This is a genomic window from Rhodanobacter hydrolyticus, from assembly GCF_044904645.1.
Genome location: NZ_JADIKK010000008.1, coordinates 3,084,700 through 3,199,416 on the forward strand (window position 1 = coordinate 3,084,700; position 114,717 = coordinate 3,199,416).

Annotated in this window: 103 protein-coding genes, 1 tRNA gene and 1 pseudogene (2 of these 105 cut by a window edge); 54 read left to right on the forward strand and 51 right to left on the reverse strand. The window is 63.8% G+C overall.

Annotated elements, in window-relative coordinates:
* The 3 genes from ISP25_RS16440 to ISP25_RS16450 form a co-directional block, all read left to right on the forward strand.
* Window positions 1–1,210 carry the 3' portion of a P-loop ATPase, Sll1717 family gene (locus tag ISP25_RS16440; RefSeq protein WP_404615405.1) on the forward strand. Its footprint begins 287 nt before the window's first position, so only the last 1,210 of its 1,497 coding nucleotides appear in the window; its start codon lies beyond the left edge, outside the window; it ends in the stop codon at window positions 1,208–1,210.
* A 260-nt stretch (window positions 1,211–1,470) separates the two neighbouring features.
* On the forward strand, window positions 1,471–2,301 hold the full coding sequence (locus ISP25_RS16445) for a LytTR family DNA-binding domain-containing protein (RefSeq protein WP_404615407.1): 831 nt from the start codon (window positions 1,471–1,473) through the stop codon (window positions 2,299–2,301).
* Between the two features lie 149 nt (window positions 2,302–2,450).
* Complete coding sequence (locus ISP25_RS16450) at window positions 2,451–4,688, forward strand: CocE/NonD family hydrolase (RefSeq protein WP_404615409.1); 2,238 nt, start codon at window positions 2,451–2,453, stop codon at window positions 4,686–4,688.
* Window positions 4,689–4,983: 295 nt separating this feature from the next.
* On the opposite strand, the gene ISP25_RS16455 is transcribed toward ISP25_RS16450, so the two are convergent.
* Window positions 4,984–5,631 (reverse strand): PadR family transcriptional regulator, encoded by a 648-nt coding sequence (locus ISP25_RS16455; RefSeq protein ID WP_404615411.1) that lies wholly within the window; start codon window positions 5,629–5,631, stop codon window positions 4,984–4,986.
* Between the two features lie 73 nt (window positions 5,632–5,704).
* On the opposite strand from ISP25_RS16455, the gene ISP25_RS16460 reads away from it, so the two are divergent.
* Window positions 5,705–6,934, forward strand: coding sequence for an FAD-dependent oxidoreductase (locus tag ISP25_RS16460; protein WP_404615412.1), 1,230 nt, complete (start codon window positions 5,705–5,707; stop codon window positions 6,932–6,934).
* Window positions 6,935–6,976: 42 nt separating this feature from the next.
* Here the strand turns inward: ISP25_RS16460 and ISP25_RS16465 are convergent, their stop codons facing one another.
* The 5 genes from ISP25_RS16465 to ISP25_RS16485 form a co-directional block, all read right to left on the reverse strand.
* Window positions 6,977–7,762: a hypothetical protein gene (locus tag ISP25_RS16465; RefSeq protein WP_404615414.1), complete on the reverse strand. Its 786-nt coding sequence runs from the start codon at window positions 7,760–7,762 to the stop codon at window positions 6,977–6,979.
* Window positions 7,763–7,796: 34 nt separating this feature from the next.
* On the reverse strand, window positions 7,797–8,990 hold the full coding sequence (locus tag ISP25_RS16470) for a serine hydrolase domain-containing protein (protein WP_404615416.1): 1,194 nt from the start codon (window positions 8,988–8,990) through the stop codon (window positions 7,797–7,799).
* A 110-nt stretch (window positions 8,991–9,100) separates the two neighbouring features.
* Window positions 9,101–9,508 (reverse strand): hypothetical protein, encoded by a 408-nt coding sequence (locus ISP25_RS16475; RefSeq protein WP_404615418.1) that lies wholly within the window; start codon window positions 9,506–9,508, stop codon window positions 9,101–9,103.
* Between the two features lie 139 nt (window positions 9,509–9,647).
* Window positions 9,648–10,058 (reverse strand): GFA family protein, encoded by a 411-nt coding sequence (locus ISP25_RS16480; RefSeq protein ID WP_404615419.1) that lies wholly within the window; start codon window positions 10,056–10,058, stop codon window positions 9,648–9,650.
* A 139-nt stretch (window positions 10,059–10,197) separates the two neighbouring features.
* Window positions 10,198–10,569 carry a DNA-binding protein gene (locus ISP25_RS16485; protein ID WP_225578495.1) on the reverse strand — a complete coding sequence of 124 codons (372 nt, stop codon included), beginning with the start codon at window positions 10,567–10,569 and terminating at the stop codon, window positions 10,198–10,200.
* A 554-nt stretch (window positions 10,570–11,123) separates the two neighbouring features.
* On the opposite strand from ISP25_RS16485, the gene ISP25_RS16490 reads away from it, so the two are divergent.
* Entirely contained in the window at window positions 11,124–13,532 is a 2,409-nt protein-coding gene (locus ISP25_RS16490) for a TonB-dependent receptor plug domain-containing protein (RefSeq protein ID WP_404615420.1), read from the forward strand.
* A 56-nt stretch (window positions 13,533–13,588) separates the two neighbouring features.
* Window positions 13,589–15,676, forward strand: coding sequence for an Atxe2 family lasso peptide isopeptidase (locus ISP25_RS16495; RefSeq protein ID WP_404615422.1), 2,088 nt, complete (start codon window positions 13,589–13,591; stop codon window positions 15,674–15,676).
* Window positions 15,677–15,693: 17 nt separating this feature from the next.
* Here ISP25_RS16495 and ISP25_RS16500 read toward each other — a convergent pair whose 3' ends face one another.
* The 5 genes from ISP25_RS16500 to ISP25_RS16520 form a co-directional block, all read right to left on the reverse strand.
* Window positions 15,694–17,409 (reverse strand): lasso peptide isopeptide bond-forming cyclase, encoded by a 1,716-nt coding sequence (locus ISP25_RS16500; protein ID WP_404615423.1) that lies wholly within the window; start codon window positions 17,407–17,409, stop codon window positions 15,694–15,696.
* Complete coding sequence (locus ISP25_RS16505) at window positions 17,409–18,086, reverse strand: lasso peptide biosynthesis B2 protein (RefSeq protein ID WP_404615425.1); 678 nt, start codon at window positions 18,084–18,086, stop codon at window positions 17,409–17,411. Before ISP25_RS16505 ends, ISP25_RS16500 begins: the two co-directional genes overlap by 1 nt.
* Before the next feature lie 54 nt (window positions 18,087–18,140).
* A complete protein-coding gene (locus tag ISP25_RS16510) occupies window positions 18,141–18,281 on the reverse strand; it encodes a benenodin family lasso peptide (protein WP_192159743.1) in 141 nt (46 codons plus the stop codon).
* Window positions 18,282–18,581: 300 nt separating this feature from the next.
* Entirely contained in the window at window positions 18,582–19,211 is a 630-nt protein-coding gene (locus tag ISP25_RS16515) for a GntR family transcriptional regulator (protein WP_404615427.1), read from the reverse strand.
* 171 nt (window positions 19,212–19,382) lie between these two features.
* Window positions 19,383–20,732: a glycoside hydrolase family 2 gene (locus ISP25_RS16520; RefSeq protein WP_404615429.1), complete on the reverse strand. Its 1,350-nt coding sequence runs from the start codon at window positions 20,730–20,732 to the stop codon at window positions 19,383–19,385.
* Between the two features lie 66 nt (window positions 20,733–20,798).
* Between ISP25_RS16520 and ISP25_RS16525 the strand changes: the two genes are divergently transcribed.
* The 3 genes from ISP25_RS16525 (at window position 20,799) to ISP25_RS16535 (ending at window position 23,409) form a co-directional block, all read left to right on the forward strand.
* Window positions 20,799–21,407 carry a CGNR zinc finger domain-containing protein gene (locus ISP25_RS16525; protein WP_404615431.1) on the forward strand — a complete coding sequence of 203 codons (609 nt, stop codon included), beginning with the start codon at window positions 20,799–20,801 and terminating at the stop codon, window positions 21,405–21,407.
* Between the two features lie 276 nt (window positions 21,408–21,683).
* Window positions 21,684–22,295 (forward strand): OmpH family outer membrane protein, encoded by a 612-nt coding sequence (locus tag ISP25_RS16530; RefSeq protein ID WP_404615433.1) that lies wholly within the window; start codon window positions 21,684–21,686, stop codon window positions 22,293–22,295.
* Between the two features lie 178 nt (window positions 22,296–22,473).
* Window positions 22,474–23,409, forward strand: coding sequence for a M14 family metallopeptidase (locus ISP25_RS16535; protein WP_404615435.1), 936 nt, complete (start codon window positions 22,474–22,476; stop codon window positions 23,407–23,409).
* A 56-nt stretch (window positions 23,410–23,465) separates the two neighbouring features.
* Here the strand turns inward: ISP25_RS16535 and ISP25_RS16540 are convergent, their stop codons facing one another.
* Entirely contained in the window at window positions 23,466–23,876 is a 411-nt protein-coding gene (locus ISP25_RS16540; protein WP_404615437.1) for a DUF4087 domain-containing protein, read from the reverse strand.
* Between the two features lie 136 nt (window positions 23,877–24,012).
* Between ISP25_RS16540 and ISP25_RS16545 the strand changes: the two genes are divergently transcribed.
* Both ISP25_RS16545 and ISP25_RS16550 read left to right on the forward strand, forming a co-directional pair.
* Complete coding sequence (locus ISP25_RS16545) at window positions 24,013–24,315, forward strand: hypothetical protein (RefSeq protein WP_404615439.1); 303 nt, start codon at window positions 24,013–24,015, stop codon at window positions 24,313–24,315.
* 97 nt (window positions 24,316–24,412) lie between these two features.
* A complete protein-coding gene (locus ISP25_RS16550; RefSeq protein ID WP_192159762.1) occupies window positions 24,413–24,787 on the forward strand; it encodes a YciI family protein in 375 nt (124 codons plus the stop codon).
* 25 nt (window positions 24,788–24,812) lie between these two features.
* On the opposite strand, the gene ISP25_RS16555 is transcribed toward ISP25_RS16550, so the two are convergent.
* A complete protein-coding gene (locus tag ISP25_RS16555) occupies window positions 24,813–25,577 on the reverse strand; it encodes an META domain-containing protein (protein ID WP_404615441.1) in 765 nt (254 codons plus the stop codon).
* A gap of 107 nt (window positions 25,578–25,684) precedes the next feature.
* Here ISP25_RS16555 and ISP25_RS16560 point away from each other — a divergent pair, with 107 nt between their 5' ends.
* Window positions 25,685–26,398 carry an HAD family hydrolase gene (locus ISP25_RS16560; protein WP_404615443.1) on the forward strand — a complete coding sequence of 238 codons (714 nt, stop codon included), beginning with the start codon at window positions 25,685–25,687 and terminating at the stop codon, window positions 26,396–26,398.
* Entirely contained in the window at window positions 26,398–26,847 is a 450-nt protein-coding gene (locus ISP25_RS16565) for a PIN domain-containing protein (protein WP_192159768.1), read from the forward strand. Before ISP25_RS16560 ends, ISP25_RS16565 begins: the two co-directional genes overlap by 1 nt.
* Window positions 26,848–26,855: 8 nt before the next feature.
* On the opposite strand, the gene ISP25_RS16570 is transcribed toward ISP25_RS16565, so the two are convergent.
* From ISP25_RS16570 to pncA, 3 genes are all read right to left on the reverse strand, one after another.
* Entirely contained in the window at window positions 26,856–27,131 is a 276-nt protein-coding gene (locus ISP25_RS16570; RefSeq protein WP_192159770.1) for a hypothetical protein, read from the reverse strand.
* A 64-nt stretch (window positions 27,132–27,195) separates the two neighbouring features.
* Window positions 27,196–28,104 (reverse strand): ion channel, encoded by a 909-nt coding sequence (locus ISP25_RS16575; RefSeq protein ID WP_192159772.1) that lies wholly within the window; start codon window positions 28,102–28,104, stop codon window positions 27,196–27,198.
* Window positions 28,105–28,144: 40 nt separating this feature from the next.
* A complete protein-coding gene (gene pncA / locus ISP25_RS16580) occupies window positions 28,145–28,798 on the reverse strand; it encodes a bifunctional nicotinamidase/pyrazinamidase (protein WP_404615445.1) in 654 nt (217 codons plus the stop codon).
* A gap of 80 nt (window positions 28,799–28,878) precedes the next feature.
* Between pncA and ISP25_RS16585 the strand changes: the two genes are divergently transcribed.
* On the forward strand, window positions 28,879–29,250 hold the full coding sequence (locus ISP25_RS16585) for a hypothetical protein (RefSeq protein WP_192159775.1): 372 nt from the start codon (window positions 28,879–28,881) through the stop codon (window positions 29,248–29,250).
* A gap of 383 nt (window positions 29,251–29,633) precedes the next feature.
* On the opposite strand, the gene cls is transcribed toward ISP25_RS16585, so the two are convergent.
* The 4 genes from cls to ISP25_RS16605 form a co-directional block, all read right to left on the reverse strand.
* Window positions 29,634–31,013, reverse strand: a complete 1,380-nt coding sequence (cls, locus tag ISP25_RS16590; protein ID WP_404615447.1) for a cardiolipin synthase — start codon at window positions 31,011–31,013, stop codon at window positions 29,634–29,636.
* 14 nt (window positions 31,014–31,027) lie between these two features.
* Entirely contained in the window at window positions 31,028–32,404 is a 1,377-nt protein-coding gene (locus ISP25_RS16595; RefSeq protein ID WP_404615449.1) for an FAD/NAD(P)-binding protein, read from the reverse strand.
* 19 nt (window positions 32,405–32,423) lie between these two features.
* The gene (locus tag ISP25_RS16600; RefSeq protein WP_404615451.1) at window positions 32,424–32,990 is read right to left on the reverse strand and encodes a cupin domain-containing protein; all 567 of its coding nucleotides are present in this window, start codon (window positions 32,988–32,990) and stop codon (window positions 32,424–32,426) included.
* Window positions 32,991–33,085: 95 nt separating this feature from the next.
* Window positions 33,086–33,742, reverse strand: coding sequence for an energy transducer TonB (locus ISP25_RS16605; protein WP_404615453.1), 657 nt, complete (start codon window positions 33,740–33,742; stop codon window positions 33,086–33,088).
* 206 nt (window positions 33,743–33,948) lie between these two features.
* On the opposite strand from ISP25_RS16605, the gene trhA reads away from it, so the two are divergent.
* Window positions 33,949–34,602, forward strand: coding sequence for a PAQR family membrane homeostasis protein TrhA (gene trhA / locus ISP25_RS16610; RefSeq protein WP_192159785.1), 654 nt, complete (start codon window positions 33,949–33,951; stop codon window positions 34,600–34,602).
* Window positions 34,603–34,616: 14 nt separating this feature from the next.
* Window positions 34,617–34,925 (forward strand): hypothetical protein, encoded by a 309-nt coding sequence (locus tag ISP25_RS16615; RefSeq protein ID WP_404615455.1) that lies wholly within the window; start codon window positions 34,617–34,619, stop codon window positions 34,923–34,925.
* A gap of 202 nt (window positions 34,926–35,127) precedes the next feature.
* Here ISP25_RS16615 and ISP25_RS16620 read toward each other — a convergent pair whose 3' ends face one another.
* The 7 genes from ISP25_RS16620 to lptF all read right to left on the reverse strand — a co-directional run bounded on the left by ISP25_RS16620 (window position 35,128) and on the right by lptF (window position 40,411).
* Window positions 35,128–35,310: a hypothetical protein gene (locus ISP25_RS16620; protein WP_404615457.1), complete on the reverse strand. Its 183-nt coding sequence runs from the start codon at window positions 35,308–35,310 to the stop codon at window positions 35,128–35,130.
* A complete protein-coding gene (locus tag ISP25_RS16625) occupies window positions 35,307–35,597 on the reverse strand; it encodes a CopG family transcriptional regulator (protein ID WP_404615459.1) in 291 nt (96 codons plus the stop codon). Before ISP25_RS16625 ends, ISP25_RS16620 begins: the two co-directional genes overlap by 4 nt.
* Before the next feature lie 71 nt (window positions 35,598–35,668).
* On the reverse strand, window positions 35,669–36,157 hold the full coding sequence (locus tag ISP25_RS16630; protein WP_404615461.1) for a DUF456 domain-containing protein: 489 nt from the start codon (window positions 36,155–36,157) through the stop codon (window positions 35,669–35,671).
* A gap of 139 nt (window positions 36,158–36,296) precedes the next feature.
* Window positions 36,297–36,758, reverse strand: a complete 462-nt coding sequence (locus ISP25_RS16635; protein WP_192159789.1) for a YehS family protein — start codon at window positions 36,756–36,758, stop codon at window positions 36,297–36,299.
* A gap of 398 nt (window positions 36,759–37,156) precedes the next feature.
* Window positions 37,157–38,176: a low-specificity L-threonine aldolase gene (ltaE, locus tag ISP25_RS16640; protein WP_404615463.1), complete on the reverse strand. Its 1,020-nt coding sequence runs from the start codon at window positions 38,174–38,176 to the stop codon at window positions 37,157–37,159.
* 19 nt (window positions 38,177–38,195) lie between these two features.
* Window positions 38,196–39,287 carry an LPS export ABC transporter permease LptG gene (lptG, locus tag ISP25_RS16645; RefSeq protein WP_192159791.1) on the reverse strand — a complete coding sequence of 364 codons (1,092 nt, stop codon included), beginning with the start codon at window positions 39,285–39,287 and terminating at the stop codon, window positions 38,196–38,198.
* Window positions 39,284–40,411 (reverse strand): LPS export ABC transporter permease LptF, encoded by a 1,128-nt coding sequence (gene lptF, locus ISP25_RS16650; RefSeq protein WP_404615465.1) that lies wholly within the window; start codon window positions 40,409–40,411, stop codon window positions 39,284–39,286. Before lptF ends, lptG begins: the two co-directional genes overlap by 4 nt.
* A 97-nt stretch (window positions 40,412–40,508) precedes the next feature.
* Here lptF and ISP25_RS16655 point away from each other — a divergent pair, with 97 nt between their 5' ends.
* The 3 genes and pseudogenes from ISP25_RS16655 to ISP25_RS16665 form a co-directional block, all read left to right on the forward strand.
* Window positions 40,509–41,996, forward strand: coding sequence for a leucyl aminopeptidase (locus ISP25_RS16655; protein WP_404615467.1), 1,488 nt, complete (start codon window positions 40,509–40,511; stop codon window positions 41,994–41,996).
* Between the two features lie 163 nt (window positions 41,997–42,159).
* A complete protein-coding gene (locus ISP25_RS16660; RefSeq protein ID WP_192159795.1) occupies window positions 42,160–42,582 on the forward strand; it encodes a DNA polymerase III subunit chi in 423 nt (140 codons plus the stop codon).
* Between the two features lie 332 nt (window positions 42,583–42,914).
* A pseudogene (locus tag ISP25_RS16665) lies at window positions 42,915–43,133 on the forward strand (transposase); the annotation flags it as partial.
* Here ISP25_RS16665 and ISP25_RS16670 read toward each other — a convergent pair.
* Window positions 43,130–46,630, reverse strand: coding sequence for a hybrid sensor histidine kinase/response regulator (locus tag ISP25_RS16670; protein ID WP_404616333.1), 3,501 nt, complete (start codon window positions 46,628–46,630; stop codon window positions 43,130–43,132). The pseudogene ISP25_RS16665 and the gene ISP25_RS16670 sit on opposite strands and share 4 nt — an antisense overlap.
* Window positions 46,631–46,903: 273 nt before the next feature.
* Between ISP25_RS16670 and ISP25_RS16675 the strand changes: the two genes are divergently transcribed.
* Together ISP25_RS16675 and ISP25_RS16680 are read left to right on the forward strand one after the other, a co-directional pair.
* Window positions 46,904–47,476 (forward strand): cytochrome b, encoded by a 573-nt coding sequence (locus ISP25_RS16675; RefSeq protein ID WP_192159797.1) that lies wholly within the window; start codon window positions 46,904–46,906, stop codon window positions 47,474–47,476.
* Complete coding sequence (locus ISP25_RS16680) at window positions 47,473–48,030, forward strand: YceI family protein (RefSeq protein ID WP_404615469.1); 558 nt, start codon at window positions 47,473–47,475, stop codon at window positions 48,028–48,030. The genes ISP25_RS16675 and ISP25_RS16680 overlap by 4 nt, the downstream gene beginning before the upstream one ends.
* Window positions 48,031–48,110: 80 nt before the next feature.
* On the opposite strand, the gene ISP25_RS16685 is transcribed toward ISP25_RS16680, so the two are convergent.
* Entirely contained in the window at window positions 48,111–48,344 is a 234-nt protein-coding gene (locus tag ISP25_RS16685; RefSeq protein ID WP_192159801.1) for a glutaredoxin family protein, read from the reverse strand.
* Between the two features lie 74 nt (window positions 48,345–48,418).
* Between ISP25_RS16685 and ISP25_RS16690 the strand changes: the two genes are divergently transcribed.
* The 5 genes from ISP25_RS16690 to ybaL all read left to right on the forward strand — a co-directional run bounded on the left by ISP25_RS16690 (window position 48,419) and on the right by ybaL (window position 56,277).
* Window positions 48,419–49,801, forward strand: a complete 1,383-nt coding sequence (locus ISP25_RS16690; protein WP_192159803.1) for an L-serine ammonia-lyase — start codon at window positions 48,419–48,421, stop codon at window positions 49,799–49,801.
* 59 nt (window positions 49,802–49,860) lie between these two features.
* Window positions 49,861–50,121, forward strand: a complete 261-nt coding sequence (locus ISP25_RS16695; RefSeq protein ID WP_404616334.1) for a DUF6968 family protein — start codon at window positions 49,861–49,863, stop codon at window positions 50,119–50,121.
* 159 nt (window positions 50,122–50,280) lie between these two features.
* A complete protein-coding gene (locus ISP25_RS16700) occupies window positions 50,281–51,894 on the forward strand; it encodes an APC family permease (RefSeq protein WP_192159805.1) in 1,614 nt (537 codons plus the stop codon).
* An 806-nt stretch (window positions 51,895–52,700) separates the two neighbouring features.
* Complete coding sequence (gene recQ / locus ISP25_RS16705) at window positions 52,701–54,515, forward strand: DNA helicase RecQ (protein WP_192159807.1); 1,815 nt, start codon at window positions 52,701–52,703, stop codon at window positions 54,513–54,515.
* 82 nt (window positions 54,516–54,597) lie between these two features.
* Complete coding sequence (ybaL, locus tag ISP25_RS16710) at window positions 54,598–56,277, forward strand: YbaL family putative K(+) efflux transporter (protein ID WP_404615472.1); 1,680 nt, start codon at window positions 54,598–54,600, stop codon at window positions 56,275–56,277.
* Between the two features lie 183 nt (window positions 56,278–56,460).
* Here the strand turns inward: ybaL and ISP25_RS16715 are convergent, their stop codons facing one another.
* From ISP25_RS16715 to ftsY, 7 genes are all read right to left on the reverse strand, one after another.
* The gene (locus ISP25_RS16715) at window positions 56,461–56,718 is read right to left on the reverse strand and encodes a hypothetical protein (RefSeq protein WP_192159811.1); all 258 of its coding nucleotides are present in this window, start codon (window positions 56,716–56,718) and stop codon (window positions 56,461–56,463) included.
* An 86-nt stretch (window positions 56,719–56,804) separates the two neighbouring features.
* On the reverse strand, window positions 56,805–57,896 hold the full coding sequence (locus ISP25_RS16720) for a sensor domain-containing diguanylate cyclase (protein WP_343227591.1): 1,092 nt from the start codon (window positions 57,894–57,896) through the stop codon (window positions 56,805–56,807).
* Window positions 57,897–58,014: 118 nt separating this feature from the next.
* Window positions 58,015–58,090: transfer RNA gene (locus ISP25_RS16725), tRNA-Phe, on the reverse strand.
* 180 nt (window positions 58,091–58,270) lie between these two features.
* Window positions 58,271–58,549: an oxidative damage protection protein gene (locus ISP25_RS16730; protein WP_192159822.1), complete on the reverse strand. Its 279-nt coding sequence runs from the start codon at window positions 58,547–58,549 to the stop codon at window positions 58,271–58,273.
* Entirely contained in the window at window positions 58,546–59,604 is a 1,059-nt protein-coding gene (gene mutY, locus ISP25_RS16735) for an A/G-specific adenine glycosylase (RefSeq protein WP_404615475.1), read from the reverse strand. The genes ISP25_RS16730 and mutY overlap by 4 nt, the downstream gene beginning before the upstream one ends.
* Window positions 59,601–60,677, reverse strand: a complete 1,077-nt coding sequence (locus ISP25_RS16740; RefSeq protein WP_404615477.1) for an AsmA family protein — start codon at window positions 60,675–60,677, stop codon at window positions 59,601–59,603. The genes mutY and ISP25_RS16740 overlap by 4 nt, the downstream gene beginning before the upstream one ends.
* Window positions 60,678–60,689: 12 nt before the next feature.
* The gene (gene ftsY / locus ISP25_RS16745; protein ID WP_404615479.1) at window positions 60,690–61,745 is read right to left on the reverse strand and encodes a signal recognition particle-docking protein FtsY; all 1,056 of its coding nucleotides are present in this window, start codon (window positions 61,743–61,745) and stop codon (window positions 60,690–60,692) included.
* Between the two features lie 343 nt (window positions 61,746–62,088).
* On the opposite strand from ftsY, the gene rsmD reads away from it, so the two are divergent.
* The 8 genes from rsmD to bla all read left to right on the forward strand — a co-directional run bounded on the left by rsmD (window position 62,089) and on the right by bla (window position 68,800).
* Window positions 62,089–62,649 (forward strand): 16S rRNA (guanine(966)-N(2))-methyltransferase RsmD, encoded by a 561-nt coding sequence (gene rsmD, locus ISP25_RS16750; protein WP_404615480.1) that lies wholly within the window; start codon window positions 62,089–62,091, stop codon window positions 62,647–62,649.
* A gap of 27 nt (window positions 62,650–62,676) precedes the next feature.
* Complete coding sequence (gene coaD / locus ISP25_RS16755; RefSeq protein ID WP_192159832.1) at window positions 62,677–63,234, forward strand: pantetheine-phosphate adenylyltransferase; 558 nt, start codon at window positions 62,677–62,679, stop codon at window positions 63,232–63,234.
* Window positions 63,227–63,730 carry a hypothetical protein gene (locus tag ISP25_RS16760; protein WP_192159833.1) on the forward strand — a complete coding sequence of 168 codons (504 nt, stop codon included), beginning with the start codon at window positions 63,227–63,229 and terminating at the stop codon, window positions 63,728–63,730. Before coaD ends, ISP25_RS16760 begins: the two co-directional genes overlap by 8 nt.
* Window positions 63,731–63,791: 61 nt before the next feature.
* Window positions 63,792–64,052: a YfhL family 4Fe-4S dicluster ferredoxin gene (locus tag ISP25_RS16765; RefSeq protein WP_192159835.1), complete on the forward strand. Its 261-nt coding sequence runs from the start codon at window positions 63,792–63,794 to the stop codon at window positions 64,050–64,052.
* Window positions 64,049–65,773 (forward strand): gamma-glutamyltransferase, encoded by a 1,725-nt coding sequence (gene ggt, locus ISP25_RS16770; RefSeq protein ID WP_404615481.1) that lies wholly within the window; start codon window positions 64,049–64,051, stop codon window positions 65,771–65,773. The genes ISP25_RS16765 and ggt overlap by 4 nt, the downstream gene beginning before the upstream one ends.
* Before the next feature lie 157 nt (window positions 65,774–65,930).
* Window positions 65,931–66,797 carry an MBL fold metallo-hydrolase gene (locus ISP25_RS16775; RefSeq protein ID WP_404615483.1) on the forward strand — a complete coding sequence of 289 codons (867 nt, stop codon included), beginning with the start codon at window positions 65,931–65,933 and terminating at the stop codon, window positions 66,795–66,797.
* Complete coding sequence (locus tag ISP25_RS16780; protein ID WP_192159841.1) at window positions 66,797–67,825, forward strand: TMEM43 family protein; 1,029 nt, start codon at window positions 66,797–66,799, stop codon at window positions 67,823–67,825. Before ISP25_RS16775 ends, ISP25_RS16780 begins: the two co-directional genes overlap by 1 nt.
* Window positions 67,826–67,912: 87 nt before the next feature.
* A complete protein-coding gene (gene bla, locus ISP25_RS16785; RefSeq protein ID WP_404615485.1) occupies window positions 67,913–68,800 on the forward strand; it encodes a subclass B3 metallo-beta-lactamase in 888 nt (295 codons plus the stop codon).
* 464 nt (window positions 68,801–69,264) lie between these two features.
* On the opposite strand, the gene ISP25_RS16790 is transcribed toward bla, so the two are convergent.
* Together ISP25_RS16790 and ISP25_RS16795 are read right to left on the reverse strand one after the other, a co-directional pair.
* Window positions 69,265–69,831, reverse strand: a complete 567-nt coding sequence (locus ISP25_RS16790; RefSeq protein ID WP_404615487.1) for an NUDIX hydrolase — start codon at window positions 69,829–69,831, stop codon at window positions 69,265–69,267.
* An 8-nt stretch (window positions 69,832–69,839) separates the two neighbouring features.
* Window positions 69,840–70,841, reverse strand: a complete 1,002-nt coding sequence (locus ISP25_RS16795) for a polyprenyl synthetase family protein (protein ID WP_404615489.1) — start codon at window positions 70,839–70,841, stop codon at window positions 69,840–69,842.
* Window positions 70,842–70,990: 149 nt separating this feature from the next.
* On the opposite strand from ISP25_RS16795, the gene ISP25_RS16800 reads away from it, so the two are divergent.
* The 9 genes from ISP25_RS16800 to ISP25_RS16840 all read left to right on the forward strand — a co-directional run bounded on the left by ISP25_RS16800 (window position 70,991) and on the right by ISP25_RS16840 (window position 83,241).
* The gene (locus ISP25_RS16800; RefSeq protein WP_404616335.1) at window positions 70,991–71,974 is read left to right on the forward strand and encodes a VTT domain-containing protein; all 984 of its coding nucleotides are present in this window, start codon (window positions 70,991–70,993) and stop codon (window positions 71,972–71,974) included.
* Window positions 71,975–72,247: 273 nt separating this feature from the next.
* Window positions 72,248–72,337 (forward strand): K(+)-transporting ATPase subunit F, encoded by a 90-nt coding sequence (kdpF, locus tag ISP25_RS16805; protein ID WP_192103459.1) that lies wholly within the window; start codon window positions 72,248–72,250, stop codon window positions 72,335–72,337.
* Between the two features lie 104 nt (window positions 72,338–72,441).
* Window positions 72,442–74,145 (forward strand): potassium-transporting ATPase subunit KdpA, encoded by a 1,704-nt coding sequence (kdpA, locus tag ISP25_RS16810; protein ID WP_404615491.1) that lies wholly within the window; start codon window positions 72,442–72,444, stop codon window positions 74,143–74,145.
* 10 nt (window positions 74,146–74,155) lie between these two features.
* Window positions 74,156–74,812: a potassium-transporting ATPase subunit KdpC gene (gene kdpC, locus ISP25_RS16815; protein ID WP_404615493.1), complete on the forward strand. Its 657-nt coding sequence runs from the start codon at window positions 74,156–74,158 to the stop codon at window positions 74,810–74,812.
* A complete protein-coding gene (gene kdpB, locus ISP25_RS16820; RefSeq protein ID WP_404615495.1) occupies window positions 74,809–76,875 on the forward strand; it encodes a potassium-transporting ATPase subunit KdpB in 2,067 nt (688 codons plus the stop codon). The genes kdpC and kdpB overlap by 4 nt, the downstream gene beginning before the upstream one ends.
* Before the next feature lie 10 nt (window positions 76,876–76,885).
* Window positions 76,886–77,080, forward strand: a complete 195-nt coding sequence (locus ISP25_RS16825; RefSeq protein ID WP_192159854.1) for a hypothetical protein — start codon at window positions 76,886–76,888, stop codon at window positions 77,078–77,080.
* Window positions 77,081–77,282: 202 nt separating this feature from the next.
* Window positions 77,283–78,770, forward strand: a complete 1,488-nt coding sequence (locus ISP25_RS16830) for an outer membrane beta-barrel protein (RefSeq protein WP_404615497.1) — start codon at window positions 77,283–77,285, stop codon at window positions 78,768–78,770.
* 948 nt (window positions 78,771–79,718) lie between these two features.
* The gene (locus ISP25_RS16835) at window positions 79,719–82,382 is read left to right on the forward strand and encodes an ATP-binding protein (protein ID WP_404615499.1); all 2,664 of its coding nucleotides are present in this window, start codon (window positions 79,719–79,721) and stop codon (window positions 82,380–82,382) included.
* 166 nt (window positions 82,383–82,548) lie between these two features.
* Window positions 82,549–83,241 (forward strand): response regulator, encoded by a 693-nt coding sequence (locus tag ISP25_RS16840; protein ID WP_404615501.1) that lies wholly within the window; start codon window positions 82,549–82,551, stop codon window positions 83,239–83,241.
* 31 nt (window positions 83,242–83,272) lie between these two features.
* Here the strand turns inward: ISP25_RS16840 and pdxR are convergent, their stop codons facing one another.
* Window positions 83,273–84,748: a MocR-like pyridoxine biosynthesis transcription factor PdxR gene (pdxR, locus tag ISP25_RS16845; protein ID WP_192159861.1), complete on the reverse strand. Its 1,476-nt coding sequence runs from the start codon at window positions 84,746–84,748 to the stop codon at window positions 83,273–83,275.
* A gap of 416 nt (window positions 84,749–85,164) precedes the next feature.
* Between pdxR and ISP25_RS16850 the strand changes: the two genes are divergently transcribed.
* The 3 genes from ISP25_RS16850 to ssb all read left to right on the forward strand — a co-directional run bounded on the left by ISP25_RS16850 (window position 85,165) and on the right by ssb (window position 89,758).
* Window positions 85,165–85,422 (forward strand): transposase, encoded by a 258-nt coding sequence (locus ISP25_RS16850; RefSeq protein WP_404615503.1) that lies wholly within the window; start codon window positions 85,165–85,167, stop codon window positions 85,420–85,422.
* Window positions 85,423–85,587: 165 nt separating this feature from the next.
* Window positions 85,588–88,821 (forward strand): TonB-dependent receptor, encoded by a 3,234-nt coding sequence (locus ISP25_RS16855; RefSeq protein ID WP_404615505.1) that lies wholly within the window; start codon window positions 85,588–85,590, stop codon window positions 88,819–88,821.
* A gap of 409 nt (window positions 88,822–89,230) precedes the next feature.
* Complete coding sequence (gene ssb, locus ISP25_RS16860) at window positions 89,231–89,758, forward strand: single-stranded DNA-binding protein (protein WP_404615507.1); 528 nt, start codon at window positions 89,231–89,233, stop codon at window positions 89,756–89,758.
* Window positions 89,759–89,937: 179 nt separating this feature from the next.
* Here the strand turns inward: ssb and ISP25_RS16865 are convergent, their stop codons facing one another.
* The 6 genes from ISP25_RS16865 to ISP25_RS16890 form a co-directional block, all read right to left on the reverse strand.
* Window positions 89,938–90,444 (reverse strand): hypothetical protein, encoded by a 507-nt coding sequence (locus tag ISP25_RS16865; protein ID WP_404615509.1) that lies wholly within the window; start codon window positions 90,442–90,444, stop codon window positions 89,938–89,940.
* A gap of 44 nt (window positions 90,445–90,488) precedes the next feature.
* Window positions 90,489–91,568 carry a DNA-binding transcriptional response regulator gene (locus tag ISP25_RS16870; RefSeq protein WP_404615511.1) on the reverse strand — a complete coding sequence of 360 codons (1,080 nt, stop codon included), beginning with the start codon at window positions 91,566–91,568 and terminating at the stop codon, window positions 90,489–90,491.
* 7 nt (window positions 91,569–91,575) lie between these two features.
* The gene (locus ISP25_RS16875) at window positions 91,576–93,759 is read right to left on the reverse strand and encodes an ATP-binding protein (protein ID WP_404615513.1); all 2,184 of its coding nucleotides are present in this window, start codon (window positions 93,757–93,759) and stop codon (window positions 91,576–91,578) included.
* Window positions 93,760–93,919: 160 nt separating this feature from the next.
* Complete coding sequence (locus ISP25_RS16880; RefSeq protein WP_404615515.1) at window positions 93,920–94,873, reverse strand: DNA cytosine methyltransferase; 954 nt, start codon at window positions 94,871–94,873, stop codon at window positions 93,920–93,922.
* Between the two features lie 76 nt (window positions 94,874–94,949).
* Window positions 94,950–95,381: a very short patch repair endonuclease gene (locus ISP25_RS16885; protein ID WP_404615517.1), complete on the reverse strand. Its 432-nt coding sequence runs from the start codon at window positions 95,379–95,381 to the stop codon at window positions 94,950–94,952.
* Between the two features lie 18 nt (window positions 95,382–95,399).
* Window positions 95,400–95,780, reverse strand: a complete 381-nt coding sequence (locus ISP25_RS16890) for an antitoxin VbhA family protein (protein WP_404616336.1) — start codon at window positions 95,778–95,780, stop codon at window positions 95,400–95,402.
* A gap of 1,066 nt (window positions 95,781–96,846) precedes the next feature.
* Here ISP25_RS16890 and ISP25_RS16895 point away from each other — a divergent pair.
* A complete protein-coding gene (locus ISP25_RS16895; protein ID WP_404615519.1) occupies window positions 96,847–98,028 on the forward strand; it encodes an IS1595 family transposase in 1,182 nt (393 codons plus the stop codon).
* A gap of 603 nt (window positions 98,029–98,631) precedes the next feature.
* On the opposite strand, the gene ISP25_RS16900 is transcribed toward ISP25_RS16895, so the two are convergent.
* Entirely contained in the window at window positions 98,632–100,656 is a 2,025-nt protein-coding gene (locus ISP25_RS16900; protein ID WP_404615521.1) for a tetratricopeptide repeat-containing sulfotransferase family protein, read from the reverse strand.
* Between the two features lie 628 nt (window positions 100,657–101,284).
* Here ISP25_RS16900 and ISP25_RS16905 point away from each other — a divergent pair.
* Together ISP25_RS16905 and ISP25_RS16910 are read left to right on the forward strand one after the other, a co-directional pair.
* A complete protein-coding gene (locus ISP25_RS16905; RefSeq protein WP_404615523.1) occupies window positions 101,285–103,027 on the forward strand; it encodes a S53 family peptidase in 1,743 nt (580 codons plus the stop codon).
* Between the two features lie 243 nt (window positions 103,028–103,270).
* Window positions 103,271–103,828 (forward strand): hypothetical protein, encoded by a 558-nt coding sequence (locus tag ISP25_RS16910; protein WP_404615525.1) that lies wholly within the window; start codon window positions 103,271–103,273, stop codon window positions 103,826–103,828.
* A gap of 239 nt (window positions 103,829–104,067) precedes the next feature.
* Here the strand turns inward: ISP25_RS16910 and ISP25_RS16915 are convergent, their stop codons facing one another.
* The gene (locus ISP25_RS16915; protein WP_404615527.1) at window positions 104,068–105,240 is read right to left on the reverse strand and encodes a serine hydrolase domain-containing protein; all 1,173 of its coding nucleotides are present in this window, start codon (window positions 105,238–105,240) and stop codon (window positions 104,068–104,070) included.
* A gap of 449 nt (window positions 105,241–105,689) precedes the next feature.
* A complete protein-coding gene (locus ISP25_RS16920; protein WP_404615529.1) occupies window positions 105,690–106,559 on the reverse strand; it encodes an aldo/keto reductase family oxidoreductase in 870 nt (289 codons plus the stop codon).
* A gap of 101 nt (window positions 106,560–106,660) precedes the next feature.
* Between ISP25_RS16920 and ISP25_RS16925 the strand changes: the two genes are divergently transcribed.
* Window positions 106,661–107,569, forward strand: coding sequence for a LysR family transcriptional regulator (locus tag ISP25_RS16925; RefSeq protein WP_404615531.1), 909 nt, complete (start codon window positions 106,661–106,663; stop codon window positions 107,567–107,569).
* A 48-nt stretch (window positions 107,570–107,617) separates the two neighbouring features.
* On the opposite strand, the gene ISP25_RS16930 is transcribed toward ISP25_RS16925, so the two are convergent.
* From ISP25_RS16930 to gap, 3 genes are all read right to left on the reverse strand, one after another.
* On the reverse strand, window positions 107,618–108,565 hold the full coding sequence (locus ISP25_RS16930; RefSeq protein ID WP_404615533.1) for a pilin: 948 nt from the start codon (window positions 108,563–108,565) through the stop codon (window positions 107,618–107,620).
* A gap of 256 nt (window positions 108,566–108,821) precedes the next feature.
* Window positions 108,822–109,232: a group III truncated hemoglobin gene (locus tag ISP25_RS16935; RefSeq protein WP_404615535.1), complete on the reverse strand. Its 411-nt coding sequence runs from the start codon at window positions 109,230–109,232 to the stop codon at window positions 108,822–108,824.
* A gap of 237 nt (window positions 109,233–109,469) precedes the next feature.
* The gene (gap, locus tag ISP25_RS16940) at window positions 109,470–110,471 is read right to left on the reverse strand and encodes a type I glyceraldehyde-3-phosphate dehydrogenase (RefSeq protein ID WP_404615537.1); all 1,002 of its coding nucleotides are present in this window, start codon (window positions 110,469–110,471) and stop codon (window positions 109,470–109,472) included.
* Between the two features lie 138 nt (window positions 110,472–110,609).
* Here gap and ISP25_RS16945 point away from each other — a divergent pair, with 138 nt between their 5' ends.
* The 4 genes from ISP25_RS16945 to ISP25_RS16960 form a co-directional block, all read left to right on the forward strand.
* Window positions 110,610–111,476 carry an MBL fold metallo-hydrolase gene (locus ISP25_RS16945; RefSeq protein ID WP_404615538.1) on the forward strand — a complete coding sequence of 289 codons (867 nt, stop codon included), beginning with the start codon at window positions 110,610–110,612 and terminating at the stop codon, window positions 111,474–111,476.
* A gap of 178 nt (window positions 111,477–111,654) precedes the next feature.
* Entirely contained in the window at window positions 111,655–112,473 is an 819-nt protein-coding gene (locus ISP25_RS16950; protein ID WP_404615540.1) for a S1/P1 nuclease, read from the forward strand.
* A gap of 185 nt (window positions 112,474–112,658) precedes the next feature.
* On the forward strand, window positions 112,659–114,131 hold the full coding sequence (gene pyk, locus ISP25_RS16955) for a pyruvate kinase (protein WP_404615542.1): 1,473 nt from the start codon (window positions 112,659–112,661) through the stop codon (window positions 114,129–114,131).
* Window positions 114,132–114,163: 32 nt separating this feature from the next.
* Window positions 114,164–114,717, forward strand: partial view of a hypothetical protein gene (locus ISP25_RS16960; RefSeq protein ID WP_404615544.1) — the 5' portion only. The gene runs 10 nt beyond the window's last position; only the first 554 of its 564 coding nucleotides appear in the window; its start codon is at window positions 114,164–114,166; its stop codon lies off the right edge, out of view.

Here is a 114,717-nt window from a genome sequence, read left to right on the forward strand (position 1 = left end):
GGAAAGAGAGTTCGTGAATCTTTGGAAGCTCTACTTCCTTTCACTTTTAGTCGCAGCTTTCGACGAATATGGTATCGAGGGAGATGAGGCGACAAGATTGCGCGGCATCCTCGCTAAGGATGGATTGGTTAAAGGGAAAAGGACTTTACAGGCATTAGTGCATGTGGTCTTTGATTATGTGAAGGGCTGGGCGCGACCAAAAGAGCTTGAAGGCAACGTAAAATTAGATCCTCATACTCAGCTGCCGATTGGATTCGGTGGAAAAATTGTATTTAGCGAACCGAGTGCAAACGCAAGAGCTCAGGGCGTTGAGCCCATTGATGCGCTTTTGGCTGAGGCTAATGAAGTTCTACGGAAATACTCAAATTATAGCGTGTGGATCCTTCTTGATAGATTGGACGTCGCCTTCACTGAAAATTCCGATTTGGAAAAAAATGCTCTTCGAGCGCTTTTTCGGGTGTGCTTGGATATATTTGGATTCGGCAATATAAAAATAAAGATTTTTCTGCGCACAGACATATGGAATCGTATTACAAATGAAGGCTTTAGAGAGGCGAGTCATATTACTCGTCATGTGACAATTGCGTGGAATCGAGCGTCGCTGCTGAATTTAATTGTTAAGCGAGCGCTCCATAACGCAGCGTTGGTAAAGAATTTTGATGTCAAATATACTGACGTGATTGAGTCGGCGATAGCGCAAGATCATTTCTTTTATCGTCTCTTTCCAACTCAAGTTGATGGTGGTCCAAATAAGCCAACAACTCTTGATTGGATGCTCAGCCGAACGCGAGATGGGTCTCAAAATAATGCGCCACGCGAGCTTATTCATTTCCTCAATTCTCTAAGATCGCAGCAAATGAGGCGGCTCGAGCTTGGCGAGGCTGAGCCAGAAGGAGAGGCTCTGTTTGCCCGGTCCGTATTCAAAGAGGCATTGCCGGAAGTTTCCGAAGTAAGGTTGACTCAGACGCTTTACGCCGAGTATCCAGAGTTGCGCGGAGCCATGGAAAAACTGCGCGGTGGACGTACTTCTCAAAAGACCGATACTTTGGCAAAAGTTTGGAATATGAGCCAAGGGCATGCGTATGAGTTAGCAAATAATCTTGCAGATATTGGATTCTTTGAGAAAAGAGGGGCGAGGGACGATCCGGAATACTGGGTGCCTTTCCTCTACCGCGATGCTTTGGATATGGTCCAAGGAACAGCAGAGTAGGTGCAAGTGAAGATGCGGAGTCAGATTCTAAAGAGCGGACCGATTTCGATTACGGGGCGACGTGCGTTTTTGATGTGACTCGGTGACAAGTTGATTCTAATGGCTAATTTCTCTGCAGCTATTCAATGCGAAACAGGGGCCGGTGTGCACTTTTAGAAGGTCGATCCTGATCCTGGTTTCTATGTAATGGGACTGGGACAAAGGCTGGGAGGCAAATGAGGCAGCGTACTTTCGATGTCCTGGCGGTCGTTGGCGTCTTCGTGGCCTATACCGCCACGATCCGGCTGGCCATGGGCCTCGATCTTGCGGGCTGCCTGTTGGGCGGAGCGGCCAATACGATTCCTGTGGTGATCTTCGGGGTAGCCGTGCGCCGCATCGTGGCGCAGCGCCTGGTCGGGCGCGCTGCCGGAATCCAGCTCGTCGCCCACTTGTTGCTGTGTGCGGCGTTCACGGCGCTCTCGTATCTGTTGCTGATCGTGCTGCTTGGCCTGTTCAACGGTGCCGGTCCCGATGGTTTTGTGGTGCGTCCCTTCTCGCTCAGCGGAGCCGCCTGGCAGTCGCTGGAGAACGTGACGACCTACGCCTTGATCGCAGCGGTGTCCTACCTGCAGGTCCCGGACTGGGCTCAAATCGCGTTGCGCCGTGAGTCGGCTGGAGACGGTGCGCCCGTCGCAATCGCTGCGCCCCCGGCCAGCGCCGCGGAGGCGGGGCGCCCCGCGGTGCCGGATGCTCCCGCAGCAGAGTCCGAAGCGCGTGCCGACGGCGGCCTCTCCCGTTATTTCGTCCGGATAGGCGACGAGCTCAGGCCGCTCGACATGGATACGGTGGTGAGCATCGGCGGTGCGGACGACTACGCCGAAGTGCGTACGCAGAGCGGCAAGCACCTGGTCCGCGTGACGCTGGCGGAATTCGCCAGGTCGCTCGATCCGGCGAAATATGTCCGCGTGCATCGCTCATGGATCGTGAACACCCATCGCATCGCCAGCGCCGAGCCGGCCGGCGGCGGCCGCTTGCTGCTGCACATGGATAACGGCCAGGCCATCTCGACCAGCCGCGACGGGGCGAAGCTGCTGCGCAACCGGGTCATCTGACCATCTCGCCGTTCCCGTTCGCCGCAGCGTAGTGTCCATTCGCCGATTTTCCGGCCTTTCCTTTCCGGATCCCGCGACCATCGCGCCGTCCTGGCCTTCTGGCCCGGGACGAACCGACCTTGGCTCGAATAATCCGGAGAAAGAACGGCATGAAAGTCTTCGTCCTGCCCATCCTGCTTGCCTGGGGCCTCGTCGTCTCCGGTGCTCATGCCAGCGTGGCCCCGGCCACCGAGGCCGCGTTGCCCGGCATCGCGGCGTCACTGATCGCAAGCCATGCCTCGGCCGCGACACCGGCCGAGTTGATCGTGCTTTATCGGCTGCAGCTCGCCGCCGGACGCTATGCCGACGCCGAGGCGACCCTGGATCGCCTCGCCGCCGCCTACCGGTCCAGCGAGCCCAGGCTGGTTCCCTCGGTCGTGCCCTGGCAGACCTATGCGCGTGCGAAAGCCTACGAGGCGAACGGGAGCGAGGCTTCTGCCGCCTTGCGCCGCGCGTTTTCCGAACTCTACGGGTCCCTCCCGGACGACCAGGCCGTGGACGTCGGCCCCTGGTACGAAGTCGACCTGGATGCCGTGCGCGCCAAGGTGGCGGAGCAGGAGAAAGCCTGCGCCGGGATGCGGCTGGCGGATTGTCCTTCGGCCGCGAACCTGATTGCGGCTCGCCAGGGATTGGCCGCATGGACCTACCTGGTGCCCGCTTTGAAGCCGCTGCTTGAGGCCGACACGCAACGCCGCTTCCTGGTCGACGACCAGATCCTGATCCCGACGCCGGATGGCGCGAAGATCGCCGCGATCCTCGTGCGTCCGCGTTCCGCCCAATCGACCAGGCTGACCGCTCTGCTGAATTTCACGATCTACGCCAACGATGACTGGAGCATGGACGACGCCAAGAAAATGGCTGCCCATGGCTATGCCGGCGTGGTCGCCTATACGCGAGGCAAAGGCCGCAGTCCCGGCGCCGTGGTGCCCTACGTCCATGATGGCGACGACGCCGCAACGGTGATCGCATGGCTGGCGCGCCAGGCCTGGAGCGACGGTCGCGTCGGCATGTTCAGCGGCAGCTACAACGGCTTCACCCAATGGGCCGCCGCCAAGCACCATCCGCCGGCGCTGAAGGCGATCGCCACCCACGCCACCAATGCCCCGGGCATCGATACGCCGATGCAGGGCAACGTGTTCCAGAGCTTCATCTACTACTGGCCGTTCTACACCACGGACACCAAGGGCCTCGACGACAAGGCCTTCGACGACCGCGCCCATTGGACCGGACTCGAGCGCCAGTGGTACGTCAGCGGCAAGCCCTATCGCGACCTGGACAAGATCGACGGCAGGCCCAACCCGATCTTCGATACCTGGCTGAAGCATCCGTCCTACGACGCCTACTGGCGGCGCCTGATCCCCTATGGCCGCGAGTTCGCCGACATCGACATTCCAGTCTTCGTCGAAACCGGCTACTACGACGGCGGCATGGTGGGCGCGCTGTACTACTTCCAGCAACATCTCACGTATCGCCCGTCGGCCGACGACCGGATGCTGATCGGCCCTTACCACCACATCGCCATGCAGACCGGCGTGCTGCCCGAGGTCGATGGCTATGTCGTCGACAAGGCGGCGCTGCTCGACCTTCAGGACGTGCGGCTGAAGTGGTTCGAGCACGTGTTCCGCGGCGCACCGCTGCCCGACCTGCTCAGCGATCGGGTCAACTTCGAAGTGATGGGCGCGAACACCTGGCGGCACGTGTCCACGCTCGCCGACATGGCTGCGAGCTACCGACGCTTCTATCTCACCGGTCGTCACGAAGGCGATCGGTTGCTGTTCGATGGCGCTCCGGACAAGCAGTCCCTTCCGCCTGAGCTCGTGGTGAATTTCGCTGATCGCAGTGATGCGGATTTCAGTCCGCCAGCAGGCATGCCCGACACGCGCAACGCCCTCGTGTTCGAAACACAGAAGCTGACCAAAGCGCTGGAGATCGACGGCTTGTTTCAAGGGCGATTCGAGGTCGTCACCAACAAGCGCGACTTCGATCTGGCGGTCAACTTCTACGCGTTGACGCCCGACGGCCGATATCTCGACCTGGCCTCGTACCTCGGCCGGGCGAGCTACATGCAGGACCGCACTCAGCGGCATTTGCTGCAGCCCGGCCAGCCGAACACCCTTGCATTCCAGAGCCAGATGGTGACCGCGCGCCTGCTCCCGGCAGGAAGCCGCATCGTGGCCGTGATTGGCGTGCCCAAGACCCCCCAGACCCAGATCAATTACGGCACGGGCCGCGACGTGAGTACCGAATCGATGGCCGACGCAGGGGATCCCTTGCGGATCCGCTGGCTGGCCGGCAGCTATCTCGAACTCGGCATGCGCGGAAGCCTCGAATTCGTGCGCGGCCGCTGACGTCTTTTGTCCGCTACCGCGGCTTTGCCGGGAGAGCGGATGACAAGAGCTGTAATTGGTTTCCTGTTGCGTCCACGGCAAGCATGCGATGTGCGGGCTTGCCGTGGACTCAGAAGCGCTGCCTGGGCAGAGTTCTTTGGTTCAAGTTGAGCCGCTTCTTCGGCTTTGGGTAGCGTGCCGATCTGGAGTCCAATCGGTCATCTGAAGAAGGTTGGACGCGAAGAGGCGGTTTGCCGAGGGGCAAGTTGCGGGCACCGAATCGAGCGCATCGCGAGACCGGTCGTCGATATGCGCATCAATCTGCCTTACCTGTTTCGAATTGCGCCGCCAAGTGGCGCAGCCACTTTTCTGTCCAGGTCATTTCTCCGGATTCGAGCTCTGCAATCAATCCGTTCAGCCATTTGATCTCGGCCTTTAGCAGCACTTGCTTGTACTCATCATCCAGCAGGACCAGCCGCGGCAAACCTTTCCTGAGGCATTCTTTGGAATCGGACACGGACTCATCCAACTGCTGCTTGAGGGTCAGGCGACGTCGTTGCAATTGCACAGCCACCGCCTCGGGCGATAACGCCATCACCGTGGCCAGCGCGGCGGGGAATTCGTTGTATTCACGCCGCGGTTCGCCAAGCATGCCTTCCAGCCAAGCGTAGAACGTCTTCTTGCCCAACGGCGTAATCTCGTAAACCACGCGTTCGGGGCGACCTTCGTTCTGTTGCGTTTCGCGCACGCGTATGAGTTCTGCAGTCTGCAGTTGGGCAATCGCCTGATAGACGCTGTTGCGTTGCGCCACGTTGACTATCTTGTCCTTGCCGCGCTGCTTGATGAGCTCATGCATGCGATAGGCGTGCGAAGGGGCCTCCAAAACGAAGCCGAGAACCACCATCGCCAAAGGCGAACGTTGTCGTGGGCGAGGCTTCATGCGCGCGTCCTGATGCTTGGTCAAGGGTCATCTTGCATCCTTAGTCATTCTATGTCTATATATAGTCATATCATGACTTATGAAAAAGGATGGGCGCATGGCAGCCGTAAAACATGCACTGGTAATAGGCGGCGGCATTGCCGGCCCGGCCGTAGCACTCGCACTCGGAAAAGCCGGTATTCGTTCGACGATCTATGAGTCGTACCCCGCTGCGGCGGACGGCGTGGGCGCCGGCATGATGCTGGCGCCCAATGGCCTCGAAGCGTTGAAAATCATTGGTATCGATGCCGAGCTGCACGCAGTCAGCCGGCCGATTTCGCACATGGCCATCGCAGACAGTCGCGGAAAAGTGCTTTGCCGCTTCAGCGGCCTGGCAGGCATGCAACCCAGTCGGGTGGTGTGGCGCTCCGATCTCTACAAAGTACTCAGGAACGCAGTCGAGGCTGCCGCCATACCGATCGTCTACGGAAAGCGATTGGTTGGTGCAAGCGAGACGACCGATGGCGTATGCGTGCAATTCGCCGACGGCAGCCACGCCAGCGGCGATATCCTGATTGGAGCGGATGGCATCCGTTCCACCGTGCGCGGATTGATCGATCCGAATGCCCCAGCGCCCCAATACACGGGTCACCTGGGATTTGGCGGTGGTGCGCCGCACGGAACGGTCGAAGCGCCATCCGACACGATGACCTTTGTATTCGGCAAGCGCGCCTTTCTGGGCTACTGGCTGGATCCGAATCTGGGCATTTGCTGGTTCACCGCCCTTCCGCACGATACGCCACTGACTTCGGCAGAGGTTCGCAAGGTACCTGCCTCCCAATGGTTGAATCGTTTGCGCGATCTTTGCCAGGACGACCATCCCGCCCAAGCTCTGCTGCAACATGCCGATGCGGACCAACTTATCGCCACAGGCGCAAGTGAGATGATGCCTCCCGTTCCTCGCTGGCACAGCAAAAGAATGGTGTTGGTCGGCGACGCTGTGCACGCACCGTCATCCAGTTCCGGGCAGGGTGCTTCACTCGCGATAGAAAGCGCTATCCAGCTCGCGCGTTGCCTGCGTGACCTCCCGAGGCCTGCCCAAGCTTTTGAGCGTTACGAACAGCTACGCCGAGAGCGTGTTGAAAGAGTGGCTGCCAATGCCGCCAGGTCCAACAGCAAGAAAGCTTCTGGACCTTTGGCGAAAGCGGTGGCGCACATCCTGATGCCAATTGCACTGAAGACGTTCTTCAAGCCGGACAAGATGTTCGGCGGGCAACACAGTTACAGGATCGATTGGGCGGCGTCGGTGCTTGAGAAGCCGGCGCCGTCCGCCTCCGGCTTTCCTTGATGGGTTTGCCTGCTACAGCTGACGTTCTGCGAGGGAAATTCCCTATGGATGCAGACGCGACAACCAACGCATGCCGCGATACGAGTCCGCCACCACCCAAGCCGCGACCGTCAGCACCCAGGTCGCATACGTCTCGCCCCAGTTGAAGGCACTGATATGGCCAGCGGCAACCATGGGCAGCCAGATCAGCAGCAGGAACAGACCCATCATCAAGGCCGAGAGGGTGGCGGCCAGCCGGGCGAGCACGTTGAGGAGAATCGCCACGCCGGCGGCGAGGTAGGCGGCACCGGTCAGGTAGGCCCAGAACACCGGTACATGTAGCCAGTGGGGAATCAGCGGGGCGGTGAGGTTGAGATAGACGAAGTGCGAGAAGCCGAAGCCGATCAGTGCCAGGCCGTAGAGTACGCGTGCCATGCGCAGGCCTCGGTTGCCGACAGCGAAGCCGAGACGGCGCCGGTCTGCATCGGTGGCGAACCACGCATACAGTACCCATGCACCTGCCACAATCACTGCCATCTCGCTGCAGTATTGATACGAGCCTTCCGTGAGCGGTGCCTGGGCGATCAGCGGTAACTTGAACACCAGCAGCCACAACAGCGCATAGAAAAACAGCACGCGCGCGGCCAGCGCAGTCGAGCGTGGCCAGAATAGGCCGAGGCCGCACGCCAGCGAAACCGCGGCGCAGAGATAGGCAAGAGGTTTTGCGGCCGGCACGTGATCGAACACCGGTTGCCATATGACAGTGAATCCGCCCTCGATCAGGCCCAGGATGCCGAGGGCAATCAGGGTCGCCGCAAACACTGTATGTCCCACGCTCGCAATACGCATCGCTTGATCCTCTCAATGATGTCGTGCTGTCACCCTAATGCGCCAACTCTTCTTCCACGGCACTGAAGGCCGATTTGCCGCCGATGCGTTGGTCTGGCATGCCGGTCGCGAACCACACCACCCCGGTCCCGTTTTTGCGGTCTACCCACAGGCCGGCTTGCAGCCCATAGGCGGAGCCAGAATGCCCCACGCGTGCCACGCTGTCGCCGAACGGATCGTCGCGGCAGCCTTTTGCTGGCGTGGCCAATGTCTGCACAGCGAGGCCGTAGCGGCAGAAGAAGCCTTGGTCGACGTCGCCGCTGTCTTCCTCGTAGGTCAGGCCGTCGCCGGGGCGGTATTGCCACTCCGGGGTGATCATCGCCTGGATGGAGCTGGATTTGAGCAGGCGCTTGCCGTCGATCGTGCCATTGCCCAGCAGCAGTTCGCCGATGCGCGCCAGGCCCTTGGCGGAAATGCGCAAGCCACCCTGCGGCGAGAACAATGCACCGTTGGTGCCGGCGTGCCAGCGCTTGAGGTCGCAGCTGCCGTCGCTGGCCGGTGTCACCGGGCAGGCGGGCTTGCGGCCATGGTTGTCGTCCTTCACCGGCTTGCCACCGGCGTCGTACAGCACCACCGCACGGGCGGCGGTGGCGTCGCTGCACAACGCCCAGTTGAAGCAGGCGTCGATACCCAGCGGCCGCAGCACCAGACGCGCCATCAGTTGGTCGAAGCGCTCGCCGGTGGCGCGCTCCATGATCTGCGCCACCAGCGGAAAGTTGAGGTTGGTGTAGTGGAAGTAGCTGCCCGGCGCATGCCCGGTGTCCCAGGCGCGCGGGTCCTTGACGATGTCGCGCAGCTCGCCGCCCAACGGTGATTGCCAGTAGCCGGCGTTGTCGGTGAGGCTGGAGCGGTGCGACAGCAGCATGCGCAGGGTGATTGGCACCTGCGGAAAGGCCGGGTTGCGCAACCGCCAACCGAGCAGGCCGGATGCATCCTCATCCAGGTTCAGCTTGCCTGCCTCCACCAGGCGCATCACGCCCAGCGTGGTGACCAGCTTGGAGATGGAGGCGATGCGTACCGGGTCGTCCGCGGTGACCTCGCGACCCGCGGCCTTGTCGGCATAGCCGTGCACGCGGATGGCGGTGATGCCGTCGTGGTTGAAGGCGACACGCACCGTGGCAACGGGGTCGCCGGCCCATGCATCGGCGCTAAGCAGGAGCAACAGACAGACGATCCAGCGCGAGGCCATGATCCGCTCCGCTCGCGGCAACAGGGGCGGAACGGATTAAGGCATAGCGGGGCGGTGATGGGAATCCGCCGGCGCGCGTCTATTCCGCGCCAGCTATCGCCACGCTTATCTCACGCGCCTGCAGAACCGCTGGCGGCCGGCGCGCTCGCGGGTGCGCCAGCGGAGGCCGGTGCGCCGGTCGTGGGGTTCTTGTGCGACTTCTTGTTCTTGCGCTTCGCTGCCTTCGTCCCCTTGGTCCTTTGCTTGTCGGCCTTCGCCGCCTGCTTGGCGGCCTTGCTGGCCTGCTTGGCGGCCTGCTTCTTGGCTTTCAGGGTTTGCTTGTTGGCTTTGGCGGTTTGTTTGGCGGCTTTCCTCGCGGCCTTGGCGGCTGCCTTGGAGGCCGCGTTCGATGTCGTCGCTGGTGCAGCGGCAGCCGGGGCGGACTGGGCCTGTTGAGCCTGTTGGGTCTGCGCCAGTGCAGGAACGGAAAGAGCCACGCCCGCGGCGAGCAGGGAGGCTATTGCAAGAGTGCGGATCATGGTTATCGGTCTCGGATTTTTTGGGGATTGCCGCGGAACCGGCGCAACATGCAAGCAAGCGCGGCATGACCCGTCAACATTGCATGGGTGTCGACGTACCGTGACTGAACCGTCAATCGTGAGACCGAAGCCCTTCCCGCTACAGGTGCCGCGTCTCGGCGGGCGTTTCGTCCCAGTTGTCGTTGAGGCCGTCGTAATACGTTACGGGTGCCCGCAGCAACTCATCGACGTCGAGGCCGTCGAGGCACATGACGTTGATGTTGTAGTACTTGCTGCCGCTCATGTTGGGCATGTCGACCCATTCGAACGCCCGGATGCCGCAGTGTTTGCAGAACTGATGGTGCGCGACCGAGTTTCCGCGCCCCCGATAGTCCGTGAGATCGCTTTCGCCTGACAGCAGGCGGAATGCCTGCGGAAGGGCGTTGATCGACCACAGACGCATCTTGGTGCAGATCGTGCAGTTGCACTTGCCGGTGCCGGCGCTGACATCGAGATCCGCTTCGAAGCGGACGGCGCCGCAGTGACAGCTTCCGGTGTACGTCTTGAGCATGGGAACCCGCCGATCTTTTTTCAGAAACGTGCCAGGGATGTTTCTTGCGACAACGCGCGCTCCTTCGACGAGCCGTGTCTTGGCCGCAGAAAGCTATTGCGGGTACGACGGGCTCCGGGAGCTTGTCGTGCCCTGCAGTTCAATGCTCGCAGAGAAAGGCTATCAGGCCAGCGCGGCGCTTCGCGCTGAGCCCGCGCATGGCCGTGATCACGCTGCGCTCCTGCGGCGACAGCGTTTCGTAGCTGGAGGCTTGCTCGCCCACACCGGAGGTCGCCGGCTCGCGTCCCATCGCCAGCCAGTCCAGGCTGCAGCGGTATTCCACGGCCATCTCGATCAGTCGCGACAGTTCCGGCAGGGCGCGTCCGGCGAACCACAGTCTGGCGGTTTCACGGGCTACGCCGAAATGCGCGGCAACCGTGACCACGCGCTGGCGCCCGCCAGGCACGCCGGCTTCGTTGCAGGCGTGCTGCAGGCGGCCGGCGAAATCGACATAGGGTGCGGGACGGGGCATGCGGACCAGGACGTACAACGGGAACCCAAGTCATTCTTGCAAGCCGACCAATCACGTTTGGCAAGTTTTGCTTGTCAATACAAATTTGAATTGCTATTCTATAACCCTAGCGTGACGCCGTTGCAGACAGGGCCCGTACTGCTCTTGATCGGCACACGCGCACGAACAGCTTCGGTGACAACGCCGGTGCGGGTCGGTACGGGGAATGTCCCTGCCTGAGGGCGGGGTGGCAGCCAGCAGCGAGCCGTCCAAGCACGGTTTGCGCGAGGGAAAACAATGGAATGGCAATCGGAGAAGCCGCCTGGGCGCGGCTGGCGCGTCCGCGCGCGCCTCGAAGCAGCCGGCCCGGCACGAGCGGCCGGGTTGGGGCGGCGGCTGCTGTGTGCCGATCCGCGCCTGCAATGGGTACGACGACGAATGCCCATGGCTGGCGACCCCGTGCTGCCCATGCATGCCGAATGCCGTACCGGTCGCACCGAACGACTTTGCCTGGCTCGACTCGGGATCAACCCGGGTGCGGGCAGGGCCAACCTGGGGAAAGCAAAGGACGCAGCATGAAGACAAGCACGCTACGCAATGCCATTTCCATCGCCCTGCTCGTCGCCGCTGGCGGTGCGAGCGATTGGGCCGCAGCCCAAGACACCACGACAGAAGCAAGTGCGCAAGGCGCGGTATCGACAGTCGACACTCCGGCCAACAAGCAACCAAAAAAGGCGGCGAGCAAGACGGCGGTGCCACCGGTGACGAACCTGCAGGCCATGACGGTCACCGGCACGCGTATCCGCGGCGGCAGCACACCATCGCCGGTCATCACGATCGGCAGCGAGCAGATGCAGGACGAGGGTTTCACGGATCTCGGTGAGGTGATCCGCAGCCTGCCGCAGAACTTCTCGGGAGGACAGAACCCAGGCGTGCTCAGCGGCAACCTGGCCGGCGCAGGCAACGCCAACCAGAACCTGACGGGCGGTTCGAGCCTGAACCTGCGTGGCCTCGGCGCCGATGCAACGTTGACGTTGCTCGACGGACGCCGCATGGCCTATGGCGGCTTCACCCAGGCGGTGGATATCAGCGCGATACCGGTGGCGGCGGTGGAGCGTATCGAGATAGTCCCGGATGGTGCGTCGGCGATCTACGGTTCCGATGCGGTGGGTGGCGTGGGCAACGTGATCCTCAAGCGGGACTACGACGGTATAACTGTGGGCGCGCGCTATGGCGAAGCCACCGACGGTGGGCTGATTACGCGGGAGTACGACATCACCGCCGGCACCACCTGGCGCAGCGGCGGCCTGATCGCAACCTACAAGGACGAATCGGTCGATCCCGTCTACAGCAGCCAGCGCAGCTACACCACGCAGCTGGTCAATCCGACGACCCTGTATCCGGGTAGTGACCTGCACAGCGGCCTGCTTAGCGTCCACCAATCGCTTGGAGACTCTGCCGAATTGCGCCTGGATGCGTTGCGTACCGCGCGCGACCAACTGTTTCTGTACAACAACAGCGGTATCAACAGCCGGGCCACGCCGGACACGACGACGACCCTCGTCTCGCCCAGTCTGGAGATCTGGCTGCCGAATGACTGGACGTTGTCGCTCGCTGCGACTTCCGGTTGGGACGAGCACCACGAATATCTGGTGCAGACCGTGGTCGCCAGCGGTGTGGCGGCGATCACCGATGCCTGCTACTGCAACGAAAGCCGCAGCTACGAGCTTGGCGCGGAAGGGCCCTTGTTCGCATTGCCCGGAGGCGACGCACGGTTGGCGGCCGGCATCGGCTACCGGGAGAACACGTTCCGCGATGTCGACCACGTCAATACGGTCGACACCTTCCGCGGCAGCGAAGGCGCCCGCTATGCGTACGCGGAATTCAACCTTCCGCTGATCGGTCCCGACCAGCAGGTCCGCGGTGTCCAGCGCCTGGAGGTGACAGCTGCGGTGCGTGGCGAGGACTACAGCACTTTCGGTGGCGTGACCACGCCGAAGCTGGGCGTGATCTACGGTCCCAGTCCCGACTTCACCTTGAAGGCGTCCTGGGGCAAGTCCTTCAAAGCACCCACGCTCTTCGAGCAGGACTACGCGCAGAACGCATATCTCTTTTCGCCGCGCAGCTTCGGCGGCGTCGGCTATCCGGCCGATGCCACCGTGCTGGTTCTGGACGGCGGCAACCGGCAACTAAAGCCGGAACGAGCCTCCACGCAGTCGGCGTCGCTGGCGTTCCATCCCGAGTCGGTGCGCGAGCTGGAAGCGGAGTTGAGCTGGTTTCGCATCGACTACCACGATCGGGTGATCCAGCCGATCGCCAACTCCAGCCAGGCTTTGAGCAACGCGATCTACGCACCGTACGTCGATCTTGCACCGACGCCGCAGGTGCAGGCGCAGGTGATTGCCAGTGCGCAATCGCTCTACGACTTTGCCGGAGCACCTTATGACCCGAGCAAGGTGGCAGCGATCATCTACACGCAATACGCCAACACCGCTCAGCAGCGTATTCAGGGCATCGACCTGTCGGGATCGTATCGGCTCGAACTGGGGCAGGGTGCGTTGATCCTGCGCGGATCGACAAGCTGGCTGGACAGCACGCAGCAAACCCTTCCCACTGCGCCGGCCTATGCCTTGTCGGGCACGCTTTTCAATCCGCCGAAGGTCAGCGGACGCCTCGGCACGGACTGGAAGCGGGGAGGATTCACCGCGTCGCTCTTTGCCAACTACCGGAGCGGGGTCACCAACCGAATCGACGGCGTGAAATCCGCCTCGTTCACCACGTTCGATGCGGCGCTTCGCTATTCCGTCGGCAAGCGTGACGACGCATGGTCGGGAATGGAGTTCGCCCTGTCGCTGGACAATGCACTGGATCGCCATCCGCCGCTGTACCGCGTGGTCTCGCCTCGCTACGTGGCGCCCTACGACTCGACCAACTATTCGGCGATCGGTCGCTTCCTGAGTCTCTCCGTGTCCAAGCACTGGTGATGAGTGCCGGCTGCCGGATGCAGTCCATGTTTCCTCGTTGTCGAAGAGGGCCGATCATGTCCATGCCGAAGTGCATCGTGTGGCACCTGCTGATTGCAGGTGCCTTGCTGGCAACCTCCGCGTCCGCGTGTCATGCGTCCGCGATCTCACCCCGCCGGCTGCTGGAGGTGGCCGATATCGCTGGTCCGACGATATCGCCGGATGGCCACAGTGTGGCGTTCCGGATCGAACGCGCGTCCGTGGGGCGGAATACCTACGACACTGTCTGGTACGTACAGGGTCTGGACGATGCGTTGCCTAGACGTGTCGCGGATGGCGGCATTCCGTTGCGCGATTCGGCAGGCGGATCCTTGCCGCCCAAGGTGGTTTGGTCCCCCGACAGTCGTTGGATCTACTACCGCGCCGTGGTCGACGGAAAAATCGACATATGGCGCGCGGCAGCCGACGGCTCCAGCGCGGAACCACTGACGCATGACGCGGCTGACGTGCGCGATTTCGCCTTGGTCGATGGCGGTCATGCCCTCAGATACAGCGTCGGTGCGACGCGCGAAGAGGTGTTGGCGGCGGAGCTGGCCGAATACGACAGCGGCATCCATATCGACGATACCGTGCCGATCGGCCAGGGGCTGTTCCGCTCCGGCGACGTCGCGGGGCGCCTGGTGACACAGCGCTTCGGCAAGGTCTGGTTCGACCGCGCTCCGCTGCTCGGCGATGTGCCGGATCGCTGGATGGAGATCGACCTCGCCTCAGGAACGAAACGAGCGCTTGCAGGCCCGGATGTGCCTGCAGAGCCATCGCTGGCTCCAGGCAAGGCAGGTGTCGATGGCGATCCCTGGGAATCCGTCCGCAATCCGCAGGACGGCAGAGTGGCCTGGCTTACGCGTATCGGCGATCGTGGCGGACAACAGCAGCGTCCGGATGTCCTTCTGTCCGCGTTGCCCCGTGCACATGCGAGCCGCGCCGTTCGCTGCATCTCGGAGCTGTGCACGGGCAGGGCCATCAGCGGGATGCAGTGGCGTCCGGATCATGACGAAGTGCTGTTCACCGTCACCGATCCCCACCAAGGCCAGGCGCAGTCGATCCTTCGATGGAATGTGGCGACGGGGCAGGTACGCGTAGTCGTGGAGACCACGGGATTGGTCAACGGTGGCCGCGATCCAGCATTGAGCTGCGGCGTATCGGACGGCGCGCTGGCGTGTGTGACGGCAGAAGCCGACCAGCCGCCGCGATTGGAGAGGGTCGACCTGGAAAGTGGGGAGCGTCATGTCCTGTTCGATCCCAATGCAGCGCTCGCAAAGGACATGGCAGCGGTCGCGCCCGCACGCCTGCTGCGATGGCAGGACAAGCAAGGGCGATGGTTCGCCGGCCAGTTCTATTCGGCCCGACATGGTGGCGCTGGACCCGCTCCGCTGTTCGTCACCTATTACAGCTGCCCGGGATTTGTACGGGGCGGGGTAGGGGACGAATGGCCGCTCGCCTCGTTGGCGCAGGCCGGCATCTCGGCGCTGTGCATCAACCACCCACCGGGTTACATCATGGATGCAGTGGCGCGATATGGAGAGGGATTGGCGGCGGTTGAAAGTGCGGTTGAGCTGCTGTCCCGGGAGGGTGAGATCGACCCCTCGCGCGTGGGAATGGGCGGATTGAGCTTTGGCAGCGAGGTGACAATGTGGACGCTCAGCCAATCCAATATGCTTGCGGCTGCATCTGTCTCGACCCCGGTGCTGTCACCGTTTTACTACGTGATGGGCAGCATCAAGGGCAAAGCCTTCTTCAAAGGCCTGCGGGATCTGTGGGGGCTGAGTTCACCGAACGAGACACCGGAGCGCTGGAAGGTACTCTCGCCGGTTTTCCAAGTGGACAGGATCCACGCCCCGATCCTCTTTCAGCACTCCGAACAGGAGTACATGCTCGCGTTGGACTATGAGATTCCGTTGATCCGGAAGCACAAGGCGGATCTCTATGTGTTCCCGAACGAACCGCATCAGAAGTTCCAGCCGCGGCACAAGCTGGCTGTGTACGAAAGGAACCTCGACTGGTTTCGGTTCTGGCTGCAGGGCTACGAAGACCCGGACCCATCGAAGAAGGTGCAGTACGCCCGCTGGCGGCAGATGAAGGCGGCCATGGCGGCGCGCGCACCGTGAGCTGGGCCGCATGACTTTCAGGTTTGATGTCGGATCCAGTTCTCGACAGCGCACAGGTCGAATATCCGCATGAACCTGTCGTCTCGCGAGGCCAGGTCGCGGTCGAAGAATTGCCGGAGGGAGTCGGTGTCGAGAAGGCCTTGTCCTTCGAGCTGGCCAGTCAGGAGGTAATCCTGGAACAGGCGCTTGTTCCGGCGATAGACCGCGCCGGAGTAGTTCATGAAGCTTCCTTTGCTGCGTCGATGCAGAATTTCGGAGGGAAGCAGATCCGCAAACGCGTCACGGGCCACGGCTCGATTCCGGCCTCCGGTTATCCACATCCAGCTTGGAACCTTGAGGCAGGCTTCCACGACGGGTTGGGACAGCAGAGGCATTCGCAGATGCCACTTCGCGCCGCGCGCCAGCCCGTCCCTGAAGACCTGGGTGCCGGCCAGGTCGAAGATGCGTTCCCGATCGCCAGCCAACGCGTCGTCGGGCGCCTCAAACCAGGGATGGGGTTCCAGCATCACTGGCGCTGGCTTGGTGGACAGGAATGACATGTCCGGCCTTCGCGGAGGCTTCGGCCGAGCGAGCAGTTTCCTGAGGGACAGCCTGCCTGCCTTCCAGAAAGTGCATTGGTGGATTTCGGCGAGATCGCGGATCGCACGGATGCCGGCAATCGTTCCACGTTCCCTGAGCGCGTCGGCTGCCGGTGCGGCGGTTCGTGTGTAGCAGAAGACGGTATCGCCGCCACCGCCGGAGAAGAAGCTGTTGATGTCAAGCCGCTTGCCGAACGCCTCGTTCAATTCATTGGCCGCATGCTGCAGGAACCACGTGCTCGGTGCTACCGCGTGCGCTGGAATCCGGAAGCCGGGCTGCGTTTCGTCGAAGCCCAGTCTTTCGACATGCAGTTCCGCGCCCAGCACATCCGCCATCAGTGACGCGTACCTTCGTTCATCGGCACCGGGTACGGGCGTGACCAGATTGCAACATGCCACGCGTGCGTTCGCGTCTTGCAGGCAGGTGGCGACGATGGAGGAGTCCAGTCCTCCGGACAGCTCAAGCAGAAGGGATTGATCCGTCTCGGCCCAGCGCTTCACCGTGGATGACACCGCACTTCGAACGTCGGCTTGAGCCTCAAGCCTGTCGCGATGTCTGCGCGATGGAGCGACGAATGGCCATGGCGACCACGCTTGCTCCAAGGAATACCGGTTTCCCCGTACGTGGAGTTGGCAACCCGGCAGCAGTTCGCGCAGACCGGCAAGACCGGTGCGCCCGGCCTTGTGGTGCGGGTAGATCAGGTTGCCGCCGATGAAATCCCAGTCAATTGCCCTGCTGTACAGACCCGATCGCTCCGCGATCGTTATGTCCGAGGTGATGAAGCGCTTGCTGGGCGAGTAGACGCAGTCGACACCGCCAGACGGATCGCGCATGACCGTCGCGGCATCCGAATCGCGTCCGGATGGCTGCAGAAGCAAGTATTCGCCCCAGAAATTGTCGACGAAGAAATCGACGAGTCGGCGTGGGGAGGAAAGGCGGGACAAATCCGAACTTCCATCCGCGCGCGGAAAGGCATGTCCGACCAGCGCGCCAACGGATGCAAGAGAGAGTACGGGTGTGTCTCCATCGGCATACAGGTCGATACACCCCAAGGCCAGCTTGTGGCGAAGCCCGAGCTCCTGCAGTCTCTCATCGATACATGCGCCATCCTCTCTCCGGCCACACCCGTCGAGCAATGCGATGTATCGGTACATCACACGATCCGTATCGGCGTGTGCGTGATGGCATTGCCCACGGTATCGTTCAAGACGATGTCATCCACCTGCACCCAGCAGTGTGCGGAGAAGGGATCCAGAGCGATTCCGAACACGACATGCGCATGAATCCGCCTTCTGAGCAGGAATTTCGTCATCGCGACGGAATCCAACAGGCAACACATCTCAATCGGTACATAAAGGCGTGCACGACGGAATATGGCGGCTGCTTCAGAGAGTCGTCGCTCCGAAAATTCTGCAAGCGCCCCAGTGCCCGCGGTCTGGATGCGCCTTTCAGCTGCAAGGCCGTCGAGGAGGTTCTTGAGCGTGGAAATCTTCAGCTTTATCCGTGTGATCAGGACGATTGCGAAAACCTCCATCAGCTCTGAGACGCGAAGTTTCCGCGACGGAAGCGATGCTTCCATGGCGCTGCGAATGACGGGCTCGATGCTTGGACTGTCGCCAGTCATCGGATGCAATGGTTCAACGAGGATGCGGCGTTCCACCAATGTGCTTATGTCCGGACCGGGACACTCAGCTCCATCCAGGTAGGCAACCAGCGCCTGTTCCATCAGGAATGGCAACTGGAAGTACCGATCATCGCCGACGTCCAGAAAGACCAGCCTATCGTCGACCCTGCAGTACGAAAGATCGTCACGCAACACGTAGCGGGTCATGCCCATATCCCTCGAAGGAGAAGGGACGCGCCCGGCGGGGCGCGTCCCTTGGACTCAGTCCTGAGAAATTCCCGCGGGGCTGAAGCCGCCAATGACTTCGTTCGTCAGCGGGCCTCCCTGGGTTTCGACGCTGGCGATGCCCAGCACGGTGACGTCTTCCGACGCGGTGGTGTCGATGTTTTCGTTTGTGTTCATCTCAGTCTCCTGCAGTCGCGTCATGGCAATTCCATGACGCATGCAGCGTAGGAGCCGGGAATTTTGATTTTCAAATGATTATTTCTCTGTCAGACGATGATTATTCCGGAGGCGTGATGGCTGTCCTCCTTACGGCGGATTCTGCCTTGATGCTTCTTCGGTTGGCATGCGCCGGAGTGGTCTGACCAAGGCGTCGCATCGTCTTTCATATGCAAGCAATGGAAGCATCTTCAATGCCCGGGGTCGTCCTATGCCTTTCCGCGACACAACGATCCACAAGAGCATGGGATGGGATGTTGTTTAGTGCAGGTAATCGCTGCGGTCATTCAGCAACGCCACGATGCGCGGAACGATTTTCTTCCTGCGTTCGTGATAATCGCGCAGCGCGGATTTTAGCGACGGGATATCGCGTGTCTGCCAATACCGGTCCAATTCCGAGAGTTCTTCGAAACCGTGCCCGAGCAATCCCTGCTTGGCGCGACGTATTGGCGCCAGTCGGTCGTTGGCCTGCTTTACGGCATGGTGCAGGGATCGGTGGGCAGTTGCGCGCGCGATCGCATCGAACAATTGCCACGTCGACTTGACCAGATCGCTGTCGGCAGACACAGGCTCCAGCCGCTCTGCTTTTCGTGCCGCCGGTGCTGCACCGATATCGCATGCCATCAGCAGCAGGCGTTCCATCCAGTCATAGAGGTCGCGCATGCCGACTTCGGTGAGCAACGGAACATGCAGTCCGCCGCGGGCATGGTCAACGACCAGCGCTTCACCGACCAGGCGGTACAGGGCAAATCGAACCGGCGTAGGGCTGGTCTTGAACTCTGTGGCGAGCCCGGTCGGATCAATCCGTTGCCCGGGTGCGTAGCGTCCTGAGCGCAGGGCACGCCGGACCTGTTCGTAGACAAATGCGCTCTTGGAGTGGATCGCATCCATAGCTTGACTCCATGTCTGCGGATGGTTGACTCCTCGGTCGGATGGTACACGGATCCGGCGTTTCGCAAGATATTTCGACTTTCGTTTGACGGAAAGTGCAGACGAAGGCATGCGCAGCCAACCCCGCTACGCCGCTGGCTCGCTGTGGAATCGCGCAAGCGCAACGCTGGCCTATCGATGCGCTCTCTTTGAAAAGAGTGTTCGCACGATCAGAAAGCCCAGCAGCGGAATGGCGATCGCGTAGACGTACTGCGTACGCGACACACCGATGCCGAACGGAAACCAGATGCCCGGGATGCCGATCGTATCGAGCAGTTCGCCGCCGAACAGCGCGGCCATGATCGCGGCCAGCGTGACGAGCGCCAGGACGCGCATCGCGCCGCCACGGGCGATGCGCACGCCGATCACGACGAACAGCGCGATCGAGGCCAGCCGGCTGGCGCCGGTCCAGCTCGCCGAGTGGATCGCCACGCCGATCATTCCGACGACTGCCAGTGCCAGCGCCGCTGCATCGACGCTTGACCACAGACGTGGGCACCAGCGGTTCCACGCGCATGTCCAGGCGGCCACTGTCGGTATCCACATCACCGACGCCAGCCACGCATAGGTGGCCAGACCTTCCAGATCGGTCCACGCGACGATCGCGTTGTTGAGGCGCGCGGCTGCCATAAGCGCGAGCGCAATGCCGGCGAAGAACAGGAAGCCCCTGCGGCGGCTGCGCGACCGGCACCCGATCGCCAGGCCGACAAGCGCCAGCATGGCGATCGGTTCGACCACCTCGACGATGTAGCCGGCGATGGTCCGTTCCCATTGCACGCGGTGCAGTGCGTCGCTGACGGGACGAGGAGCCAGCATGGGAGCGGTATGCATGCCGCCGCCGTCGGGGCTGGCCGCCGAGCTTGGATCCATGTAGGTGCGGACCGCGAGCACCCCGCGGCTGCCTGCCGCATCGGCAGGCAGGGCGAACTGCAGCGGCCGCGTGCCGACGACGCGCGGCGTCCCGCCGAGCCGGCCCGATCCGCCCAGCAACCGGCCATTCCAATACAGTTCGTAACCATCTTCGACGAGGCTGGGTCCGAGGATGTCCCACGACGCGCGTCCGGCCGGTACGGTTACCGTGCGCCGGTACCAGGCGTAGCCGTGATAGCCGGAATGGCCGTGCGCCATCCAGCCGCCCACGTAGTCGGGCAGGCCCACGTCGCCGTCGTGGCTGCCCGGCAGGGCAGTCATGTCGACGGTCTCCCAGCCGCTGTCGTCGGTGCCGGCAGCGGCCCAACGCGAGTCGTCGCCGATGTGGAATCGCCAGGTGCCGTCGAGCAGGATGGCGGAGGCGCGCAGCGCCGGCGGATCGGGTCGGCCGCCGCTTGCCAGATCGGCGATCACGATGGCCAGGGCTGCCAGCGTTGCCATGACGATGCCGACGATGAGCTTGCGTTGGGGCGCGTCCATCGACGGTGCCGTCGCTATCGGTTGGGACATTCTGCAATGACCTCGTCGCAGGATTTCGATGCCGGCCAGCAAGCTACTGTTGAAAATCACTTAGATAGTAGCATTGGGATCGCAGTCTGAAGGCTAAGGCAATCCCGCATGTCGCCCGCGCACGGTCATCTGACGCCACGGCCGGTTGCCGCCATCCGCTTGGATGGCGGGCGGTTGTGCCTGGATTTCGTCAACACCATCCATGACCGCCATGCGGTGCAGATCGAGGACTACCTGCAGGAGCCGCGACGCTTCATCGAATGGTGTGCTCGCAGCGGAGCGCTGCATGTGGACGAAGGCATCCCTGTGCCGCGCGCCGCGCGCGAACGCACCGCATTGATGCGCGAGGTGGCGACCCTGCGTGATCACTTGCATGCATTGTTCGCCGCGCGGATCGATGGTCTGAGGCTACCTGCGAGTGCCGTGCGTGGCCTCGACCACTGGTTGCATCTGGCTTGGGCCGGACAGTCGCTCGGCGCGGACGCTCGGCTGCATTGGCGCGCTGATGCCCGTGACGCGCGGTTGCCGCTGAAGCGCATCGCGCTCGATGCGTTGGACTTGCTTGGCGATCCTGCCGCCTCGCGGCTTCGTCGCTGCGCCAATACCGCTTCGTGCGGCTGGCTGTTCCTCGATACCAGCAAGAATCAACGACGCCGCTGGTGCGCCATGGAAACTTGCGGTACCGCCGACAAGATGCGGCGTTATCGCCAAGACTGACAAACGGCTGCTGATCCCGGTGCTCGCAGGCGAGCGGATTGCTGTCTGGCCGCCAACAGGCCGGGTTCTTGCCAAGGCGGTCAAGAGGGCTGCCTCTTCAAGTTCTTTCGCTCCCCCGTGGCAGGCCCGCGCAGTGAGCGATGGCGGTACTTCCCTTCATGGTGAGGACTATTGAGCGCAGCTATCCCGCAGACAGCTCTGCCCTAGTAGGATTGCGGTTCGCCGTGGGCCATCGCAGCCCTCGGCATCCTTGAACCTTGCCATCGGATACTACCCATGAATCTGCACCGCACCTTGCTTGTCGCCGCGCTGGCTGCCGCTACCGGCCTTTCCTTCGCCCCTGCCGCGTCGGCGCAGGGCGCTGCCGCCCCCGCCGCCAACCCGCTGGGTGGCAACGCGGTGCCGGGCGTGTGCATGCTCTCGCGCGAGGCGGTGTTCGCGCAGTCCAAGGTGGGTCAGGCCGCGAGCGATCACCTGAAGTCGCTGGCGCAGCAGCAGCAGCAGTCGCTGGAAGCCCAGGGCAAGCCGCTGGACGCAGACATCCAGGCGTTCCAGCAGAAGGCTGCCTCGTTGACCGAAGCGCAGCGCCAGCAGCAGGGCCAGGCGCTGCAGCAGCGCATGCAGACCCTCAAGGCACAGGAAGATGAGCTCAACCAGCGCATCCAGCTGACCCGCGGCAAGGTGATGGAGCAGATCGGCCAGCAGGCGCAGCCCATCGTCAACAGCACATACAGCAGCCACCATTGCGGCCTGCTGCTGAACCGCGACGCCGTGCTGGGCGGCAACACCACCAATGACCTCACGCCCGAAGTGGTGAGCGGTCTGGACGGCAGGATCACCACGCTCAATTTCAACCTGGAACCGCTGCCGGCTAATACCGGCAAGTAAGCGCCAGCGACGATGCAGCGAAACCGGATGGCTGTCGCACTGTGTGCGGCGGCCATTCTTTTTGTCTGCGCTACCACCATGAGGGGACGGTGCGATGGGCGCGGAATCGCGCACAACTGCCGGCAGCATGCGGCCCCGGTGCTAGATTTGTCGACCAACCCACGCCGTGGAGCGCCTCATGATCGCAAATGCCCTCTATCCCATCGGTACGCCCGGCCAACCCTGGGGGGCGGCTGAAGTTGCCGAGTGGCGCACATGGCAGCGCCGTCTGCGCAGTTACGGGGATGAAGTGCAGGACCGCATCATGGCGTTGCGCGCGAACTTCGAGGTGGCCGAATACGGCCGGCTGGAGTATTCGCCGGAAAGCTACCCGCTGTTCTTCGTGAAGAGCCGCGACTGGAACGAAGCGCTGCCCGTGATGCTGCTCACCGGTGGCGTGCACGGCTACGAAACCAGTGGCGTGCATGGTGCCTTGCAATTTCTCGAACACGATGCAGCCCGCTACGAAGGGCGCATCAACCTGCTGGCCGTGCCTTGCGTGAGTCCGTGGGGCTACGAGCGCATCCATCGCTGGAACGCGGATGCGCTCGATCCCAACCGCAATTTCCGTGCGGACAGCCCGGCGCAGGAGTCCGCTGCGTTGTGGCGCCTGCTTTCGCCGTTGCGCGACACGGCGTGCATGCACATCGACCTGCATGAGACCACCGACACCGACGAGAGCGAATACCGCCCCGCGCTGGCCGCGCGCGACGGCAAGCCATTCCAGCCAGGCACCATTCCGGACGGCTTCTACCTGTGCGCGGACAGCGCGCGGCCGGAGCCGGACTTCCAGCAGGCGGTGATCGCCGAGGTGGCGAAGGTCACCCACATCGCGCCGGCTGATCCCGACGGCACCATCATCGGCTCGCCGGTGGTGGCGCATGGCGTGATCGAGTACGACTGCCGCAAGCTCGGCCTGTGCGCCGGCATCACCGATGCGCCTTACCGCACCACTACCGAGGTCTACCCGGACAGCCCGCGTGCCACGCCCGCGCAGTGCAACGACGCGCAGGCCGCGGCTGTGCGTGCGGCGATCGACTACGCGCTGGCGTATCCGGCAAAGGCTTCCGCCTAACGGCAACGAGGGCGGAACACAGTCGGCTGGTTTCCACGTCGTGGATGCCCGATGACTCAGTTCGTGATGTCCGGACCCTGCGCGGGCTCATTCAGCGACTTGTCGCGCCGGCAGACGGTCAGCGGCTCCGCCGTCGCCTTGCGGATCAGCTGCACGCTGCGGGTACGCAGGTCGGCTTGCATGGACAGGCAGGCGCAACCGTAGCCGTGGTGGCCGCTGTTGGTCTCGACCCATTGTGCGTCGCCGAACTCGGGCCAGTCGCCCTTCGCCTGATGGCCGCCTTGCGTGGCGATGATCCAGGTGCCGTCGCGATCGGTCAGGCTGGCGTTTCCCGGCGTGGGGTTCTCGAACCAGCCGCAGCGTCGCTGCAGCTGTTGCGAGCTTGCTGCGATGGCTGGTGCCAGGGCGAGTCCGGACAGCAGGATGACGACGGGCATGATGACGCGACGAGTCGACAGCTGGCGCATGGACGTCCTCCGGACAGGGCCGGGCGTGAGCATAGCGGGGGAAGATGGCCACGGGAGCCAGCGGCGGCGCATGTCGAGGTTCGGGGCATACTTGAATGACCATCCGGGGCACCCGGAGATATGGAGGAAGGCAGGCATGTCGTTCGGATGGACGTTGTTTGGCACGATTGCACAGCTGCTGCTGGCGTACTTCCTGTTCATGCTCGTCGTTTTCTCCGCGGCCGGCGTCGCGAATGGCAGCCAGCTGGGCAAGCTCCAGCTCGGCATCCTGAACCTGTCGATCTATCTGCTGCCGTCGCTGTGCGGGTTGAGCGCGGCCATCGTGGTGTACCTGTATCGGCACGGCGGCAGTGCGGCGTCGTATGGGTGGTATGCGATGCCGCTGGCTGCCACGGTGCTGTACCTGGGTTATGCCATCATCTTGGGTCACCGCACCTAGCCTGCTTCCGAGGCAACTCACGCAAACGCGGCCGATCGCCGATGCCGCCGATGTCGACGGACTGGTAGATCGGCGCCCCCGGATCACGGAGAGCACCATGAAATTCCTGCTGATGGTCTACAGCGACGACGCCTTGCTGGACGCCCTGCCGCCGGGCGAGTTCGACACGCGCATGCATGCCTGCATCACCCACGCGGACGAGTTGCGCGCCGAGGGGCGGCTGCTCGATGCGCAGCAGTTGGAGGCGCCGGCCACCGCGAAGTCGGTGCGCACCCGGCTGGGCAAGACCGTGGTGCTGGACGGCCCGTTCGCGGAAACCAAGGAATACCTCGCCGGTTTCAATCTGGTCGAGGCGGACAGCGAAGAGGAGGCGATCCGGATGGCTGCCGAGCTGCCATGGGCGCAGACGGGCTGCATCGAAGTGCGTGCCTTGCGCGATTTCGAGGCGGTGCGCCGGCGCGTGGGCGCGTGACCATCGCTGTGCCGCGTCGTCCCGGTTACGGGATGCTGGTCTCCACCACCGTGTCCAGCACGTAGGCCGCAGGCGCATTGCTGCTGGAGTAACGTTTCACGCGCACGATGTTGTGCACGCCGTCCTGATGCGTGTAGCCCTCGATGGCTGGCAGCGCATGCCAATCGCCGGGCGTGCCGGTCTTGAGGCCGCTGGTGTCGTAGTGGACCTCGCGCACGTTCAGGCAGGCCTGGCTCTGCTGGCAAGGCACGGTCTGCGCCGCCACCTCCAGGAACGCGAGAGTGCCGGGGCCGCCGTAGCGGGTTTCGGCAGTGGGCACGCCGGTGAAGTCCAGCGTGTCGCCGGTGGCGGTACGCAATTGCAGTTGCGGCATGTCGCCGTTTTTCGTCACCACGATGACGGGGTGGCTTGCGAGGCGCTGGCCGATCAGGCCGTCCAACTGGTTCAGTCCCGGCTCGCGGCAGGCCATCATGGTGTGCATCATCGGACCGACCATGAGTCGGCCGTCCTCGATCCGATAGCTGCCGCCCATGCCGTTGCAGGCATTGCGCACGCTGAGGCGACCGTCGACGAAGTCGAGCTGCACCGGCTTGCCCGGGCGCACGAACAAGGCATTGATGCGCTGGCCGCCCTGGTCGGTGGCCAACGCCAGTTGCCAGTGGTAGCTGGCCAGCAGCGTGGCATCCGGCGGGGTGTCGTCCGGCATGGTCGCGCCCTTGGCGGGCGGCGCGGATGCGCAGATGGCGAGGGCGACGGCGAGAGGCGGCAGCAACGGCAGATGGCGGCGCATGGCGTTCTCCACGCAGGGAATGGCGCGAGCTTAGGCCATGCGCCATGCCCTGGCGATGTCGCGGATAATGCGGCGCTTCTCCGCGATTCAGGCACAGCGAGGCGACCATGCTGAAGGTGGTGGGTTTCGACGGCGACGACACCCTGTGGCGCAGCGAGGATTATTACCGCGAGGCCAGCGCCGAGTTTGCCGCCATCGTGGGCAACTACGCCGACCTTGCCGACAGTGCGGTGCATGCGCGCATGCTAGCCACCGAGCGCAGCAACCTCGCCTTGTTCGGCTACGGCGCCAAGGGCATGACGTTGTCGATGGTGGAAACCGCCATCGTGCTCAGCGATGGCCGTATCGGCGCGCGCGACATCCATCGCCTCGTCGAGATCGGCAAACGCGTGCTGCAGCATCCGGTGGAACTGCTGCCCGGCATCCGCGAAGCGGTATCGGCGGTCGCCGAAACGCACGCGGTGGTGCTGGTCACCAAGGGCGATCTTTTCCATCAGGAAAAGAAGGTGGCCGAATCGGGACTCGCCGGGTTGTTCCGCCGTATCGAGATCGTTTCCGAGAAGGACACGGCTACCTACCGGCGCCTGCTGGACGAGTTCGGCATCGCGCCGCACGAGTTCGCCATGGTCGGCAATTCGCTGCGCTCGGACATCGAGCCGGTGCTGCGCCTCGGTGGCTGGGGCGTACACATGCCCTACCACGTGACCTGGGCGCACGAGCTGGAGAACGGGCTGGGCGCCCAGGATGCGCAGCGCATGCGCGAGGTGGCGGAGGCTTCGGAAATCCCTGCCGCGCTGGCGCAACTGGATGCGCTGGCCTGATGCAGCCGCCGCGCCTGGTGCTGGACACCAACGTCTGCCTGGACCTGTTCGTGTTCGGCGATGCGCAGTGCCTGGCTTTGCGCGAGGCGTTGCGTGCCGGGACGGTGGAGGCGGTGACCGACGCGGTCTGCCGCGACGAATGGCTGAAGGTGCTCGGCTATCCGCAACTGGCGCTGGACGCGGTGCGACGCGATCTCGCGATTGCCGCGTTCGATGCGTGCTTGCGCATGCTGCCGGAGATGGAACGCAGGCCGTCTCCGGCATTGCCGGCACTGCCGCGCTGCGCCGATCCCGACGACCAGAAGTTCCTCGAACTGGCGCAGGCCTGCGGCGCGCAGTGGCTGCTCAGCCGCGACAACGAACTCTTGAAGCTGGCGCGCCGAGCGCGGCGCGATCATGGCTTCGGCATCGCCACGCCACTGGACTGGTCGCGCGCCGGGAGACCTTGAGCAGGCCCTCACGCCGGATTGGCGGGAGCCTCGTCGGCAAAACCGGTGTAGTTGTCCGGGAACACGGGGGCGCCGTCGTCTTCCAGCGCCAGCACTGCAGCCAGGGCATCGTCCGCCGCACGCTCGGCGATATCCTGGTGGCGGAAGCTGCGGTTTTCGCAGATCGCGTAATACACGGGGAATCCATGCCCGTGCGGCACCACGCACAGCCATGCCGTGTAGCGCGAGCCTTCCAGGCTGGCGCCGGAGCGCACGGTGTAATCCGGGAATTCGCGTTCGGCCATGGGCGTGGATCCGGGGTGGGGAAAACGCAGTGTATCGCGCCAGGTGCCCGGGCCGTGACCCGCGCTAGCCGGATGGTTCGCGATCCACCATCGGCACCACGTCGTGGAAGACGCCGTAATCGATGATGTTGAGGCCGTGCCCGTCGTCGGTGACAAGGTCGACGTAGCGGTGGTTCCAGCGCAATTCGTCGTGGCGCCATTGGTGGCGCGCCAGCATGGATTGCGCGGTGGTCTCGTCGATGCCTTCGATGGTCAGCAGCAGCGTCATCTGTGTCTGCTCCATCGCTTCGGCATCGAGGCCATACAGCGGGCTGCTCTCGTCGATCACATGCATCAGCAGCCAGCTGAGGATGAAGATCGGGTGACGGTCGCGTACCAGCTTCAGATCGTAGATCTTGCGCATCTTCAGTCCCTCGGACGAAGACTCCATTCGGATCATGTGCAGTTGGGCGGACGCTTCGCTGATCACGTTCTGCCGCATGTTGGCCGTGCGTACCATCAGCGTCTGCTGGCCGTTGATCGTATGTACGATCGGATTGTTGGAGAAGATCATCTTGGCGCGCGGCCGAGAGAAGCGCGCGAAGATCAGCCCGGTGGTCACCGCGATGCAGGCCATGCCGGTGAAGATTTCCACCGTGGCGACGCAGTGCGCATAGATGGTCTGCGGATGCATGTCACCGTAGCCGACCGTGGCCAGGGTTTCCACGCTGAAGAAGAATGCGCCGCCGAAGCCATGCGGGAACTGGTTGGCGATCGGCCGGTCGCCGAGCAGGTAGAGCGACGCGAAGATCGTGTTGAGCAGCAGGAAAGCCGCGCCGGCGGTCAGGAAGAACACCGGCCAGCGCATGGTCAGCGCCTGGTGGTAGATGTCGTCCCAGATGCGCTGGGACAACCCGCGGCTGACGAACGGCCGGCCACCGATGGTGATGATGCGCGGACGGCGCCACAGGGTCAGCAGATGCTTGAGGTTCATTGCGGCGACGCCGTTCCGGCAAGTGTGGCGAGTATGGAACCTAGGCGATGCCGACGTCCGTGGAGTCGACCACGCCGATGCCTAGCGCCTGCAGGGTCGAGCGGGTGGCGTCGTCGGAGTCCGGCGTGACCGGCCGGCTGAGATCCCAGGCGAGCCAGGCGCGAAAGCCCAGTGCGGCGGCATCCTGCGCCGTCCACAGCACGCAGACGTCGCGTGCGAGGCCGCACACCAGCACTTCGTCCACGCCGCGTTCGCGCAGCCACCCTGCGAGTCCCGTGGCGGCCCGCGTGCCATGCGGGCCGTGGTTCTCGCGAAAGCCGCTGTAGGAATCCACCTGGGGGTCGCTGCCCTTGCGCAGGATCAGGTCGGCCGTCGACCAGGCTATGCCCGGGTGCAGCGCGGCGCCCGGCGTGTCCTGCACGCAGTGGTCCGGCCACAGTGTCTGCGGGTGACCGTGGAGATCGATCTGTTGGAACGCCTGGGCATCCGGATGCGAACTGGCGAACGAAACGTGGCCCGGTGGATGCCAGTCCTGCGTGGCCACCACGTGGCGGAAGCGGCGCGCGCGCAGCAGGCGGTCGATGCCTGGCACGATCGCGTCGCCCTCGTGGCAGGCCAGCGTGCCGCCGGGCATGAAATCCGGCTGCACGTCTACCACGATGAGGGCAGTGCGTTCGGTAATGGCGAAGGACATGGCGTTCCTGCGTGCGTGGCAAGGGCGGAAGTCTAGCGCGCAGGCATAATGCGGGCTCGATGCGGACGGAACAGGGTGCGATGAACTACGACCAATCGTGGATGGGATACGGCTGGACCGGCGGTCTGGAGGCCGGCGCGATCAGCCTCGCCGTTGGCTTCGTGCTTTATCTCGCATTCCACGGGCTCGGCCGGCGCAATGGCTGGAGCGACGCGAAGCAGATCGCCTGGTCGTATCTGCTTGCCATGGTGCTCACCGGGCGCGTGGACTTCTGGAACCTGTTCTATTTCAACTACGCGCGTTTGCAGTCGCTGCAACTGCTGCAGGCCAAGCTGGCCGAAGTCCACGATCCGGACGGCATCGGCACGCGTGCCTTGTGCGAACTGGTGGGCGCCGCGGTAGGCGTGTTCATCGCATGGCTGCTGTGCGGCAGGCATTGGCGGCAAAGCTGAGGTATCGGGGGCTTGTTCGAAAGCTGACGCCGGGAGTTGGTTCGCGCCAAGCTCCGCTTGCCCTCGCGAGCGTTTTGCGCACTTCGCATGTGTTCGGTTGCGCTGGAATGACGAGCGGGAAACCCTCGGTTCTGGATAGGGCGCGTAATGGCCGTCACGTCTATCGCATAGGTGGGAGCGGCTCCCGAACTCTCGACATGGCCTGCCGGTAGTTTCGGCGTGAACCAGGCCGCTTCTCTGAGTCACCTCTCTCCGGCCCATACAGATTCATGCAGGCCAGCAAAGAGAGGTGACTCGGGCGTCGGCAGGCACTCGAAAGCGCCTTGTTCCTTGCGATCACTCGGAACATCCATGTCGCAAGCTGGAAAGGGTGAGCGGGAGATTTAGAGGATCGGATCGAACAATCGCGCCACATGCATGGCCACCCGGCGCAGGTAGGACGCATCGAGGTACTCGCGCGCATCCACCTCCCGCGACTGTGCGAAGTCGCGCTCCAGCATCCCCTCGACCTGTTGCGCGAAATCGCGGTCCAGCACCAGCGCATTGGCCTCGAAGTTGAGCCGGAACGAACGTGAGTCGAGATTGAGGCTGCCCACCGAGGCGCAGTCGTCATCCACCAGCACCACCTTCTGGTGCATGAAGCCGGGCTGGTAGCGGAACAGGCGCACTCCGGCCCGCACGGCGTAATAGGCGTGCATGGTCGAGGCGAGGAACACGGTATGGTGGTCCGGTCGCGATGGGATCAGCACACGCACGTCCACGCCGCGGAAGACGGCCAGCTGCAGCGCGGCGCGCACCGAATGGTCGGGCACGAAGTAGGGCGTCGCGAGCCAGATGCGCCGCCGCGCCGCGTTGATCGCGGCGGTGATGAACAACGAACCGGTTTCCTGCAGATCGGCCGGGCCGCTGGCGACCACCAGTACGCGTGCGCTGCCATCCGGCGCCGGCGCCGGGTGCAGCGGCAACGGCGCGCCGGTGATCCATTCCCAGTCGTCGGCGAACAGTTGCTGCAGGTCGGTCACTGCGGGGCCGGCCAGTTCCATGTGGGTGTCGCGCCACGGCGCCAGCGGCGGCTTCAGCCCCAGGTATTCGTCGCCCACGTTGAGGCCGCCGATGAAGGCGCGCTCGCCGTCCACCACCACGATCTTGCGATGGTTGCGGAAGTTGAGCTGGAAGCGGTTGCGCAGCCGGTGGGTGGCGAAGGGGTGGATCGCCACGCCGCCCGCGCGCAGCGTTTCCACGTAATGGCGCGGCAAGTCGTGGCTGCCCACGCCGTCGTAGAGTACGCATACGCGCACGCCGGCAGCCGCGCGTTCCAGCAGTGCCTGCTGCATGCGCCTGCCAAGGCCGTCGTCGTGGAAGATGAAGAACTGCACCAGCAGCGTGTGCCGTGACTCGGCGATGGCGGCGAAGATCGCCTCGAACGCCGCGTCGCCGTCGACCAGCAGGCGCAACCGGTGGCCGGCGCGGAACGGGCGGCAAAGCATTGCCACCAGCGCGGCGTAGCGGCCCTCATCGTCCTCCGATGGACCGGCCGACCGCTCGCGCGGCGCAGCACCGCGATGCCGCCTGAGGTAACCGCGAAAACGGCTGGCGCCCAGGAACAGATAGGGCACCAGGGTAAGCGCGGGCAGCAGCAGCAGACCCAGTACCCAGCCAATCGCACCCTGTGGCGTGCGCGTATGCATCAGCGCGTGCGCGGCGGCGAGGATGCCGAGCACTTGCAGGAGCAGGACGACATCGCCGAACAGGCTGAGGGTCATGGAGTTGTCGTGCGTTACCCCGCCAGCAACTGGTCGGCCACGGCGCGCGCCTGCTGGCGGATTTCCGGCATCGCGGTGGATTCCCACAGCGTACCGCGCAACAGGCTGCCGATGGCGAACAGCCGCGACCACTCGCCGCCGTCGTGCAGCAGGCGGCCCTGCGGCGTGGCCCGGCAACCCAGCCCCAGCGGATCGGGCAGCACATGCCGGTTCACCACCAACTGGCGCATCAGCGGGTGCGGCGTGCCCGCGACGTCGAAGTCCATGCCCACCGATTGCACCACCAGTCCAGCATGCAGCGTCTGCATCTTCGACGCGTCGCGGTCGTGCGGATGCAACTCCAGCCGCAGGCCATTACCGTCGTCGTCGGCATCGACGCGATACAGCTGTCCGCGCTGGCGGTGCAGGCGGCCCGAGCGCTCCAGTTCGGCGAGGCCTTCATGCACCGATGGCGGCATGCGATGGCGCGCGCGCTCCCACGCCCAGCGGGCATGGCGCTGGAAGCGTGCGCGCTGGTCCAGCGGCAACGCGGCCCACAGCCCGGGCGTATACGGGCGCAGGCTGTCGATCACGCTGCGCCAGTCTTCTTCCTGCGCAATCGCCTCGCGCAGCAGTCGCAGCCAGCGGCGCACGTCGGGTTCGTCCTGCATCGCCTCGACCAACAGCGCGCTGTCCTCGGCGGGCAGCGAGGTGGTGTGCAGGTGCGGTTCGGGCAGCATGCCGTGGCGGGAGATCGCAGTGAACCGGGTCTCGGGCCAGCGTGCGGCAAGCTCCAGCAGCACATCGGCAGCGGTGAGCCCGAGGCCGATCACCACCACGTGTTCGGGTACGTCGGCGGGCGGGTTTGCGAGCAGCGGCCATGGATCGACCACGTAGCGGCCACCGGCCAGCGCGCCGTCGCTTACGCCTGCCAACGGTTGCGGTGGCAACGCGCCAAGCGCCAGCACGGCAGCGTCCACGCGGTGGACGTCCTCGCCGCGGAGCACGCTGACCCCGCCGGTCTCCGGCACCACGGCGTCCGCGGCGAACGGCACGATCTGCACGTCATGGCCGTGCAGTCTGCCAAACGCCAGGGCCTGGGCCACTTCGGCTTCGAGATAGTCGCCGTAGCGGCGGCGCGGCAGGAAGTCGGTGCCGGCAACGGAAGGGTCATCGCGCTGCACGAAATCGAGGAAACCCTGCGGTTTGCCGGCGAACATGCCCATCGACGCAGCACGCACATTGAGCAGGTGGCGCTCGGAACCGGTGGAATAAGCCACGCCGCGTGCAGGCGTGCCGCCGCCGGTATACCAGTCGAGGTGCAGCGGTTGCGGCGGGCGGCGCGCCAGCAGTTCGCCGAGCAGCGCGGCGGAAGCGGCGCCGCCGCCGATGATGGCGACACGTCGATGCATGCGTTGCTCCGGTGGAGAATCAGGGAGCCAGCTGGCCTGCAAGCCGGCGATGCCGTGCCTGTACGATCCACGCCGGCTGCTGCGGATTGCCGTCGCGATGGTTCAGCAGCTCGCCGCCGTAGATGTGCAACGTGTATGCGGTGTCGTGGCGCGACAGGTTGCGGCAGCGATGCGCGCGACCGGCATCGCGCTCGAACCAGCTGGCATCGCCCGGCCCCAGCCAGTCGCGCCCTTGCGCTTCCAGTTCGCCGTTGTGCGGGTCGCGCCGGTACGACTGCCACTCCAGCGCACCATGAAGAGCGAGTTCCAGTCCCCAGCCGCCCGCGTGGTCCAGCAGCGGCATGCGTTCGCCGGGCGGCCATGCGCGCACCAGCACGTGCAGTGCCGGGTGCCGGCGCTCGACCAGCACGCGGGTATCGATGCCGCGGCGGTGCACGGCGGCCAGGCGTGCCGAAAGCGCCGGTGCGTTGCCATGCACCACACAGCCGAGGTCGCGCGCCATGGTTGCCAGGTCGGGATGCTCGACGCTGCCGTATTCAAGCGCGATGTCGCGCAAGGTCTTCAAGTTGTGCATGTACTTGCCCATGCGGAACCCGGCGTGGATACGGCGACGCAGTGGAGCACGGGCATCGTTAAACGGCCGTAAGGCATTCATATGCCTTACGGCCGTTCCTGATCACCTCACAAATTGTTCAACACGAAGTTGACCGGCACCTTGGCCCATGCGCGCACCGCGTGGCCGCCCGCCATCGCGGGCTGGAAGCGCCAATGCGCCAGTACCTGTTCGCGCGCGCTGCGGTCGAGCAGGGCGTAGCCGCTGCCGTGCTCGATCTCGACCTGCAATGGCGCGCCGTTCTTGTCGACCAGCACACGCAGCAGCACCGTGCCCTGCATGTGTCGGCGCAATGCCTGCGTCGGGAACTGCAGCGGCGACGAACGATAGGCCAGCGTGGCTTCGATCGGCGCAGCGGTGTCCGCAGCGCCTGGCGTTGTGCTTGGTGGCGTCACTGGCGGCATTGCCTGCGTGCCTTCCGTGGTCGGCACCGCCGCCGGTGGCGTAGCAGCGGGATGCGGTTGCGTATGCACGGGCATGACTGGCGCGCGTGGCAACGGTTTCAGGTCAATGGGCGGTGGCGGCTTTACGGCGGGTGGTGGTTCGATGAAGGTTATCTGCGGCACGGCGGTGATTTGATGCATCAACGCCAACGCCTGCGGTGCCAACGGGCGGGTGAGGATCAACAGGGCAGCGAGATTGAGTGCGATGGCCGCACTGAGCGCAGCGATGCGCGCGGCATCGGGTTGGGGGCGAACGGCAACAGCCAGGCTTGCGGACGACATAAGCGACCTCCTGACAGCGTTTCGGTTTTTGGGTTGTGGCGTCGGCGACGCTGCGGATGCAGGGGGATCGTCGTGGACGCGGCTTGAGCCTATGCCTGCACCCCCGCGGTGCGCAAGTGGACGGCCAAATGTCACGAGGCGCGATAGCCAGGGGAGGCCTCCCGCGTTATGGTGCAACGCAGAATCATTGCCTCGCTGGAGCCGCCATGACCACCGCCATTGCCGCTTCGCCGCGCTACCGTCGCGGCGACGAATTCGCCAGCAGCCTGCTGCATGGCCTGGGCATCGTGCTCAGCATCGGCGGCCTCGCCACCCTGGTGGCGTTCGCCGCGACGCGCGGCGACGCGCGCGAAGTCGTCGCCTGCGCGGTGTACGGCGTTACGCTGATCCTGCTCTACACCGCCTCCACGCTGTACCACGCGATTCCCGTGGTCGCGGCCAAGCCGCTGTTGCGCACGCTGGACCACATCGCGATCTACCTGCTGATCGCCGGCACCTATACGCCGTTCACCCTGATCGCGTTGCCGGGCGCGTGGGGCTGGAGCCTGTTCGCCGCGGTGTGGACGCTGGCGCTGGCAGGCAGCGTTCTCGAACTGGGCTGGTTCCGCCGCTGGCACAAGCTGGCCGTGCTGCTCTACGTGGGCATGGGCTGGATCGGCATGCTCGCGTTCAAGCCGCTGGCCGCGCACCTGCAGGCGGGCGGCATGGCACTGCTGATCGGCGGCGGCGTGGCCTATACGCTGGGCGTGCCGTTCTATCTCTGGCGCAAATTGCCGTACCAGCACACGTTGTGGCACGCCTTCGTGCTTGCCGGCAGCGTGCTGCACTACTTTGCGGTGCTGTTGTATGTGTTGCCTTGATCTGGTTTAGAGCCATGCAAGACAGCAAGCGTTGGCATTTTCATGGAATGGCGAGCTTGCTGCTTGCCTGTCCGCTGGCGTTGTTCCTGTACTTCGTCAGATGTACCGACGCAGCTATGGACAAGAGCGGTTTGGGTGACGTCGCGACTTGGCAGGTATACCAAATCAAAGCAGGTGTCGCCTTCTGGATTGCCTTGTGTACATGGATGCTCTTGCTGGCAGTTGCCGCATTCAAGCGATCTTTCCGATCGGCAGCTATCACGGCATGTGTGATCGTTCCAGTGGTGGGAGTGATTGCATGGCTCACCTTGCTGGTCTTATGAGCAGTCGAGACGACAGCTAGTCAAGCAGCATCGCCACACCGAACAAATCCACAACTCCCAGCGAGATTGCGCGGAAGTGCTCGATCGGATGCTATCGTGCAGATTCGGCTTCGCGTTGGGCGCGTACTGCCAGCACGAACACGGTGTCGATGCGCTCCACGTAGCGGTACAGCGCCCATGTAGCCATGCACGCCCCCATCGATCACGAGCTCGCGCTTGTCGTTGATGGCTGGGCCCCGATCAGCGGATCGCTTGCGAGCACGCCGATCGCTTCGATGATCCCCAGCCGCCGGTCTGCAGCATGGGCGACTTCGTGCGAAGTGAGGGGATCGAGGATGTGCTCGAAGTCATCGCCGACTTCGGGCGCCGGCTTGATGCGGCTCACTTCCGTTTTGCCAGCGTGCGCGGTGCGGGGCGGCGCGCAGCCTTGCCGGCGATCCTGCCTTCGAGATTGCCGCGCATCTTGTCCCGTGAAATCGTCTCGCCTGTTTCGACGATGCGGGCGTAACGCTGCTTCGCCGCGGTATCGAATTCGGCGCGGCGCTCGGCCAACTCCGCTTTCTCGGCGACGGCGTCAAGGACGAACCCATGTACCGTCGTGCCGGCACGTTTGGTTGCGGCCGCAACGCGGGTCTTGAGTGCGTCGGGCAGGCGGATGGTGGTCGCGCCCATGGCGAGTTTCGGAAAGTTCTGGAATGGGCATGCAATCGCCGCAGCACAAATGTGCTACGCGGGCATGGCGATCAGCCGAACAGCATCGCCACCCCGAACAGCCCCACCATCACCAGCGAGATCACCAGCTTCACCAGCGTGCCGCACAGCAGGCCGATCCAGGTGCCGATGCCGACGTGGGCGGAGCGCAGCACGCTGGTGCCGGAAGAAAGCTCGCCGATCAGCGCCCCGATGAACGGGCCTAGCAGGATGCCAGGGACGCCGAAAAACATGCCGGCGAAGGTGCCCAGCGAGGCACCCCACAGCGCGCGTTTGCTGGCGCCGACGCGCTTGGCGCCCAGCGTGCCGGCAACGAAGTCCACGACCACCGCCACGCTACCCAAGGCGCCGATCAGCAACAGCCACCATAGGCCGAGGTGGCGGTAGTCGTTCACGGCGGCGACCAGCCAGATGCCGCCGAAGATCATCGGCACGCCGGGCAGGCTGGGCAGGACCGCGCCAACCAGGCCGCCCACGATCAGCGCAGCGCCCAGTATGTAGAACACGATGTCGAACAGCATGCGTGGTCCTTGATCTTTGCGGTCGTGCTTGATCGCAGAATCTGACTGGCGGCCGTTCGTGGCCGTACCCTTCATCTTGACCTTTACGATCATCCTTAGGTTGCGGAGTCGAACGAGTGGCCGCCCATGGCCGGATTCTTCAGTCGCGCAAGCGCTGGGTGAGGCCGCGCAGGAAATGCCGCAGCAGCTGGTCGCCGCAGGGTCGGTAGTTAGGGTGCTCGGGCTTGCGGAACAGCGCGGTGAGTTCCGATTTCGACAGCGGGAAACCCGCGGCGGCGAGGATCGCATGCAGGTCGTCGTCGCGCAGTTCGAAGGCAACGCGCAATTTCTTCAGTACGAGATTGTTGGTGACGCGCTTCGCCACCGGCAGCGGCGCCCGGCTTTCGTCGCGGCCGCGCAGATGCACCACCAGGCCATCGAGGAAATGCGCCATCACCTTGTCGGGACAGTCCTGGTAACCGGGCTCGTCGTCCTTCTTCAGGAACGCATCGAAATCGGCCTGCGGCACTGCAAGTCCGGCCAGCGCGGCGATGGACGCGAGCTTGCCGTCGGGCAGGTCGAGCATGTAGCGCACGCTGCGCAGGATGTCATTGTTGATCATGGGGCAATTGTATCGGGGCTTGTTGGCAGTGTTTGTTGTGAGGGATGAATGGTGCAGGGGGTCGCTACGGGTGGCTTTGCGTTCACGGGCTGCAAACGACAAAGCGGCTTCGTACTGCTGCCGCGGCTCGCGCCGCTTCTCCCTGGAGAAGCACGCTTCCTGCGCGCGGAAGCAACAACCGGAGCAAGGCCGAAGCAGAGCGGCATGAGGCGTCCGTGCTTTCGCTCGTCATCCCGGCGTAGGCCGGGATCCAGCGACGATCAGGCTTGAGCAAGCCAAGACCACTTTGTCGCTTGCGACGGGCGCCTGAAAGCCCCTCGCAGACGAGTCCAGTCGCGGAAGCGGGAAGTCATTGCGAGCACCTGCCGTCCACCCTCAAAGACAGAGGGAAAGTCGAGTCAGCCGCGCGAGAAAAACGAACGGAATGTCTCCGCCACGCGTTCGATGCCATCGTCATCCACATCCAGATGCGTCACCAGCCGCAACGTGGGCAGATAACCGATGCTGATGCGAATATTCGCCGCGCGCAGATGGGTGTCGAGCGCCTGCAGGCGCTCGACCGGCACATCGACGAAGACCATGTTGGTGTACTGGCCGAGCAGGTTCACGCCAGGGATTTCGCGCAGGCGGCCGGCAAGATAGGCGGCGCGCCGATGGTCGTCGGCCAGCCGCGTCACGTGGTGGTCGAGCGCATGCAGACATGCGGCCGCGAGCATGCCGGCCTGACGCCAGCCACCGCCGGCGACCTTGCGCCAGCGCCGTGCCTTTTCGATCAGCGGTGCGGAGCCGACCAGCACCGAGCCCACTGGCGCGCCGAGCCCCTTGGACAGGCACACGGACACGCTGTCGAAGTGCTGCGCGATGGCGCGCGCTGACACGCCGCCCGCAACGGCCGCGTTATAGATGCGGGCACCGTCGAGGTGCAGCGCCAAGCCGCGCTGGCGGGCAAAGCCATGCGCGGCGTGCAGGTAGTCCTGCGGCAGCACGCGGCCGTGCCAGGTGTTTTCCAAGGCAAGCAGGCGCGTGCGCGCGAAGTGCGGATCCACCGGCTTGATCGCCGCGGCGAGGCGGTCCAACGGCAGCGTGCCGTCTTCGGCGTGCACGATGGGCTGGGGCTGGATCGAGCCCAGCACCGCCGCGCCGCCGCCTTCGAACTTGTAGGTGTGCGCGTCCATGCCGACCAGGTATTCGTCGCCGCGCTCGCAGTGGCTCATCAGCGCAAGCAGGTTGCTCTGCGTGCCGCTGGGCACGAACAGCGCGGCCTCGAAGCCGAGGTCATCAGCGAGGCGCCGCTGCAGCGCGTTGACGGTGGGGTCTTCGCCGTAGACGTCGTCGCCCACCTCGGCATCCAGCATCGCGGCGCGCATGGCGGGGGTGGGGCGGGTGACGGTGTCGCTGCGCAGGTCGACCACGTTCATCACCGGCATCCCTTGTCGATCAAGCGTGTTTGCGGAAGTACAGCCATGCCGCCGCTGCCAGCAGGGCCGCGGGTAGCAGGTTGGCGAGCAGTGGCGGAATGCCGTAGACGGTGCCGAAATTCACCATCGCCTTCTGCAGGAAGTACCAGGTGATCGCCAGCAGCATGCCGATGAAGATGCGCTTGCCGAGGCCACCCGAACGCATGGTGCCGAAGGCGAACGGCATCGCGCACAGCACCAGCACCAGCACGTTGAGCGCGTACAGCGCGCGCGTCCAGAACGCCACCGCGTAGACGCCGGGGCTTTCGCCGTTGGCTTCCAGGTAGCGCATGTTGCGGCGCAGGTCGCGCATCGCCAGGTATTGCGGCTGGATCGCCGACTGCGCCAGCACCTGCGGGTTGAGGCTGGAATCCCATTGCTCGCTGGGCGCGGTATGGCCGTGCACGCCGGTGTCGTCCAGCGTGGTGCTGCGCACGTCGTGCATGACCCAGGTGCGCCCGTTGTGGTCGGCGGTCTTGGCCTGGTCGAAGCGGGTGAGCTGCTGGCCATCCTTGGTGAGGGTGAACACACGCACGTCGATGAGCTGCACGGTGTCGTGGTCGCCGGAGCGGATCGCCACGGCGCCGCCACGCGCGTTGATGATGCGGTCCCCGTCGCGGGCCCACAGGCCGCTGCCGGTGCTGCCGATATTGTTGGCCTTCAGGCGCAATTGCATGGCGTTGCCCAGCTGGTCGCCCCATGGCGCCGCGGTCTCGCCTAGGATCACCACGCCCACGATCAGCACGGCGATCACGCCGGTGGCCGAAACCGCGATACGCAGCCGCGACATGCCGGAGGCGCGCAGTGCCGTGAGCTCGCTGGTGGCGGCAAGGCCGCCCAGGCCCAGCAGGCTGCCGATCAGCGCCGCATTGCCGAACATGTCGTAGGCGCGGCGCGGCGTGGTCACCAGCACGTACACCGCTGCGTCGGTCAGCGTGTAGCCGTTCTTGCCGATGTTGCCGAGCTGGCGCATGAACATCGTCACTGCGTCGAAGCCGGTGAGCACCAGCCATACGCCGATCACCGAGCCGAGCACGCTGAGCGCCACCAGCTTGTCCACGCGCTTGATCATGCGGTTCGCGCCTTGTTGGCCGGCTTGCTGTCATGCACCTTGCGTGGCGAGTACTGCTTCCACCACATCCAACCGGCGAAAGCCATCATCACGATATGCAACAGCCACATCGCGGTCTGATGGTGCCAGCGGCCCTTGTCGAGCTGCGCGCGGCCAAGTGCCAGCAGCACGTAGTAGAGATAGAAGCTCGCCATCGCCAGCATCAGGCGGCCGTAACGCGGCTCGCGCGGGCTTTGGCGCGACATCGGCAAGGCCAGCATCAGCATCACCAGGGTCAGCGCCGGCGCGTTGATGCGCCAGGCCAGTTCGGCGCGGGCATCCGGTGTTTCGGTATGCAGCAGTTGCAGCGTGGTCATGCTCTCGGCCGGATCGACGCTGTCGTCGCTGTCGGTCACGGTGGAAAGCGCGCTGTCGTTGCGTTCGTACTGCATGCGCCGCCAGTTGTCCGCACCCAACGGGATGTCGTACTGCCAGCCGGTGTGGAATGCGATGAAGCGATTGGAGCCATTGCTCTCCTGGTACAGCTCGCCGCTATTGCCGGTGACCACCTTGACGTGGTCAGGGCCGCCCTTGGCGGGGCGCTGCGTGGAGACGAAGCTGCGTCCCAGCTTGCTGCCGTCCTGGCTCAGCGTGTCGGTGAAGACGATGCCGCCCTTGCCCGGCAGTTCGGTGAAACGGCCGGCGTCGAGGCCGGCGGCGATCACCGAGCGGTTTGCCACGGCTACCAGGTTGTCGCTGGTCGCGGCCGCCCATGGCCCCAGCCACAGCGCCACCACAGAAGTGAGCAATACCAGCGCCACGGCAAGGATGGCCGTGGGGCGCACCAGTCCATTCGGCCCCATGCCGGACGACATCAGCACGTGCATCTCGCTCTCGCGGTACATGCGGCCCAGTGCCATCAATACGCCGATCATGCTGGCCAATGGCAGCATGTTGGTGAGGCCTTCCAGCGTGCGCAGACCCAGCACCTGGAACATCACGCTGGCCGGGAAGCTGCCTTTGGCCACCTGCTGCAGTACGCCGGCGAACGCGGTGCCGGCGACGATCACCATCAGCACCACCACGGTGGCGGCCACGGTCTGCGCCAGTTCGCGCAATAAATAGCGGTCGAGAATGCTCAGCATGCGATAAACTTGAGGGCTTCCGTCAACGCCGAAAGGCAAGCGGGGAAACGCCAGTCTAGCCGGTTCCCCGCCCGTCGCGCCCATGCAGGATCGAACCATGCCTCTCCAGTTCAGCCTCGTCGCCACCACTCCCGAAACCGCCGACACCGCCTGCGTGCTGGTGGGGGTGTACGAACAGGGCGTGTTGACCAGCGCGGCGGCCCGCGTGGACAGCGCCACCGGCGGCGCGATCAAGCGCCAGGTGGAAAGCGGCGACATCAGCGGCAAGGCCGGCAGCACCACCGTGCTGTATGCGCCCGCCGGCGTAGCCGCCAAGCGCGTGCTGGTGGTGGGCCTGGGCGCGCAGAAAGGTTTCGACGCGGCGCGCTACCAGAAGGTGGCCGTCGAGGCCGCTCGCGCACTAGGCAAGCTGCCGCTGACCGAGGCGGTTTCGTACCTTGCCGAAGTGGACGTACCCGGTCATGACGCGGCATGGCGCGTACGCACCGCCGTACTGGCCGCCGACCATGCCGCCTACCGCTACACCGCCACCTTCAAGCCGCGCGAGAAAGCCGCATCGCCGGAACTGGCCGGCGTGGCCTTCGCCGCCGGTGCCGAGGCGAAGGCTGGCCTCGACCAGGCCATCGCTATCGCCGAGGGCGTGCGCTTTGCCCGCGAGCTGGCCAACCTGCCGCCGAACATCTGCAACCCCGCCTATATCGCGGCACAGGCGCAGGCTTTTGCGGACGCGCACGATGCGGTTTCCTGCCGCGTGCTCGACCATGTGGAAATGGAAAAGCTGGGCTTCGGGTCGTTGCTCGCGGTGGGCCGCGGTTCGACCAACAAGCCCAAGCTGGTCGCGCTGGAATACCGGGGCGGTGCCGAAGGCACGGCGCCCTATGCCTTTGTCGGCAAGGGCATCACCTTCGATACCGGTGGCATCAGCCTCAAGCCCGGCCCGGGCATGGACGAGATGAAGTTCGACATGGGCGGTGCGGCGGGCGTGCTGGGCGCCTTCGTGGCCGCGGTGAAGATGGGCCTGAAGCACAACCTGGTCTGCGTGGTGCCCGCGGCGGAGAACATGCCCGACGGCGACAGCTACCGCCCCGGCGACGTGCTCACCAGCTTGTCCGGCCTCACCATCGAGGTGCTCAACACCGACGCCGAAGGCCGGTTGATCCTCTGTGACGCGCTCACCTGGACCGCACAGACCTTCAAGCCGCAGGCCATCATCGATGCCGCCACCTTGACCGGGGCCTGCGTGATCGCACTGGGCAAGCATGCCAGCGGCCTGTTCAGCAAGTACGACGACCTCGCCGGGGAGCTGCTTGCCGCGGGCGAGTACACGCTGGATCGTGCGTGGCGCATGCCGCTGTGGGACGACTACCAGGTGCAGCTCGACTCGGGTTTCGCCGACGTCGCCAACATCGGCGGCAAGAGCGCCGGTGCGATCACCGCCGCCTGCTTCCTCTCGCGCTTCGCCGAAGGCCAGCGCTGGGCGCACCTCGACATCGCCGGCACGGCGTGGGACGAGGGCCGCAAGGGCCAGGCCACCGGCCGCCCGGTGGCACTGCTGGCGCAGTGGCTGATCGATCGCTGCGCGTAAATTTCTGGGACGCCGTCATTCCGGCGCAGGCCGGAAGCGCTTCACGACGGCGAAGCCGGTCATCCAGTCCCCCCGGGTTCCGGTCGAGCGGCAAGGGAACACCGAGTATCGTCGCCACTGGATTCCGGCCTGCGCCGGAATGACGGTCAAGAGCCAACATACCATGCCTCGTGCCGACTTCTACCTGATCGACAAGCCGCGCTTCCGCGAGCAGCCGCTGCTGCTGGTGTGCGAGCTGGCGAAGCGTGCGTTCGCGGCGCAGCAGCCCACGCTGATCCTCGCCCGCGACCATGCGCAGGCCGAGGCCGTCGACGAGTGGCTGTGGGCCTTCGACGAGGATGCCTTCATCCCGCACCAGCTGGCCGGCGACGACGACGACGCGGACACCGCGGTGCTGATCGTGCCGCCAGGCGTGGACACGCCCGACCGGCCGATGGTGATCAACCTCCGCGAGGACTGCGCCAGCGGCAATTTCCAGCGCGTGCTGGAGGTGGTGGCGGCCGATCCGGACGAGCGCACCGGCTCGCGCGAACGCTGGGGCGAATACAAGCGACGCGGCTTCGAGTTGTCCAAGTACGACATGTGATCGCTACGCAAAAGGCCGCGCCGGTCTCCGCAGCGTCTCGCAAAATCCGTTCAAGACCTCCGCACGCTCATGCCTGCAGCAGTTTCGCGCCAGAGCTGCGCTTGTCTCTGCGGACGCTCCGCACACTTCGCAGTTGTCCGGCTTGCGCTGGGATGAAGGGCGCTAGAGTTCTCATGAAGCGTCCTCTTTGATTCAAGCCAGTGAGAAGTAGAGTTTCCCTGCGAAGGAGCTCTGCTTGAAGAAGCCGAAGTTCGGCGACGGACAGATTGTCCGGATCCTCAACGAGGTCGAGGCTGGCGCGAAGATCGCCGAGACGCGCCGCAACACCGGAGGTCTTGGGCAAGCACGTGACGATGCAGATCGCCAAGCGCAGCGAACTGCAAGCGTTCAAGGCCATGCCCAAGCGCTGGGCGGTCGAGCGCAGTTTCGCTTGGCTGGAAAAGCACCGAAGGCTATGGAAGAACCGCGAGCGCAGGCTTCACGCCCGCCTGCAATTCATCCACCTGGCATTCCTTAGCCCTTCCTGCTCAAAGATTCCGGACAGGCCCTAAACCGTCACCGCACCTTCAAGTACGCCAGCCAACATTGCCGCCAACTGCTCGCCGCTGACCGGCTTGCGCAGGAACCCGTCCATCCCGGCTGCGCGCGCCAGCGCTTCGTCGCCATCACTGGTGCGTGCAGTGACCGCCACGATGGGCAGACGCCGGTCCGTTTCGCGCTGGCGGATCATGCGGGCGATCTGGAAGCCATTCAGGCTGGGCAGGTCGAGATCAAGCAGCACCGCGTCGTAGCGATCGCGCTCCAGCTCGGCCAATGCCTGCAGGCCGTTCACCACATGGCGGATCGCATGCCCTTGCTGTTCCAGCAACCCGGTGACGACGGCGGCGGCGATGGCATCGTCCTCCACCAGCAGCAGATGCAGGTGGCGTTCGTCGATCGGTTGAGGCGCGGCAGGTTCCGGTGGGGCAGGGCTTGCCTCGATCAGCGGCAGGCGCACGAGGAAGGTGCTGCCATGGCCCAGCCGCGACTGCAACTCGATGCTGCCACCCATCATCTCCACCAGCTCGCGACAGATCGCCAGGCCCAGTCCGCTGCCGGCGCGGCGTTGCGGGCTGTCTTCCTGTTCGAAGCGCTGGAACAGCCGCGCCTGGCTGCTGCCGGGAATGCCGGGGCCGGTGTCGCTGACGCTGAACAGCAGGTCGTCGCCGCTGCGCGTGGCGCGCAGGGTGATGCTGCCGTGTTCGGTGAATTTCAACGCGTTGCCGACTAGGTTCAGTAGCACCTGCTTGATGCGCACTGGGTCGCCCACGGCCTGTGCGGGAAAGTTGTCGGCGATTTCCAGCATGAACTGCAGGCCCTTGCTCCACGCCATGGCCTGTTCCAGTTGCGCCACGTCGAGCACCAGTTGGCGCGGGTCGTACGGCGACGGCTCCAGCTCGAAGCGGCCGGCGTCGATGCGCACCAGATCCAGCGCGTCGTTGAGCAGCTTCAGCAGCATGCCGCCGGAGCGCTGCATGGCACGGGTGTAGTCGCGCTGCCGGCTGTCCAGCGGCGTGTTGAGCAGCAGTTCGGCCATGCCCATCACGCCGGTCATTGGCGTGCGGATCTCGTGGCTCAGCGTGGCGAGGAATTGCGTCTTCGCCGCGCTGGCCTGCTCGGCCAGCGCGCGTCGCTGCTCGATCAGTGCGACGTGGTGGCGTTGCGCCAGTCGTCGTTGCCATTCCAGCATCAACAGGCCCGCCGCGGACACCAGCGCCAGCGCGTACAGCAGCCATGCCCACCAGCGCAGCCATGGCGGCGACTCCACGTGGATGTGCAGCGGTTGTCCAAGGCGCGTCCACACGCCTTCCGCGCCCGCCGCCATCACTTCCAGCGTGTAATTGCCGCTGCTGAGGCCGGACAGGTCGCGTTCGCCCGGGTTGCCCACGTCTACCCAGCCAGGATCGAAGCCATGCAGGAAGAAGCGGTAATGGTTGGCGTAGGGGTCGAGGTAGGAGAACACGCGTGCCTGGATGCTCAGCTGGCGGTCGCGCCAACCCACCTTCACCACACCGTGGTCGATGGCCAGCGCCTGCCGCACGCCCCGACGGCGCACGTAGATGCCGGTGATCGCCAGCGGCGGTGGCGCTTTCTGCGCGCCGATGTTGTCGGGGTCGAACGCCACCACGCCGCCCAGGGTCGCAGCGTAAAGGTAGCCGCTGGGCATTTCGGCGTAGCCGCGCGAGAACTCACCGTTGGCCAGGCCGTCCTGCAAGCCGAAGGAGCGGAAGTGGCCGTTCGCCGGATCGAAGCGCCACAGTCCGTCGTGGCCGAATACCCACACGCGATCCTGCGCATCGACCTTGAGGTCCACCACGTTGATCGATGGCCAGCCCTGCGTGGAATCCACCGTGCGGTCGAGCGCCATCGCATTGCCTTCGATGCGGTAATGCGACAGGCCATTCGCGTTGGCCGTCCACATGCCGTCCACCGCAAAGGCGAAGGCGTCCACGCTTTGCCCGGGCGTCGCGCCCGGCGCCATCGCGAAGCGACCACGCACCTGATCCAGTTGCATCATGCCGCCGTCGCTGGCGTACCAGAACACGCCGTCGCGCAGCGTCATCTGGCTGCCCCAGCGCACCCTCTCGTTGGGTTGGTCCATCGGCACCGCCGTCACCGTCAGCGTGTTCGGATCGATGCGGAAGATGCCCTCGCCGAAAGTGCGCGCGTACAGTTGTCCGTCAGGGCCCGGTTCCACTTCCAGCGGGTGGCGCATGACATCGCGGCCCGGGTCGATGCGCGTGCAGCGGTGCTGCGCGACATCGCACACGTCGATGTAGCCCTGCAGCACCACCCACAGGCGGCCCCGCGTGTCTTCGGTCATCCCGGCGACGTCGCCGCCGAGGTTCGAGAAGAAGTGCTCAACCCCTCCCGTGGCGGGATCGAGCCGGTCCACCCGGCCGGCGCGTTCGCCCACCCAGATATGCAGGCCGTCCTTGCCGCGTGCCATGGCGGTGGCGACGGCATCGCGCAGGCTGGCGGGATCGTCCGGAACATGGGTGAAGCGGCTGAAGCTGTCCCAGCCCGGCGCCAGGTATCCCACGCCGCCATCGAACACGGCAAGCCACAGCCCGCCGGCGCGGTCAACCAGCATCTGCCATACCCAACTGCCGGGCAGGTTGCCGTCGAGCACGGGACGGTTGGCGATCGCCATCACCGGTGCACCTGCGCGCGGCTGCATGAACAGCCCGCGTTGCGTGCCTATCCACAGCCGACCGGCCTGGTCGCGCTTGCTGTCCATCACGTTGGTGGAGGGAATCGCCGTGCCGCCGAAATGTCGCGCCAGACCGTCTGCGCCCACCACCATCAGGCTGCGGTCGGTGGCGATGCGCACTTCGTTGCCGTCGCTGTCGATGTTCCAGGCCGCCATCGAATCGCGCGGATCGGCGGCCAGCACCTTGCGTATCCGGCCCTGTCCGTCGCGGAGGAACACGCCGAGGTCGCTGCCTATCCATAGCTGTCCGTGCGCATCGACATGGAGTGCACCGACCGGTCCGAAGTTTTCGGCCTTGCCATCAGGCGCCTGGTATTCGACGTGGTCGAAGCCGTGGCCATCCGGCCGCATGCGATCCAGTCCATTGCCGGTACCCACCCACAGCGCGCCGTCCGGTGTCTGCGCGAGCGACCAGATGCGGATGCTGGACAGACTGGCCGGGTCGGCCGGGTCATGCCCCCAGTGCACGAATTTGCCGGTGGCCGCGTCGTAGCGGTTCAGCCCGGCGTTGAGGCCGCCCGCCCAAAGACGGTCCTGGCTGTCCACCAGCAGGGTGGCGATGCCGTTGTCGAACAACGAGCCGGGATCGTTCGATACGTGGCGGAAAACCTTGAACTGCACGCCGTCGAAGCGTGCGATGCCCCCCTTGGTGCCGAACCAGATCGCCCCGCCCCGATCCTGCGCCACGGCGTATACGTTGGAACTCGGCAAGCCGTCGGCTACCCCATAGCGGCGGAACTGTGGCGTGACCAGCGGGATCGCCGAAGTCGCCGCGGGCACCGGCACGGCTGGCATCCGTGCCGGCACAGGCATTGCGATGAGCAGCAGCAGGCCGAACAAGCCTGCAGACACCAACGGCCCGCGCCCCATCATTGCCCCCGCTACGGCGGTGTTCCGGCTTGCGCGGCGATCCGCGCGGCCGCACCACGTCAGGCGGCAAATCATGCCAAAACGGGACAAGGGAAGCTAACGCCGGGTGAACGGTGCGTCCCGTTCCGGGTGCTGGCATCCGCGCCGATGTTCCTCCAGACTCTGCCGCACCCACAGCCACGCCACCGAGGATTCGCCATGACGCTGCGCAGCGACGCCCGCCAATGGGGCGCGATCGCCAAGGCTTTCCACTGGATCGTGGCGCTGGCCATCCTAGGCAACGGCGTGTTCGGCTTGTGCATGGATCTGGCCAGCAATCCGATGCAGAAGATCAACTGGCTGGCGCTGCACAAGTCCATCGGACTGACCGTGCTGGCGCTGGTGTTGCTGCGCCTGGCGTGGCGCATGGGCGACGGCCGTCCGCGCGAGCTGCCCGCACCGCGTTGGCAGCAGGCCGCCGCACGCGCCACACACGTGGTGCTCTACCTGCTGGCGCTGGTGCTGCCGCTCTCCGGCTGGTGGTTCAACTCCGTTGCCGGCAAGCCCTTGCAATGGTTCAAGCTGTTCAACCTGCCGAGCATTGCGGCGAAGAGCAACGACCTGCGCCATTTCGCGCATGCCGTGCACGAATACCTGTTCTGGTTCCTCGTACTGGTGTTGGTGGGTCATGTGGGCGCCGCGCTCAAACACCATGTGTTCGACGGCGACGACGTGCTGCGGCGCATGCTGCCGTTCGGCAAGCCACGCAACGACAAGGGAGACAACCGATGAAAACCGTCCATCGCTTCGCTGCCGGCGCATTGCTCATGTTCGCTTTGCCGTGCGCCGGTTTCGCTGCCGACTACGCCGTGCAACCCGCCAGCACGCTGGGCTTCAGCGGCAGCTTCCAGGGCAGCAGCTTCGACGGCGGCTTCAAGCAGTGGCAGGCCACGATCAGCTACGACCCGGCGCAACTCGCCCAATCGAAGTTCGACGTCAACGTGACGATGGCCAGTGTCGCAGTGAGCGACAAGGACCAGCAGGGCGCGCTGCCCGGCAAGGATTTCTTCGACGTGGCGCAATACCCCACGGCGCACTTCGTCACCACCGGTTTCCGCAACGTCGGCGGCAAGGTGGTCGCCGATGGCCGGCTCACCCTGCGCGGCGTGACCAAGCCGGTAAGCCTCGCGGTGGACTTCAAGCCCCAGGGCAAGAACGCCACGCTGGACGTGAGCGGCACCCTGCAGCGCCTGGCCTTTGGCGTCGGCGGTGGCGATTACGCCGATACATCGGTGATCGGCGCCGACGTGAAGGTGCACGCGCACTTGGTGCTGGTGGGGAAATGACGCACCTGTAGGAGCGCACCCTGTGCGCAACGGCTTTTCACTTTGATCGAAGCAAGAGCGTTCGCGCGCAGGGTGTGTTCCTACATGGCGGAGAGGAACGTCCGCACGGCCGGAGCGTCGAATGGCCAGTCCAGTTCGCGGCCGTCGCGCGCATCGCGCAGCACCGGCACGCGCGTGCCGTAGCGCGCTTCGAGTTCCGGGGCATCGTCCACCCACACACTGTCGAATTCCGGTGCCTGCGCTTCGGCCATCACGGCCAGCGCCATGTCGCAGAGGTGGCAGTAGTCGCGCTGGTAGAGAGTGAGATGGGACATGCGTCTGCGCATGGACTGCCAAGCGGAAGGTGCCCGCGTAGAATAGCGGCTTCCTTTCCGCAAGCAGCGCAACCATGGCCGTCAGCGTATTCGACCTGTTCAAGATCGGCATTGGTCCGTCTTCCTCGCACACGGTGGGCCCGATGCGCGCCGCGGCGCGTTTCGCCGAACGCTGGCTGGAAGAGAAGGGCGTGCTGGACCGCGTGGTGCGCGTGCGCGCCGAGCTGTACGGCTCGCTGGCGATGACCGGCCGCGGCCACGGCACCGACAAGGCGGTGCTGCTGGGCTTCGAGGGCCAGCATCCCGACACGGTGGACCCCGACGCCATCCCGGGCATTCTCGAGCGCATTCGCAAGACGCACCGCATGAGCCTGCTCGGCAAGCGCGAGATCGATTTCGAGGAAAAGCGCGACCTGGTGTTCAACAAGCGCCAGAAGCTGCCGTTCCACACCAACGGCATGCGTTTTTCCGCCTACGATGCCGACGGCAACGAACTGGCCACGCGCGACTACTACTCCGTCGGCGGCGGCTTCGTGGTGAACACCGACGAGGCGGCGGAAGACCGCATCGTCGCCGATACCACCGAGCAGCCCTATCCGTTCTCCACCGGCGACCAGATGCTCGCATTGTGCGAGAAGCACCATCTCAGCATCGCGCAACTGATGATGGCGAACGAGAGCGTGTGGCGCCCGGAGGCCGAGACCCGCGCCGGCCTGCTGACGATCTGGAAGGCGATGCAGGACTGCGTCACCCGCGGCCTGCGTTCGCCCGGTACCCTGCCGGGTGGCCTGCACGTGGCGCGCCGCGCGCCGGCGATGGCCGAGGAGCTGCGCAACCAGCCCGAGGCCGCACTGAAGGATCCGCTGACCATCCTCGACTGGGTGAACCTCTACGCGCTGGCGGTGAACGAGGAGAACGCCGCCGGTGGCCGCGTAGTCACCGCGCCGACCAACGGCGCCGCCGGCATCGTGCCAGCGGTGGGCCATTACTACCTGCGTTTCTGCCCCAAGGCCGACGAGAACGGCATCATCGACTACCTGCTCACCGCCGCCGCGATCGGCATCCTGTACAAGGAGAACGCCTCGATCTCCGGCGCCGAAGTGGGTTGCCAGGGCGAAGTGGGCGTGGCTTGCTCGATGGCCGCCGGCGGACTCACCGCCGCATTGGGTGGCAGTGTCCACCAGGTGGAGAACGCTGCCGAGATCGGCATGGAACACAACCTCGGCCTCACCTGCGACCCGATCGGCGGGCTGGTGCAGATCCCCTGCATCGAGCGCAACGCGATGGGCTCGGTGAAGGCGATCAACGCCAGCCGCATGGCGCTGAAGAGCGACGGCAAGCACCGTGTCTCGCTGGACAAGGTGATCGCCACCATGCGCGACACCGGGCGCGACATGAAGGACAAGTACAAGGAAACCTCGCGCGGCGGCCTCGCCGTCAACGTGATCGAGTGCTGATCGCACGATTGCGCATATTTTCGAGTATGACCATCGAGCACGTCGTTGCTGAGCGAGCCATGTTCTTTGTACGGAACACTGGCGAGCGAGAAACCGCATCGTTGCGTGTTGGGCTGCCCGTGATGGTCGGAGACGAGACTTGGTATTGCCCCTATGAGCTTCGCACGGACACTAGAACCAAGGTGTTCGGAATGCACGGCGTTGATGCCCTCCAAGCTCTAGAACTCACCATGAAGACATTGAGTGTCGAGGTTGACTATTGGGAGAGGTCGCAGAACGGGAAGTTCTATTTCCTCGACGAAGAAGGGGCTGGCATCTAGCGTTCGCCGCACAAAATGCCTTAACTACCCTCGACTTCGCCCGAATCGGCATACGCTTCAATAGCCGCGTGACCTGTGGCGGGTGGCGTCCGGAGGCCGGGTCTGCAACCATTCCCCTCTTGTTTCGGGGAATGCGCGGTACGCGCCTCAGGAGTTTCCATGTCTTCCAGCTCGATCCGACGCGACGTCAGCCCGTTCGCCCTGATGCTCACTGGCCTGGGTTCGATCATCGGCTCCGGCTGGCTGTTCGGCGCGTGGCGCGCGGCCGGCCTGGCGGGACCGGGGGCGATCTGGGCGTGGGTGCTGGGCGCGGCGATCATCATGACGATCGCGCTGACCTACGCGGAACTCGGCTCCATGTTCCCCGAATCCGGCGGCATGGTGCGCTACAGCCATTACTCGCACGGCTCGCTGGTCGGCTTCATCGGCGCCTGGGCCAACTGGATCGCCATCGTCTCGGTGATCCCGGTGGAAGCCGAGGCCTCGGTGCAGTACATGGCCGGCTGGAAGTGGCAGTGGGCGCAGAACCTGTACATGCATGCCGCGGGCGGCCACGGCGAATTGACCGTGCCTGGCCTGTGGATCGCCGCGGCCCTGGTGCTGCTCTACTTCCTGCTGAACTTCTGGAGCGTGAAGCTGTTCGCGCACTCCAACACCGCCATCACCGTGTTCAAGCTGATCGTGCCGGCCGCCACCGGCATCGCGCTGATCGCCAGTGGCTTCCACCACGAGAACTTCTCGGTGGGCGTGCATGGCGACGCGCACGCGATCGATTTCGCCGCCGTGCTCACCGCCGTGGCGACCGCGGGCATCGTCTTCAGCTTCAACGGCTTCCAGAGTCCGGTGAACCTGGCCGGCGAAGCGCGCAACCCGGGCAAGAGCATCCCGTTCGCGATCGTCGGCTCCATCGCGCTGGCCACCGTGATCTACATCATCCTGCAGGTGGCCTATCTCGGCGCGGTTCCGCCCGACCTGCTGGCCAAGGCCGGCTGGCACGGCATCGATTTCAGCTCGCCGTTCGCGCAGCTGGCGGTCATCGTCAACCTCAACTGGCTCGCGCTGCTGCTTTACGCCGATGCCTTCATCAGCCCCAGCGGCACCGGCATGACCTACACCGCCACCACCGCGCGCATGCTGTACGGCATGGAGCGCAACGGCACGATGCCGAAGATCTTCGGCCACATCGATCCGAAGTCGGGCGTGCCGCGCCCGGCCATGTGGTTCAACCTGGTGGTGTCGTACCTGTTCCTGTTCCAGTTCCGCGGCTGGGGCACGCTGGCGGCGGTGATCTCGGTGGCGACGATCATTTCCTACCTTACCGGCCCGGTCAGCGTGATGACGCTGCGCCGCACGGCCCCCAGCCTGCATCGTCCGCTGCGCCTCGCCGGCCTGCCGGTGCTCGCCGGCGTCGCGTTCGTGATGTCCACCGAGCTGCTGTACTGGGCGAAGTGGCCGCTCACCGGGCAGATCATCCTGCTGATGGTCGTCGCGCTGCCGGTGTACCTGTACTACCAGGCGAAGAGCGGCTGGCACGACTTCGGCCGCCAGCTCAAGGGCGCGTGGTGGCTGATCGCCTACCTGCCTGTCGTCGCCCTCGTCTCCTGGGCGGGCAGCACCACCTTCGGCGGGCAGGGTTATCTGCCCTATGGCTGGGATCTGGTGGTGGTCGCGGCGATCAGCCTGGTGTTCTACGTGTGGGGCGTGAAGTCGGGCTGGCGCACGCCTTCGGTGGAAGCGGCCGAGCGCGAGGCGAGTGAGCATTCGCACGGTTAGGGGAGGTCTGATCAATCGGGCTCTTGCTCGTCATCCCGGCCTTCGCCGGGATGACGAGCAAAATCAGGGTTTCCTTAGTTGGTTGGCTGCTTTGATCGCAAGCGACAGAGCGGTTTCGTGCTGCTGCCGCCGCCCGAGATACTTTTCTCTTGCGTGGCCACGCCCGTGCCTGGAGCGCGGGCGAACAGCGCAGCTGGCCCGAAGGGCGGAGGGCAGGATGCCCGGAGTCAGAGAAAAGTAACCCAAAGAGAAGGCCACCCCGCGGTGGCGCTCTCCAGGCATCCTGCCCTCCGGGTCCGTGAGGCGCGGCCGGGCTTTTCGGCCGGGCATCCTGCCCGGTCGAAAAGGCGAGTCCATCCCTGGACTCGCCCGCTGCACGGCCTGATCGTCTACGCCTCACCGCCCCCAAGGGGCCCGGGTAAAGCAGCGCGCTCCAAGCGCACAGAAGCAACGGCCAGAACCAGAGCCGGAGCAGAACCAAGTCCGAGCGGGGCGTCCAAGGTATAGCGCGTCATTCCGGCATAAGCCGGACAAGCGCGAAGTGCGCGGAACGCACGTGGGATGACCCCGAAGGAGCGTGCGCAGCGACTCATCCGGTAGCGATCATGCTTGTTCGGGTCCGGGGCTACAGGATGATCGATGTCGTGACCTGCCGCTCAGTCGCTTGCGCGAATGCACAAGCAAAACTTTCATCTGCACACGATGAAGCGCCAGCCGTTATCCAAACCCCGAAGGGCAGTGGGGATTACAGGTTTTGTCAGTGCAGCGGCAACTGCCGCAACACCCCATTTGCTAGCATTTCCCGAATGCACCACACCCCACTCGATATTCTCCGCAACGTCTTCGGCTATCCCGGGTTCCGCGGCCAGCAACAGGCCATCGTCGAACACATGGCGGAAGGCGGCGACGCGCTGGTGCTGATGCCCACCGGTGGCGGCAAGTCCCTGTGTTACCAGATTCCAGCGCTGCTGCGCCAAGGCACCGGCATCGTGGTGTCGCCGCTGATCGCATTGATGCAGGACCAGGTGGATGCATTGTGCGCTGCAGGCGTCGCCGCGGCCTACCTCAATTCCAGCCTGGATGCGCAGTCGCAGCGCGAGGTGGAGCGCCAGTTCATGGCAGGCGAGCTGGACCTGCTCTATGTGGCGCCGGAGCGTCTGCTCACCTCACGCTTTCTCGGCCTGATCGAGCAAACGGAAGTCGCGCTGTTCGCCATCGACGAGGCGCATTGCGTATCGCAGTGGGGCCACGACTTCCGCCCCGAGTATCGCGGGCTCACGGTTTTGCACGAGCGCTTCCCACAGGTGCCGCGCATCGCGCTCACCGCCACCGCGGATCCGCGCACGCGCGAGGAGATCGTCGAGCGGTTGGCGCTGCACGACGCGCGCCAGTTTGTCTCCAGCTTCGACCGGCCCAACATCCGCTACCGCGTGATGCTGAAGCACAACCCGCGTACGCAGTTGATGCAATTCATCGATGGCCATCGTGGCGCGGCGGGCATCGTGTATGCGCTCAGCCGCAAGAAGGTGGACGAAACCGCCGCGTGGCTGGCCGAGGCCGGCATCGAGGCGCTGCCGTACCACGCCGGACTCGACGCAGCCACGCGCGCGAGGAACCAGCAGCGCTTCCTGCGCGAGGACGGCGTGGTGATGGTGGCCACGGTGGCCTTCGGCATGGGCATCGACAAGCCGGACGTGCGCTTCGTGGCGCATCTCGACCTGCCGCGCAGCATGGAAGGCTATTACCAGGAAACCGGCCGCGCGGGCCGCGATGGCCTGCCCGCCGAGGCATGGATGATCTATGGCCTCGCCGACGTGGTGACGATGAGCCAGATGATCGCGCAGTCGGAGTCGGCGGATGAGCGCAAGCGCATCGAGCGGCAGAAGCTTGAATCGCTGCTGGCCTATGCGGAGGCCACGCGCTGCCGCCGCGAGCTGTTGCTGGGTGCGTTCGGCGAGGACTACCACGGTCCCTGCGGCCGCTGCGACAACTGCATGGAACCGCCCAGGACCTGGGATGCCACCGTGCCCGCGCAGAAAGCCTTGTCGGCGGTGTACCGCAGCGGCCAGCGTTTCGGCGCCGGCCACGTGATCGACATCCTGCGTGGCGTGGACAACGAGCGCATGGGTCAACTTGGGCACGAACAGCTCAGCACCTTCGGCATCGGGGCCGAGATCGACGAAAAGGGCTGGCGCTCGGTGTTCCGCCAACTGCTCGCCGCGGGCCTGCTGGCCACCGACGCGGAGGGCTACGGCACCTTGCGGCTCACGTCGGCCAGCCGCGACGTGCTGCTGGGCAAGCAGGTCGTGCATCTGCGCGAAGACGCGAAGCCCGTCCGGTCCGCACGTCGTCGCCGCGACAGCCAGCTGGTCACCGGGGCCAATCTGGGCATCGAGGCTTACGAGCAGACGCTGTGGGATGCGTTGCGTGCGCTGCGCACGCAGCTCGCGCGACAGCAGGGCGTGCCGCCTTACGTGGTGTTCCACGATGCGACCTTGCTGGCGATGCTGCGCGCGATGCCTGCGAACGAAGGCGAGCTTGCCCAGGTCAGCGGCGTGGGCGAGGCCAAGCTCGCCCGCTACGGGCGCGATTTCCTTGCGGTGATCAACGCGGCAGAGTGAAGCGGCGCGGCGGCGCTTGTGCCCGTCACCGGATGTGCTTACAACGGATGCCGTACGCCACGCGCGGAACCCAGGAGCCGTCATGCAAGAAGCACCGCTCATCGCCACCCTGGTCAGCGGCATCGTGCTGGCTTTCGTGTTCGCCGCACTGGCGCACCGGTTGAAATTGCCGGCCTTGGCCGGGTACCTGCTGGCCGGCGTGGTGGTGGGACCGTTCACGCCGGGCTACGTGGCGGACGGGCATATCGCGCACGAGCTGGCCGAGGTCGGCGTGGTGCTGCTGATGTTCGGCGTGGGCCTGCACTTCTCGCTGAAGGACTTGCTGTCGGTGAAGTCGCTCGCCATTCCCGGCGCGCTGATCCAGATGGCGGTGGCTACCGTGCTGGGCGTGCTGCTTGGCATGGCGCTGGGTTGGCCGTTCGCCCAGGGCTTCGTGTTCGGCCTGGCGTTGTCGGTGGCCAGTACCGTGGTGTTGCTGCGTGCGATGGAGGAGCGCCGGCTGCTGGAGACGGAGCGTGGCCGCATCGCGGTGGGTTGGCTGATCGTCGAAGATCTCGCGATGGTGCTGGCACTGGTGCTGGTGCCTGCGGTGGGCGGTGCGCTGGCGGCCGGGCAGGGCGTTTCGGTGGGCGCGCTGGCCGGCACGGTGGGCATCGCCATCGGTAAGGTGATCCTGTTCGTGGCGCTGATGCTGGTGGTGGGCGCGCGGTTGATCCCATGGCTGCTCGCGCGGGTGGCGGTCAGCGGTTCGCGCGAGCTGTTCCGCCTTGCGGTGCTGGCGATCGCGCTGGGCGTGGCATTCGGTGTCGCCGGCCTGTTCGGCGTGTCGTTCGAACTGGGCGCGTTCTTCGCCGGCATGATGATGGGCGAGTCCAAGCTGGCGCACGACGCAGCCGAGGAAACGCTGCCGCTGCGCGATGCCTTCGCGGTGCTGTTCTTCGTTTCCGTCGGGATGCTGTTCAATTATCACGTGCTGCTGGTCGAGCCGCTGGTGGTATTGGCTGCGCTGGCGATCATCGTGCTGGGCAAGTCGTTGGCGGCACTGCTCATCGTGCTGGTCTCGCGGCGGCCGCTGCGCACCGCGCTCACCATCGCGGTGAGCCTGGCGCAGATCGGCGAGTTCTCCTTCATCCTGATCGGTGTGGGCGTGGCCCAGCACATGGTGTCGAAGGAGGCGCAGGACGTGCTGCTGGCGGCAGCCATCGTGTCCATCCTGCTCAACCCCTTGCTGTTCAAGCTGCTCGATCACGCGAAGCCCTGGCTGGATGCGCGCGAAGCAACGCATGCTGCCACGGCGGCGGCGCCGCCCGACGAACCGGTGCACGACGACGACCTGTCCGGCCATGTCGTGGTGGCGGGTTACGGTCGGGTAGGGCGTCTGTTGTGCGACGCATTGCGTGCGGATGGCGTCCCGCTGCTGGCGATGGAAATGGAGCACGATCGCGTCGAAGATCTGCGCTCGCAAGGCATCCGAACGATCTCCGGCCAGGCTTCGCGGGATGACGCGCTGGCCGCTGCCAACCTCGGTGCGGCGAAGGCGTTGCTGGTGACCGTGCCGGACGTGTTCGAGGCGGGCGAGATCGTGCGCGTGGCGCGTCAGATCAATCCGGGGCTGACGATTTGCGCACGTGCGGGTTCCGGTGCCGGGGTCGCGCATTTGCGCGGGCAGGGCGCGAGCCTGGTGGTGTCCGGTGAGCGGGAAATCGCACGCGGCATGCTCGATCGGCTTTCAGCTGATGGAACGGCCGCAGCTACCACTTGAGAGCCCGTTCAAAATGCGCGCGAGGCCCCACTCTGTCTGTCTGGACCTTCGCCACCGCGATGGCATGGGCGGCAAAGAGAGGGAGCCGCGGTAACGGCAGGCGGCTGAAGTCGCGGCATGGCCCGCGATAACGCGGAGCATCTTCGTCGCCAGTTGAAAAGATGGCTTTGAGCGGGCTCCGGGTCAGCCCGTCAGCAACCAGTCTTCGTCGTTGCTGCTGGCCTGCGCCAGTCGGGGCGGCGGCCCGGCCAGATAACGCCATTCATCCAACACAACCGGCAATCGTGCGCGCGGGCAACTGGACTGCAGATACGCCAGCGCGGCGATCGCGTCCTCGTGGCGCGCCAGCTCGCAACCTTCCAGCAGAGTGCGCCAGCGCCGCCCGTGTCGCACGATGCGGAACAAACCGAACTTCGAAGGGGTGACGTACTGCGCTGGCACGGCTGCGGTACTCGCGGGGCGGTGCGCGAAAGTCTCGTCTACGTGCGTGGCGCGCCGATGATTCGTCGATGGCAGCGCAGTGACAGTCAGGAAGCGTTCGACTTGTCGCTGGCGATACGGTTGCGGCCGGAATGCTTGGCCCGATACATGGCACGGTCGGCGGCTTCGCTCCAGCCGTGCAGGGTGCCCTCGACCGCGCCGGTCTCGGTCAGGCCCATGCTGATCGTGCAATGCAGGCCCGGGCGCAGCGGCCAGCGTGCGCTGGCCATGGCCTCGCGCAGTCGCTCGGCTATGGTTTCGGCGTCTGACTTTCCACAAGGCAGCATGACGCAGAATTCGTCGCCGCCCAGCCGGCCGGCCAGCGTCTCCGGCCCAGCATGCTCGCGGATCAGTGTGGCCAGCCGGCACAGCGCGTCGTCGCCCGCGCCATGGCCGTATTTGTCATTGATTGCCTTGAGTTTGTCGACGTCGATCATCAGCAGTGTGCTGGGCAGTCCCTCTGTACTGCGTTCGGCCAGCAACCGGGCGCTCTCCTCGCGCCAGTACCGGCGATTGGCGAGGCCGGTCAACGGATCCTGCCGGCTCAGTTCGGCCAATTGCCGGTTGCGCCCCTGCACCGTGCGTACCAGGTGGAAGGTGCCCAGACTGACTGCCAAGGTATGCACGACCAGCAGTGGCAGGCAGGCGAGCATCACCAGCATGCTGGTTCGCGGCACGACGGCGAAACCGGTCAGCAGGCCGCCGCCCAATACGCCGATCAGCATGACCGGCAGCGAACGCAACCACAGGCCGCGAATGCCGGTATTGATCTTGTCGGCCGTGGCCACGGTGGGCAGCAGCACGGCCGGCAGCAGGTTGAAGTGCATCAACGGCACCCATAAGCCTGCGAGCAGCGAATCGATCATCAGATTGCGCTGCTCGGCCTGGAACGGCGTGGCGCTGCGTTTGGCCAGCCACCAGGCCAGTTGCGGCCAGAGCAGGCAGGTGAACACGACCAGGGCCAGCAGCCAGGGCGTCCAGCCGTTTTCATGCAGCACCGCCGCGATCGGCAGTGCGGCTACGCCCATGCCCAGCATGCGGAAGCGATGGACGCGCTCCGACAGCGTCGTCCGCGCGACATGCCTCGATTCCTGCGTGGATTTGATTTGTCCTGCCGACTGCTCTGCCACACCGTCCACTCTGACTTGCGGATGCTCGAACCCTTTATGGATTCGCCGGACTGCGTTTGCGAAAGCCGGCCAGTAGCGACAGTAGCGCAAATAAAAACGGCCCGCATCGCTGCGGGCCGTTCGAACATGGTGGCCGGGGACGGAATCGAACCGCCGACACGGGGATTTTCAATCCCCTGCTCTACCAACTGAGCTACCCGGCCAGGGTATTTCGGCAAGCCGCGTATTAAAGCGGCGGGTGCCAGGGTTGTCAAGGGAATGTATTGGCCCAGTACATCCTGCACTGCTGATCAAGTTGTTGGGAAAGTATATCGAGCGGGGTGCGCAAGGCGACGCTGTGTCGCCCGTCTATTGCGGGCCACGCCGGCCTGCTCGATCCGGCGTCAATGTTCCGCGTCAGGCGCTGTGTAGCCGGCGGCCAGGTCGACATCCCCACCGAACAGGAATTTCTCCATCTGTTCCGCGAGGTACTTGCGCGTGCCCGGGTCGAGCGGGTTGAGCCGGTTTTCGTTGATCAGCATGGTCTGGTGCGCCAGCCACTGCTGCCAGGCGGGCTTGGATATTTCGGCGTAGATGCGCTGGCCCAACGGACCGGGCCAAGGGGCGAAGGCCAGGCCTTCGGCGTCGATGCCGAGCTTGGCGCAGTGAACGGTACGGCTCATGCGAGGTGTCCTTCGAGGTTTTGCAGCAGCTTGCGCACGGGTGCGGGCAGGCCGAGCGCGACCAGTTCGCTGGTGTCGCACCAGCGTGATTCGGGGGTAGGTGCGGCATTATCCGCGATGCTGCGCGTCGGCGTTGCACCGTCGAACAGCAGCGGTTCGATGCGCAACTTGTAATGGCTGAACACATGGGTGAACGGAGGTAACGCCTGCGCGTCGTCGATGCGTGCGCATTGCCGTGCGCTACGCCAGGCGGCATCGACGTCCGCGGCTTCGGGCAGGCTCCACAAGCCGGGCCATACGCCTTGCGGGCCGCGTCGTTCCAGCAGAACCCGGCCGCGCGCGTCGCGCAGGACCAGCATCACGGTTTCGCGAGTAGGTGTGGTTTTCGCCGGCTTTGGTGACGGCAGCAGCGTGACGAGGCCGTCGCGCAAGGCGATGCAACTATCGGCCAGCGGGCAGGTTCCGCAACGTGGCTTGGTGCGTGTGCACACGGTGGCGCCCAGGTCCATGATCGCCTGCGTGTAGTCGGCCACGCGCATGGTCGGCGTGTGTGTGTCGGCGCGCTGCCAGAGCGATTTTTCCACCGCACTCTCGCCGGGATGGCCGTGGATGCCGTGGTAACGCGTCAGCACGCGCTTGACGTTGCCGTCCAGAATGGGGAAGCGCAACCCGTGCGCCTGCGCGAGGATGGCGCCTCCGGTGGATCGACCAATGCCGGGCAGCGCGACCAGTGCGTCGAAGTCGCGCGGCAGTTGGCCATCGTGGCGCTCGACGCATAGTTGTGCGGCGCGATGCAGGAAGCGCGCACGGCGGTAGTAGCCGAGGCCGGACCACAGCGCCAGCACCTGGTCTTCGGGCGCGGCGGCGAGTTCGCGCAGGGTTGGCAACGCTTCGACGAAGCGTTCGAAGTAGCCGACCACGGTGGCAACCTGCGTCTGTTGCAGCATCGTTTCCGACAGCCATACGCGGTAGGCGTCGCGCGGGTGTTGCCAGGGCAGGTCGTGGCGGCCATGTTCGTCGAACCAGGCCAGCAACGCGTTGGCGAACGGCTTCACTTCGACCTGCCACCGCTGCCCGGCTTGCTTGCCGCACTGCTGGCTGCGGCTGGCGCGGCGTCGCCGGCCTGCACGCTGAGGCCGGTGATGGCGAGGCTGCCGACCTGCAGCTTCGCCATCTGCAAGGTGCCGTTGCCGGGCGGCAATTCGGGTTGCGATGCTGTTTGCGGGGCGCCCGATGCGTCCAGTGCGCTCCACCAATGCACCAGCGCCAGCGGCGGCATGCTCATGTCGGCATGGTTGCCCGGACCGTCCAGCTTCAGGTGCAGCAGCAGCGGATTGGTCTGATCGGCGGGAGTGAGCGTGAGTGCGATGTCGTAGTTGCCGGCACCCGCTCGGTCGAGCTTGCCGTCGAGTTGTGCGTCCGCGTTTGCCCCGCCGTGCCAGCGGGCGTTGCCGTGCAGCACGAGCGCGGTGCCGTTGCCCTGCGACAGGTGCAGTTGGATGTCGTCGAGTTGCAGCGCGGCGCCGTGCATGCGTGGCGTGGTGGTCAGTAGTGCCTGCAATGGTGCGCCTGCGGCGGTGGTAGCCGATATGGCCAGCGGGAACCGGCGATCGGGCGCCAGCGTGCCCGCGGTCAACCTGACGTTGCTGAGCAGCAACTGGTCACCGTGCACCAGGCTGCCGTGCTCGATGCTGATGCCGGTGTCGATGCGCGGGATCATGGGCACGGCGTTCGCCGGTTGCGATGGCTGTGCGGCGAGCCAGCTCTGCAAGGCGTCCAGGTCGACGCGCGGCGCGTCGATTTCCATCTGCGTGATGGCGACGGGGCCGCCAAGCAGGGTGCTCCACGGCAGCACCAGCCGCCCGCTGGATGCCAGCAGGATGGGGTTTTCCTCGCCTTCGGCGTTGAGCGTGATCCCGCGCAGATCCAGCGCCGGGCGCGGGAGCAGCGTGGGGCTGGCGGGGCTGCCCAGGTTGAGCACCAGGCCGGCCTGCCGCGCCTGGCCTTGCAACATCGCGGTGAAGCGGTCGGGCTGCAGCAGCAGGTAGACCGAGCCCGCCATGCCCAACAGCACGGCGAGCACCAGCGCGCTCGCAGCCATCAGCAGGCGTCGCACTCCACGCGTCATGTCAGCTCCGCATCAGCCGTGGGCCGCCGGCAGCAGGCCGTCGACAAAGGCGGCGGCGTCGAAGGTGCGCAGATCGGTGGCGGTCTCGCCCAGGCCGACGAAGCGGATCGGCAGGCCGAACTCGCGCGCCAGCGCGAACACCACGCCGCCCTTGGCGGTGCCGTCGAGCTTGGTGACCACGAGGCCGGTGACGCCCACGATCTGGCGGAACTGGCGCACCTGGTTCACCGCGTTCTGGCCGGTGGTGCCGTCGATCACCATCAGCACCTCGTGCGGCGCCGCGGAATCGAGCTTCTTCAGCACGCGGGCGATCTTGCCCAGCTCGTCCATCAGGCCGCCCTGGGTATGCAGTCGGCCTGCGGTGTCAGCCACCAGCACGTCGGCGCCGCGCGAGCGCGCGGCCTGCAACGCGTCGAAGATCACGCTGGCGGCGTCGGCGTCCTGGCCCTGCGAGATCACCGGCACGGCGTTGCGTTCGCCCCAGGTCTTGAGTTGTTCCACGGCGGCGGCGCGGAAGGTGTCGCCTGCGGCCAGCAGCACGTTGCGTCCCTCGTCGCGCCACTTGCGCGCGAGTTTGCCGATGGTGGTGGTCTTGCCTACGCCGTTGATGCCCACGGTGAGCACTACGAAGGGTTTGTGGCCGGAGGGGTCCAGCGGCTGCTGCACCGGCTTGAGCAGGGCCACCAGTGCCTCGCGCAGCGCGTTGCGCAGTGCTGCGGCATCGGTGAACTCGCGCTTGTGCATGCGCTTGCGCAGGTCTTCCACCAGCGCGGTGCTGGCTTCCACGCCCACGTCGGCGGTGATCAGGGTGGTTTCCAGTTCGTCGAGCAGGTCGTCGTCGAGCTTGGGGTTGCGGCTGAACAGCGAACCCAGGCCACGACCCAGCGCGCTGCCGGCGAGGCGATCGCGCCAGCTGCGCCTGGCCAGGGCGCTTTCGGCCGGCTCGCCGGCGGTGGTTTCGGCGGGTGCCTCGACTGGCGCGACAGCGTCCGACGTATCCGTCACAGGCGCTTCGGTTGCGTCCGTGGGCGGCGTCTCGGCAGGTTTCTTCTTCCAGAAATTGAGCATTGCGGGGCGATTCAAAGACAATGGGCGGCATGCTAACACCCCGATCCGTACCGGCCGCTGAGCCTAAGAGCCAGTTCACGACCCCATGGCCAGGGTTGCCTTGCCGTGGTCGCCAGGTGCTGGTGCGTGGCGCAGCGCCTGCCAGGGTGTCGGGTCAAGCTGGGCGCCGCTGCGGGGTGGCCACGGCAAGGCAACTCGCAGGGTCGGATCCACTGGCCCGCATGCTCGCGTCATCGTTCGATCGTGGATGGACGTGCGCTTCCTCTATCTTCCTTGGCCTGCGCGCAAGCAGTCCTCGACGCGGGCCATGGGGCGATCATGAGCAGGCTCCAAGGCAGGCTGCATGAGCGGCCGCATCCGCATCATTGGCGGCAGCCTGCGCAATTCGCGATTGGATGTGCCCGAGCTGCCAGGCCTGCGGCCTACCCCGGAGCGGGTGCGCGAGACGCTGTTCAACTGGCTGTCGCCGACGATCGAAGGCGCGCGGGTGCTGGATCTGTGCGCCGGCACAGGTGCATTGGGCATGGAGGCGCTGTCGCGCGGCGCGACCAGTGCCTGCTTCGTCGAACCGGAGGTGCAGGCGTCGCGGGCGTTGCGCGGCAATCTGGCACGGCTCAAGGCCGCCGGTGGCGACGTGGTGGCCATGGACGCGCAGGGCTTTCTGCGCGGCGCGGCGCGGCCCTTCGACCTGGTTTTCCTCGACCCGCCGTTCGCGCTGGATCTGTGGGGCGCATTGGCGCAGGGTTTGGAGCAGGGGGGCTGGCTGGCCGAATCGGCTTGGGTTTACCTGGAGTCCCCGCGCGAGGTGGCGCCGACCGTGCCGCGGAACTGGTTGCAGCATCGCGAAGGGCGGGCCGGCGAGGTGCGTTTTGCGCTCTATCGGCGTGCGCTTCCGTTAAGCTAGGGATAGTCCCCACAGCATTCCCGGCTCGTGAACCCAACTTCCGGCAATCCCCGCCTGGCCGTCTATCCGGGCACTTTCGATCCGATCACCAACGGCCATGCCGACCTGGTGGCGCGTGCCGCGCCATTGTTCGACCGCGTGGTGGTGGCGGTGGCCGAGAGTCCCAGCAAGGGCCCGGGTTTCAGCCTCAACGAGCGCATCGCGCTGGCGCGGCTCGCCCTGGCCGACCTGCGCAACGTGGAGGTGTGCGGCTTCGATTCGCTGCTCGCCAATTTCGTGGCCGAGATCGGCGCCGGCGTCATCCTGCGCGGCCTGCGTGCGGTGTCGGATTTCGAATACGAATTCCAGTTGGCCAGCATGAACCGGCACCTGATCCCGCAGGCGGAAACCCTGTTCCTCACGCCGGCGGAGCAATACAGCTTCATTTCCTCGTCGCTGGTGCGCGAGATCGGCCGCCTCGGCGGCGATATCTCCGGTTTCGTGCATCCGGCGGTACAACAAGCCATGCGTCAGCGCTGGCACAAGGGCCGCAGCGTCGGCCTCCCCAAGCAACCAGAAACAAAAGAAGGTGACCATCATGCGTAAGTTCGCTCTCATCGCCGCCATCGCGCTGACCGCCGGCCTCGCCCTGGGCGGCTGCTCGCAAGGCTCGGATCAGGACCAGCAGGCCACGCAGCAGGCTGCCGCGGTTACCAAGCCCACCGACGTCAACGATGCCAAGGGCTGGCAGGCCTACCTCGGCCCGCTGGTCCAGAAGAACCTGCAGGGCATGGCTGCGCAGCAGCCCTACGTCTATTACGTGACGCCGGGCCAGAAGGACGACGACAAGGCGCAGAACGACCGCCAGTTGCAGAGCGTGCAGGATACGGTCGCCCGCGGCGTCACCCCCGGCAACCTGCTGGCCTTCGTCGGTCCGGTGTCGGCCACCACCGGCGATCTGGCCGTGGCCGCGTTCAAGAGTGCCCAGCCAGGCACCTTCAAGGATGTGATTGTGCTGTTCGTTGGCGACAAGGCCGACGAGCAGCGCGTGTCCGACGCGGTGAAGGTCACCGGCGCCACGTTCCGCTTCGTGCAGATGTGATCGACGGCCGGCGCGCGGCGCAGGCGCAACGCCTCCGCCGCGCGCCGCGCCGCATGAAACGATGTCCCTCAAGATCCTCGATACCTGCGTCAACTGCGACGTCTGCGAACCGGTTTGCCCGAACAAGGCGATCTCGCTGGGCGAAGAGTTCTACGTGATCGACCCTGCGCTGTGCACGGAATGCGTCGGTCACCACGACGAACCGCAATGCATCGAGGTGTGCCCGGTCGAATGCATCATCGTCGACCCCGCGCACGCCGAATCGCGCGAAGCGCTCGAACTCAAATACCGCCACCTGATGGGCCAGGAGCCTGCCGCATGAATACCTTCCTGCGCGGTCGCGCCCTGTTGCTTGGCTTGTTGCTGGCGAGCGGTGCGGCACCGGCCACCGATGTCACGCCCAAGCCCGCGCCGGCCACCGCGAGCGTGCAGCCGACACAGCGCCCCGGCCACGCCGGCATCGCCAGCGCCAACTTCCTCGCCACCAATGCCGGTTTCGAAGTGCTGGCCAAGGGCGGCAATGCGTTCGACGCCGCAGTGGCGGTGGCCTCCACCTTGTCGGTGGTGGAGCCGGAGAGCTCGGGCATCGGCGGTGGCTTCATGGCAACCCTGCACATCGCCAAGGACGACAGCGACGCTTTCATCGATGCGCGCGAGACGGCGCCGATGGCGGTGAATCCCAAGGACTACCTCAATCCCGATGGCACGCCGAACCGCGACACGGCGCTGAAGGGGCCGCTCTCCGCCGGCATTCCCGGCGAACCGGCCGGCCTGGCACTGCTGGCGAAGCGCTACGGCAGGTTGCCGCTCAGCGTGTCATTGGCGCCGGCCATCCGCATCGCGCGCGACGGTTTCAAGCCTGACTCGCGCCTGCTGGGCGCGATCAGGGACGAGCAGAAGAACCTCGAGCGCTGGCCCGCCTCCGCAGGCAAGTTCCTGCCCGGTGGCAAGCCGCCTGCCGATGGCGCGATCTGGCGCGATCCGGACCAGGCACGCACCTGGGAATCGATCGCGCAGAAGGGTGACGATGGCTTCTATCGCGGCGAAGTGGCGCAGAAGCTGGTGGACGCGGTGCGCGCGGCAGGCGGCGACTGGACGCTGCAGGACCTGGCGAACTACCGCGCCAGGGAGCGCACGCCCATCGTCGTCGACTACCGGGGCTATCGGATCGTCACCGCGCCGCCGCCGTCCTCCGGCGGCGTGGCCATCGCGGAAATCCTCAACATCCTGCACGGCTACGACCTTGCGAAGATGGACCAGGCGCACCGCATGCACTACGTGATCGAGGCGATGCGCCGCGCGTTCCGCGACCACAACGACTACCTCGGCGACCCCGACTTCGTGAAGATGCCGCTGGACATGCTGCTGTCGCCTTACTACGCCGACGGCCTGCGCCAGAGCATCCTGCCCGACCAGGCCACGCCGTCGTCCATGCTGCCGCACGAGTCGGCGCACGATCCGGGCATGCACACCACGCATTTCTCCATCATCGACAAGGACGGCAACATGGTGGCGATCACGTCCACCGTGAACTACATCCTCGGCTCCACCTTCGTCGCCAAGGACACCGGCGTGCTGCTCAACGACGAGATGGACGATTTCGCGCTGGTGCCGGACAAGCCCAACGTCTACGGCTTGCTCGGCAGCGAGGCCAACGCGCCGGTGGGCGGCAAGCGCATGCTGTCCTCGATGTCGCCGAGCATCGTGGTCGGCAAGGATCGCAGCGCGGTGATCGGTTCGCCCGGCGGCTCCACCATCATCACCCAGGTGCTGGAAGGCATCCTGCACTTCATCGACGGCGAAAGCGCGCAGCAGATCACCGCAGCCCGACGCTTCCACCACCAGTTCCTGCCCGACCTGGTGTACGTGGAAGATGGCGTGTTCGATCCCGCCACCAGCGAACAGCTCAAGAAGATGGGCTACACGCTCAAGCCGCGCGAAGGCTGGGGTTTCATGAACGTGGTCACCTGGGACCACAAGACCAACACGCTCGATGCCGCGAGCGATCCGCGCCGGCCGTCGGGGTTGGGCAAGGTGGAATAACAGCCGCGACGTTTGCCCGGAGCGCGGGCGGGGAGCGTCGAAGTCGAAGGGCTGCTTCGACTTCGCTTGCGTTCGCAAGCTAAGCTCGACGCGAACGGCGCGGGGGTGGCGTTGCAGGAATGTCTTGAACAGCACTGGCGACCGGCAGGTTTGGCTCATGGAACTTTTCTCGCTTCTCGGCAACTCCCAGCGTCTCGACGGCGGCGCCATGTTCGGCAACGCACCCAAGGCGATGTGGTCGCGCTGGATCGCGCCGGACGAGCAGAACCGCATCCCGCTGGCCTGCCGCTGCCTGTTGGCGAAGGGCGTGACGGTGGACGGCGTGCCCGGTCGCAACGTGTTGTTCGAGACCGGCATCGGCGCGTTCTTCGAGCCATCGCTGCGCGAGCGCTACGGCGTGGTGGAGGACCGCCACGTGTTGCTCGATTCGCTGGCTGCCGCGGGCCTCTCGCACGAGGACATCCATGCCGTGGTGCTGTCGCACCTGCATTTCGACCACGCCGGCGGCCTGCTCGCCGCGTGGCAGGAAGGCCAGCCGCCGTACCTGCTGTTTCCCAATGCCACCTTCGTGGTGGGTGCTGCGCACTGGCAACGCGTGCTGAAGCCGCACCCGCGCGACCGCGCCTCGTTCATCCCGGAACTCGCGCAGCTGCTAGTGGACAGCGGGCGGCTGGAACTGGTGGAGGGTGAGCGATCGAAGGCGTTGGGCGATGCCGTGCGCTTCAGCTATTCGGACGGCCACACGCCTGGCCTGATGCTGGCGGAGGTCGGCGGTGTGGTGTTCTGCGCCGACTTGATCCCGGGCCGCTCGTGGGTGCATCTGCCGATCACCATGGGCTACGACCGCTATCCCGAAAAGCTGATCGAGGAGAAACGCAGCTTCCTCGACGACAAGCTCGCGCGTGACGTGCGGCTTTTCTTCACCCACGACCACGCCTGCGCCGTCGCGCGCGTGCAACGCGACGAGCGTGGCCGTTACGGCTGCGCGGACGAAATGGCCGAATTGCGCGGGAGTCTGGCCTGATGCGCATCGACACGGTTCCACGCAGTGTGCTGGCGGTGGCCGGCGTGGTGCTGCTGGCGATGGGCATCGTGCTGGCGGCATCGACCGAACGCGGCCTCGCGGGTTACCGGGTCGCACTGCAGCTGCATGGTGGCGAAGTACTGGATCTCGGCAGCGACGCGGAACCGCAGCCGGATCTGCAGGGGAGGATGGTGCGCATCAGCGGCACGCCGCACGTGGTGGCGCAGCCGCTCGACGCGGACTTCAACCAGCAGGCGGACACGCCGGTGCTCACGCGACGCGTGCAGATGTTCCAGTGGCGCGAGCTGCGCCTGGGTGGAGACGCGACCTACGAGCTGGACTGGTCGGACACGCCGCAGGATGCCAGCCAGTTCGTGCACATGAACGGCCACATCAATCCGGGCGCGTTTCCGATTCCCGCCAAGCGCTTCGTTGCGGAAAGCGTGCAACTGGGCGGTTTCATGCTGGATGCGAAACTGGTGCAGGACCTGCCGGGCAGCGAACCGGTCGCGCCCAACGTCAAAGCGCTACCGGAAAACCTGGCGGCCACTTTTTCCCTGTACGACGGCGCACTCGTGACCAGCATCAAGCCGGGCGATCCGCGCCTGGGCGACCTGCGCGTGAGCTGGAATGCGGCGCCGTTGCAGGAGATCACCGTGATCGCCCGTGTCGACGGGGATCACCTGGTGCCTGCGCTGGATGCTGCCGACGGCAAGGGCTACGAAGTCGACGTGGGCAATAGTGCGTTGATCGACATGCGCCCGGACATGGCGGCACAGCCCGGGCTCACCTGGTTGCGCCGCGTGCTTGCGGTGCTGTTGGCGACGCTGGGCGTGGGCTTGCTGTTGTCGCGCAATGCGAGGCGCGCTGACCCGTTGGCTGCGCTCGGCGGCGGCCTGTTCGTGGCCGGAGCGGTTGCCGCGATCCCGTGGCTTGGCGGAAGCACGCCGGCTGTCGCTGCGTGGTTCGTTGCCGCCGCGATCGGTCTCGGGTTACTGCTCTGGCGCCGTCGCAGACGCCATCACTGATCGCCGCCCCCGAATTGCCAGCGTTGCGCCCGCACCGCGTCAGTCGCAACGGGGATGCTGTGCAACCGCTTTCAAGGAGATCCCCCCATGCATCTGCGACTGCCTGTCGTCGCCATGTTGGCGCTTGGCCTGTTCCTGCCGATTGCACATGCAGCGCAGCCTTGGGGCGACATCCCGCACAGCCAATGGAACGCGCCGCAAAAGCCGTTCCGCATCTACGGCAACACGTGGTACGTGGGGCCACACGGACTGACTTCGCTGCTGGTGGACACGGGGCACGGACTGGCGTTGTTCGACGGCGATCTGCCGGAATCCGCGCCGGTGATCGAAGCGCATATCCGCGAACTCGGCTTCCACGTGCGCGACGTGAAGTGGATACTCAACTCGCATCCCCATGCCGACCATGCCGGCGGGATTGCCGCATTGCAGGCGGCCAGTGGCGCACAGGTGCTGACCAGCACAGCCGGTGCACGTGAACTGGCCTTGGGCGGTGCCGACCGCAGCGACCCGCAATTCGGCGCCATGCCTTATTACCCGCCAGTGCAGCGGGTGCGCGTGGTGCGCGACGGGGAAACCGTGCAACTTGGCGACGCGGCGATCACCGCGCACTACACCCCCGGACACACGGCGGGCAGCACCTCGTGGACATGGACTTCCTGCGCAGGCCAGCGCTGCCTGCGCATTGCCTACGCCGACAGCCTCAGCGCCATCAGCGCCCCCGACTACCGTTTCACCGATCACCCAGCCTATATCGCCGGCTTCCGCCAGGCCCTTGCCACTGTCGCAGCGCTGCCCTGCGACATCCTGCTCACGCCGCATCCCGACGCCAGCGGCTTCTGGGAAAAAATCGCCAGGCGCAAATCGCCGGCGGATGTGACGCCCCTGGTCGACACCCAGGCCTGCCGCGACTACGCAGCCGAAGCCGAGAACAATCTGGACGCGCGACTGGCGAAAGAGCGATCGAAAGCCCGTTGACTGTCACGCATCCCGTTCAGTCGCCTCGCTCAAAGCGTGTGTCGCCACTCATGGCCGTTCGTGTATCGCCCCGCGAGCATGCGCTACGTGCACGGATCGCCTCTGACCTCGGGGCCCAGATACGGCGCGATGTGGCCATACCGTCCATCGCGTAGACGGGAGTAGTTCCAAGAGCCTCGGCACAGCGCGCCTGCAACGCCAGCGAATTGAACCGGGCATTTTCTCCTGGTCACGTCTCTTGACCGACTCCTGGCGGCCGCCTTCCGGGCCGGCTTCGCCATTCGCCACCGTTCCAGCGGTGGCGTGGACCATCAAGGAGAAGAAGCTCGGATGCCGGCATGCGATCGAAAAGCCGCCGCCGGCGAATCAAGGTGCAGAAGCGCAAGGTTCACGCGAGCCACGTCCTTCACTCAGGCTCTCTTCCCGATGGAGAGAGGTAGGCAGGACTCAGCGCTGCGCAGCACTCAGCCAGCAGACGCATGCTCCAGCAACCACAACCCCGCAAACAACTTGGGATCAATCGAATATCCCTCGCCTGCGCGCGCAAACAGCCACGCCCCCGCTTCGCGCCGAGGCACTTCGTGCACCACGATGTTCTCGCTGGCATCCCCGCCACCCGCACCCACTTTCACCAGTCCGAAGGCGCGCACATAGGCGATCATCTCGGTGCTCATGCCCGCGGAGGATGGTCCCTGGTGCAGCAAGGCGACGCGCGAACAACGCCAGCCGGTTTCCTCTTCCAGCTCGCGCTGCGCGGCCAGCAGGATGCCTTCGTCCTCCTGCCCCGCGAGATCGCCGACCAGGCCGGCCGGCATCTCGATGGTGCGCGACTGGATGGCCACGCGGTACTGCTCCACGAACAGCACGCGATCGTCGGGCGTCACCGCGATCACGATCGCCGCACCGCCGGGGTTGTTGCGTTCGACGTATTCCCAGCGTCCCCGCTTGCGCAGGCTCAGCCAGCGGCCCTGGCACAGGGTTTCCACGGGCGCATCGGCATCGGTAGGGCGCGCATCGCGAGGAGTCGTCATCGTGGCGATCAGAACGTGCGCTGCACCGAATAGTCCGCCAGCGTGGCCAGTGCATCGCGGTAGGGCGATGCGGGCAGCATGGACAGGGCTTCGTGCGCGGCATTGGCGTGCGCCTCGGCGCGCGCACGGGTGCGCTCCAGTGCGCCGGAATCGCGGATCGCGGCGACGATGCGGTCCAGCGAATCCAGGCCGCCGTGCTCGATGGCGTGACGGAGCGAGGCGACCTGTTCCGGCGTGGCGCTCTGCAGCGCGTAGATCAGCGGCAGGGTGGGCTTGCCCTCGGCGAGGTCGTCGCCGATGTTCTTGCCCAGGGTGTCGGCGTCGCTGGTGTAGTCCAGCAGGTCGTCGGCGATCTGGAAGGCGTAGCCCAGCTCCATGCCGTAGCGGCGCAACGCGGAAACCTGGTCCGCGGGCAGGCCGCTGAGCAGGGCGCCGAGTTCGGTGGCGGCGGCGAACAGCACGGCGGTCTTGCGCTCGATCACCGCGAGGTAGGCGGCCTCGTCCACGTCGGCGTTGCCGATGTTGAGCAACTGCAGCACCTCGCCCTCGGCGATGGTGTTGGTGGTGTCGGCGAGGATGCGCATGATGCGCATGTCATCCAGTTCCACCATAAGCTGGAACGAGCGCGAGTACAGGAAGTCGCCGACCAGCACACTGGCGGCATTGCCCCACAGCGCGTTGGCCGTCTGCCGGCCGCGGCGCAGGCCGGACTCGTCCACCACGTCGTCGTGCAGCAGGGTGGAGGTGTGGATGAACTCGATGACCGCGGCCAGTTTCACGTGCTGCTCGCCGTGGTAACCCGCTGCGCGCGCAGCCAGCGCGTGCAGCATCGGGCGCAGCCGCTTGCCGCCGCCGGCGATGATGTGTTCGGCGATCTGGTTGATCAGCACCACGTCGGAAGCCAGCCGTGTACGGATCAGCGCGTCGATGCGTCGCATGTCGGCGTCGGCGAGTGCGCGCACGGTGGCGAAGTCGGCGGGGCGTGGGGCGTCGGCTGGGATCGAGTTCATGGGTGGTCGCGGTGTGGGTCGCTCGATTATAGAGGCAGGGCGCCGCGAACCCGCATCCGCGGGGAGATTGCAAGCCGCGCTGGCCGGCCCAATGATGGGGCGGCGGCCGGTCGTTGCCGCCACAGGGTTCCGCTCCGATGGCTCACGAAATCATTGCGCTGATCGCCCAGTACGGCCTGCTGCTGGTGTTCCTGAACGTGCTGGCGGCGCAGGCGGGCGTGCCGGTGCCGGCCGTGCCCACCCTGGTCGTGGCCGGGGCGCTGGCGGCAGGCGGTCGCCTGTCATTGGCAGGCATCGTGGCAGCGGCCTTGGCCGCCAGCCTGATTGGCGACCTGGCCTGGTATCTGGCGGGACGGCGCTATGGCGCGGGGGTGATGCGCACGCTATGCCGCATCTCGCTGTCGCCGGATTCCTGCGTGAAGCAGTCGGAGCTGCATTTCCAGCGCTGGCGCGGACAGGTGCTGCTGGTCGCCAAGTTCGTGCCGGGGCTGTCGATGCTGGCACCGCCGCTGGTCGGCGCAATGGGCCTGTCGCCACGGAGTTTCATGCTGCTCGACGGCGTGGGTGCGCTGCTCTGGGCGGGTGTGGCGATCGCGCTCGGCTATGTCTTCGCGGGAGAAGTCGACCGCGTGCTGGACGCCATCGCGGGCGCCGGCACAGTGGCGGTCGAGGTGGTCGCGGCGCTGCTTGTGGCCTACGTGGCCGTCAAGTGGTGGCGGCGCAAACGTCTGCTGCGATCGCTGCGGATGGCACGCATCGGCGTCGAAGAGCTTGCTGGCGCGATTGCGGCAGGGCGCGCGCCCGTGGTGATCGACGTGCGTTCGGCGCTGGCGCGGCAGCTGGACGGCCGGCTCATTCCGGATGCCCTGCTGGCCGAGGTCGATGGCGTCGTGCAGGTCGTCGACGCGATACCGTTTGATCGCGAGCTGGTGGTGTATTGCAATTGCCCGAATGAGGTCTCCGCGGCGTACGCGGCGCAGGCGCTGATGGCGCACGGCTATCGACATGTGCGGCCGTTGCTGGGTGGACTGGACGCCTGGGATGCGGCTGGCTACACGGTGCATCGGCTGGCAGCAGCCGTGGTGGCTGGTGCGGGGCAGGAAGTGGACGACTCCGCGCCGACGGTGGCCTGAGGGTTCGTTCAAGGTTTCCAGCCTTCACCGCCGCGGACTTGCTGGAGCGGGGCGGCTTGCGCAGGTAACGATGGGCCGGCGTTGCGTGCGCAGCTCCCAATGCGGAACTTGCCGAACCCGTGAACAGGTTCCATGGCCGCGCCTCCCTCGGCAGAAATCTTTACGAGAAATATATGCGGCAGCGGTTTTCCGCTATCCGCCCGTTATGCCCGCGGCCCTAGATTGCGCACCTTGCCGCGCCGCCTTCCTGGCGCGGTTCCACGGAGGCATGCAATGGGCTGGGCAATGGTGTTGGGCGGCGTGATGGCCGCGGGTCTGTTCGTCTATCTGTTCTACGCGCTGTTCCGTCCGGAACGGTTCTGAGGTGGGCGCGATGGGCGATTTCATTTTCGTGGGGCTGGCGGTGGCGTTCTTCATCGCCATGGTCCTGTACATCGCCGCGCTGAAGAAGATCTGAGGAGCGCGCGATGACGACCAATATCCTCTACTTCGTGATCATGCTGGCGTGCATGACGGCGTTGGCGATACCCATGGGCCATTACCTGGCCAAGGTGTTCACCGACGAGAGGCATGCGCTCCCGGAGCGGCTTACCTACCGCCTGCTGGGCGTGGACCCGGACCGCGGCATGCGCTGGTCGCAATACGGCATGGCGCTGGTGCTGGCGAACGCCGCGATGGGGCTGCTGGGCTACCTCCTGCTGCGCGTGCAGGCCTGGATGCCGCTGAACCCGTCGCACCTGTCAGGGATGTCGCCGGACCTGGCGTTCAACACCGCCATGTCCTTCGTCACCAATACCAACTGGCAGGCCTACTCGGGCGAGAACACCTTGTCCAACTTCAGCCAGATGGCCGCGCTGACCTTCCTGATGACGGTGAGTGCCGCCACGGGCCTGGCCGCGGGCGCCGCTTTCGTGCGCGGCCTTGGGCACGCCGAGAAGCCGGAGATCGGCAATTTCTGGGTGGACTTCACCCGCATCGTCTGGCGCATCCTGCTGCCGGTCTGCTTCGTGCTGGCGCTGGTCTGCGTATGGCAGGGTGTGCCGCAGACGCTGGCTTCGGATGCCGTGGCGACCACGCTGGAAGGCGCGAAGCAGCACATCATCCTCGGCGCGGTGGCGAGCCTGGAGACGATCAAGCACATCGGTACCAACGGGGGTGGCTTCTACGGCGCGAATGCAGCGCATCCATACGAGGATCCGACGCCGCTCATCAACACGCTGCACATATTGTCGATGCTGCTGATTCCCGCGGCGCTGACGGTGGCGTTCGGCCGCATGCTCGCGCGCAATCGCCAGGGCTGGGTGCTGTTCGGCGCCTTCTTCGTGATGTTCGTGGGCTTCCTCGCCATCGTGTATCCGGCGGAGCAGGCGGGCAATCCGCAGCTCACCGCGCTGGGCGTGGACCAGCACCTCTCGGCCACCCAGCCGGGCGGCAACATGGAAGGCAAGGAGATGCGCTTCGGCATCGCCGGCAGCAGCCTGTTCGTCACGGCCACCACTGCCGCCACCACCGGCTCGGTGAACGCGATGCACGACTCGCTGACGCCGCTGGGCGGCCTGGCGCCGCTGGGCGAGATGATGCTGAACTGCGTGTACGGCGGCAAAGGCGTGGGCCTGATCAACCTGCTGCAGTACGCGATCCTCGCGGTGTTCCTGATCGGCATGATGATCGGCCGCACGCCGGAGTTCCTCGGCAAGAAGATCGAGGCGCGCGAGATCAAGCTGGTGATGCTGGCGGTGCTGGCGCACCCGATCTGCATCCTCGGCTTCACCGCGCTGGCGGTGCTCTGGCCGCATATCACCGACAGCCTCGGCAACACCGGGCCGCACGGCTTCAGCGAGATCCTCTACGCCTACACCTCGGCCACCGCCAACAACGGCTCGGCGTTCGGCGGCCTCAGCGTGAACACGCCTTTCTACAACACCACGATCGGTCTCGCGATGCTGATCGGCCGCTACGGCACCCTGCTGCCGATGCTGGCGGTGGCGGGCCTGCTCGCGAGCAAGAAGACGCTGCCGGAAACCGCGGGCACCTTCCCCACCGCCACACCGCTGTTCATGGCGCTGACCGTGCTGGTGGCGCTGGTGGTGGGCGGACTCACCTTCCTGCCGGCGTTGGCGCTGGGGCCGCTGGTCGAGCACATCGCCATGCTGCACGGCCAGCTTTTCTGAAGGATCGACCATGAACGATACGAACACTTCCATCCGCAGCCTGCTGCGGCCGGCGATCACGTCCGCCGTGCTGTTCATGCTGCTCACCGGGCTGGCCTATCCGCTGATCACCACCGCGGCGGCCAACCTGCTGCTGCCGTGGCATGCGCAGGGCAGCCTGGTGCAGCGCGACGGCAAGGTGATCGGCTCGGCGCTGCTGGGCCAGGACTTCACCGCGCCGCGCTATTTCCATCCGCGCCCCAGCGCCACGCAGGCGCCGGATCCGAAAGATCCGAGCAAGACCGTGGACTCGCCCTACAACGCGGAGTTGAGCGCCGCGAGCAACTACGGCCCTACCAACCGCAAGCTGATCGATGCCGTAGCCGGGCGCGCCCGTGCCTATCGCAGCGAGAACGGACTGGCCGCGAACGCGCCGGTGCCGGTGGATGCGGTCACGGCTTCCGCGTCGGGGCTGGATCCCGAGATCTCGCTCGCCAACGCCGAACTGCAGTTGCCCCGCGTGGCGGCGCAGCGCGGCTTGCCGCGGGCGGACGTGGAGCGCCTGTTGAACGAGCACGCCGCGACGCGCGTATTCGGCCTGTTCGGTGTGCCGCGGGTGAACGTGCTGGACCTGAACCTCGCCCTCGATGCGCTTGCGCGCGAGGGTCAACACGGAACGAAGTCATGAGTGGCAAGCAACTTCCCCTGTTCGACCCGGCTTTGCTGGGGCCGGCCTGCCTCGATGCGCTGCGCAAGCTCTCGCCGCGCACACAGTGGCGCAACCCGGTGATGTTCGTGGTGTGGCTCGGCAGCCTGTTGGTCACCCTGTTGTGGCTGCAGGCCCTGGCGGGCCATGGCGAAGCTCCCGCTGGCTTCATCCTCGCGGTGGCGCTGTGGCTGTGGTTCACCGTGCTGTTCGCAAACTTTGCCGAAGCTTTGGCCGAAGGCCGCAGCAAGGCACAGGCGGCGAGTCTGCGCGGCATGCAGCGCAAGATCGTGGCCAAGAAGCTGTTGGAACCGAACCACACCAGTCGTTGGATCCCCCTGGACGCCAGCGAATTGCGCAAGGGCATCGTGGTGCTGGTGGAGGCCGGCGACTGGGTGCCGCTGGACGGTGAGGTGATCGAAGGCGTCGCTTCGGTGGACGAGAGCGCGATCACCGGCGAATCCGCACCGGTGATCCGCGAGGCGGGCGGCGACTTCTGCTCGGTCACCGGCGGCACGCGCGTGCTTTCCGATTGGCTGGTGGTGCGCATCGGCGTCAATCCCGGCGAGTCTTTCCTCGACCGCATGATCGCGATGGTGGAAGGTGCCAAGCGGCAGAAGACGCCGAACGAAGTGGCGCTCACCATCCTGCTGGTGGGCCTCACCATCGTGTTCCTGCTGGTGGTGGTCACCCTGCTGCCGTTCTCGATCTTCGCGGTCGCCATGGGCGGCGCCGGCAAGGTGGTGACGCTGACTGCGCTGGTGGCGCTGCTGGTGTGCCTGGCGCCAACCACTATCGGCGGCCTGCTGTCGGCGATCGGCGTGGCAGGCATGAGCCGCATGATGCAGGCCAACGTGGTCGCCACATCCGGCCGTGCGGTGGAAGCGGCCGGTGACGTGGACGTGCTGCTGCTGGACAAGACCGGCACGATCACCTTCGGCAACCGTCAGGCGACGAGCTTCCATGCCGCGCCGGGCGTGGCGGAACGCGATCTCGCCGAAGCCGCGCTGCTGGCTTCGCTGGCCGACGAAACGCCGGAAGGCCGCAGCGTGGTGACACTGGCGCAGTCGCGTTTCGGTCTGCAGGTCGAAGCGTTCGGCACCGAAAACGCTGAGTTTGTTGCCTTTACCGCGCAGACTCGCATGAGCGGCGTCGATCTCGGCGCGCGCGCCATTCGCAAGGGCGCGCTGGATGCGGTGCGCCGTTATCTCGACGAAAATGGCAGCCACTTGCCCGAACTGCTGTTGCGCGCTGCAGAGGAGATCGCGCGCCGCGGTGCCACGCCGCTGCTGGTGGTGGACGCCGGCCGCGCAATGGGCGTGATCGAACTGAAGGACGTGGTGAAGCCCGGCATCAAGGAGCGCTTCGCCGAGCTGCGACGCATGGGCATCCGCACCGTGATGGTCACCGGCGACAACCCGCTCACCGCGGCGGCCATCGCCGCCGAGGCCGGCGTGGACGATTTCCTCGCCGAAGCCACGCCCGAAGCCAAGCTCAAGCTGATCCGCGACTACCAATCGCAGGGGCGCCTGGTGGCGATGACCGGCGACGGCACCAACGACGCTCCTGCGCTGGCGCAGGCCGACGTGGCGGTGGCGATGAACTCCGGCACGCAGGCCGCGCGCGAGGCCGGCAACATGGTGGACCTGGACTCCAATCCCACCAAGCTGCTGGAGATCGTGGAGACCGGCAAGCAGCTGCTGATGACGCGCGGTTCGCTCACCACGTTCTCCATTGCCAACGACGTGGCGAAGTACTTCGCGATACTGCCGGCGATCTTCGTGGCCACCTATCCGCAACTCGATGCGTTGAACGTGATGCGCTTGCACAGCCCTGGCTCGGCGATCCTGTCGGCAGTGATCTTCAACGCGCTGATCATCATCGTGCTGATCCCGCTGGCATTGAAGGGCGTGCGCTATCGCGCCATCGGCGCAGCCGCGTTGCTCAACCGCAACCTGCTGATCTACGGCCTCGGTGGCCTGGCCGTGCCCTTCGTCGGCATCAAGCTCATCGACATGCTGCTGGTTGCCTGTGGACTCGTGTGAGGAGAAATCCATGAACGCCCAACTGAAACTTTCCGTGAATCTTCCCGATGACCGGCACGAGCAGATCGAGGTGGTCGTCTCCACCGGCGAAGGCCGCGACGTGGTGATCGCGTTGCCCGTGCGGCAGAGCGCGCCGGCACATGTGGTCACCGCGGCCGAACGCGAGCAGGACGACTACGTGCTGGGCGGCTACGCCGGCATCTGACAAGGCTCGTGGTCTTGCTCGTCATTCCGGCGAAGGTCGGCCCCATAGGGGTGAGCTCAGCGAATCATCCAGTGACTGTGTGACTCGGACGAGCATGGTCGTGACTGGATCCCGGCCTTCGCCGGGATGACAAGCAAAGGCGGGTTGCTTGATTCATCGCTTCACGAAGGCGGCCGTTGCGGGCCGCGAAACAAGGAAAGACATGACACACAAGAAATTGCTTCCGCTGGCGCTGATGCTGGCGATGTTGCCGGCCGGACGTGTACTGGCCGGTACCACCGCGGCCGTGCCGCTGGCCGATCCGCAGAGCGTCGCCTCGACACAGGCGCCCGCGATGGAGGTGCAAAGCTCCGATTGCTCCCACGGGTTCCTTTCGCGTTTCGCCGCGGCGTATCGCGAAGATGCGCAGCCGGCCGATCCGAATGCGCCGGCGGCCAAGCGTCGCGCGATGGATGCGCCGCTGGATTCGCCGCCGTTCCCCTCGTCGGAGTGGCAGCTCGGCGGCGTGCCGGCGCCGATCGGAGTGCCGGACACCAATTCCACCTATCCGCTGGAAAAGGCGCTGGGCTGCACCGCGCTGGGCCAGTGGATGCAGCGCAACCGCATCGAGATGTTCGGCTGGGTCACGCCGTCGGGGAACCTCAGCACCTCCAGCAAGAGCAACGCACCGCTGTCGTACAACACGCGTGCCAACCGCCTGGAGTTCGACCAGTTCGTGTTCAACCTCACACGGGTGGAAGACACGGTGCAGACCGACCACCTGGACTGGGGCTTCGACATCTCCAACCTGTACGGCTACGACTACCACTACACGATCATGAAGGGCGTCTTCAGCAACCAGTTGCTGAACAACCCATCCAGCAACGAGCCGCAGAACGGCAAGCTCTACGGCGACGACCCGATGCTGTTCTACGCCGACCTCTATATCCCGTGGGTGGCTCAGGGCATGGTGGTGCGCGTCGGCCGCTGGCTGTCGCTGCCAGACATCGAGGCACAGTTCTCGCCGCAGAACTACCTGATGACCCACTCGATCCTCTACACGGTCGATCCGTATACACAGATGGGCGTGATGACCACCACGCGCCTCAACCAGCAATGGACCCTGCAGGTCGGCGTGAACGCCAGCAACGACACGGCGGTCTGGAACCCTGGTGCGCGGCCCACGCTGCAGGCCTGCGTACGCTGGGTGTCGGTCGACAACAACGACATGCTGTACCCCTGCGTCAACAGCCTCAATCACTCCGACTACAACTACAACAACGTGCAGATGTACGTGATGACCTGGGGCCATCGCTTCAACGAACGCGTGCACATCCTCACCGAGGCCTACCGCATGTTTGGCCGCAACGTCCCCGGCTTCGGCCCGGGCGGCATCCCGGGCGAGCCGGGCACCTCGGCGCTGCCGGGTTATGCCAGCGCGTTCGGCGTGGTGAACTACCTCAACATCGAGCTGGACGCGAAGAACATGCTGTCCATCCGCAATGAGTTCTACAACGACGAGAACGGCCAGCGCACCGGCTACGCCACGCGCTACAGCAGCCATACCGTCGGCATCACGCACTGGGTTTCGCAGGATCTGGAGATCCAGCCGGAGCTGCGGTACGAAAAATCGTATGACGTCGATGCCTATGACAATGGGCGTAAGGATTACCAGGCGGTGGCGTTGCTGGATGCGATCATTCACTTCTGATGTTTGCTTTCCTTTCGCCATTGCTGCGATGGCCTGCATTTTCCCTCTCCCGCTTGCGGGAGAGGGGTAGGGGAGAGGGGCTTTTGCTTGTGGGTTTGCCGCAAGTTTCAAAGCGGTTTCGTGCGCCTGTCGGCGCCCGAGTTACTTCTCTTTTGCGTGCCCAAAAGAGAAGTAACCAAGAGAAAAGGGCACCCCGCGGCGACGCTTTTCGCCCATTCATGGGCGAAAAGTCCGTGAGGCGTGGCCGGGCTTTTCGGCTGGACTCCTGTCCGGTCGAAAAGGCGAGTCCATCCATGGACTCGCCCGCTGCGCGGCCTTGTCGTCCACGCCTCACCGCCGCCGAGGGGCCTCGGAAGAGCAGCGCGCTTCCTGCGCGCAGAAGCAACAGCCAGGGCAAAGAAAAAAACCGTGAGAGGTGTTCGTGCTTTTGCTCGTCATTCCGGCGAAAGCCGGACAAGCGCTCCGCGCGCAGAATGCCCGCAGGGCGGCCCCAAAGGGGCGAGCGCAGCGAGTCATTCAGTGATGTTGATCTTCCAGTGCCGAGGCACTGGATGACTCGCTGCGCTCGCCCCTTTGGGGCCAGCCTTCGGCTGTTCAACGCTCGCGTAGCTCGCTTTTGTCCGGCTTTCGCAGGGATGACAAGTGTGGGGTGCTGGAGTACCTCAGCTTCCAGATACGGCGTGGCATGGCGGCGGCGGTGGTCGTGTCGCGGGATATAGTTCCAACATCCTCGAAACCGCAGGCTTGTAATCCCGGCGGATTAAGCAAGGCCATTTCTCTTGGTTACTTCTCTTTGGGCCAGCAAAGAGAAGTGACTCGGTCGCCGGCAGGCGATCGAAAGCCCGCCGCAGGCGAGCCAATCTGCAGAAACGAACGATCGTAGCGAACACTCAAATCACGAACACTCAAGCCAAGAATGGCATCACCCGAAACCTCCGACGCATGTCCATGAGCACCCCCACCCGCGAAGCCCGCGCCAACGCCCTCCTAGACGTCGCCAACGGCGAGCAAAAGCGCCTGAAGATCTTCCTCGGTGCCGCTCCCGGCGTCGGCAAGACCTGGGCCATGCTGTCCGCCGCACGCGAGTTGAAGAAGCAGGGCGTGGATGTGGTGGTGGGCCTGGTGGAAACGCACGGCCGCGCCGAGACGGCGGCCCTGCTGGAAGGGCTGGAGATCCTGCCGCGCCGCCATGTGAGTTACCACGGCCGCGACTTCGAGGAGTTCGACCTCGACGCCGCGCTGGCGCGCAAGCCGCAGGTGTTGCTGGTGGACGAACTGGCGCACACCAATCTTCCTGGCGGCCGCCACGAACGCCGCTGGCAGGACATCGCCGAACTGCTCGACGCCGGTATTGAGGTGTACAGCGCACTCAATGTGCAGCACCTGGAAAGCCTCAACGACCAGGTGCAGCGCATCACCGGCGTGGCCGTGCGCGAGCGCGTGCCGGATGCCTTCCTCGATCGCGCGCGCGACATCGTGCTGATCGACCTGCCGCCGCGCGAGCTGATCCAGCGCCTGAAGGCCGGCAAGGTCTACGTGCCGGAAACCGCGGCCGCGGCGCTGGATTCGTTCTTCTCGCCCACCAACCTCGCCGCGCTGCGCGAGCTGTCGGTGGACACCGTGGCCGGCCACGTGGAGAGCGACCTGCGCGGCGCGATGCTGGCACGCGGCGGCGCGATGCCGGTGCGCCGCCGCGTGCTGGCGGCGATCGACGGCCATGCGCAGAGCGAATACCTGGTGCGCGTGGCGCGGCGCATCGCCGAGCGACGCGGAGTGCCGTGGGGCGTGGCCTTCGTGGATACCGGCGCAAGCATGGACGCGGCGCGGCGCGAGCGGCTGGACGCCGCGATGCGTCTGGCGCGCCGGTTGGGCGGCGACGCGGTTGTGTTGCGCGGCCATGCGATCGCCGACGAACTGCTCGCGCATGCCGATCGCGAGGGCGTGGGCCAGATCCTGCTGGCGCGCACCCGGGAGCGCCTGTTCGCGCGCATGTTCGGCCGCTCGCTCACGCAGCAGTTGCTGAGCCGCGGCGCGCACCTGGAACTCACCATCGTCGCGACGCCCACCGAGCGTGCGGCGTCGCGCCGTCGCCAGCGCCGGCCCAGCGTGCCGGGTGGTATGGGGCGCGGCGGCGAGTACGTCTACGCCACCTCGTCCACACTGGTGGCGCTGGCGCTGGCCTTCCTCGGCCAGCGCTACCTCGCGGTGGCTAACCTGTCGTTGATCTTCCTTACCGCTGTGCTGGTGGTGGCGGTTCGTACGCGCATGGCAGTGGCCGTCTACACGGCTACCCTGTGCTTCCTGTCATACAACTTTTTCTTTGCGCCACCGATCTATTCGCTGACGATTTCCAGCCCCGACGACGTACTGGCGGTGTGTCTGTTCCTGGTCGCGGCGCTGGTGTGCAGCCGGCTGGCTACGCGGCTGACGCAACAGGTGGAGTCGTTGCGCGCGACGCACGTGCATGCGCGGGCCCTGCTTACGCTCGGGCAACGGTTGACCGCCAGCGCCGACGCGGCCGGCGCGCGCGCGGTGGGGGCGGCGGCCTTGGCCAAGGCGCTTTCCTGCGAAGCCGCGTTGCTGGCACGCGACCTCACCGGTGCGTTGCAGGCGGTGGCGACCGAGCCGCAGTCGCTGCAATTGCAGCCGCAGGACATCGCCGCCGCCGATTGGTGCGAACGCCATGCCGCACCGGCCGGTCGCTACACGGACACCTTGAACGCGGCGCCATGCTGGTTGCTGCCGCTGGGCAGCGAGGAACAGCGGCTGGGCGTTGCCGCCCTGCGCTTTCCTTCCGGCGATGGCGACCTCGATCCGGACCGCCGTAGCCTCGCGCTGGCAATGGTGCAGGACATCGGCCAGGCGCTGGCGCGCGCGCGCCTTGCCGAGGAACTGGAGGGTGCGCGCGTGCAGGGCGAGACGGAGCGCCTGCGCAGTGCACTGCTTTCCTCGGTGTCGCACGACCTGCGTTCGCCGTTGTCCTCGATGATCGGCGCCGCCGGCACCCTGGTCGATTACGAAGATCGCCTGCCGCCCGCCGAACGTCGCGAACTGCTGGAAGCCATCCTTGGAGAGGGCCAGCGGCTGGATCGCTATATCCAGAACCTGCTCGACATGACCAGGCTGGGCCACGGCACGCTCAAGCTCAACCGCGACTGGGTGGACGTGGCCGAGATCGTCGGTGCCGCGGTGGCGCGCCTGCGCAAGCTGTTCCCCGCGCTGCGCGTGGAGATCGCGTTGCCGTCGGACACGGTGTTGCTGCACGTGCACCCGGCGCTGATCGAGCAGGCCCTGTTCAACATCCTCGAAAACGCCGCGCGTTTCTCGCCGACGGATCAGCCGGTGACCGTGAATGCGCGCATCGAAAGCGGACGCCTGTTGCTGGACGTCGGCGACCGCGGCCCCGGCATTCCCGAGGAGGAGCGCGCGCGCATCTTCGACATGTTCTATTCGGTATCGCGCGGCGACCGCGCCACGCAAGGCACCGGACTGGGCCTGGCGATCTGCCGCGGCATGATCGGCGCGCATGGCGGCAGCGTGGAGGCCTTGCCGCGCGAAGGCGGCGGCACCACCATTCGCATCGGCCTGCCCTTGCCCCAGGAGCTCGGGTGACAGAAATCATCTGGCTGCAAAGCGCGCCATGCGGTGCATGTTTCCGCCGCTCCTCGTCCCATGGAATTACCATGGGGCGGCGAATCGTCGGAAATCTGCTCTCGCACGGCGGCCTTTTCGACGCGAATGTTTCTGCCGCCCACGCTCCAGCACCCGACAGCGCCGCATGAATGCCGCATCGCCCCGCATCCTGGTCATCGACGACGAAGCGCAGATCCGTCGCTTCCTCGATATCGGCCTGCGCGCCGAGGGCTACCAGGTGCTGCTCGCCGCCAATGCCGCCGAAGGCCTGGCACAGGCGGCCACTGGCAGCCCGGATCTGGTGATACTCGACCTTGGGTTGCCGGACCGCGACGGCCATGAGGTACTGGCCGAGCTGCGCCAGTGGAGCCGGGTGCCGGTGCTGATGCTGTCGGTGCGCGACACCGAAACTGAGAAGGTGCGCGCGCTGGACGCCGGTGCCAACGACTACGTCACCAAGCCCTTTGGCATCCAGGAACTGATGGCGCGTTTGCGCGCGCTACTGCGTCAACGCCCGGCCAGCGAGCCGGAAGCACCGCCACGCTGGGACGATGGCCGCCTCAGCCTGGATTTCCTGCGTCGCGAAGTGCATCTGGATGGCGCCGAACTGGCGCTGACGCGCAAGGAGTACGCCGTGCTCAGTCTGCTGCTGCGCCATGCCGGACGCGTGGTGACCCAACCCCAGTTGCTGCGCGAGATATGGGGTCCCAGCCATGTTGCGGACAGCCAGTACCTGCGCATCATCATCGGCAAGCTGCGTCAGAAGCTGGGGGACGACCCGGCCAACCCGCGCTGGCTGAAGACCGAGCCGGGCGTGGGCTATCGTTTCCTCGGTTGATGGCGTCGCGACACGGAGCCGGCGAAGCGGCTTAGGCCAGCCTGCGTCGCTTCGGCAAGCATTCCTGCGCAGCGGCGTCGACCGCATCCAGACACTCGCCGAACAACTGCATCGCTTCGTGCAATTGCGCCTTGGACAGACCGCAATAGCCAAGGATGAGGCCCGGCACCGCCGGCGCCTCGCGGTAGTGCGGTGCGATGGAATACAGGCCCAGCCCGCGTTCACGCGCGTCGGCAATCAATGCATCGACCTGCGCGTGATCGTAATCGGGCAGCCACACCGTGACGTGCATGCCGGCCTGCGCATCCGTGACTTGCACGCGCGCACCGGCATATTGCCGCAGCCTGGCGAGCAGCTCCCGCCGCCGTGCACCCAGCTCGCGGGTCATGTGGCGCAGATGGCGATCGAAGCCGCCATCCTCGATGAAATGCGCGAGCGCCGCTTGCTCGATCGCCGGGCAACCCCGGTCGCACAGGTACTTGGCGTTGATGAAGTCACCGCACAATGCCTCCGGCAGCACCATGTAACCGAGCCGCAACGCGCCGAACATCACCTTGGAGAAAGTGCCGACATAGATCACCCGGTCGTCGTCATCGAGCGAGCGCAGGGCGGGCAGCGGCATTGCGTCGTAACGCAGTTCACCGTCGTAGTCGTCTTCCAGGATCCAGCAGTTCTTGCTCCGTGCATAGCGCAGCAGCTCTTGCCGGCGCGACAGGGAGAGGGCCGGCCCTGCAGGAAACTGGTGGGACGGGGTGACCATCACCAGGCGCGGGGCCTGTGCCGGCAGGGCATTGCAGATCAGTCCATCGCGATCGGTCGGGATGGACAGCAGCGATGCCCCGTGGGCGCCGAACTGCTGCCAGGCGCTGAAGTAATGTGGCTCTTCGAGGGCCACTTCATCGCCTTCGTCCAGCAGTACGCGTGATGTCAGGGTAATGGCCTGCTGGGTGCCGCTGACGATCAGCACCCGATCCGGCGAGGTCCGGATTCCGCGGCGCCGGGCAACGTAATCGCAAATCTGTTCGCGCAGGGCAGGCAATCCCTGGTTGTCGACGTATTCAAGCCTGGTATGCGTGGCAGCCCAGGCGAGTTCGCGCCCCCAGACCGTGCCCAGAGTCGGGTTGACCTGCGGGCGCCCGTACTGCATGTCCAGGCGTCGGCCGCCATGCCGTGTCGCGATCGACCAGTCGGCGAGTTGCCGCGCGCGCTTTGCGTAGCGCGTAAGTGGCGCGATGCTTCTGGCCGACACCTGCTGTGGCGGCATGGGTTCGACGCGCGATGTGCTCACGTAGCTGCCGGAGCCTACGCGGCCGACGATGTAACCCTCGGCTCTTAGCTGCTCGTAGGCAGTCAGCACCGTGATGCGGGAGAGCCCCAGTTCCTCGGCCAGCACGCGGGTAGGCGGCAGGCGTGCGCCCGCGACCAGTACGCCGTTGAGGATGGCCGACTTCACGGCACGGGTGAGCTGGCTGTAATGCGGGCCGAGTCCGTCAAGTTCGAGAAACATGCCGCCTCCTGATTGGCTATATACATTCCATTGAAATTGGTTATGTGCGCGACATTGCTACGCCCGAACAAGACGTTTAACGGGGCGGAAATTGAAATGACGGCAATCATGGCGAAGAGCATCCGATCAATTGTGCTTATTTTCCTTCGTCCGGGCATTCTTTCATATGCCGGAAGGGATGGCCTGGCCAAGTGATGCGTATGAACAGGCTGGTGCGGATCGGTGGCATTGGTCATGCCTGTTTTCAATCGATTGGTTCTGTAAAGCCCGTAAATGTTTATTTAATGTGGATGAGGATGGTTTCAAAGGGACGGCCAATCGTTGTGCCGGATTGGTGCCGAATGGAGTCGAGGCGAGTCAGGCGTGTCGATCAGCCAATTCCATGTCGTGCATGACGAGATGAAGGAGGCGGAAAGATGCGTGTGCGGTTTTATCCGGATGAGCTGAGGGATGAAGCCATTCGATTGGTGGTCGAGCATCGGCTCACCACGAGTGAGGCAGCCTCGAAGTTGGGATTGCGCACCGAAGTAGTCCGGGTCTGGGTGCATCGCTCCCGTTACCGCAAGACCCCTCTCAATGATATTGAGCAACTGCGAGCCTGCGTGAAAAGGCTTGCGATGGAGCGGGATGCTTTTGCAGGCATTGCAGCTGATTTTCTGGATAAAGCAATTTGATTCGCACGAATTTGTCGCGCGTTCGCACGAAAATGCGCGTATGACTTGTAAATGCCATCTGTTGTCGCTGTTACGGATGTTTTGATCGGTGGGGAATAAACCTGTTTGGACCGTCGACCAAGAGGTCGTGGTTCTTGTTCATGACATAAGCTGGGGAGTCGCTTAATGGATATTGCAAAGTTTCGTAATTCATCGTTGCATGGCGCGCGCCTGCGTCGCACTGCGTTGACCGTAGCTGTCGTTGCTGGCCTCGGCATGACAGGCCAGGTGTTGGCGCAGGCCACCACCGGTTCGGTCTTCGGCACCGCGCCGGTGGCGGCGGGCGAAACGGTCCGCATCGCCAACAACCAGACCGGCCTGACCCGCGAAGTGGCGGTCGGCAGCGATGGCCGCTATGGCGCCAACCAGTTGCCGGTGGGCGATTACACCGTGTCGCTGGTGCAGAACGGCAGCGTGGTGTCCACCCATGAACATGTGCAGGTGAGTGTGGCGGGCGGTACGCCGGTGGCGTTTGCCGCTGCCGGCAACAACGTGCAGAACCTCTCCAGTGTCACGGTCACGGCCAACTCGCTGCCGGCGATCGACGTATCCGCCACCCGCCAGAGCTCGGTGATTACCGCGCAGCAGTTGAAGACGCTGCCGATCGCGCACAGCGCCGAAGACATCGCCTTGCTGGCCCCGGGTGTGAACATGGGCGGCTCCACCATGGGCACGGGCCCGACCGGCATGCCGCTGGTTTCCATGGGCGGCAACAGCGTGGTGGAAAACGCCTATTACCTCAACGGCTTCAACACCACTGATCCGATCGGCGGCTCGGGCGGCGTTGCGCTGCCGTACTTCGCCATCTCCGAACAGCAGACCATCACCTCCGGCTACGGCCCCGAATACGGTCGTTCGACCGGCGGCGTGATCAGCCAGATCGGTCAGCGCGGCAGCAACGACTTCCACGCCGGCGTGTACGTGTCCGTGCGTCCGGCCTTTGCCGAGAGCAACGCCGACAATATCTATTACAGCAATCCGAAGGTGCCTGTAGGCTCCGGCGCGGTGCAAGGCATCACCCAGGGCACCACGAACTACGCCCCCGGCTACGGCCAGATCCAGACCGGCAACCGTCAGAACAGCGACTGGGAGACGGTGTACGACGCCTACCTCAGCGGTGCGCTGATCAAGGACAAACTGTTCTTCTTCATCACCGCCGAGTGGCAGCACGACAGCAGCCAGTACGGCCTGGGCAACCAGGGCGTGTCGCAGGTCGGGCCGACGGGTTCTCCTGACTGGCTGTCCACAGGCACTTCGTCGCCCAAGCTGTACGGCAAGCTGGACTGGAACATCAACGACAACAACGTGCTGGAATTCACGGGCGTCCAGAGCAAGGTCCAGGATCTCACCCGGAACGGCTACGAGTACAACTACTCGAACCAGAGTGTCGGCAACTATTGGGCAACCGGTGTGTTGACCAAGAACAGCTTCGACGTCGGCATCCTGAAGTACACCTCGTACATCACCGATGACCTCACGCTTGAAATGATGTACGGCCAGATGAGCGGTCAGTACTACGCCCAGGCCCCGGCCGGGGTCCAGGCGCCTGTGCAGTTCGATTCGGGAGTGAGCGTGCCAGGGGGTGTTGTCTTCCCGAACGTGCTTGATGGGTCGCTCCCCAACCCGGATCACACCACCAAGGTCGCCAACCTGCGCGTCGACCTGGATTGGAAGATCACGGCCGATCACGACGTCAAGTTCGGCATCGACAACATGCAGAACCGTGACGATCACGACGGCGCCAGCCCTGTCGGTGGCGGCGTCCAGTTCTGGGAGTACCTCACCCCCAACAGCTTGCCCACCTATGCCTCGAGCGCGCCTTATTCCACCACGCCGGTGGCCGGCAATTACGTCGTGGAACATCTGCTCAGCCAGAACGCTACGCTGGCTGTCCGCCAGAAGGCGCAGTATGTGGAAGACAAGTGGCAGGTCACGTCCAACCTGCTGCTTGACCTCGGCCTGCGCAACGACCAGTTCAGCAACCTAGGCCCCGGTGGCATCGCCTACGTGCGGGAAACCAAGCCGCAATGGGCGCCGCGCCTGGGCTTCAGCTGGGACGTGTTCGGCGACAGCTCGATGAAGATCTTCGGTAACGCGGGTCGTTACTACCTGGCGCTGCCTGCGGGTCTGGCCACGCGCAATCCGGCCATGGGCTCGATCAACGGCCAGGTCGTCTATACCTACTCGGGCATCGGTCCGACGGGTCTTCCGATCAACCCGGTCGTTGTGCCTATGAATCTGGCTCCGGGCGTGACCACGCCGGGCTACTACTCGCCGGATGGCGAGAACGGCGTCCCCGGCAATTCCAAGGACTATGCCTCGACCAACCTCAAGGCCTCGTATCAGGACGAGTACGTGCTGGGCTTCCAGAAGATGCTGGGCGATACCGGCCTGGTGTTCGGCATGCAGGGCACCTTTGATCGCCTGGGCAACATCATCGACGACACCAATCTCAGCGGTTACGGCAATCTTCCCAACTATGGTTGTGCCGCTGGCCTGGTCAATCCCGGCAAGACCAACTACATCCCATGCAGCGGGGCTCCCGGGGGTGAGATCACCTGGAATCCGGCCAATTACTGGGCGAACAGTGGCGTGCAAGGCGTCACCGCGTTCCCGACGCCGTCGCGCAAGTACTACGGGCTGGATACCTATCTGGAACACACCTGGGACGGCAAGTGGTACGGCAAGATCGACTACCTGTTCTCCAAGTCGTACGGCAGCAGCGAAGGTCCGACCGACACCAACACGGGACAGGTCACCAACCAGAGGAACGGCGGCTTTTCCGGTTCGACCACGATGACCTGGGATTTCCCCGACATCATGCAATACGCCAACGGCGAGCAGTCCAACAGCCGTCGCCATACCATCAAACTGTTCGGCGCGTACTCCATCACGCCGGAGTGGACGATCGGTGCCACCTACATCATCCAGTCGGGTGCGCCGATAGCGTGTTTGAGCGGCTACGGCCCGACCGACAACTCGGATCTGTATGGCGGTTCCTTCCAGCACTTCTGCGGCGGTACGATCCTCCCCCCCCTGCAGCAGACCGCGGCTGGAGCGGGCACGGGTGCGGTGGGCTCCCCTCCGGGTGCCGCTGGCAATACGCCGTGGACGCATCAGCTCAACCTGAGCGTGACCTACGTACCGGCATGGGCGAACAAGCACCTCACCTTCCAGGCGGAAGTGCACAATGTGTTCAACGAGCAGCATACGTTGCTGATCGCGAGCCCGGCCGGGGGATTCAACTCGTCGTACACCTACTTCTCGGGCAGCACGGGTTACTACAGCCCGACCTTCATGACCGCGAGCGCGGTGGAGCAGCCGCGCTACATGGATTTCAACGTGAAGTTCGACTGGTAAGCCACATCCTCCAACCTCATGCCGCCGCAAACGGCTGCATGAGGTCAAGATGTGCAGAAAAGAGCAAGGCCGCCGGGCAACCGGCGGCCTTGTTCGTTTAGGTATGTGGGGCGCTCGCGCCGAAGCGATCGCATGGCTGCTCACCAGTACCAGTGGTCGCGGCTGCCATTCCTGGGCCGCGCACGGATTTCCCCGCACGCGTTGCCGCGAACTCTTTCGGAAAAGGCATCGGTCTGCCGATTCAAGGTAAGGCTCTGCCGCTACCGCCGATGCCATGCGCAGGCCCGGGACTACATAGGCTGCCGGCCCGCGATGGATGCTTTCAACCTTTGGCAAGGTATGATGGCCAAATCTCAACCCCGGTCGCAATCCGACTTCACATGCGGCTGGCCAACCCAGGAACGAATCCATGGCGCGCGGCATAAACAAAGTCATCATCGTCGGCAATCTCGGTGCTGATCCGGAAACTCGTTACACCGGCAGCGGCACTGCCATCACCAACCTGCGCATCGCCACCTCGGAACAGTGGACCGACAAGCAGAGCGGCGAGCGCCAGGAGCGCACCGAGTGGCATCGCGTGAAGCTGTTCGGCAAGCTGGCCGAGATCGCTGGCGAATACCTGAAGAAGGGGCGGCAGGTCTACATCGAAGGCTCGCTGCGCACCGACAAATACACCGACAAGGACGGCGTCGAGCGTTATTCCACCGACATCGTCGCCAACGAGATGCAGATGCTGGGTGGCGGTAGCGAAGGTGGCGGCGGCAGTGGCAGTGGTGGCGGCTTCCAGCGCGAGCGACCACAAGGCGGCCAGCGTTCGCAGGGCGGCGGCAACTACGGCAACAACAACTACGGCAACCAGTCGCGTGGCGGCGGCGCCCCGGCACCGTCAGCGCCGGCGAGCAGCGGCGGTTTCGAGGACGACGACATTCCGTTCTAGACAACGCGTGTTTGAAAGTGTTGATTTAAGTTTGAAAAGCCCCTGCTCTTGCAGGGGCTTTTTCTTTCCTTCGAACGCTAAGCGGTAGCTGGTGCAAAACCTAAGGCCCGTCGATTGCAACCCGTGGTTGTCACCATCACAGCCATGAGACGCCCTCGGCGTTACAACTTGGAGGGACTTCACAAAGTTTCTGTTAGAGCTTTTCGGTGTGGGTCGATGGGATGAGGGAACACCTGCCTTCCAAGATCCAAAGCACGTTTCGACCTTCCAACATACCAAGCGTTCATTCTGCGGTCCCAGCTGCGTACTCGGCAAAACTGATTCCAACTCAAAATGACCACTCTTGAGAGCTCAAGGCTGTCAGTGAGGATCACGATCACGAGGAACTCAAAAAGCTGTTTGTCCTTATTCTCCGAGTCCGGATAAATGGTTCCGGTCTTCCTTGCCCGCTGCAATGTCTTTATCGAATACCTCTCCCCATCGCGAGAGAGAGCGTCAACATTCTTTGTCCCCTTGGAAGCCAAGCCAAGCACAGGCAGGTCGGTCCGCCTTTTAAAGAGCTCGATGACAAGCCTTTCCCCCAGTTCGCCGATATTTAGCGATAAGTCACGCCTTCTGGCCTCTTGCTCAATTTCTGAATAAAGCTTCAAAAGATTATTATTTGAGAGCGAAGTCAGATCGATCATTACCGCTCCCTGTATTGATGTGCAAAACCGGCCCTATCGAATGATTAGTCGCTAGAAAAGTCTGGCGTTCCGATACGACTGAAGTAAGATCCAAAGCGTCCGGTCAAAGATGGAATAAACTGAGGCGCAAGTGACGCGAATCTTCTAGCTGGAAGCTCCAATTGGGCTTGTTTTGCATCAACTACTTTAATGTCATGGAATTGCGCCAACCAAGGCCCTCGCTTGCTTCCGACATGATCGCTGAGCCGGGGAAGAAAATGCTGTTTTGGCTTCCCTTCATGCTGTGCAATTTTTGAAATTTCTGACTTGGCACCTTTACTTTCAGATTGCTCAAGTTCATTCCACTTCTTGCTTATGTCGCTGCATCTAGCCAAAAGTATGCTCTGTACTTTGCCGTCATGCGCCATGTCGCAACGTGGAGTGACAACAATCCACACCTCGCCATCTGTTTCAAGAAGGTCGCCAGTATCCAGACGAGGCTTCATTGGCGGGGCAAAATAGGTCTCTTCAGGGTGAACTTGCTCCCCTCCCTCATATAGCATCGAGTCATGTGCGTGAGCAATGACGTGCCTAGCTACCAGCTTTGATAGCACAGAGGCGTCACCAATGTCTTTTGTCCATTGCCGCCAACGTGGCCAAATCGACTTGAAGAATACTTTCGCAGCCTCGGCGTCAAAAGCTTCCATTACGGACCTGAGGTGAAACAGCAATTGGGATTGATCCTTCAGCCAGGACATAACCGGGGATAGACCATCCCCTCTGTCAATTACCACTACTTGAGGACACCCAAAGTCAGCAACCTCGGCTTTCTGACCGGTGTAAACCACCACCCCCATTGGCTGCTCAGTCAAAATCCGTTTGACGAGTTGATTGCCATCATCATTAGGGCCTATGGGGCCCTCGCTATTTTTTAGACGAAGGTCAACAACCGCCGCGTCAAAACGCCCACCCTTAAGGCAAGAGATAGCTTTATCAACGGACATGGCCACGGTCGTCTCTATCGAGAAACCGTGCTCCGTGGCTTCAGCATTATGCGCGGCTACGGCATCCTCCCAGAGCTCAATGTTTTTTTGCTCATCTTCTATGAGCAATACGCGCAATGCGCGCGCCATATCGTGCGCCATGTTCGAGTTACTCCCTTGAACGCTGCATCTCGATCACAAACGTCACATCTCTGGCATCACCATCGAATGCGACGTCCCCCTTGCTGCCGCGCATTGCCTCTCTTGCAATGGCTAGGCCTATCCCAGAACCTTCTGTTTTGAGAGTGAAACCAGGGCTAAACAATCGCTGATGGAAGCGATCATCGATAGGCGGCCCATTGTTGGATAGAGCAATCCTTACATATTTTTTTGTCTCACCAGTAGTAATTCGTATGACGCGAGGCCGCGCTGGACTTGTTCCAAGCCAATGGACAGCATTATCTATGATGTTCAACAAAGCCGCCATTAGGTCAGCTTCATAACCTCGCACAAGCAGTGAAGAGCCCTCGTTATTGAATTCAATGACAATCCCTTCGCGCTGAATGGCATCGGAAAATAAATCAAGGCAACGCTGCATTACCCTGCTTGCGTCAAAATCTGTCGGCCTGCCTCTTCTTCTGCCCGAAACAGGATCGAGTGCCTTGAATAATTTGTTTAGACCACCGGCAGACTGGTGTATTGATTGGGCATTTTTACCAAAAGAAGATCTGAAGTGCTCCCCGAATGCCGATTTCTCTTGGATTCGAGAGGCCCCATCTGCGAGGCCTTTGGAGCGGGTTGTGATATCTGAAAGAAAGCGTCTACCATCATGCAGAACTTGGGCGACAACGAGTCCCAAGGTAGACCGGGAAGCTAGCGCCTGCTGGTAGGATTCGAGATCCTCGATAGCCGTTTTTAAAGCGGCACTGTCCTTCCGGAGAGCCCGCGTGAAACGCTCGCGATACCTGGGTGGCAGCTGGTTTATTTCGCGTTCGATTGTTCTCAAACCAGCGTGCTTGCGTACATCGCTGGTGTCTCCGGCTTTTTTCCTGCTAAACCCAGCGGATTGCCTGAAATTTTGCCTATCCTGCTCGACTGTAACTAGCAGATCAGTAACAAGTCTTTTGAGCCTAAGGAATGAGCCGTTATGATCAAGACCCTCTCTGCTACTCCGCTCAGTTAGGCCCGAGTCCCCCTCATCTTCTATTTCTACCACCCCCCAAACCTGATTATGTCCAAGACGAAGTGAGGGGTCCTGCACCCTGCGCCTTTCAAGTTCTAGCCAATCAGTTTCAGGGTCGCCGTATGGACGTATGCGAAAACCTTCGCGATAAATTCCAATACCTATATTCTCGTTAAGAAGACGTCTGGCGTCGAGTCGACCAACCCCATCAAGGCCCAGCCTCTCAATGAGATCATCGACAGCTTCACCTTCCCTATCGTAGATGTTAATCCGAAGCTTTATTTTTCCGCATTTCTCCTCACCTTCCTCTAACGCGGACGGTTCAATTCGTATTGGTACAGGCTTGCTATCGCCTCTTTGATTTACGAATGCCCCCTTGAACCGACCTGAGGCATCGAACGTTCCTGAGACCTTGTAGTGATACACATGATCCAGATTAAACAATGGGCGGATCACTGTCGGATCTACATCTTTTTCATTGAGCGAGGCGAGAGCTCCGGCAACAATGGACTGTCCGTCGAACCCGGCAGTGGCTTCGGTGAATGAAGACAGATCCAGATGAATTCGAAACGATGTCTCTCGTGCACCAACCGGCGACGCAAGTCGCCGCAACTCTCTTACTAACGCCTCTAATCGATGCGAGGTCCAACTATCTCGCAACTCTCTAATGGAGATGCTAACGCCGGGGCGATCGCCGCGCCCCCCAACTTTTGAGGAAAAAAGGATGTTGACTTCATCAAGGTACTTGCGTGTATAAAATTCATCCCAATCTATTTTTAATTCGGTTACTTCAAGGCGCCTCCCTGGAGACTTGTACGCCGCAACTAGATCCAGATAGCGCCCTAGTTTCGCGGTTGCAAATCTGCCCACTCCTTTTGCGCCAAGCATCCGCCTTCCACTGGGGCTCACCCTTCTTTCAATCTTGTCGGTTGTCGCGGGCTCCATCCATTTTTCGACAAGATCAGCGGCAGACATCCCATGTCCGTCGTCTTCCACAGTAAGGAGTCCTCCTGCCTCATCTTCAGACTTAGGCTCGATCCTTATGCGAACAGAAGATGCATCGGCGTCATAAGAATTCTTGACAAGCTCAATAAGCGCAGCCTCAGGCCCGCTTATGAGCTGATCTCCGATAGTCCTGATGATTCGTGCCCTAGGACGAAGTCTCGCCATCACCCATTCCTCAGCATTTGACCTGCGCGCCACTCCGATGCTCCACCGCGCAGTATTTCTTGTGATCTAGGGTAGCAGTGTTTCAAGTAGACAAATCTGGTGTCCCATCATCCCAACCTTTACCTATACCCGATTCTGTCCAAGGGGATCTTGGTTTGGTTTAGAGTTGTTCCAGGGTCAGAGCTTTGACTACTTCGGTCATAACAGGCGGGCACACACCGTTTCCCAAAATGCGGACTCGATCTCGTCTCGTTCCCACTTCTAGCTTGTAGTTATCATCAAACCCCATAGCACGACGAAGCTCGGGAACCTGCAGCATCCGCATTCTTGGACCATCTTCGCCCGGCTCGACCAAGGCAAAACGATCGACTGTAGTAATCGTGCGAAGTGGTCGAGTTACAGGCTGCCAGCCACCGCTACCATCGCTTCCGTAATAGACCAGCAAAAAAGGCTCATCCTCTCCCAACGAGTCAAACGCACGCGCCGCACGCACCAGAGTGTCTTTGGCGCGCCGTTCCGAGTAGAGGGGTGAAGTGTTCCACGTGCCGGATTTGTCGAGGATCGACTTGACGGACTTTCGACGGCCAGAATGCCTGCTCTTCACAAGTCCAGGCGCCTGCTTCAAGTCACCTACCAAGAATAGTCGGCGGCGGCTCTGTGCTACACCAAAATCCGAAGCATCGAGCACCTGTTCGGCGAGATGGTATCCGAGCATCTCCAGCTCGTGTTTGAGCTCCCCATACCTTGACCACGGGCGCATGTGAACGACATTTTCCAGGACCAGCCATCGGGGGCGGAACGTCCTCGCATATTCAACAGCATAGAGAGCTGTCGCGCGACTCGCCTCGCTACGGGGTGCGGCTCCTTTCGCACACGTGTGATTTGTGCACTCGGGCGACGCCAGCAAGATGTCGATGGAGCCAATCTGCTTCTGGACAGTCGAGATGGCTATATCCTCCAGGCGACCGGTGAACACATTCGCGCCGGGGAAGTTGGCTCGATACGTGTCTGTCGCTACGGGGCACATATCTATGGCTCCCGCCAAGTCCACCCCTGCGAGCCGCGCGCCGGCACTGCTCCCGCCCCCCCCGCAGAAGATATCCAATCCCTTCATTCCAAATCCCCATCATTCTGTCACCAGCGGCCAGGCTACCAGGTCCGGACCGACGATGCACGGCTTCGCCCGCACGTCAACGCCCTGTCGTAGCCAGCGAGAGCCTACTGGCCACTTCCACTGGATTACGCGTTTCACATTCCCAGATGACCTCTACTCGCCAACCGAGTCCAGTCAACTGGTCAATCGCGCCCCGGTCACGCCGTATATTTGCCTCAAACTTCTGCCGCCAAAACTCTGGGCGTGTCTTGGGTTGGGCCGCGAGGCGACAGCCCTCATGGCGGTGCCAAAAGCAGCCATGAACGAAAACGGCGAGCCGCCATCTGGGAAAGACCAAATCTGGGGAGCCGGGGAGATCCCGCCGATGCAATCGAAATCGGAGCCCCATGGAATGAGCGACCCTCCTGACGATCAGCTCGGGCTGAGTATCCTTTGAGCGGATCCCTGCCATGATCTGGCTGCGTCTGTAGGAAGTGACAATGTCCAAGGGCTCACCTAAAGCGACCACCTCGGTGCGGTGTCGTTTTCACCGCTGGGTTGTGGGCTCTTCGAACAACTCAACGCCGCCACCGGGTAAAGTGCGTACCAAGCGACCATATTCATCTTCGCCAACATAGCCTCCTTCGGCGCGCATCTTCGTAGCAAAGGCAATGCTTTCTGGGTTCGGGCGGGCTAGGTAACCACCGAGCAATTCCATGAACAGTGGCTCTTCGTCGGCAGTCAGTTGCTCGGCGTCAAACTCTCTTTGTACAGCTGCAGCCACGTGACCAAATGTGTAGTCCGGCAGTCCATTGTGAACGAACTCCTGCAGGTCAATTTCCCCGTTCACAAAGCGCTGAGCATGTGCCTCCTCGTCGTCTGAAAGGGCAAACCCTTCCAAGCTGATCGAGGCACGAGCGCAACCCACCGCGCCCAATCGGCGAGCACGTTCCTCAGGTGTGATCTTCGTGTTCAGAGAGGTCTCCTTGCGGGCTCTCGTTTCTCTGCCTACATGAGCCGCATGAGCCGCATGAGCCAATGATACGCCCAGCCAGAGTACCTCGCCCCTGGCTCAGGCCAGGACTGTCGGAACGGGCTTCATCGAGAAGATGGTCTTCCCCCCCCTGTGCATGGGCCACTACTCGCATCTAACTTTCGGCACATTGGTTTCCGCTTTCTCCAAGCGTACACGACTGCCTGCAGTCTTCCCGAGAGAGGCTGCAACAGCCTTCATGCGATTAGCCCAATACTTTCATGAGCTTAGGTACGCCAGAGTGATATAAGTATATTACTCTATAAGAATCAATAACTTAGATTGATCTCATGGAGGGGTTGGGGTACGCTTTGTGCCTACAAATCCAGCGTTTCCACGCCCTTCCAAGGTGTTACCGTGAAGAAAGCCATTTCTCAGGCTGATGTGGATCGCTACCTGCCCAGGTCGCCCATTCTGACCTCGGCCGAGACAGCTCGGCTCATGGCGTTTGGCTCCACAGAGGCGCTGACCCGGGCTCGCCAAGAGGGGCGTCTGCCGATTCAAATGTTTCAGATCCCAGGGCGACGAGGCTGGTTCGCGCGCACCAGCGACGTCGAATCTTGGTTCGACTCGACGCTACCGTCACCGCAACCAAATTCGATCACCCGCTCCGTTATGGCCCGGCCGAAGAACCGGTAACTACAAGTTCGCAGTTGTGCTCCTGCTGCGGCAGGAGCGAGCACCACAGGCTTTCTATCGAGGAGGTGCACGAGCAAATGACTTGAAGCGAAGCAGTACAAATGCCCTCGCAGATACAACGAAGCCCGCACCTCGGCGGAGGTACGGGCCCCAAAGCGCAGTTGTTGTGTGACTGCTGCGCCATCGTGGTCCCCCTTGCGTTCAATGTCAATACGCGTCCGGCGTAGGGGGGAGTCTGCTTGGAAATCTGAACCAGCATCCTGGCTGGACAGCAAGGCTTTCGTCTTGCGACGGCTGGGCTGCTCTAAAGGATAACCAAACCATGGCCATGAAGATTCGCGGCACCACGCGGGGCGCCGCACGACGTAACTTTGCATGCGAAGCACAGTATTTCACTGAAGAGCAGGCCGAACAAAAGCTCGCCGAATTTCGGTGGCAGTCACCGGACCAACAAGTTTGTCCTCAGTGTGGTGTGCTGGATAGGCACCATCGCATTAAGGGGCGTCGACAGTGGCGATGTCGGCACAAAGGTTGCGGACACACGTTCAGCGTGACCAGCGGGACGTCCCTTGATCGATGCAGACTCTCGTGCAGACAGATCGTTCGGCTTCTTATTCACTTCGAGGCATCTCCGAAGGGAACTACCTTGGTGTCCACATCTAACGCGGTGTGCATCACGGAGAAGAGCGCCCAGCAAAACCTCATGAAGCTCCGTGAAGCCATCAAGGAGAACTTGGCGGGAGGCAATGGATCCAAGCTTTCGGGGACCATCCACATGGATGGCATGTATGTGTGCGGGAAATTCCGGAAGTCGAACCGCCGTATAAAGGCAACCGTCGACTCTGTGTTGGCGAGGCACGGCACTGCGGCTGTGAAGCGTCGACTCCCTGCGATCAACCCCCAATCAAAATGGAACCAGCGTCGTGCCAAGAACAAGCGAGTAGTCATCGCCATGGTCGAGGTAGACGATGAAAGTGGCGGGGCAAGGCGTGTTGTCACCGCAATGTGTCGCTCAGAGAATGCAGCCGACGTGCTGCTCCTAGCGCAGCAGCACATTACGGTTGGCGCCAGGGTCTTCACTGACGAGAGTCCGGCTTACAATGGGCTTGGTGCGTTCTTTGAACACCATAGCGTCAACCACAGCGAGGAATATTCAACGCCTGAGGGTGTCAACGAGAACTTGGCGGAGAGCTTCTTCTCCAGAGTGCGGCGTAGTGAGTACGGTGTGCACCACGGCTTCCGTCCGATGTACATGGCTTTCCATGTGCACGAACTCGCCTGGCGTGAAATGCAACGTCGGGGAACGCAACATGAGAAGGTTCAGCAGCTTGCTTCGTGGTTGCTGACGCCGGGCCATTCTCGTTATTGGCGAGGCTATCACGGTGGAAATCGCCGGCGGCTCTTGAGGCGCCCACGTCCGGAGATCGTCATGGGGAACGTGGATGCTCCATGGCAAGACACCAGGAGCATGGCTCGCAAGGGCCGCGGTCCGGAGACCGTGTAAGCAGTCCCTTCCGAGCCATGATGCAAAGCCTCACGCGGACTCTTACCTTCACATGCTCTACTTGATCTGGGTCAGGACTTGATTTCGAAGGTAGCGCATCAAATACGGCTGCCACGATGTCCCTCGTGGTAGCCGTACCGCTGGACGATTGTCGCAAAACCGCATAGATCAGGCGTGTAAGGCCGCCATGCCCAAGCAAACATAGATTGTAGTGGGGGCGGATAGGGCGCAACTCTTCTGCTTTGATCTTGATTTCGTGCATCTGCATGACGGCTTCGACTTGTTGCCGCCTAGCACGCAACCTCGCGATCTCCCTCTTACATGCGGCAACCTGTTCTCGCAGTCGAGCCAGATCATCTTGCTGCCGCAGTATCTGGCCAGCAAGCCGAGTTTGCTTGTCGATCAGCCACTTGAGGGAGGATGGAGTATTCCCGTTCATGAGGGAAGACTAGGCCCAGCATCGAGCCTAGTCTTGTGCAACAGCTACCGCTAAGCGCCTTCGAACAATCCCTTTCGAGATCCTGGTGTGCTGCTTCGTAATACCCAGGTTTTCGGGGGAGAGGTGTATTGAACCGCGGGGACTGCTTGCGGCTTCAGTTCCGCTCAACTATCGCGATCGCGACTAGGCTGTCCATCCTTGACTATGTCCAGCAGCGGAGCTAGGTGCGTTTCAAAGTGCTTCCAGCGCGCCACAGAAGACTTGTAGATCGGCCGGCGAACCTGTGCTGCGCTGGCGGTGCGAACAGCGCGCTTGTTTTCATGGAAATTCAGGCAACGCGAATCCCATGGCAGTTCCAGGTAATCCAACAGGCGGCGCGCCTGACCTTCGGTGTCCGTCACCATGTCTTCGTAATGCAGCGTGAGTATCGATCCTGCCGGCAACACCTTATGCCAGTGTCTCATCAATGCGATATAGCTAACGTAGTATCGCCCGAGGCTGCCGAGCTCATAGCTGAAATCGAGGTTGTTTTTCGCAAATAGAGTGGCGTAACACGAGAAGCACGAATCCATTGGGTCGCGCATGGCGTGAATGATCTTCGCGCCGGGAAACATCTGCCGGATCATGCCGATGTGCATAAAGTTCGACATCATCTTGTCGGTGATACGCGTGGCATTGGGGGCGAGCGTCCACACCTGCTCAATATACGCCTTCCCCAGGCGCAGGAAGGCATCCTTGGAAAGGCTTGAGGCGATTTCCGGATAGCGGTTGCCAGGTAGGCCGGCCTCCGCGGCGAAGTTGAAAATCAGACTGTCCAGGTTGGGCAGCTCGCCAGCGCCATAAATATCCGGATGCGTGGAAAGAATTTGTTCGATCAGTGAGGTCCCCGAGCGCGGCATGCCGACAATAAAAATCGGTGATTTTCCCGGTAAAGCCGGGGAGGGGCGATTGGCAAAGAATTGCTCGTCAAAAACCACGCGCACGCTCTCGACAAGAATGTTTCTGTCGGACTCGCTGGGCGCCAGCTGTGCGTGTTTCAGACGGTTGCCTTGCGCATAGGCCGCAAAGGCGTCGTCATGGCGTCCGATATCCTCAAGCATCTTGCCCATGGTGAACCAATAGCGAATGCGGGAGTTTTCGGTACGGGAGGGTAGCTTGGCGACGAGTTTTTCCATGCGTTCGATTTCAACGTCGCCTGGCGAAAACCTGCGCAAAGAGGCCAGATTGAAATAGGCTTCCACCGATTCAGTGTCGATCGCCGCGGCCTTTTCGTACCACGCGAGCGCTTCATCCAGACGGCCTTGCCGATGAATGCTTCTCCCGAGATTGTTGCAGGCATCCAAATCATTGGGTTTGCAGTGCAGCATGCGTCGAAACGTTTGCTCCGCCTCGGCGAAGTGTTCCAGTTGGTACTGGAGACCGCCGAGATCGACATAAGCCCTGGCGAATCGATCATCAATGGCGATGGCTTGGCGGTATTGCACTTCAGCCTCGGCATACGCACCGAGTTCGCGCAGCGCGTTGCCGAGATTGGCGTGGCCCTCGGCGTCCTGTGGCGTCAGCGCGACGACACGGCGAAAGCTATCGGCAGCCTCGTCCATGCGCTTCAGGCCATACAGCACCACACCCAGTGCGTTATGCAGCGACGCGCCGCCAGGGTATTTCAGCAAGGCGTTTCGCAGATGAGGTTCGGCTTTGACATAGTCCCCCGCGCTCATCCGGGTAAAACCGAGATTGGCGTGCGCTTCGCTGAAATCCGGGCGCATTGCCAGCACGCGTTCATATGCTTCTATCGCTTCGCCATAGCGAAGCTGCGTGGCCAAGGCGTTACCGAGCTTGAAATGGGCATCGACAAAGTCAGGCTTGCGCGTGCACGCACGACTATAGCTTTCGGTGGCTTCGGCAGGCTCCTGCAGCGCCATCAGACTGTCACCCAACGCGACGTGCGCAACAGCGTCCCATGGTGAAAGTGCTACGGCGCGCCGCAGCACCTCAACCGCATCGGTTGAACGCCCCTGCACGTTGAGCGTGGCGCCCAGCGTTTGCCATGAGGCGCTGTGCTCGGGATACCGTTCGGTAAGCGTACGCGCCAAGGCCTCCGCTTCGACATGCTGTTTTCGGGCGATCAAGGCGATCACCGCCTCGACATGGCGTTGATCCGGAGCATGCGGTGCAGCACTGTGTGACATGGATCTGCATACCGTTGTGATGGTCGTTGTGAAGAACCGCTCAGCAGGCGCACTCAGCCTGCATAGCAGGTATGGCATAGATGGGGCGCTTTACGATTCCACCAGACTCTCGCTCGCGGTGGCGCAAAATTATGACGAATAACTGAACACGATTCGATTGATATCGATATCAGCTCATCCACATCGAGTCGTTTAGCAAGGTCGGTGCGCAAGGGCAAAGGCAAGGCAGCAAGCTGAGCCACCTGGCCAAAGCACTGATGGGGAGTCGCAATAACCTTCGGGGCGCGGTCGGCGTTCGCCACGTCAGCGGCGCAGGCGAGCGCGAGAAGGGAGCTGAATTTGGCGGTCATAGCGAGCGTGGCATCTGTTTCACGCGGAATGCAGACGAGGGCTGCGATACGCGCAATTTCTTGGCATCGCTAAAGCAACGCGGACCCGAACAGGCCTTCTGAGTCATTGCTCTCACCACAATCAGTGCGGACATTTGAACGTCTTTGGATCCTATAGATCAGCGCATCTTCAGCGTGCTATGGTCCCGCGGCCAATCGGCACCCCTGGGGAGGGGAGCATCGTTAGTTTCCTCGCAATCTCTTCTTTTACTTTCATTGACTACTTGGAGTAGCTTCCGATGAATAGAACAGATTCGATGGGAAAAAAATCAAAAAAAGGAATTTCCAGCCTGGGCCGCAAGACATGCGGCCTTCCTTTTGTCATAGCGATGGCATTTGGCGCTGCTAGCACGGCACACGCAGCGCAGTTCATGACTCATCATGTGCGCGATGTCGTGAGCCAGATGGTTGCTCATCAGGTGGGTAACTTGCCCGCCACCGAGTTGATGAGCATCGATGTGGTGCTACCAGTGCGTGATCAGGCTGGCCTCGATCAGTTCGTGGCGAATGTCAGCAACCCAAATAGTCTGCAATATCGCCAGTACGTCACACCGCAAGAGTTCACCGCACGGTTTGGTCCGGTGCAGAGTGACTATGAGACTGTGAAGAACTACTTGGCCAAGTATGGCTTCACCATCATCGGTGGCAGCCTTGACAGCATGGACATCAGGGCCGTCGGTCCTGTTTCCTCGGTAGAAGCGGCGTTCAACGTGAAGATGCATACGTATCAGCATCCCACTGAGAATCGCATCTTCTTCAGCCCAGATCGCGAACCAATGACCTCGTTGGCGATCCCGTTGTGGCACGTATCAGGACTGGACAACTATTCCATCCCACACCCGCAGCTCGTAAAGAAAGGCGAATATGCCGCGGCCCATGGCATTTCGCCGGACATGGTGGTTTCGCATGCAACCACCGGCTCAGGCCCGTCCGCCTCCTTCTTGGGTAGCGACATGCGTGCGGCCTACTACGGCAGCGGTTCACTGACTGGTGCCGGTCAGACCTTGGGCCTGTTCGAATACGCTGGTATCAACGCCTCCGACATCGCCTTGTATTACAAGAATGCCAAGGAGACGAATCCGAACAACCTCACCGTTGTCTCCACCGATGGCACTCCCACCACCTGCAGCGGCGGCAGTAGCTGCAGCAGCGACGGTGAACAGGCTCTCGATGTAACTCAAGCGCAGGGCATGGCGCCGGGCTTGGCCCATGTGATCATGTATGTCGGTGCCACCGACACTGCGATCATCAGCGCAATGACGACGACGACTGATTCCAACGGCGTGCTGCCGTTGACCATCAGCTGTTCGTGGGGCTGGACTCCGGAAGACGCGACGACGCTCGATCCCTATTTCGAAAAGATGGCGGCTCAGGGCCAGAGCTTCTTCGTTGCTTCCGGCGATTCGGGCGAATGGACCAAGACCGGGAATGCCGAATCGTGGCCGGGTGACGACGCGCACATCATCAGCGTGGGCGGCACCGATCTCACCACGTCCAGCGCAGCAGGTCCGTGGAAATCGGAAACCGCCTGGAGTGACTCTTCGGGGGGCATTTCGCCGAACGACATCGCCATTCCCACGTGGCAACAGATCTCCGGCGTGATCACCTCCACCAACAAGGGTTCAACGAAGTATCGCAATGGTCCAGATGTGTCGGCCAATGCGAACTTCACCTTCTACACCTGCGCCATGGGCAGCTGCCAAGCCAACGAATACGGCGGCACCAGTTTTGCTGCACCGATGTGGGCGGCCTTTGTCGCGCTGGCCAATCAGCAGACCGCAAGCAATGGAAGCACCGCGTATGCGGGCTTCTTGAACCCGACGATCTACGCCAACAACGCGCCTGAGGGCACGACCTACTCAAGCACCTTCCACGACATCACCAGTGGCAAGAACGAAAAGTTCTCTACCGAGAAGGGTTATGACCTGGTCACCGGTTGGGGCAGTCCGCAGGCTGCACTGATCAGCAAAATCGTTCAATAATCAAAGCAATTGCAGCACAAAAGAATCGGGCCCGGATGCATGCCGGGCCCGATTTCATTCCAAGGTTACGATGGCCCAAGCTGCGCTATTTCCCCTCGATTGGCCCTTTGCTCCGCCGTTCAAGTGCTGGGTGTTTAGAAAGAGATGGCTTGACGCCCGTATCAGAACACCAAATGTCACGTGACGCAGGGTAGACATATCCAGCGATATTGTTTGCAATCATCCATCAGGGGAGAGCAAGCCATGCACATTGGAACGCAAGGATTCGACGTATCCGATGGGTTTCGCCGCTACAAGGTAAAAGACCGTACCACTGCGCTAGCGATAGGAGGCCTCTGCTTGCCCATTCCCGGGGGCGCATCGTGCAGATTGATGCTTCATGGTGGGAACACTGGTCTATTGCTGGATGAAATGTCTAGTAGCAGCGGGGGTATGGTAGGAGATATCAGGCAACAAGCTTTTCCCGGCCTCTACACAATTAACGTTAGCGGATGCCAAGTGATCGGGCTCTTTACTTACGAGTCTGGGAAGTGGACCAGGTACTTCTTCCAGCATTGTTTGGCGGGCTACTACAACATTCAACTGGCGGCGAAAGCGATATCACTTCCGAAATTCACAGTAGGCATCGTCGCCCAGATCGGAAACGCTGGATTAGAGAGCACTGTCGATGACCTGGTAGCGAAGGTTGGTATCCCGAAAATGAATATCATCGGCTATGACGCTGGAGACGCGGGCTCGATCAATTTCGGAATCCGTCTTACAGGCGGTCCATTCGGCGGCCACTTTGGTGAAATCAGCTGAGACATCGGACGCAAAGCGAGGCGTCGGGGCTGTAGGGGCGGGGCGACCGCGAGCCAACTCGCCCAGTTCGTCACGATGAGGACGACCTCGGTGACGCCCAACTCCAGAACGATTAGTTAGGAACATGTCCGTGCTTCAGCTTCAACGAACACTTATTTCTGAGTGTTGAGAAACATTTATGGAAGGCCCCGTCTCGATGGGGCTTTCTTTTTTTGTCTGTCTCGATCGTTGAAAAAGATTCATTTGTTGGACAGTATGGCTTCGGCAATGGCCTTTAAGGCGCTTTCGGTGCCCTCGCAGGCATCGTTGGCCAGCAAGACAAAGCCTTCGTGCTGTTTTGGATAGAGCACAACTTGGCTGGACATGCCGAAGCTTCCGCCGCTGTGCGAGATGACGGGTTGGCCTTGGTCGCTCCCCAGGTTCCAGGCCATGGCTTCGCCGTCATCCGGGTTGCCCGTCAAGACCTGGTGCGAAAGGTGGATGACTGGATTGCCGTCATCCAGCTGCCAGCGGATGAAGCGCGCCATGTCTTCCGTGGACGCATACAACCCCCATGCGGCGCCCGCATTCCGCGGGTGGTACGGCGTGACGCGGCCGTAGCGGTCGTAGCCGTTGATCAGGCGCGACCGTTCGTTGCCGTCGAGCGTGAAGCCCGTGGACGCCATGCCCAGCGGTTGCGTGACGTATTGGCGCAACAGTTGATCGAACGGTTTGCTGTAGACCTTTTCCAGCCCGAGTCCGATCACCAGAAAGCCGGCATTGGAGTAGACCTGCTTTTCGCCGGGGGTGCTACGCAACCTGGTGTCGTGCAGCGCCGCCAGGAACTGTTCGCGACCGAAGCCCTGGTTGAGAGCGACCATGCGCGCATTGAAGTCAGGTGCGCTTTTGTCTGCAAAGAGGGCATCCGTGTCGGGAATGTCGCGGGGCATGCCGGAGTAGTGCGTGACCAGCGTACGCAAGGTGATCGGGTGGCCATTCAAGGCGAGATTGCTGTAGTCACCCGGTATATCGTTGCGGAAATCGCCGTCCAGACTCATGCGTCCGTCGACTATCGCTTGCGCCGCCAGCGTCGCAGTGAAGGTCTTGGTGACCGATGCGAGTTCGTAGATGCTTTGTGGCGTCGCGAGGGCGACTTTGCCGCGCGAAGTGCTTCCATAGTCGTAGAAATAGGTATGGCCAGCTTCGACCACGGCGATGGAAACGCCTACGTGGCAGCGATTGCGAAAATAGCGGATGGCGGCTTTGTCGACGGCGAGGTCCAATGCCGAATGGCGCGGGTTGTCGCTGGGCGTTCTTCCAGTCGTGGCGTACGCCGCGAAGGAAAGGGCCAAGTACAGAAACGCCGCGGCGCAAATCAGCCAACGTGCGCCAGGTCTGGGAAATGTTGCATCCCGCGCAATCTGTCCGGCCATGGCCATTCCTTCGATGCTTCGATGAGGTGCAGTTACGGCGGAGGCTCAGGCTAGCATCGCGGTCAGCACCGACACGCAGATCGCAGCGCAAACGACGAACAGGCTGTTGAGCATCAAGGTTTCGAATTTCATGGCGGTTGTCCGTTGGGTGGGTTGGTGAGGCTTTCGAGATTAGGTAGTGCAAGGCTGATGCCAGCTGCACCCATGTCTCGAGAACCGCATAACAGCGCCATTTTTAAGAGGTTGCGGAAATGCGGCGACTTGTCCGCGGACAGTTGTCCCCATTGCCCGGACAATGCGGCGCCATGGAAACAAGGAGCGGGACACATTCCTGCAGTCTTCTTCGCTGTCCCGAGGCTGGTCCTCTTTCTCGTCTTGCCGAAACAGGAAAGCCCGCCGTCATGGCGGGCTTTCCTTTGTGCCTGCACTGGAGAAGGCGGGTTCTCAGCTCATCGATTGCCGATGGCGTCGAGTTCCGCCAGCACATCGGTCGATAGTTCCAGTTCGGCCGCACCGAGGTTTTCGTGCAGGTGACCGACCGATGACGTGCCCGGGATCAGCAGGATGTTCGGCGCACGGTGCAGCAGCCAGGCGAGGGCGATCTGCATCGGCGTGGCGCCGAGGCGCCTGGCCACGCTGTTGAGCTTGTCCGATTGCAGCGGGCTGAAGCCGCCCAGCGGGAAGAACGGTACGTAGGCGATGCCCAGGTCTGCGAGGGCATCGACAAGGGCATCGTCCTCGCGTTGCACGAGGTTGTACTGGTTCTGCACGCACACCACCGGTGCGATGGACTGCGCCTGCTTCACCTGTCCAAGCGTGGCGTTGCTCAAGCCCAGGTGACGAATCAGACCTTTCTCGCGCAGTTCGGCCAGCGCGGTGAACTGCGGTTCGATGCTGCCTTCGCTGGGCTTGTGTACGTTGCCCATGATGCGCAGGTTAACCGTGTCGATGGCGTCGAGGCCGAGGTTGCGCAGGTTGTCGTGCACGGCCTGGGTCAGCTCGGCGGGGCTTTGCGCGGGGTTCCACGATGCGTCGGCACCACGCACGGCGCCCACCTTGGTCACGATGGTGAGCTTGTCCGGGTAGGGGCTGAGCGCCTCGCGAATGAGACGGTTGGTGACGTGCGGACCATAGAAGTCGCTGGTGTCGATGTGGTCGACGCCGGCCGCGATGGCTTCGCGCAGCACGGCGAGCGCGCCGGCATGGTCTTTCGGAGGCCCGAACACGCCCGGACCGGCGAGTTGCATGGCGCCATAGCCCATGCGGTGGACGGTGCGGTCACCGAGCTGGAAGGTGCCGGCTTTCTTCAGAGCGTTCATGTGCTACTCCTGACGGGGCGAGGGATGCAACGAAGTATGGGGATTGACCGGCCGATCGATAATCCATTGGAATCGGCACGGGTTGTGCGAGTAGCCGAACAATGAATGCCGACATGCAGGATCTCCTCGCTTTTCTCGCCGTGGTCCGCGCCGGCGGTTTTCGCGAGGCGGCGCGCACCAGCGATGCCTCGGCATCCAGCCTCAGCGAGGCGGTGCGCAGGCTCGAGGCCAGGCTGGGCGTGCGCCTGCTGAACCGTACCACTCGCAGCGTCGCACCGACCGAGGTGGGTACGCGGCTGGTCGAACGTTTGTTGCCCGCGCTGGGCGAGGTGGAAGCCGCGCTCGACGTGGTGAACCACTATCGCGACAACCCGGCGGGCACGCTGCGCATCAACGTGCCCGCTAACGTGGCGCGCACGGTGCTGTTGCCCATCATCACCCCCTTCCTCAAACGCTATCCCGACATCCGCATCGAGGTAGTGGTGGAGGACAGCTTCGTCGACCTGCTGGCCGCGGGTTGCGACGCGGGCATCCGTTACGACGATCGCCTGGAGCAGGACATGATTGCCCTGCCCATCGGCCCGCGGACGCAGCGCTTCGTCACTGCCGCCGCCCCGGAATACCTGGCCGCCCATGGCACGCCCCGGCACCCGAAGGATCTGCTTCAGCACCACTGCATACGTGGCCAGTTCGCGGGAGGCGCCATGCCGGTGTGGGAGTTCGAGCGCGACGGCGAGACCCTCCGCATCGACGCGCTTGGCCCGTTGCTGGTACGCCAGGGTGCGGCATTCGACCTTGCGGTGGGCGGGGCGTTGCAGGGTCTGGGGATCATCCACCTGTTCGAGGATTGGCTGCGGCCACATCTGGACAGCGGCGCTTTGCTGCCCATCCTTGAGCCTTGGTGCCAGGCCTTCAGCGGGCCGTATCTCTATTACCCGGGACGGCGCCATTTGCCGGCGCCGCTCAAGGCATTCGTGGATTTCGTGCGCCAGCAGGTTCCATCTGCGTAACGCGCGGCCTTTCACCTGCATGGCCGTGCCCGTCGCCGCAAGGCATGGCTACTGGCAACCCTCTGGCAGGTAGGCGGCTGCGATGTCCGGGCTCCGGCACATCCAGACGATGGCACCGTCCCGTCCTTCGGCCACCAGTGCCAGCCTCTTGCCGCGCAGGGCTTCGGGTGCGCCCTCTCCGAATGCGGTTACCAGCGCGGTGCCCTCGTCGATGGCCAGCACATCGAAGCCGATCAGTTCGTTGCTGGCGTATGCCTCGGCTTCTTTCAGTCCGGCCTGCATGTTGTTTTTCGGCCAGGCGCGATTGCGGTCGATGGAGTCCAGCATCTGTTGCTTCAACGGTTCGGCCAATGCCAATGCTTTGGCCACATGAATCCGCAGCGCATAAGCCTGGTAAAGCGGGATGGCGACGGCGGCGAGGACGGCGGCGCAGGGCATGCCCAGCAATACCCAGAACGCGGCCCTGGACACGGCAGGACGATCCCGCCCCGTCTGCTGCCAGCGAGCCAGCCAGGTCAATTGCGCCTGCAGGTACAGCGTGTTGAAGAAGAACAGCGTGATGGCGCCGATCCGGACCGGGAGCCGGTAAATGGCCATGTGCCGACGGATCGAGGCCGCCATGGCGAAATAGGCACCATAGAAGAGCATTCCGGAAGCCAGTTGCAGCAGCTTGCCGAGGCGTGCCATGGAAGTCAGTGGCGCCGTACCCTCCGCCGGCGGCCACGCGGGAATCAGGAAGAACGAGGCGAGGATGCCGCCCAGCGACAACCACAGCATCAGCGACGCACTGCTGCGCGGATCGATCCTGCGCACCCAACTGGCCTGGATGAAGGGCCAGACGATGGCGAAGATGCCAAGCGTGAGTACGCTGAGCAGGAAAACCCAGGTCCAGTGCAGGGACGGCGGAGGTGGCAGGTAGGCGCGATCAGCGGCCTCCTTGGGCTTGGGCTCTGAATCCCGGTCTCCCAGCCGTGACGTCGTGTCATTGCGATCCATTTCGCGTCTCCCTTGCCGGATCGCAAGATTATGCGACTGTCTTGCGATGGGGCAAGGTGCGGATCCGTTGCGCCTGACGCGCCGGTATTTGCCTGGCGTCGTGCCGAAGCGGTGCAGGAACAGGTCACCAAAGTGCGACGGTGTGGCGAAACCCGGCTAGGTCGCGATGACGGCAATTGCTCTGCGCCGTTTCGAGCAGGCGACGACCGGCTCAGGTGCAGGTGATGCGTATGAAGCGTCTCGGTTTCCGGGTCCTTCAGGATCGAACGATGCCCACCACCGGTATATCCAGCGGCCGCACATCCAGCCGCTCCGGCAACCCCATCCCCAGGCGCAGGCTGCGACCGATGCGGTCGGCATAATCCTGCATTCGTGCTGCATCGTCGTCGTCCAGCACTTCGCGGGTGGTTTCGCGCCACAGCTCCAGCCAGCGGACAAAATGACTGGCGCGGATCGCGGGCTGGCCGCGGTGCACTGCCATCGGGTTGCCGCGATAGCTCTGCGTGCCCAGCGCCACCGAACTCCAGAAACGGGTGAGCAGCGCCTTGTGTTCGGGCCAGTCATGCACGGCGGCGTTGAAAATGGGGCCGATGGAGGCGTCGGCGCGTACCTTGTCGTAGAAGCGGTCGACCAGGTTGGCGATGCGGGTTTCGTCGAGCGTAGTCATGGCTTGCTTGCCTGGTTTCTGCCGAGACGCATCGCGCCCGGTGCAGACATTTTCGCAGATGTGCATGCGCAGGGAGAGGCGCGGCGGGGGCGCCTGCGGCAATCTGTCCTTGGGCTCGGTTCCGTGCGGCCAAAGCAAAGAAGCCCGCTTGCGCGGGCCTCCTGGCTTTGAAGAGTGCGGCCATGGATGGCCGCACGTTTGATTCACGCGATCAAGGATGATCGCAAAAACACATCCTTACTTCGCCACCACGCGCACCATTTCCAGGCACTTGTTGCTGTAGCCCCACTCGTTGTCGTACCAGCTCACCAGCTTCACGAAGGTGGAGTCCAGCGCGATGCCGGCGTCGGCGTCGAACACCGAGGTGCAGGTCTCGCCGCGGAAATCGGTGGCGACCACCTTGTCTTCGGTGTAGCCCAGCACGCCCTTCAGCGCGCCCTGCGACTGCGCCTTCATCTCCGCGCAGATTTCCGCGTAGGTGGCGGGCTTTTCCAGCTCGCAGGTGAGGTCGACCACGGACACGTCCGAGGTCGGCACGCGGAAGCTCATGCCGGTGAGCTTCTTGTTGAGCTCGGGGATCACCACGCCGACGGCCTTGGCTGCGCCGGTGCTGGACGGGATGATGTTCTCGAGGATGCCGCGACCGCCGCGCCAGTCCTTGTTGCTCGGGCCGTCCACGGTCTTCTGCGTGGCGGTGGCGGCATGCACGGTGGTCATCAGGCCGCGCTTGATGCCCCACTTGTCGTGCATCACCTTGGCGATCGGCGCAAGGCAATTGGTGGTGCAGCTGGCGTTGGAGATGATCGCCTCGCCCTTGTAGCTCCTGTCGTTCACGCCGTAGACGAACATCGGCGTGTCGTCCTTCGACGGGGCGGACAGGATCACCTTCTTCGCGCCGGCGTCGAGGTGCTTCTGCGCGGTGGCCTTGTCGAGGAACAGGCCGGTGGATTCGATCACCACGTCGGCCTGCACTTCGTTCCACTTCAATGCAGCGGGGTCGCGCTCCTGGGTGAGGCGGATCTTCTTGCCGTTGACCACCAGTTGGCCACCCTCGATCGCCACATCGCCCTTGAAGCGGCCATGCACGGAGTCGTAGCGCAGCATGTAGGCGAGGTAGTCCGGTTCCAGCAGGTCGTTGATCGCGACGATCTCGATGTCGTTGCCGAAGTTCTGCACCGCAGCGCGCAGCACATTGCGACCGATGCGGCCGAAGCCGTTGATGCCGACCTTGATGGTCATGGGACAGCGTCCTCCGATTACGGGGAAGGGCGGCCGCGGAGCGCGACCGGTTAAAGACGCGATTTTAGCGGGAAACCGGCACGGCTGCCTGCGCGGCGGCAGCTATGATCGGCGCATGCATTCCACGGGTGCCTCGCCATGCCTGCCAACATCAGCTCCTTCTTCCATGCCGCCACTGGCACCTGGACGCATGTGGCCAGCGATCCCTCGACCCATGAAGCGGCCGTGATCGATCCCGTGCTGGATTTCGATCCGGTCAACGGCCGGATCGGCGCGGAGGCAGTGCGTGCTGTACTCGACCATCTGCATGCGCAAGGGCTCCGTGCGAAATGGATACTGGAAACCCATGCGCATGCCGACCACCTCACCGCTGCGGCGTGGTTGCGCGCGCAGACTGGTGCAACGCTGGCGGCAGGCGCGGGCATCGTGGAGGTGCAGGCCGGTTTCAAGCGACGGCTGGGTCTGGGCGAGGAGTTCGTGGCTGACGGCTCGGCGTTCGATCGCCTGCTGTACGACGGCGACGCATTGCCGCTGGGCGAATTGACGATCGAGGTGCTGGCCACGCCGGGCCACACCGCCGATGGCGTGAGCTATCGCATCGGCGAGGCCGTGTTCATCGGCGACACATTGTTTTCGCCGACAGCAGGTACTGCGCGTTGCGACTTCCCCGGCGGCAGCGCGGCGGCGCTGCATGCCTCGGTGCGCCGGCTGTACGCGCTGCCTGGTGATACGCAGCTGTATCTCTGTCACGACTATCCCGCTGCCGGCGCCGCTCCGCGCGACAGGGTGTCCGTACACGAACAGCGCGAGAGCAACATACATCTTTCCGCCGGTACCGCCGAAGCGGATTTCGTGGCATTGCGCGAACGCCGCGACGCTACGTTGTCGCTGCCGCGGCTGTTCTGGCCGTCGCTGCAGGTGAACATTCGCGCGGGCGAATTGCCGCCGGTGGACGGCGAAGGGCGGCGCTTCCTGAAGCTGCCGCTGGATGCGTGCGCGCTGTAGACACCGCGATCGGTCGTTTCCTGCCCAACGCGCTGGATGGCGGAATGCCGGTGAGCTGATCGGGTGTCCCGTCGCGGTTCCTCGCCGCGGGACAGCAGTTGCCGGGCGGTAGGTGCACTGATGATCCCGGCATGCTGTGGCACACTGCCGGACTCTCCATTTGTCCGAAGTGCACGCCATGAAGTTCCCTCGCCGCCTGTTGGTCGCCTCGCTGGCTGTATTCGTCGTTGCTCCCGCTGCGCAGGCCTGGGGGCCGCTGGGTCACAGCATTGTCGCCGCGCTGGCGCAGAGGCACCTGAGCCCGGCCGCCGAGGCCGAGGTGGAGCACCTGCTCGCGACCGACCACACCACCCAACTTGCCGACATTGCCAGCTGGCCCGACCAGATCCAGGACGACCCGGCGATGGCTACGCTGTGGCAACAGACGCGCAAGCTGCACTACATCAACTTCCGTGGCGGCCCGGACTGCGACTACGTGCCGCCGCGCGACTGCAGCGATGGCGAGTGTGTGGTGGACGGGCTGGCGCATTACGTGGCGATCCTCGGGGACAAGTCGCAGCCGGACGCCGCGCGCCTCGAGGCGCTGAAGTTCGTGGTGCATTTCGTGGGCGACGAGCACCAGCCCCTGCATGATGGCTATCGCGACGATCTTGGCGGCAACAAGTATCAGGTGCAGTTCGAGGGCAAGGGCAGCAACCTGCACAAAATCTGGGATTCAGGCATGTTGAAGACGCGCGGGCTGGACTGGCAGGCCTATGCGCAGAAGCTGGACGCGGAAGGTCCGGTGGCGCTGCCGCCGAACAGCTCGCCGCTGGACAATCCCTACGCGCAGTGGGCCGAGGAGTCCTGCCGCATCACGGCCGCGCCGGGCTTCTATCCGGACAGCCACAAGATCGACCAGGCCTATGTCGATGCCGAATTGCCGGTGGCCGAGAATCAGTTGCGCATCGCAGGGCGCCGGTTGGCCGAGGTGCTCAATCTCGCGTTGGCGAACTGAGCGCCTGTCCACGGTCCTCGTGTCTCCTGCGCAACCGGTTCATGGCACGGTGCCCGCGGATCGCGAACATGCGTTGACGCATTGAATGCGTCATTACATACGAATGCAGGCTGGCATGGCGCCGGGTATCTGCTAGCCTCCGTGGCTTGACCGATTTAGACGTCCATCGCCCATCAGGCCCAAGCATGACCAGCACACCGCTCCGCCGCACCAAGATCGTTGCCACCCTTGGCCCCGCCACCGACGCACCCGGAATGCTCGAAAGCATCATCGCCAACGGTGTCGATGTGGTTCGGCTCAATCTCTCGCACGGCCAGCCGGACGACCACCGCGTCCGGGCCGCCGCGGTCCGGGCCGCCGCTGCGGCAGCGGGTCGCGAGGTGGGCGTGCTTGCCGACCTGCAGGGCCCGAAGATCCGTGTGGAGAAATTTGCGAACGGTCCGATCCAGCTCGAGGTTGGCCGGCCATTCGTGCTGGACTGCCGCGCCGACGCGCCACCCGGCGACATCGATCGCGTGGGTGTGAGCTACCTCGGCCTGCCGCAGGACGTGCACCCCGGCGACGTGCTGCTGCTGGACGACGGCCTGGTGGCGCTCACCGTCAACGAGGTCGTCGGCACCGAGGTGCGCTGCACCGTGCTGGTGGCCGGCAAGCTCTCCGACCGCAAGGGCCTCAACCGTCAGGGTGGCGGCCTTTCCGTCTCCGCGCTGTCGGACAAGGACAAGGCAGACATCAAGCTCGCCGCCGAGATCGGCGCGGATTTCCTCGCCGTCTCCTTCGTGCGCTCGGCCGCCGACATGCATCTCGCGCGGCGCCTGCTGGAAGAGGCCGGCGGCAGCGCCGCGCTGGTGTCCAAGATCGAGCGTGCCGATGCGATCCCCGTGCTGGGCGAGATCATCGACGCCTCCGACGTGGTGATGGTGGCCCGCGGCGACCTGGGCGTGGAGATCGGCGACGCGGAGCTGCCTGGCCTGCAGAAAAAGATCATCCGCGAGACGGTGCAGCGCAATCGCGCCGTCATCACCGCCACGCAGATGCTGCAATCGATGGTGCGCTCGCCCATCCCCACCCGCGCCGAAGTGCTGGACGTCGCGAATGCGGTGATCGACGGCACCGACGCGGTCATGCTGTCCGAGGAAACCGCCGCCGGCGCCCACCCGGACAAGGCGGTGGCAGCCATGGCGCGCATCTGCCTGGGTGCCGAACGCCAGTTCGAACCCAAGGAAGACCTGGCCAACGTCAGCCACCACCTCAGCCGCACCGACCAGGCGATTGCACTGGCTGCGATGGTGCTGGCTGCCCAGCTCAACGTGCGCGCGATCGTGGCGCTCACCGAATCCGGCGCCACAGCGCAGTGGCTGTCGCGCTATCGCAGTGCGATACCGATCTACGGCCTGTCGCCCTTCGCGGCCGCGCGCCGGCGCATGCAGGTGCTGCGCGACGTGCGCGCGGTGGAATTCAGCCATGGCGAGAACCAGAGCATGGCCGCCTCCACCCGCGCCGCGGTGCGCCTGCTGTTCGCGCAGGGCAAGCTGGTCGAGGGCGACAGCGTGGTCATCACCTACGGCGACCGCGTCGGTCACGTCGGTGGCACCAATACGCTCAAGCTGCTTTCGGTGGGCGCGGGCGGCGCGGTGGACAATATTCGCGATCTTTGACGAGTGGCGGAAACCGCCGGGGAAGGATAAGGATGAAGACTTCTCTGTACACGGTCCTGTGCATCGCGATCCGCTTGGGTGCGGTGCTGATGGCGGTGGGACTGCTTGAGTCAGTGCCCTTGTTCCTCTGGAACTTGAATTCCAGTGATGGGCGGTTTGCAAAACTCGCCCTGGTGTTGACCGCATCGGGTCTGGCGATTGCGTTCGTGCTGTGGCTGAAGCCCGGAGTGTTGGCTTGGTGGGCTTCTTCGGGGCGCAGCAAAGGTGAAGTGTTCGAGAGCCATATCGAAGCCAACCAAATCCAGTACATCGCGTTATCTGTTCTGGGTGTCTGGCTGGCTATTTCCGGACTTGCCAGCATGACGTCGCTGGCAATCCAACTGGTGAGGCTGCACCTTCAAATCGGAGGCTATTCGGGGGCGCAGATACCCGGTGCGGTTCTGGGCAACCTGAGCCGCGCTCTGGTGACAACCGTGGCGGGCGTAGCCTTGGCGCTTGGGTCGCGTGGACTGGTCGGCTTGCTGCACCGCTTGCGCGGCTATCCGACTCAGCCGGCAGTGGCTGGTGGTGACGACGAAATCACGCC

Coding starts and splice junctions, on each gene's coding strand:
- ISP25_RS16690 (WP_192159803.1), top strand. CDS start 48,419: ATGGCCGTCAGCGTATTCGACCTGTTCAAGATCGGCATTGGTCCGTCT.
- ISP25_RS16945 (WP_404615538.1), top strand. CDS start 110,610: ATGCCTGCCAACATCAGCTCCTTCTTCCATGCCGCCACTGGCACCTGG.
- pncA (WP_404615445.1), bottom strand. CDS start 28,798: ATGTCCTTCGCCATTACCGAACGCACTGCCCTCATCGTGGTAGACGTG.
- ISP25_RS16930 (WP_404615533.1), bottom strand. CDS start 108,565: ATGGATCGCAATGACACGACGTCACGGCTGGGAGACCGGGATTCAGAG.
- ISP25_RS16670 (WP_404616333.1), bottom strand. CDS start 46,630: ATGCCAGCCGTGCCGGTGCCCGCGGCGACTTCGGCGATCCCGCTGGTC.
- kdpB (WP_404615495.1), top strand. CDS start 74,809: ATGAGTGGCAAGCAACTTCCCCTGTTCGACCCGGCTTTGCTGGGGCCG.
- pyk (WP_404615542.1), top strand. CDS start 112,659: ATGACCAGCACACCGCTCCGCCGCACCAAGATCGTTGCCACCCTTGGC.
- kdpA (WP_404615491.1), top strand. CDS start 72,442: ATGACGACCAATATCCTCTACTTCGTGATCATGCTGGCGTGCATGACG.
- ISP25_RS16775 (WP_404615483.1), top strand. CDS start 65,931: ATGGAACTTTTCTCGCTTCTCGGCAACTCCCAGCGTCTCGACGGCGGC.
- ISP25_RS16635 (WP_192159789.1), bottom strand. CDS start 36,758: ATGATCAACAATGACATCCTGCGCAGCGTGCGCTACATGCTCGACCTG.
- ISP25_RS16685 (WP_192159801.1), bottom strand. CDS start 48,344: ATGTCCCATCTCACTCTCTACCAGCGCGACTACTGCCACCTCTGCGAC.
- ISP25_RS16615 (WP_404615455.1), top strand. CDS start 34,617: ATGCAAGACAGCAAGCGTTGGCATTTTCATGGAATGGCGAGCTTGCTG.
- kdpC (WP_404615493.1), top strand. CDS start 74,156: ATGAACGATACGAACACTTCCATCCGCAGCCTGCTGCGGCCGGCGATC.
- ISP25_RS16460 (WP_404615412.1), top strand. CDS start 5,705: ATGGCAGCCGTAAAACATGCACTGGTAATAGGCGGCGGCATTGCCGGC.
- ISP25_RS16850 (WP_404615503.1), top strand. CDS start 85,165: ATGCGTGTGCGGTTTTATCCGGATGAGCTGAGGGATGAAGCCATTCGA.
- ISP25_RS16765 (WP_192159835.1), top strand. CDS start 63,792: ATGTCCCTCAAGATCCTCGATACCTGCGTCAACTGCGACGTCTGCGAA.
- ISP25_RS16825 (WP_192159854.1), top strand. CDS start 76,886: ATGAACGCCCAACTGAAACTTTCCGTGAATCTTCCCGATGACCGGCAC.
- ISP25_RS16550 (WP_192159762.1), top strand. CDS start 24,413: ATGAAATTCCTGCTGATGGTCTACAGCGACGACGCCTTGCTGGACGCC.
- ISP25_RS16950 (WP_404615540.1), top strand. CDS start 111,655: ATGAAGTTCCCTCGCCGCCTGTTGGTCGCCTCGCTGGCTGTATTCGTC.
- ISP25_RS16790 (WP_404615487.1), bottom strand. CDS start 69,831: ATGACGACTCCTCGCGATGCGCGCCCTACCGATGCCGATGCGCCCGTG.
- ltaE (WP_404615463.1), bottom strand. CDS start 38,176: ATGAACGTGGTCGACCTGCGCAGCGACACCGTCACCCGCCCCACCCCC.
- ISP25_RS16495 (WP_404615422.1), top strand. CDS start 13,589: ATGTCCATGCCGAAGTGCATCGTGTGGCACCTGCTGATTGCAGGTGCC.
- ISP25_RS16510 (WP_192159743.1), bottom strand. CDS start 18,281: ATGAACACAAACGAAAACATCGACACCACCGCGTCGGAAGACGTCACC.
- ISP25_RS16480 (WP_404615419.1), bottom strand. CDS start 10,058: ATGCTCAAGACGTACACCGGAAGCTGTCACTGCGGCGCCGTCCGCTTC.
- ISP25_RS16680 (WP_404615469.1), top strand. CDS start 47,473: ATGAAAACCGTCCATCGCTTCGCTGCCGGCGCATTGCTCATGTTCGCT.
- trhA (WP_192159785.1), top strand. CDS start 33,949: ATGACCACCGCCATTGCCGCTTCGCCGCGCTACCGTCGCGGCGACGAA.
- recQ (WP_192159807.1), top strand. CDS start 52,701: ATGCACCACACCCCACTCGATATTCTCCGCAACGTCTTCGGCTATCCC.
- ISP25_RS16730 (WP_192159822.1), bottom strand. CDS start 58,549: ATGAGCCGTACCGTTCACTGCGCCAAGCTCGGCATCGACGCCGAAGGC.
- ISP25_RS16570 (WP_192159770.1), bottom strand. CDS start 27,131: ATGGCCGAACGCGAATTCCCGGATTACACCGTGCGCTCCGGCGCCAGC.
- ISP25_RS16530 (WP_404615433.1), top strand. CDS start 21,684: ATGAATCTGCACCGCACCTTGCTTGTCGCCGCGCTGGCTGCCGCTACC.
- ISP25_RS16660 (WP_192159795.1), top strand. CDS start 42,160: ATGCCTCGTGCCGACTTCTACCTGATCGACAAGCCGCGCTTCCGCGAG.
- ISP25_RS16695 (WP_404616334.1), top strand. CDS start 49,861: ATGTTCTTTGTACGGAACACTGGCGAGCGAGAAACCGCATCGTTGCGT.
- ISP25_RS16905 (WP_404615523.1), top strand. CDS start 101,285: ATGAATAGAACAGATTCGATGGGAAAAAAATCAAAAAAAGGAATTTCC.
- ISP25_RS16675 (WP_192159797.1), top strand. CDS start 46,904: ATGACGCTGCGCAGCGACGCCCGCCAATGGGGCGCGATCGCCAAGGCT.
- ISP25_RS16875 (WP_404615513.1), bottom strand. CDS start 93,759: ATGGCGAGACTTCGTCCTAGGGCACGAATCATCAGGACTATCGGAGAT.
- ISP25_RS16780 (WP_192159841.1), top strand. CDS start 66,797: ATGCGCATCGACACGGTTCCACGCAGTGTGCTGGCGGTGGCCGGCGTG.
- ISP25_RS16565 (WP_192159768.1), top strand. CDS start 26,398: ATGCAGCCGCCGCGCCTGGTGCTGGACACCAACGTCTGCCTGGACCTG.
- ISP25_RS16835 (WP_404615499.1), top strand. CDS start 79,719: ATGAGCACCCCCACCCGCGAAGCCCGCGCCAACGCCCTCCTAGACGTC.
- ISP25_RS16795 (WP_404615489.1), bottom strand. CDS start 70,841: ATGAACTCGATCCCAGCCGACGCCCCACGCCCCGCCGACTTCGCCACC.
- ISP25_RS16560 (WP_404615443.1), top strand. CDS start 25,685: ATGCTGAAGGTGGTGGGTTTCGACGGCGACGACACCCTGTGGCGCAGC.
- ISP25_RS16625 (WP_404615459.1), bottom strand. CDS start 35,597: ATGGGCGCGACCACCATCCGCCTGCCCGACGCACTCAAGACCCGCGTT.
- ISP25_RS16855 (WP_404615505.1), top strand. CDS start 85,588: ATGGATATTGCAAAGTTTCGTAATTCATCGTTGCATGGCGCGCGCCTG.
- cls (WP_404615447.1), bottom strand. CDS start 31,013: ATGACCCTCAGCCTGTTCGGCGATGTCGTCCTGCTCCTGCAAGTGCTC.
- ISP25_RS16575 (WP_192159772.1), bottom strand. CDS start 28,104: ATGAACCTCAAGCATCTGCTGACCCTGTGGCGCCGTCCGCGCATCATC.
- ISP25_RS16600 (WP_404615451.1), bottom strand. CDS start 32,990: ATGGGCAAGTACATGCACAACTTGAAGACCTTGCGCGACATCGCGCTT.
- ISP25_RS16830 (WP_404615497.1), top strand. CDS start 77,283: ATGACACACAAGAAATTGCTTCCGCTGGCGCTGATGCTGGCGATGTTG.
- ISP25_RS16555 (WP_404615441.1), bottom strand. CDS start 25,577: ATGCGCCGCCATCTGCCGTTGCTGCCGCCTCTCGCCGTCGCCCTCGCC.
- ggt (WP_404615481.1), top strand. CDS start 64,049: ATGAATACCTTCCTGCGCGGTCGCGCCCTGTTGCTTGGCTTGTTGCTG.
- ISP25_RS16870 (WP_404615511.1), bottom strand. CDS start 91,568: ATGGCGCACGATATGGCGCGCGCATTGCGCGTATTGCTCATAGAAGAT.
- ISP25_RS16840 (WP_404615501.1), top strand. CDS start 82,549: ATGAATGCCGCATCGCCCCGCATCCTGGTCATCGACGACGAAGCGCAG.
- ISP25_RS16895 (WP_404615519.1), top strand. CDS start 96,847: ATGGCCATGAAGATTCGCGGCACCACGCGGGGCGCCGCACGACGTAAC.
- ISP25_RS16500 (WP_404615423.1), bottom strand. CDS start 17,409: ATGTACCGATACATCGCATTGCTCGACGGGTGTGGCCGGAGAGAGGAT.
- ISP25_RS16465 (WP_404615414.1), bottom strand. CDS start 7,762: ATGCGTATTGCGAGCGTGGGACATACAGTGTTTGCGGCGACCCTGATT.
- ISP25_RS16470 (WP_404615416.1), bottom strand. CDS start 8,990: ATGGCCTCGCGCTGGATCGTCTGTCTGTTGCTCCTGCTTAGCGCCGAT.
- ISP25_RS16865 (WP_404615509.1), bottom strand. CDS start 90,444: ATGATCGATCTGACTTCGCTCTCAAATAATAATCTTTTGAAGCTTTAT.
- ISP25_RS16915 (WP_404615527.1), bottom strand. CDS start 105,240: ATGGCCGGACAGATTGCGCGGGATGCAACATTTCCCAGACCTGGCGCA.
- bla (WP_404615485.1), top strand. CDS start 67,913: ATGCATCTGCGACTGCCTGTCGTCGCCATGTTGGCGCTTGGCCTGTTC.
- ISP25_RS16585 (WP_192159775.1), top strand. CDS start 28,879: ATGAACTACGACCAATCGTGGATGGGATACGGCTGGACCGGCGGTCTG.
- ISP25_RS16490 (WP_404615420.1), top strand. CDS start 11,124: ATGAAGACAAGCACGCTACGCAATGCCATTTCCATCGCCCTGCTCGTC.
- lptF (WP_404615465.1), bottom strand. CDS start 40,411: ATGCTGAGCATTCTCGACCGCTATTTATTGCGCGAACTGGCGCAGACC.
- ftsY (WP_404615479.1), bottom strand. CDS start 61,745: ATGCTCAATTTCTGGAAGAAGAAACCTGCCGAGACGCCGCCCACGGAC.
- ISP25_RS16740 (WP_404615477.1), bottom strand. CDS start 60,677: ATGACGCGTGGAGTGCGACGCCTGCTGATGGCTGCGAGCGCGCTGGTG.
- gap (WP_404615537.1), bottom strand. CDS start 110,471: ATGACCATCAAGGTCGGCATCAACGGCTTCGGCCGCATCGGTCGCAAT.
- ISP25_RS16925 (WP_404615531.1), top strand. CDS start 106,661: ATGAATGCCGACATGCAGGATCTCCTCGCTTTTCTCGCCGTGGTCCGC.
- ISP25_RS16525 (WP_404615431.1), top strand. CDS start 20,799: ATGTCGCCCGCGCACGGTCATCTGACGCCACGGCCGGTTGCCGCCATC.
- ISP25_RS16595 (WP_404615449.1), bottom strand. CDS start 32,404: ATGCATCGACGTGTCGCCATCATCGGCGGCGGCGCCGCTTCCGCCGCG.
- ISP25_RS16545 (WP_404615439.1), top strand. CDS start 24,013: ATGTCGTTCGGATGGACGTTGTTTGGCACGATTGCACAGCTGCTGCTG.
- ISP25_RS16515 (WP_404615427.1), bottom strand. CDS start 19,211: ATGGATGCGATCCACTCCAAGAGCGCATTTGTCTACGAACAGGTCCGG.
- ISP25_RS16700 (WP_192159805.1), top strand. CDS start 50,281: ATGTCTTCCAGCTCGATCCGACGCGACGTCAGCCCGTTCGCCCTGATG.
- ybaL (WP_404615472.1), top strand. CDS start 54,598: ATGCAAGAAGCACCGCTCATCGCCACCCTGGTCAGCGGCATCGTGCTG.
- ISP25_RS16630 (WP_404615461.1), bottom strand. CDS start 36,157: ATGCTGTTCGACATCGTGTTCTACATACTGGGCGCTGCGCTGATCGTG.
- lptG (WP_192159791.1), bottom strand. CDS start 39,287: ATGATCAAGCGCGTGGACAAGCTGGTGGCGCTCAGCGTGCTCGGCTCG.
- ISP25_RS16910 (WP_404615525.1), top strand. CDS start 103,271: ATGCACATTGGAACGCAAGGATTCGACGTATCCGATGGGTTTCGCCGC.
- rsmD (WP_404615480.1), top strand. CDS start 62,089: ATGAGCGGCCGCATCCGCATCATTGGCGGCAGCCTGCGCAATTCGCGA.
- kdpF (WP_192103459.1), top strand. CDS start 72,248: ATGGGCTGGGCAATGGTGTTGGGCGGCGTGATGGCCGCGGGTCTGTTC.
- ssb (WP_404615507.1), top strand. CDS start 89,231: ATGGCGCGCGGCATAAACAAAGTCATCATCGTCGGCAATCTCGGTGCT.
- ISP25_RS16450 (WP_404615409.1), top strand. CDS start 2,451: ATGAAAGTCTTCGTCCTGCCCATCCTGCTTGCCTGGGGCCTCGTCGTC.
- ISP25_RS16505 (WP_404615425.1), bottom strand. CDS start 18,086: ATGACCCGCTACGTGTTGCGTGACGATCTTTCGTACTGCAGGGTCGAC.
- ISP25_RS16540 (WP_404615437.1), bottom strand. CDS start 23,876: ATGCGCCAGCTGTCGACTCGTCGCGTCATCATGCCCGTCGTCATCCTG.
- ISP25_RS16760 (WP_192159833.1), top strand. CDS start 63,227: ATGCGTAAGTTCGCTCTCATCGCCGCCATCGCGCTGACCGCCGGCCTC.
- pdxR (WP_192159861.1), bottom strand. CDS start 84,748: ATGTTTCTCGAACTTGACGGACTCGGCCCGCATTACAGCCAGCTCACC.
- ISP25_RS16900 (WP_404615521.1), bottom strand. CDS start 100,656: ATGTCACACAGTGCTGCACCGCATGCTCCGGATCAACGCCATGTCGAG.
- ISP25_RS16935 (WP_404615535.1), bottom strand. CDS start 109,232: ATGACTACGCTCGACGAAACCCGCATCGCCAACCTGGTCGACCGCTTC.
- ISP25_RS16535 (WP_404615435.1), top strand. CDS start 22,474: ATGATCGCAAATGCCCTCTATCCCATCGGTACGCCCGGCCAACCCTGG.
- ISP25_RS16475 (WP_404615418.1), bottom strand. CDS start 9,508: ATGATCCGCACTCTTGCAATAGCCTCCCTGCTCGCCGCGGGCGTGGCT.
- ISP25_RS16485 (WP_225578495.1), bottom strand. CDS start 10,569: ATGCCCCGTCCCGCACCCTATGTCGATTTCGCCGGCCGCCTGCAGCAC.
- ISP25_RS16880 (WP_404615515.1), bottom strand. CDS start 94,873: ATGAAGGGATTGGATATCTTCTGCGGGGGGGGCGGGAGCAGTGCCGGC.
- ISP25_RS16920 (WP_404615529.1), bottom strand. CDS start 106,559: ATGAACGCTCTGAAGAAAGCCGGCACCTTCCAGCTCGGTGACCGCACC.
- ISP25_RS16655 (WP_404615467.1), top strand. CDS start 40,509: ATGCCTCTCCAGTTCAGCCTCGTCGCCACCACTCCCGAAACCGCCGAC.
- ISP25_RS16605 (WP_404615453.1), bottom strand. CDS start 33,742: ATGTCGTCCGCAAGCCTGGCTGTTGCCGTTCGCCCCCAACCCGATGCC.